This window comes from Phycicoccus sp. Soil802 (assembly GCF_001429605.1).
Classification (GTDB): Bacteria; Actinomycetota; Actinomycetes; order Actinomycetales; family Dermatophilaceae; genus Pedococcus.
Genome location: NZ_LMSS01000005.1, coordinates 511,502 through 626,844, shown reverse-complemented (window position 1 = coordinate 626,844; position 115,343 = coordinate 511,502). Strand labels below are relative to the sequence as shown.

Annotated in this window: 96 protein-coding genes and 1 tRNA gene (2 of these 97 running past the window's edge); 55 read left to right on the top strand and 42 right to left on the bottom strand. The window is 70.6% G+C overall.

Annotated elements, in window-relative coordinates; translation table 11 throughout:
* Positions 1-907 carry the 3' portion of a S9 family peptidase gene (locus tag ASG91_RS13970; RefSeq protein WP_200961310.1) on the top strand. Its footprint begins 281 nt before the window's first position, so only the last 907 of its 1,188 coding nucleotides appear in the window; its start codon lies beyond the left edge, outside the window; it ends in the stop codon at positions 905-907.
* Complete coding sequence (locus ASG91_RS13965; RefSeq protein ID WP_235545620.1) at positions 904-1,881, top strand: cyclase family protein; 978 nt, start codon at positions 904-906, stop codon at positions 1,879-1,881. Before ASG91_RS13970 ends, ASG91_RS13965 begins: the two co-directional genes overlap by 4 nt.
* 82 nt (positions 1,882-1,963) lie before the next feature.
* Here ASG91_RS13965 and ASG91_RS21465 read toward each other — a convergent pair whose 3' ends face one another.
* Positions 1,964-2,182, bottom strand: a complete 219-nt coding sequence (locus ASG91_RS21465; RefSeq protein WP_200961309.1) for a hypothetical protein — start codon at positions 2,180-2,182, stop codon at positions 1,964-1,966.
* A 74-nt stretch (positions 2,183-2,256) separates the two neighbouring features.
* On the opposite strand from ASG91_RS21465, the gene ASG91_RS13960 reads away from it, so the two are divergent.
* Positions 2,257-2,817 carry a HutD family protein gene (locus tag ASG91_RS13960; protein ID WP_056923192.1) on the top strand — a complete coding sequence of 187 codons (561 nt, stop codon included), beginning with the start codon at positions 2,257-2,259 and terminating at the stop codon, positions 2,815-2,817.
* A 233-nt stretch (positions 2,818-3,050) separates the two neighbouring features.
* Here the strand turns inward: ASG91_RS13960 and ASG91_RS13955 are convergent, their stop codons facing one another.
* Complete coding sequence (locus tag ASG91_RS13955; protein WP_235545619.1) at positions 3,051-3,422, bottom strand: MerR family transcriptional regulator; 372 nt, start codon at positions 3,420-3,422, stop codon at positions 3,051-3,053.
* 149 nt (positions 3,423-3,571) lie between these two features.
* Here ASG91_RS13955 and ASG91_RS13950 point away from each other — a divergent pair, with 149 nt between their 5' ends.
* Positions 3,572-3,994: an Hsp20/alpha crystallin family protein gene (locus tag ASG91_RS13950; RefSeq protein WP_056923286.1), complete on the top strand. Its 423-nt coding sequence runs from the start codon at positions 3,572-3,574 to the stop codon at positions 3,992-3,994.
* Positions 3,995-4,574: 580 nt separating this feature from the next.
* On the top strand, positions 4,575-4,922 hold the full coding sequence (locus ASG91_RS13945) for a J domain-containing protein (protein ID WP_056923191.1): 348 nt from the start codon (positions 4,575-4,577) through the stop codon (positions 4,920-4,922).
* A gap of 77 nt (positions 4,923-4,999) precedes the next feature.
* Here ASG91_RS13945 and ASG91_RS13940 read toward each other — a convergent pair whose 3' ends face one another.
* On the bottom strand, positions 5,000-6,058 hold the full coding sequence (locus ASG91_RS13940; protein ID WP_056923190.1) for an aldose epimerase family protein: 1,059 nt from the start codon (positions 6,056-6,058) through the stop codon (positions 5,000-5,002).
* Between the two features lie 308 nt (positions 6,059-6,366).
* Here ASG91_RS13940 and ASG91_RS13935 point away from each other — a divergent pair, with 308 nt between their 5' ends.
* The 5 genes from ASG91_RS13935 to ASG91_RS13915 all read left to right on the top strand — a co-directional run bounded on the left by ASG91_RS13935 (position 6,367) and on the right by ASG91_RS13915 (position 12,339).
* Positions 6,367-7,359, top strand: a complete 993-nt coding sequence (locus tag ASG91_RS13935; protein WP_056923189.1) for an ABC transporter substrate-binding protein — start codon at positions 6,367-6,369, stop codon at positions 7,357-7,359.
* Between the two features lie 108 nt (positions 7,360-7,467).
* Positions 7,468-9,039 carry a sugar ABC transporter ATP-binding protein gene (locus ASG91_RS13930; RefSeq protein WP_056923188.1) on the top strand — a complete coding sequence of 524 codons (1,572 nt, stop codon included), beginning with the start codon at positions 7,468-7,470 and terminating at the stop codon, positions 9,037-9,039.
* Positions 9,036-10,166, top strand: a complete 1,131-nt coding sequence (locus ASG91_RS13925; RefSeq protein WP_056923187.1) for an ABC transporter permease — start codon at positions 9,036-9,038, stop codon at positions 10,164-10,166. Before ASG91_RS13930 ends, ASG91_RS13925 begins: the two co-directional genes overlap by 4 nt.
* Positions 10,163-11,212 carry a hypothetical protein gene (locus ASG91_RS13920; protein ID WP_056923186.1) on the top strand — a complete coding sequence of 350 codons (1,050 nt, stop codon included), beginning with the start codon at positions 10,163-10,165 and terminating at the stop codon, positions 11,210-11,212. Before ASG91_RS13925 ends, ASG91_RS13920 begins: the two co-directional genes overlap by 4 nt.
* Before the next feature lie 116 nt (positions 11,213-11,328).
* Complete coding sequence (locus ASG91_RS13915) at positions 11,329-12,339, top strand: LacI family DNA-binding transcriptional regulator (protein ID WP_056923185.1); 1,011 nt, start codon at positions 11,329-11,331, stop codon at positions 12,337-12,339.
* 43 nt (positions 12,340-12,382) lie between these two features.
* Here the strand turns inward: ASG91_RS13915 and ASG91_RS13910 are convergent, their stop codons facing one another.
* Positions 12,383-13,474 (bottom strand): LacI family DNA-binding transcriptional regulator, encoded by a 1,092-nt coding sequence (locus tag ASG91_RS13910; protein ID WP_056923184.1) that lies wholly within the window; start codon positions 13,472-13,474, stop codon positions 12,383-12,385.
* Between the two features lie 289 nt (positions 13,475-13,763).
* Between ASG91_RS13910 and ASG91_RS13905 the strand changes: the two genes are divergently transcribed.
* The 6 genes from ASG91_RS13905 (at position 13,764) to ASG91_RS13880 (ending at position 19,965) form a co-directional block, all read left to right on the top strand.
* Positions 13,764-14,762 carry an SIS domain-containing protein gene (locus ASG91_RS13905; RefSeq protein ID WP_056923183.1) on the top strand — a complete coding sequence of 333 codons (999 nt, stop codon included), beginning with the start codon at positions 13,764-13,766 and terminating at the stop codon, positions 14,760-14,762.
* Between the two features lie 2 nt (positions 14,763-14,764).
* A complete protein-coding gene (locus ASG91_RS13900) occupies positions 14,765-15,790 on the top strand; it encodes an SIS domain-containing protein (protein ID WP_235545618.1) in 1,026 nt (341 codons plus the stop codon).
* 11 nt (positions 15,791-15,801) lie between these two features.
* Entirely contained in the window at positions 15,802-16,656 is an 855-nt protein-coding gene (locus ASG91_RS13895) for a PfkB family carbohydrate kinase (RefSeq protein ID WP_056923182.1), read from the top strand.
* A complete protein-coding gene (locus ASG91_RS13890) occupies positions 16,653-18,008 on the top strand; it encodes an ABC transporter substrate-binding protein (protein WP_056923181.1) in 1,356 nt (451 codons plus the stop codon). Before ASG91_RS13895 ends, ASG91_RS13890 begins: the two co-directional genes overlap by 4 nt.
* 128 nt (positions 18,009-18,136) lie before the next feature.
* The gene (locus ASG91_RS13885) at positions 18,137-19,024 is read left to right on the top strand and encodes a carbohydrate ABC transporter permease (protein ID WP_056923180.1); all 888 of its coding nucleotides are present in this window, start codon (positions 18,137-18,139) and stop codon (positions 19,022-19,024) included.
* A complete protein-coding gene (locus ASG91_RS13880) occupies positions 19,024-19,965 on the top strand; it encodes a carbohydrate ABC transporter permease (RefSeq protein WP_200961308.1) in 942 nt (313 codons plus the stop codon). Before ASG91_RS13885 ends, ASG91_RS13880 begins: the two co-directional genes overlap by 1 nt.
* Before the next feature lie 265 nt (positions 19,966-20,230).
* On the opposite strand, the gene ASG91_RS13875 is transcribed toward ASG91_RS13880, so the two are convergent.
* Both ASG91_RS13875 and ASG91_RS13870 read right to left on the bottom strand, forming a co-directional pair.
* Positions 20,231-21,286, bottom strand: a complete 1,056-nt coding sequence (locus ASG91_RS13875) for a sensor histidine kinase KdpD (protein WP_056923179.1) — start codon at positions 21,284-21,286, stop codon at positions 20,231-20,233.
* Positions 21,283-22,005 (bottom strand): response regulator transcription factor, encoded by a 723-nt coding sequence (locus ASG91_RS13870; RefSeq protein WP_056923178.1) that lies wholly within the window; start codon positions 22,003-22,005, stop codon positions 21,283-21,285. Before ASG91_RS13870 ends, ASG91_RS13875 begins: the two co-directional genes overlap by 4 nt.
* A gap of 160 nt (positions 22,006-22,165) precedes the next feature.
* Here ASG91_RS13870 and ASG91_RS13865 point away from each other — a divergent pair, with 160 nt between their 5' ends.
* Positions 22,166-22,621 (top strand): hypothetical protein, encoded by a 456-nt coding sequence (locus ASG91_RS13865; RefSeq protein WP_056923177.1) that lies wholly within the window; start codon positions 22,166-22,168, stop codon positions 22,619-22,621.
* 54 nt (positions 22,622-22,675) lie between these two features.
* On the opposite strand, the gene ASG91_RS13860 is transcribed toward ASG91_RS13865, so the two are convergent.
* On the bottom strand, positions 22,676-23,431 hold the full coding sequence (locus ASG91_RS13860) for a S9 family peptidase (protein ID WP_056923176.1): 756 nt from the start codon (positions 23,429-23,431) through the stop codon (positions 22,676-22,678).
* A 224-nt stretch (positions 23,432-23,655) separates the two neighbouring features.
* Between ASG91_RS13860 and ASG91_RS13855 the strand changes: the two genes are divergently transcribed.
* Positions 23,656-25,395: a HAMP domain-containing sensor histidine kinase gene (locus tag ASG91_RS13855; RefSeq protein WP_235545617.1), complete on the top strand. Its 1,740-nt coding sequence runs from the start codon at positions 23,656-23,658 to the stop codon at positions 25,393-25,395.
* Here the strand turns inward: ASG91_RS13855 and ASG91_RS13850 are convergent.
* Together ASG91_RS13850 and ASG91_RS13845 are read right to left on the bottom strand one after the other, a co-directional pair.
* Positions 25,381-25,812, bottom strand: a complete 432-nt coding sequence (locus tag ASG91_RS13850; protein WP_056923174.1) for an Hpt domain-containing protein — start codon at positions 25,810-25,812, stop codon at positions 25,381-25,383. The genes ASG91_RS13855 and ASG91_RS13850 overlap by 15 nt on opposite strands.
* On the bottom strand, positions 25,812-26,219 hold the full coding sequence (locus ASG91_RS13845) for a response regulator (RefSeq protein WP_200961307.1): 408 nt from the start codon (positions 26,217-26,219) through the stop codon (positions 25,812-25,814). The genes ASG91_RS13850 and ASG91_RS13845 overlap by 1 nt, the downstream gene beginning before the upstream one ends.
* A 188-nt stretch (positions 26,220-26,407) precedes the next feature.
* Between ASG91_RS13845 and ASG91_RS13840 the strand changes: the two genes are divergently transcribed.
* A complete protein-coding gene (locus tag ASG91_RS13840; protein WP_056923173.1) occupies positions 26,408-29,011 on the top strand; it encodes a response regulator in 2,604 nt (867 codons plus the stop codon).
* 9 nt (positions 29,012-29,020) lie between these two features.
* Here ASG91_RS13840 and ASG91_RS13835 read toward each other — a convergent pair whose 3' ends face one another.
* On the bottom strand, positions 29,021-29,296 hold the full coding sequence (locus tag ASG91_RS13835; protein WP_056923172.1) for a hypothetical protein: 276 nt from the start codon (positions 29,294-29,296) through the stop codon (positions 29,021-29,023).
* A 324-nt stretch (positions 29,297-29,620) separates the two neighbouring features.
* Between ASG91_RS13835 and ASG91_RS13830 the strand changes: the two genes are divergently transcribed.
* The 6 genes from ASG91_RS13830 (at position 29,621) to ASG91_RS20710 (ending at position 35,648) form a co-directional block, all read left to right on the top strand.
* Positions 29,621-30,805, top strand: a complete 1,185-nt coding sequence (locus tag ASG91_RS13830) for a YibE/F family protein (protein ID WP_235545616.1) — start codon at positions 29,621-29,623, stop codon at positions 30,803-30,805.
* A gap of 19 nt (positions 30,806-30,824) precedes the next feature.
* Entirely contained in the window at positions 30,825-31,796 is a 972-nt protein-coding gene (locus ASG91_RS13825; RefSeq protein WP_235545615.1) for an ROK family protein, read from the top strand.
* Complete coding sequence (locus ASG91_RS13820; protein WP_056923171.1) at positions 31,793-32,491, top strand: copper homeostasis protein CutC; 699 nt, start codon at positions 31,793-31,795, stop codon at positions 32,489-32,491. Before ASG91_RS13825 ends, ASG91_RS13820 begins: the two co-directional genes overlap by 4 nt.
* 46 nt (positions 32,492-32,537) lie before the next feature.
* The gene (locus tag ASG91_RS13815; RefSeq protein WP_056923170.1) at positions 32,538-34,022 is read left to right on the top strand and encodes a M81 family metallopeptidase; all 1,485 of its coding nucleotides are present in this window, start codon (positions 32,538-32,540) and stop codon (positions 34,020-34,022) included.
* Positions 34,023-34,198: 176 nt separating this feature from the next.
* On the top strand, positions 34,199-35,014 hold the full coding sequence (locus ASG91_RS13810) for a hypothetical protein (protein WP_056923169.1): 816 nt from the start codon (positions 34,199-34,201) through the stop codon (positions 35,012-35,014).
* Positions 35,015-35,492: 478 nt separating this feature from the next.
* The gene (locus tag ASG91_RS20710) at positions 35,493-35,648 is read left to right on the top strand and encodes an alpha/beta fold hydrolase (protein WP_157606356.1); all 156 of its coding nucleotides are present in this window, start codon (positions 35,493-35,495) and stop codon (positions 35,646-35,648) included.
* Positions 35,649-35,840: 192 nt separating this feature from the next.
* Here ASG91_RS20710 and ASG91_RS13805 read toward each other — a convergent pair whose 3' ends face one another.
* A complete protein-coding gene (locus tag ASG91_RS13805; RefSeq protein ID WP_056923168.1) occupies positions 35,841-37,562 on the bottom strand; it encodes a hypothetical protein in 1,722 nt (573 codons plus the stop codon).
* 336 nt (positions 37,563-37,898) lie between these two features.
* A complete protein-coding gene (locus tag ASG91_RS13800) occupies positions 37,899-39,455 on the bottom strand; it encodes a dolichyl-phosphate-mannose--protein mannosyltransferase (RefSeq protein WP_056923280.1) in 1,557 nt (518 codons plus the stop codon).
* A 98-nt stretch (positions 39,456-39,553) separates the two neighbouring features.
* Here ASG91_RS13800 and rsmI point away from each other — a divergent pair, with 98 nt between their 5' ends.
* On the top strand, positions 39,554-40,414 hold the full coding sequence (gene rsmI, locus ASG91_RS13795; RefSeq protein WP_056923167.1) for a 16S rRNA (cytidine(1402)-2'-O)-methyltransferase: 861 nt from the start codon (positions 39,554-39,556) through the stop codon (positions 40,412-40,414).
* On the opposite strand, the gene ASG91_RS13790 is transcribed toward rsmI, so the two are convergent.
* From ASG91_RS13790 to ASG91_RS13780, 3 genes are all read right to left on the bottom strand, one after another.
* On the bottom strand, positions 40,407-41,180 hold the full coding sequence (locus tag ASG91_RS13790) for a CPBP family intramembrane glutamic endopeptidase (RefSeq protein WP_056923166.1): 774 nt from the start codon (positions 41,178-41,180) through the stop codon (positions 40,407-40,409). The genes rsmI and ASG91_RS13790 overlap by 8 nt on opposite strands.
* Before the next feature lie 49 nt (positions 41,181-41,229).
* Positions 41,230-41,829, bottom strand: coding sequence for a DUF4126 domain-containing protein (locus ASG91_RS13785; protein ID WP_056923165.1), 600 nt, complete (start codon positions 41,827-41,829; stop codon positions 41,230-41,232).
* 142 nt (positions 41,830-41,971) lie between these two features.
* Entirely contained in the window at positions 41,972-42,616 is a 645-nt protein-coding gene (locus ASG91_RS13780) for a hypothetical protein (protein WP_056923164.1), read from the bottom strand.
* A 188-nt stretch (positions 42,617-42,804) separates the two neighbouring features.
* On the opposite strand from ASG91_RS13780, the gene ASG91_RS13775 reads away from it, so the two are divergent.
* From ASG91_RS13775 to ASG91_RS13765, 3 genes are all read left to right on the top strand, one after another.
* Positions 42,805-44,904 (top strand): sensor histidine kinase, encoded by a 2,100-nt coding sequence (locus tag ASG91_RS13775; RefSeq protein WP_056923163.1) that lies wholly within the window; start codon positions 42,805-42,807, stop codon positions 44,902-44,904.
* Positions 44,901-45,578, top strand: coding sequence for a response regulator transcription factor (locus tag ASG91_RS13770; RefSeq protein ID WP_056923279.1), 678 nt, complete (start codon positions 44,901-44,903; stop codon positions 45,576-45,578). Before ASG91_RS13775 ends, ASG91_RS13770 begins: the two co-directional genes overlap by 4 nt.
* A 122-nt stretch (positions 45,579-45,700) precedes the next feature.
* Positions 45,701-46,555: a glycerophosphodiester phosphodiesterase family protein gene (locus ASG91_RS13765; RefSeq protein ID WP_056923162.1), complete on the top strand. Its 855-nt coding sequence runs from the start codon at positions 45,701-45,703 to the stop codon at positions 46,553-46,555.
* 140 nt (positions 46,556-46,695) lie between these two features.
* Here the strand turns inward: ASG91_RS13765 and ASG91_RS13760 are convergent, their stop codons facing one another.
* Positions 46,696-47,259 carry a hypothetical protein gene (locus ASG91_RS13760; protein WP_056923161.1) on the bottom strand — a complete coding sequence of 188 codons (564 nt, stop codon included), beginning with the start codon at positions 47,257-47,259 and terminating at the stop codon, positions 46,696-46,698.
* A gap of 221 nt (positions 47,260-47,480) precedes the next feature.
* Between ASG91_RS13760 and ASG91_RS13755 the strand changes: the two genes are divergently transcribed.
* The 5 genes from ASG91_RS13755 (at position 47,481) to rsmA (ending at position 54,101) form a co-directional block, all read left to right on the top strand.
* Positions 47,481-48,650 carry an RtcB family protein gene (locus ASG91_RS13755; protein ID WP_056923160.1) on the top strand — a complete coding sequence of 390 codons (1,170 nt, stop codon included), beginning with the start codon at positions 47,481-47,483 and terminating at the stop codon, positions 48,648-48,650.
* Positions 48,651-48,971: 321 nt separating this feature from the next.
* On the top strand, positions 48,972-50,819 hold the full coding sequence (gene metG, locus ASG91_RS13750) for a methionine--tRNA ligase (RefSeq protein WP_056923159.1): 1,848 nt from the start codon (positions 48,972-48,974) through the stop codon (positions 50,817-50,819).
* On the top strand, positions 50,806-51,666 hold the full coding sequence (locus tag ASG91_RS13745) for a TatD family hydrolase (protein ID WP_056923158.1): 861 nt from the start codon (positions 50,806-50,808) through the stop codon (positions 51,664-51,666). Before metG ends, ASG91_RS13745 begins: the two co-directional genes overlap by 14 nt.
* Before the next feature lie 321 nt (positions 51,667-51,987).
* A complete protein-coding gene (locus ASG91_RS13740) occupies positions 51,988-53,106 on the top strand; it encodes a resuscitation-promoting factor (protein WP_056923157.1) in 1,119 nt (372 codons plus the stop codon).
* Between the two features lie 128 nt (positions 53,107-53,234).
* Positions 53,235-54,101 (top strand): 16S rRNA (adenine(1518)-N(6)/adenine(1519)-N(6))-dimethyltransferase RsmA, encoded by an 867-nt coding sequence (rsmA, locus tag ASG91_RS13735; RefSeq protein ID WP_056923156.1) that lies wholly within the window; start codon positions 53,235-53,237, stop codon positions 54,099-54,101.
* A 12-nt stretch (positions 54,102-54,113) separates the two neighbouring features.
* Here rsmA and ASG91_RS13730 read toward each other — a convergent pair whose 3' ends face one another.
* Together ASG91_RS13730 and ASG91_RS13725 are read right to left on the bottom strand one after the other, a co-directional pair.
* Positions 54,114-56,636: a DUF4153 domain-containing protein gene (locus ASG91_RS13730; protein ID WP_056923155.1), complete on the bottom strand. Its 2,523-nt coding sequence runs from the start codon at positions 56,634-56,636 to the stop codon at positions 54,114-54,116.
* Positions 56,633-57,337, bottom strand: a complete 705-nt coding sequence (locus ASG91_RS13725; protein ID WP_235543351.1) for a response regulator transcription factor — start codon at positions 57,335-57,337, stop codon at positions 56,633-56,635. The genes ASG91_RS13730 and ASG91_RS13725 overlap by 4 nt, the downstream gene beginning before the upstream one ends.
* Positions 57,338-57,490: 153 nt before the next feature.
* Here ASG91_RS13725 and ASG91_RS13720 point away from each other — a divergent pair, with 153 nt between their 5' ends.
* Complete coding sequence (locus ASG91_RS13720; protein WP_056923154.1) at positions 57,491-58,426, top strand: 4-(cytidine 5'-diphospho)-2-C-methyl-D-erythritol kinase; 936 nt, start codon at positions 57,491-57,493, stop codon at positions 58,424-58,426.
* A 3-nt stretch (positions 58,427-58,429) separates the two neighbouring features.
* Positions 58,430-60,289, top strand: a complete 1,860-nt coding sequence (locus ASG91_RS13715) for an ABC-F family ATP-binding cassette domain-containing protein (RefSeq protein ID WP_056923153.1) — start codon at positions 58,430-58,432, stop codon at positions 60,287-60,289.
* Positions 60,290-60,315: 26 nt separating this feature from the next.
* Here ASG91_RS13715 and ASG91_RS13710 read toward each other — a convergent pair whose 3' ends face one another.
* Positions 60,316-60,816: a MarR family winged helix-turn-helix transcriptional regulator gene (locus ASG91_RS13710; protein ID WP_056923152.1), complete on the bottom strand. Its 501-nt coding sequence runs from the start codon at positions 60,814-60,816 to the stop codon at positions 60,316-60,318.
* A gap of 75 nt (positions 60,817-60,891) precedes the next feature.
* Between ASG91_RS13710 and ASG91_RS13705 the strand changes: the two genes are divergently transcribed.
* Positions 60,892-61,698, top strand: a complete 807-nt coding sequence (locus ASG91_RS13705; protein ID WP_056923151.1) for a methyltransferase domain-containing protein — start codon at positions 60,892-60,894, stop codon at positions 61,696-61,698.
* 44 nt (positions 61,699-61,742) lie between these two features.
* Complete coding sequence (locus ASG91_RS13700; protein ID WP_056923150.1) at positions 61,743-62,081, top strand: VOC family protein; 339 nt, start codon at positions 61,743-61,745, stop codon at positions 62,079-62,081.
* Positions 62,082-62,095: 14 nt separating this feature from the next.
* Here the strand turns inward: ASG91_RS13700 and ASG91_RS13695 are convergent, their stop codons facing one another.
* Complete coding sequence (locus ASG91_RS13695) at positions 62,096-62,749, bottom strand: O-methyltransferase (RefSeq protein WP_056923277.1); 654 nt, start codon at positions 62,747-62,749, stop codon at positions 62,096-62,098.
* Positions 62,750-62,818: 69 nt separating this feature from the next.
* The gene (locus tag ASG91_RS13690) at positions 62,819-63,418 is read right to left on the bottom strand and encodes a TetR/AcrR family transcriptional regulator (protein ID WP_200961326.1); all 600 of its coding nucleotides are present in this window, start codon (positions 63,416-63,418) and stop codon (positions 62,819-62,821) included.
* An 83-nt stretch (positions 63,419-63,501) separates the two neighbouring features.
* Here ASG91_RS13690 and ASG91_RS13685 point away from each other — a divergent pair, with 83 nt between their 5' ends.
* Positions 63,502-64,332 (top strand): peptidoglycan recognition family protein, encoded by an 831-nt coding sequence (locus tag ASG91_RS13685; RefSeq protein WP_157606355.1) that lies wholly within the window; start codon positions 63,502-63,504, stop codon positions 64,330-64,332.
* Positions 64,333-64,349: 17 nt separating this feature from the next.
* On the opposite strand, the gene ASG91_RS13680 is transcribed toward ASG91_RS13685, so the two are convergent.
* Positions 64,350-65,312, bottom strand: a complete 963-nt coding sequence (locus ASG91_RS13680; protein WP_056923147.1) for a fatty acid desaturase — start codon at positions 65,310-65,312, stop codon at positions 64,350-64,352.
* A gap of 189 nt (positions 65,313-65,501) precedes the next feature.
* Between ASG91_RS13680 and ASG91_RS13675 the strand changes: the two genes are divergently transcribed.
* Positions 65,502-65,583: transfer RNA gene (locus tag ASG91_RS13675), tRNA-Gln, on the top strand.
* Positions 65,584-65,802: 219 nt separating this feature from the next.
* Here the strand turns inward: ASG91_RS13675 and ASG91_RS13670 are convergent.
* A complete protein-coding gene (locus ASG91_RS13670) occupies positions 65,803-67,176 on the bottom strand; it encodes a GAF domain-containing serine/threonine-protein kinase (protein WP_235543354.1) in 1,374 nt (457 codons plus the stop codon).
* Between the two features lie 268 nt (positions 67,177-67,444).
* Between ASG91_RS13670 and ASG91_RS13665 the strand changes: the two genes are divergently transcribed.
* Entirely contained in the window at positions 67,445-67,726 is a 282-nt protein-coding gene (locus tag ASG91_RS13665; RefSeq protein WP_056923145.1) for a PspC domain-containing protein, read from the top strand.
* Positions 67,727-67,859: 133 nt separating this feature from the next.
* On the opposite strand, the gene ASG91_RS13660 is transcribed toward ASG91_RS13665, so the two are convergent.
* Positions 67,860-68,312: a hypothetical protein gene (locus ASG91_RS13660; RefSeq protein WP_056923144.1), complete on the bottom strand. Its 453-nt coding sequence runs from the start codon at positions 68,310-68,312 to the stop codon at positions 67,860-67,862.
* A 299-nt stretch (positions 68,313-68,611) separates the two neighbouring features.
* On the opposite strand from ASG91_RS13660, the gene glmU reads away from it, so the two are divergent.
* Entirely contained in the window at positions 68,612-70,066 is a 1,455-nt protein-coding gene (gene glmU / locus ASG91_RS13655) for a bifunctional UDP-N-acetylglucosamine diphosphorylase/glucosamine-1-phosphate N-acetyltransferase GlmU (protein ID WP_056923276.1), read from the top strand.
* Positions 70,063-71,043, top strand: a complete 981-nt coding sequence (locus tag ASG91_RS13650; RefSeq protein WP_056923143.1) for a ribose-phosphate diphosphokinase — start codon at positions 70,063-70,065, stop codon at positions 71,041-71,043. The genes glmU and ASG91_RS13650 overlap by 4 nt, the downstream gene beginning before the upstream one ends.
* Before the next feature lie 3 nt (positions 71,044-71,046).
* Here ASG91_RS13650 and ASG91_RS13645 read toward each other — a convergent pair whose 3' ends face one another.
* From ASG91_RS13645 to ASG91_RS20910, 5 genes are all read right to left on the bottom strand, one after another.
* The gene (locus tag ASG91_RS13645) at positions 71,047-71,958 is read right to left on the bottom strand and encodes a hypothetical protein (RefSeq protein WP_056923142.1); all 912 of its coding nucleotides are present in this window, start codon (positions 71,956-71,958) and stop codon (positions 71,047-71,049) included.
* A gap of 42 nt (positions 71,959-72,000) precedes the next feature.
* A complete protein-coding gene (locus ASG91_RS13640) occupies positions 72,001-73,110 on the bottom strand; it encodes a hypothetical protein (RefSeq protein WP_056923141.1) in 1,110 nt (369 codons plus the stop codon).
* A complete protein-coding gene (locus ASG91_RS13635; RefSeq protein WP_056923140.1) occupies positions 73,107-73,397 on the bottom strand; it encodes a hypothetical protein in 291 nt (96 codons plus the stop codon). Before ASG91_RS13635 ends, ASG91_RS13640 begins: the two co-directional genes overlap by 4 nt.
* A 10-nt stretch (positions 73,398-73,407) precedes the next feature.
* Positions 73,408-73,668: a WXG100 family type VII secretion target gene (locus tag ASG91_RS13630; protein ID WP_056923139.1), complete on the bottom strand. Its 261-nt coding sequence runs from the start codon at positions 73,666-73,668 to the stop codon at positions 73,408-73,410.
* 113 nt (positions 73,669-73,781) lie between these two features.
* Positions 73,782-74,996, bottom strand: a complete 1,215-nt coding sequence (locus ASG91_RS20910) for a hypothetical protein (protein ID WP_056923138.1) — start codon at positions 74,994-74,996, stop codon at positions 73,782-73,784.
* Positions 74,997-75,282: 286 nt separating this feature from the next.
* Here ASG91_RS20910 and ASG91_RS13620 point away from each other — a divergent pair, with 286 nt between their 5' ends.
* Positions 75,283-79,932: an FtsK/SpoIIIE domain-containing protein gene (locus ASG91_RS13620; RefSeq protein WP_162257543.1), complete on the top strand. Its 4,650-nt coding sequence runs from the start codon at positions 75,283-75,285 to the stop codon at positions 79,930-79,932.
* Here the strand turns inward: ASG91_RS13620 and ASG91_RS13615 are convergent.
* Genes ASG91_RS13615 through ASG91_RS20905 form a run of 4 tightly spaced genes read right to left on the bottom strand, consistent with a single transcriptional unit; the run spans position 79,893 to position 84,752 of the window.
* Positions 79,893-81,029, bottom strand: coding sequence for a BTAD domain-containing putative transcriptional regulator (locus ASG91_RS13615; RefSeq protein WP_056923136.1), 1,137 nt, complete (start codon positions 81,027-81,029; stop codon positions 79,893-79,895). The genes ASG91_RS13620 and ASG91_RS13615 overlap by 40 nt on opposite strands.
* Positions 81,026-82,912: an FHA domain-containing protein gene (locus tag ASG91_RS13610; RefSeq protein WP_056923135.1), complete on the bottom strand. Its 1,887-nt coding sequence runs from the start codon at positions 82,910-82,912 to the stop codon at positions 81,026-81,028. Before ASG91_RS13610 ends, ASG91_RS13615 begins: the two co-directional genes overlap by 4 nt.
* Positions 82,909-84,072, bottom strand: coding sequence for a PP2C family serine/threonine-protein phosphatase (locus ASG91_RS13605; protein WP_162257542.1), 1,164 nt, complete (start codon positions 84,070-84,072; stop codon positions 82,909-82,911). The genes ASG91_RS13610 and ASG91_RS13605 overlap by 4 nt, the downstream gene beginning before the upstream one ends.
* Entirely contained in the window at positions 84,069-84,752 is a 684-nt protein-coding gene (locus ASG91_RS20905; RefSeq protein ID WP_056923133.1) for a hypothetical protein, read from the bottom strand. The genes ASG91_RS13605 and ASG91_RS20905 overlap by 4 nt, the downstream gene beginning before the upstream one ends.
* Before the next feature lie 85 nt (positions 84,753-84,837).
* Between ASG91_RS20905 and ASG91_RS13595 the strand changes: the two genes are divergently transcribed.
* Positions 84,838-86,124 (top strand): hypothetical protein, encoded by a 1,287-nt coding sequence (locus tag ASG91_RS13595; protein ID WP_057376687.1) that lies wholly within the window; start codon positions 84,838-84,840, stop codon positions 86,122-86,124.
* A 5-nt stretch (positions 86,125-86,129) separates the two neighbouring features.
* On the opposite strand, the gene ASG91_RS13590 is transcribed toward ASG91_RS13595, so the two are convergent.
* The 4 genes from ASG91_RS13590 to ASG91_RS13575 form a co-directional block, all read right to left on the bottom strand.
* Positions 86,130-87,308: a hypothetical protein gene (locus tag ASG91_RS13590; protein WP_157606351.1), complete on the bottom strand. Its 1,179-nt coding sequence runs from the start codon at positions 87,306-87,308 to the stop codon at positions 86,130-86,132.
* A gap of 5 nt (positions 87,309-87,313) precedes the next feature.
* Positions 87,314-88,582, bottom strand: a complete 1,269-nt coding sequence (locus tag ASG91_RS13585) for a hypothetical protein (RefSeq protein WP_056923130.1) — start codon at positions 88,580-88,582, stop codon at positions 87,314-87,316.
* Between the two features lie 11 nt (positions 88,583-88,593).
* On the bottom strand, positions 88,594-90,837 hold the full coding sequence (locus ASG91_RS13580) for an ABC transporter substrate-binding protein (protein ID WP_162257541.1): 2,244 nt from the start codon (positions 90,835-90,837) through the stop codon (positions 88,594-88,596).
* Between the two features lie 223 nt (positions 90,838-91,060).
* Entirely contained in the window at positions 91,061-91,609 is a 549-nt protein-coding gene (locus ASG91_RS13575; protein WP_056923128.1) for a CGNR zinc finger domain-containing protein, read from the bottom strand.
* A gap of 88 nt (positions 91,610-91,697) precedes the next feature.
* Here ASG91_RS13575 and ASG91_RS13570 point away from each other — a divergent pair, with 88 nt between their 5' ends.
* The 9 genes from ASG91_RS13570 (at position 91,698) to ASG91_RS13530 (ending at position 108,625) form a co-directional block, all read left to right on the top strand.
* On the top strand, positions 91,698-92,672 hold the full coding sequence (locus tag ASG91_RS13570; protein WP_056923127.1) for an EamA family transporter: 975 nt from the start codon (positions 91,698-91,700) through the stop codon (positions 92,670-92,672).
* A 150-nt stretch (positions 92,673-92,822) separates the two neighbouring features.
* Entirely contained in the window at positions 92,823-93,515 is a 693-nt protein-coding gene (locus tag ASG91_RS13565) for a 50S ribosomal protein L25/general stress protein Ctc (protein ID WP_056923126.1), read from the top strand.
* A gap of 17 nt (positions 93,516-93,532) precedes the next feature.
* Positions 93,533-94,189: an aminoacyl-tRNA hydrolase gene (pth, locus tag ASG91_RS13560; RefSeq protein WP_082594165.1), complete on the top strand. Its 657-nt coding sequence runs from the start codon at positions 93,533-93,535 to the stop codon at positions 94,187-94,189.
* A 386-nt stretch (positions 94,190-94,575) separates the two neighbouring features.
* A complete protein-coding gene (locus tag ASG91_RS13555) occupies positions 94,576-95,964 on the top strand; it encodes a sugar transferase (RefSeq protein WP_056923124.1) in 1,389 nt (462 codons plus the stop codon).
* Positions 95,964-96,623, top strand: a complete 660-nt coding sequence (locus tag ASG91_RS13550; protein WP_056923123.1) for a hypothetical protein — start codon at positions 95,964-95,966, stop codon at positions 96,621-96,623. The genes ASG91_RS13555 and ASG91_RS13550 overlap by 1 nt, the downstream gene beginning before the upstream one ends.
* Positions 96,620-97,999, top strand: a complete 1,380-nt coding sequence (locus tag ASG91_RS13545) for a hypothetical protein (protein WP_056923122.1) — start codon at positions 96,620-96,622, stop codon at positions 97,997-97,999. Before ASG91_RS13550 ends, ASG91_RS13545 begins: the two co-directional genes overlap by 4 nt.
* Positions 97,989-102,692: a LamG domain-containing protein gene (locus ASG91_RS13540; RefSeq protein ID WP_157606350.1), complete on the top strand. Its 4,704-nt coding sequence runs from the start codon at positions 97,989-97,991 to the stop codon at positions 102,690-102,692. Before ASG91_RS13545 ends, ASG91_RS13540 begins: the two co-directional genes overlap by 11 nt.
* A gap of 111 nt (positions 102,693-102,803) precedes the next feature.
* Positions 102,804-107,471, top strand: a complete 4,668-nt coding sequence (locus ASG91_RS13535) for a LamG domain-containing protein (protein ID WP_200961305.1) — start codon at positions 102,804-102,806, stop codon at positions 107,469-107,471.
* 77 nt (positions 107,472-107,548) lie between these two features.
* The gene (locus ASG91_RS13530) at positions 107,549-108,625 is read left to right on the top strand and encodes a glycosyltransferase family 4 protein (RefSeq protein WP_082594200.1); all 1,077 of its coding nucleotides are present in this window, start codon (positions 107,549-107,551) and stop codon (positions 108,623-108,625) included.
* Here the strand turns inward: ASG91_RS13530 and ASG91_RS13525 are convergent.
* The gene (locus ASG91_RS13525) at positions 108,577-109,899 is read right to left on the bottom strand and encodes an O-antigen ligase (RefSeq protein ID WP_056923119.1); all 1,323 of its coding nucleotides are present in this window, start codon (positions 109,897-109,899) and stop codon (positions 108,577-108,579) included. The two genes, ASG91_RS13530 and ASG91_RS13525, sit on opposite strands and share 49 nt — an antisense overlap.
* Positions 109,900-110,013: 114 nt before the next feature.
* On the opposite strand from ASG91_RS13525, the gene ASG91_RS13520 reads away from it, so the two are divergent.
* Positions 110,014-110,697 carry a hypothetical protein gene (locus ASG91_RS13520; RefSeq protein ID WP_056923118.1) on the top strand — a complete coding sequence of 228 codons (684 nt, stop codon included), beginning with the start codon at positions 110,014-110,016 and terminating at the stop codon, positions 110,695-110,697.
* A gap of 24 nt (positions 110,698-110,721) precedes the next feature.
* Here the strand turns inward: ASG91_RS13520 and ASG91_RS13515 are convergent, their stop codons facing one another.
* The 4 genes from ASG91_RS13515 to ASG91_RS13500 all read right to left on the bottom strand — a co-directional run.
* Positions 110,722-112,449: a polysaccharide biosynthesis tyrosine autokinase gene (locus ASG91_RS13515; protein ID WP_056923117.1), complete on the bottom strand. Its 1,728-nt coding sequence runs from the start codon at positions 112,447-112,449 to the stop codon at positions 110,722-110,724.
* A gap of 121 nt (positions 112,450-112,570) precedes the next feature.
* A complete protein-coding gene (locus ASG91_RS13510; RefSeq protein WP_056923116.1) occupies positions 112,571-113,443 on the bottom strand; it encodes a hypothetical protein in 873 nt (290 codons plus the stop codon).
* Positions 113,443-114,540, bottom strand: coding sequence for a Gfo/Idh/MocA family protein (locus ASG91_RS13505; RefSeq protein ID WP_235545629.1), 1,098 nt, complete (start codon positions 114,538-114,540; stop codon positions 113,443-113,445). The genes ASG91_RS13510 and ASG91_RS13505 overlap by 1 nt, the downstream gene beginning before the upstream one ends.
* Positions 114,541-114,621: 81 nt before the next feature.
* Positions 114,622-115,343, bottom strand: partial view of a DUF1972 domain-containing protein gene (locus ASG91_RS13500; protein WP_056923114.1) — the 3' portion only. It continues 400 nt past the right edge of the window; 722 of the gene's 1,122 nt are visible here — the last part of the coding sequence; the start codon falls outside the window, past its right edge — the gene reads right to left on this strand; its stop codon occupies positions 114,622-114,624.

Here is a 115,343-nt window from a genome sequence, read left to right as displayed (position 1 = left end):
GCGGATGCAGAGCGCGAAGGACGCCAGCCGCAACGTCGAGTACCAACGCAGCGTGGACCTCCTCGTGCGGTCCCTGGTGCTGACCGACTCGGCCACGACGAAGGTCGAGGTGCCGTACACCGAGGACGGCGTCGAGACCGCCCTGCCGGCGTACTTCTGCAGCGCCTCCGTCGACGGTACGCCGGCCCCGGTGATGATCCTCTGGAACGGGCTGGACTCGACCAAGGAGATGATGGTCGGCTCCGGCTTCCACCGGGAGATGGCGGTGCGCGGCATCTCCACGCTGATGATCGACTGCCCCGGAAGTGGCGAGGCGCTGCGCCTGCGCGGACTGACCGCCCGGGTCGACACCGAGGTATGGGCAGCGTCCTGCGTCGACTGGCTGGAGACCCGCGCCGACGTACGCCGCGACCGGATCGGCCTGGCGGGCTGGTCACTCGGCGGCTACTACGCTCCGCGTGCAGCCGCGTTCGAGAAGCGGCTCGCGCTCTGCGTCGCTTGGGGTGCCAACCACAACTGGGGCGCCGTGCAGAAGCGCCGGCTCAACCGCGAGGGCGAGAACCCGGTTCCGCACTACTGGGACCACGTGCTGTGGGTCTGGGGGGAGGACGATGTCGACCGCTTCATCGCCACGGCCGAGGACGTGCACCTCGACGGGGTTGTGGAGCAGATCACCGTCCCGTTCCTCATCGCCCACGGGGAGAACGACCGGCAGATCCCGCTCGAGTACGCGCACCGCTCCTTCGAGCAGGCCGTCAACAGCCCGAAGCGGGAGCTGCGTGTCTTCACGCCGGAGGAGGGCGCCACCGAGCACATTGGGCTGGACCACTTCCCGCACGTGATCGACCACATTGCCGACTGGGTGGCCGACACCTTCGGCGAGCTCGACGAAGCCTCAACGCCGTGAGGCAGGAGGACCTGGACCGGACCGATCCGGAGGGCGCGGTGGCCAAGGCCGCCGCCAGGGTGTCGAACTGGGGCCGGTGGGGTGTGGACGACGTCCTCGGCACCATGAACTTCCTCGATGACGCCAAGCGGCGCGAGGCCGCGATGCTGGTGAGGAGGGGACGGTCGTACTCGCTGTCGCAGTCCTTCGACATGGACGGCCCGCAGAAGGGTTGGCGGCGTCGTACGAACCCCGTGCACACGATGCTCGATACCGGGACCGACGCGGTCGCCGGCACCCAGGGCTTCCCGCACGGGATCGGTGGCGCTGACGATGTGATTGCGATGCCGCTCCAGTGCTCGACCCAGTGGGACGGGCTCGGTCACATCTTCGACCACGGCCGGGCGTGGAACGGTCGCCCGGCCGAGCTGGTCGTGACCAGCCTCGGCGACGGCGTCACCGGCATCGAGACGGTGGCGGACGTCGTCTGTGGCCGCGGCGTGCTGCTCGACGTCGGCCGTGCCCTCGGTCAGGAGGGCGAGCTGCCCGACGGGTTCGCGATCACCGAGGAGCACCTCGAGCACACGATCGCTGCGCAGGGTCCGACGTCCACGGTCGGTCGCGGCGACATCGTCGTGGTCCGCACCGGAAGGCTCAGTCGCGCGCGACGAGAGGGGTGGGGCGAGTATGCCGGAGGCGCGGCGCCGGGCTTGTCCTTCGCCACGGTGGACTGGCTGCACCGCACCGAGATCGCCGCGATTGCCACCGATACATGGGGATTCGAGGTGCGGCCCAACGAGTTCAACGACGCCTTCCAGCCGCTTCACCAGGTCGCGATCCCCCACCTCGGGCTCTTCATCGGCGAGATGTGGGACCCCGACGCGCTGGCCGGGGCCTGCGCCGCCGACCGCACCTACGACTTCTTCCTGACCGCCGCACCCCTCAAGATCACGGGAGCCGTGGGCGCACCGGTCAACCCGGTGGCGGTGCGGTGACCGCGAAGATCGGAGCGCCGACCAGCTGGCCCGACGGACTCAGCGGCGCTCCGACGGCAGGGCCGAAAGGTAGGCGCTCTCCTCAAGGTAGAGGTTGGTCGTGGCGATCGAGGGTGCCCCATCCATGCCTGGACGGTGCCCGGGTGGACGCCTCGGGCGAGCCAGAGGCACGCGGCGCTGTGCCTGAGGTCGTGGATGCGGCGGCCCTCGGCGAGTCCAGCACCTTCTCGACCGTAAGGACAGGGTCCCAGTCGTCACCGAAGTCGTATCGGTACCAAAGCCGGTCGCCCTCGGTGGCCACGAGCTGGTCCGGGCGTGTGGCATCCTCGCGGACGCCGATACCCCGCACCAGGCGTGATCTGTCATGGTCGTCCCATGCAGCTGATCCACGTGGCGCAGCGTCCGGTCAGCCCGTGGCGCAACGGTGGCGGACGGACGCGCGTGATGGCCCAGGGGCCGTCGGCCGCAAGCCCTGATGACTTCAGCTGGCGCCTCAGCGTGGCGCAGGTGGATCGGTCTGGACCGTTCTCCGCCTATCCGGGCCTGCACCGGCAGCTGATCGTGGCGGGGGACGAGCCCCTGACTCTCGTCATCGACGACCACCGCCGCACCCTGGGTCCCGGCTCGATCGCCGCGTTCGACGGGGGAGCGAGCGTGTCATGCGAGGTGGCGCGCGGCCCGGTGACCGCGGTCAACGTCATGACGCGTCCCGGGCAGGTCACCGCGCAGGTGACCATCGAGGACGCCGAGGCCGATCTGGTGGTTGAGTCGCCGACCGCGGGTTGGTCGTGCCTGGTCGCGCTGACCCAGCACACGACCCTCGGCGGTCACGGCCTGGCGATGGCGCCGCAGGACACGCTCTGGCTGCAGGCAGGGGAGCGAGAGACCGTGTCGGGCGGACGGATCGTGGTGATCAGGTTCAGCAACGTGACATAAAGGTGCGTTGTGGTTCGCCGAAGCCCTTGCGCAGCAGGCGATTTCAGTCCACCTGGCTGGCTAGGGCCGCTCGTCGGCCCTCCAGGTGCAAGGCGGCGGACGATTCAGTCAATCTCAGCGTGAGTCCGGCGCGTAGTCCTCATCGGGGTCGGTGAGCACCGGCTGAGCCTGTTCGAAGAGGTCGGCTTCGTCGACATCCTGGTTCGGCTTGGCTGGCCACGTCTGACCACTGGCTACGGTGGGGTCGGCCGGCTGTTCTTGGTCGAGTCGGTCGGCTTCCGGGACCGCGGTGTTCGGGTGGTTGTCACGACTGTGGGCCACGGTGGCACCTCCTGTTCTTCACGCAGGCGAGCGTTCTGCCGCTCCAGGTCGAGGACCATGCCGATTCCTGCCAGGTTGAGGCCGGCGTGGAGCAGGTCCCCGATCCGGCGAAGTCGGTCCAGGTCGTTCGGGCTGTACCGGCGGGTGCCTCCACTGGTCCGCTCCGGATCGAGCAGACCTCGCGCCTCGTAGAGGCGCAGGTTCTGCACGCCCATGCCGACCAGATCGGCAGCTACCGAGATCGCGTAGACGCCGCGTTCACCGTCCGTTGCGGGCAATGTCACGGGTGGCCCGTCCTTCCTGGAAATTCTTTGTAGCGGCCCTTGCATCAGTATGCCCTTGGTGCTACATAAAACCTATAGCGAACGCCATAGATCTGCGACGGCTGTGGCGACGCTTGGAGCATCAGGCAAACACGATGGAGGTGAAGACGATGCTGATGCGCACCGACCCATTCCGCGAGCTCGACCGGCTCACCCAACAGGCTTTTGGCACGCTGGCGCGCCCCTCAGCGATGCCGATGGATGCATGGCGCGACGGAGACGTGTTTCACGTCGAGTTCGACCTGCCCGGTGTCAGCCAGGACTCGATCGACATCGACGTGGAACGCAACGTGGTCACCGTCAAGGCCGAACGTCCGGACCGCGCCAGCGACGCGGAGCTGCTCGCCGCGGAGCGCCCTCGCGGGGTGTTCAGCCGCCAGCTCGTGCTCGGAGACAACCTGGACACCGAGCGCATCGAGGCCGACTACGACGCGGGAGTGCTCACGCTGAAGATCCCGGTCGCCGAGCAGGCCAAGCCGCGCAAGATCGAGATCAGCAGCCGGAACGAAGGCCAGCAGGCCATTACCGCCTGACCTCTGGTGGTGAGGCTCATGCTCGCTGTGGCTGCTGACCGAGCCGGTGCCGTGCGCGGTGTGGACGAGGAGTTCCTCGAGCTGATGTGTGCGGACGAGGATCTGCTGCGGGCCGAGTTCGACGCGATCGTCGCCCGAGAATGGTCAGGCAGACCCCCTCCGGTTGACCTACCTGCCGCGGCGTCTGGCACCGGCCACGGGCCGCGGAGGCATCGGCTGCGTCGCGGTGACGTGGCGTCCCCGCGACCAGAACACCCCGGTGCCGACGGGTGGAGTCGGCAACGCTCGCCCCCGCGGCTCACCCGGCAATCGCGATCAGAAACCGAACAAGTGGATGGACGAAGGTAGGTGATCTCCCAACACCCAGCACCACGACGATACGAACAGACTCTCGCCTGGGCCGCGTTCGTGCCATCGCGCCTGACGCAGGCTGCGCGACGCCCACGCCTTGACGCCGTATCCGTTCGCGGCCCAGGCGAGGCCCATCAGCGACACCACAACCCCACGATGAAGGTGGCGTCACCCGCCGCCCAGCGACGGGACAAACCTCACCCAGAAGCTGAACCTTTCGGCGTAGCCCATGACCGTTGACCGCACCGACCCCTACGCCGCCTTGGGCCTGAGCCCGAACGCGACCCAAGGCCAGATCCGGCGCGCCTACCGCACGCTGCTGCGCCAGAACCACCCCGACACCCGCGCCGTTGGCGACCCAACCGACAAGGCCGCCTCAGACACGACACTCCAGCAGGTCATCGCCGCATACGCGATCCTCAGCGATCCAGCCCGCCAAGCCGGCCACGACCACACCGGCCCGCCCAAGACCAGCACCCGAACCCGGATTCGCCCTGGGACGCCCTTCCCACGCAACGCACCCGACCAGCCACCAATCCAGGCCGGTCCCGTGCGCTGGCACGGTTCCGGCCGGTGACCAGCAACGGAATTGGCCCGTGCGTGACGTCGCAGTCCCGGCTGCATCGTCCGGCGTACAGGAACGGAGGTGGCCCGTCATCGGCCGGCGGTGTGGTCCGGTCGCCCGTGGTGGCTGAATGCGTAGCGCGTGGTGGCTGAGAACACCTGCCCTGGCGACACGACCGATGACGGGAAGGCGAACTGGTTTGGCGAGTCTGGAAACTGCTGTGCTTCCAAGGCGATCCCGGCTCGAGCCGCGTATGTCCGGCCGGACGTGCCGACAACCGTGTCGTCCAGGTATTGACCGGTGTACACCTGCAGTCCCGGCTGGTTGCTCGTCAGCTCCAGGCGCACACCCGAGCGGGGCGACCACAGGGTGGCAGCAGGCGCGCTGCCGTTGAGCGCGAAGTTGTGGTCCAGCCCCTGATGAGCGGCTAGCTCGGCTCGAGGCGAGGTGATGCGGTCGCCGAGACGGCAGGGTCGGCGCCAGTCCAACTCTGTGCCGCTCACCTCCGCCAGCAGCCCTGTCGGGATCAGGTCGTCTGCAACGGGGGTGTAGCTGTCGGCACTCACACCGAGGACATGGTCATCGACAGGGCCGGCCGCCTCACCGTCAAGATTGAAGTAGGCATGGTTGGCGATGCTGATCACGGTCGGTGCGTCCGTGGTCGCGGTGTAGGTGATCGTCAGGGCGTCGTTGCCAACGCGGTAGGTGGCCTCGGCTCGGACGGCACCGGGAAAGCCCTGATCGCCGTCTGGGCTCGTCAGTCTGAGATGCACCTCGGACGGCGAGCGATCGACGACTTCCCAGTCCCTCTGGTCCCATCCGACGCGACCGCCGTGCAGGGCGTTCGGGCCCTCGTTGCGCTCGACGGAGTAGCGGCGCCCGTCCAGCATGAACCGACCACCCCGGATCCTGTTGGCGTACCGACCGACGGTGGCTCCGAGGTAGCCGGGGAATCGTCCGTACGAGGCCGGGTCCTGATGTCCCAGAACCACATTCAGCCGGCGCCCACTGATGTCGGTGACCCACAGGCCGCGTAGTGAGGCGCCTCGCGGCAGGATCTGCGCGGTCAGCCCGAGCCGACCCGTACCGGTGAGGGGGATGGGGTCAGCCAGCCTGGCGAGCGGCGCGGACGGGTTGCTGACGTTCACCTGTCTCCTTCGGTGTCGCAGGGATGTTAGCGATCACACATCCGAGTGTAAAGCCTCATGCAGCTCTGCCCTTCTGGTCTGCAATCAAGCGAAATTTCCGTCCGCTTCCTCTTGACGATTCGCGTGTGAACGCTAACACTCGTCCACGAGCAACTCGACGACGCGGCTCCAGCTCCCACCTTCGGACGCAAGCGCCATCGGCGCCGAGGCCCACGCTCTGGCCGAGCCGTCAGGACGTCTCACCAGGGCGACGCATGGTGATCAGGAGCGATAACGCGCCCGACATCCCACCACTCCTTGGAGGAACAATGAAGTTCAGGAAGAGCGCGGCGCTCCTTGCGGCTGCTTTCACCGTTGCTGGGCTGACGGCCTGCGGGTCCGACAGTGATGCGCCGTCGGGGGACAGCGCTTCGTCGTCGACCGGCATCAAGGGCGCCGTCATCGGCTTTGCCCAGGTTGGATCCGAGAGTGGCTGGCGCAGCGCCAACACGGACAGCATCAAGGCGGCTGCCGCGAAGTACGGCGTCGACCTCAAGTTCACGTCCGCCGAGGGCGACCAGACCAAGCAGATCGCGTCCATCAAGACGTTCATCACCCAGGGCGTCGACGTGATTGCCTTCTCGCCAGTCGTGGAGACGGGGTATGACGCCGTGTTGCAGGAGGCCAAGGCCGCCGGCATCCCGGTGATCCTGACGGACCGCGCTGTGGACGCCGACCCGAGCCTGTACAAGACCTTCATCGGCTCGGACTTCATCAAGGAGGGCGAGAAGGCCGCTACCTGGGCCAAGACCGAGTTCGCCGACGACGCCGCAGTCAACATGGTCGTCCTCGAGGGCACCACCGGCTCCGCGCCCGCCAACGATCGGAAGACGGGCTGGGACAACGTGCTCGGCAAGGAGACCAAGTTCAAGACGCTGGCATCCCAGACGGGCGAGTTCACCCGTGACGGGGGCAAGAAGGTCATGGAGGGCTTCTTGGCCAAGTACCCGAACATCAACTTGGTGTACGCGCACAACGACGACATGGGCCTCGGCGCGATCGAGGCGATCGAGGCTGCTGGGAAGGTCCCCGGCAAGGACATCAAGATCGTGACGATCGACGCCGTCAAGGCGGGCATGGAAGCCCTCGCGGCGGGCAAGATCAACTACATCGTGGAATGCTCCCCCCTCCTCGGTGACCAGCTCTTCGACGCGGCCAGCTCCGTCCTGGCCGGCAAGGACATCCCGGCCCGGATCATCACCGAAGAGGGCGAGTTCAACCAGGCTCAGGCGAAAGCGGCACTGCCCGACCGCAAGTACTGATCAGTGTGGGTGCCCGGCGGCCAGGTGGTCGCCGGGCACACCCTGGACAGCGCAGCCCTCTCCGCGCACAGACTGGCCCGGGAGGAAGCCACCGAAGGAGAACCGACAATGGGGCCGGAAGCTCTCAGCACAGCGCCACCGCCTGCCGCGCAGCCAGACGTGGATCCGATCGTCGAGATGAGCGGCATCAGCATCAGCTTTCCGGGGATCAAGGCGTTGGACGAGGTCTCCTTCCGGCTCTTCCCCGGCGAGGTCCACTCCCTCATGGGCGAGAACGGGGCCGGGAAGTCGACCCTGATCAAGGCACTCACCGGGGTCTACAGCATTGACGGCGGATCCATCAGCCTGGACGGGCACGCGGTGGAGTTCACCTCGCCGGCACACGCCCAGAGGGCGGGTATCGCGACGGTCTACCAAGAGGTCAACCTGGTGACCAACCTGAGTGTCGCCGAGAACATCTTCCTCGGACGTGAGCCCCGACGCCTTGGTCTCATCGACTTCCGCAAGATGCGCACGGACGCCAAGCGGGTGCTGAGGACGCTGAACCTCGACATCGATCCGTCATCCCTGCTGTCGACCCACTCCATCGCCGTTCAGCAACTGGTCGCGATCGCCCGTGCAGTCGACGTCAGGGCCCGCGTCCTGGTGCTGGACGAGCCCACGTCGTCCTTGGACCAGCGCGAGGTCGAGGAGCTGTTCGGCGTCATCCGTCGCGTGCGTGGACAAGGCGTCGCAGTGCTGTTCGTCTCCCACTTCCTCGACCAGGTCTACGAGATCTCGGACCGCATCACCGTGCTTCGCAACGGCAGGCTCGTCGGGGAGCACCCGGCAGCGGAGCTTCCGCGCCTCGACCTCATCTCGGCGATGATCGGCAAGGACCTGGCCGCGCTGGAGGCCCTGGAAGAGGGCACCAAGCGGGAGGCCACCGAGCGCGTCGACGGCGGAGCCCTCGTCACCGCCACGCAGGTGGGCCGCAAGGGCACGATCGAGCCTTTCGACCTGGAGATCCACCGTGGCGAGGTCCTCGGTCTGGCCGGTCTCCTGGGCTCCGGGCGAACGGAGCTGGTCCGCCTGCTCGCAGGGGCGGATCGACACGACCAGGGCGAAGTGCGTTTCGACGGGAACGTCGTCAAGCTCAGGAGTCCACGTGAGGCGCTGGACCGGGGAATCGCCTTCGCCTCGGAGAACCGGAAGACGGAGGGACTGATCGGCGACCTGAGTGTCCGGGCGAACATCGTCCTGGCGCTGCAGGCCGCCCGCGGCTGGGTGCGCCAGATCCCGCGGAACCAGCAGGACGAGATCGCCGACCGCTACATCAAGGCCCTCGACATCCGGCCGCCCAACCCGAACCAGCTCGTCCGGAACCTCTCGGGCGGCAACCAGCAGAAGGTGCTGTTGGGTCGGTGGCTTCTCCTGGAGCCCAAGCTGCTCATCCTCGATGAGCCGACCCGAGGTATCGACATCGGGGCCAAGGCTCAGATCCAGAAGCTGGTGGCGACCTTGGCCGAAGAGGGGCTTGCCGTCATCTTCATTTCCGCTGAGCTGGAGGAGGTGGTGAGGCTGTCGCATCAGGTGGGGGTGCTCAGGGACAGGCGAAAGGTCGCGCAGCTGACCAATGACAACCTGGCCGTCGAGGACATCCTCGAGATCATCGCTGCTGAAGCGGAGAAGTCCCCATGAGCAAGCTCACTTCGCAGCGGTTGGTGTGGCCCGTCGCGGTGCTCGTGGCACTGCTGGTCGCCAACCTCATGGCCAACCACAGCTTCCTGTCCATCACGCTCCAGGACGGCAACCTGTTCGGGCCGTTGGTGGACATCCTGCGCCGCGCCGCGCCCATCGTCCTGGTCGCCCTGGGCATGTCCCTCGTCATAGCGACCCGTGGCATCGACCTGTCGGTCGGCGCGGTGGCCGCGATCAGCGGTTCGTGGGCGTCGATGCACATCGTGTCGTCCTCGGACCGGACCTCCGTCGGCGTGGTCCTCGTAGCCGTCGTGGTCGCGCTCGTCATGGCCGTCGTCGCGGGACTGTTCAACGGTCTCCTGGTGTCCGTCCTGGGAATCCAACCCATCGTCGCAACCCTGGTGCTCATGACGGCCGGGCGAGGTCTGGCACAGGTCATCACCAACGAGAAGATCCTGTACCCCGACAACACACCGGGCTACAAGCTCATCGGAGGCGGCTACCTGATCGGCGTCCCCTTCTCGATCCTGGTCGCGGGAGCGATCTTTGCCCTCACTGCGGCACTGACCCGGCAGACCGCCCTCGGCACCCTCATCGAAAGCGTTGGCGTCAACCCGGAGGCCAGCCGGCTGGCGGGCATCCGCGCGACCAGGATCATCTTGGTGGTCTACGTCTTCTCCGGATTCTGCGCCGGGCTGGCTGGTCTGATGCTGACATCCAACTCGACCTCGGCCGATCCGAACTCGATCGGCCTCTTCATCGAGCTCGACGCCATCCTCGCAGTCGTGATCGGCGGCACTTCTCTCACCGGTGGCCGGTTCTCCCTCTGGGGCACGCTCATCGGCGCCTTCATCATCGAGACGATGAACAGCTTCGTGGTCATCGCCATCTCACCTCGCAGTACCGACGTGTTCAAGGCCGGCGTCGTCGTCGTCGTGTGCCTCCTGCAGTCACCCAAGGCACGCAGGTGGTTCGGTGGTGTGGTTCGTCGGCCCACTGGCCGTCGCACACCTCCGCCGACCGTGTCCCCCACAGCACCTGACACGGCACCCCTGTCCGTGCCGGCCATCTCGGTGCCGGCTCTGGACGGGGACCACACCCAGGATCTCGAAACGAGGACCTCATGAGCACCACAGCCGATACGCATCCCGGCCGCAGGCCACTCAGCCGGGTTCTGGGCAGGCTAGGTGGCTACTCCCAGGTCGCGACGACCGTCGTGCTCCTCGCCATCATGCTGACCGTCGGCGCCACGCTGTACCAGAACTTCACCTCACCACAGGCGCTGGTGGACCTGCTGGGCAAGAACGCGTTCCTGATCCCCCTCGCGGTCGGCATGACCTTCGTCATCCTCAGCGGAGGGATCGACCTCTCGGTCGGGGCGGTGATGGCCCTCGGCTCCGTCATTGCTGCGACTCTCCTCCAGCAGGGCTGGTCGGCCCCCGCCGTCATCGTCGCCGTGCTCCTGACCGGGACCGTGCTCGGCACCCTCGTCGGCACGGTCATCAGCAAGTTCGAGATCCAGCCCTTCATCGCCACCCTCGCGGCGATGTTCCTTGCGCGAGGTCTGTGCCTGGTGATCACCGACCGGTCGATCACGATCAAGGACGCCCTGTTCCGCAAGGTCAACCTGGCCCACCTGAACCTCTTCGAAGCACAAGTCACCAACGTCCGAGGTCGCACCCGAACCGTCGACGTCTACACGACGCCTTCGGTGCTGATCGCCCTGGGTCTGGTCCTCGTGGCCTTCGCCGTGCTTCATTACACCCACTTCGGCAGGACCGTGTATGCCGTGGGCGGCAGTGAGCCCTCAGCGTCCCTGATGGGCCTCGCCGTGGACCGCACCAAGGTCATGGTCTACGCCATCAGTGGTTTCTGCGCAGGCCTGTCGGGACTGCTCTTCTCCTTCTACACCGCCTCCGGAGATCCGGTGGCCGGCATCGGATACGAGCTGAATGCCATCGCCGCCGTCGTGATCGGTGGCACGCTTCTCTCGGGTGGCGCAGGCTATGTCTTCGGTTCTGTGCTCGGCGTCCTCACGCTCGGGACCATCTACGCCTACAAGGAGTTCGACGGCAATCTCAATACTGGATGGACCCGCATCCTCATCGGCGGACTGGTGCTCTTCTTCATCGTCCTCCAGCGGGTCATCGCCTCCCGGCGATGGGCTCGATAGGTTGCGCACTGTCGCGGCGCGCGGCGCTGACGCCCACCGTGGGGCGAACCGGGGCGTGAACCCTGTCAGAATCGCGCTCATGACCGTCGTGGTGCAGCTGCTGGACCCTCGCCCCCATGCCTGAGCACAGCAAGGCGCCGGTGATGGCCGACGTCGCTCGCCTGGCGGGAGTGTCGCATCAGACCGTTTCCCGAGTGATCAATGGCTCGCCGAAGCTGCGCCCTGAGACCCGGGCACGGGTCCAAGCTGCGATTGAGAGCCTGGGATACCGCCCGAACACGGCCGCCCGAGCCCTGGGCCGAGGTCGAAGCGGGATGATCGGCATCATCGGGACTGCCGGAGCCGAGTTCGGGCCCGTGAGCATTCACCGCTCAGTCGAGGAAGCCGCCCGAGATGCAGGTTTTCTCGCCAGTTCGGTCAATCTCACCGAGATGTCTCGCGAGGCCCTTGATGGTGCGGTGGAACACCTCATGACGGTCGGCGTGGAAGGCATGGTGATGATCGCTGCCCACGACGCGGCTCTGGAGATCGTGCGGGCCCAGCGGTCCGGCCCGCCCTTCGTGGTCGTCGAGGGCCAGCTCGATCGCGGCAACACGGCCGTGGTGGGTGTCGATCAGGTTGCTGGTGCCCGAGCTGCCACCGAGCACCTGCTGCATCTCGGTCATCGGGAGATCGTCCACGTCAGTGGACCGTTGGACTGGACCGAGGCGCGCTCGAGACTGCAGGGATGGCGGTCGGCCATGCACGACGCCGGCGTCCGACCCGCTGAGCCCATCCTCGGGGACTGGAGCTCCCGGAGTGGATTCGCTGCCGGCCGGGCTGTCTGCGAAATGCCAGCTGTCACCGCCGTCTTCACGGCCAACGACCAGATGGCCATCGGCGTCTTGCGGGCCCTGCATGAAGCGGGCCGGTACGTGCCAGAGGACGTCAGCGTGATCGGGTTTGACGACATCCCGGAAGCCGAGTTCCTCATCCCGCCGCTGACAACGGTCCGCCAGGACTTTGCCGCGGTGGGCATGCGGGCCATCGAAGCCCTTGGCATGCTGATGAATGGCCAGAAACCGGCCGCGGATCTGCTGGAGCCGAGCCTTGTCGTGAGGGCCAGCACAGGGCCCCCCAGGTCCTAAGGCTCGTAGTCGGAAAGCCGCACGACAAGAGCCGATCGACCCCTCAGGACGGAGGCCAGGGTCCAACCGAGCCGCGGTCGATGAGCTCGGTCGGCAGCCGTCGATGCGCCACCGCGCCCCCTGCTCCCTCGATGCGTGACAGCAGCAGGCGGCACGCCGCCACCCCGATCTCGTAGGTCGGCTGGGCGATGACAGTCAACGCCGGGCTGACCAGGTCAGCCCACTCGGTGTCGTCGAAGCCCATGAGCGACACGTCCTCCGGGCAGCGAACCCCCGCGCGCGCTATGGCGTGGAACGCCCCCAGCGACTGCATGGCGTCGAAGGCGAGGATCGCCGTGGGCCGGTCGGCCAGGGCAAGCAGTCTGGCCGTCTCAGTCTCGCCGTCCTCGCGTCGGTAGCCCCCGGAGGAGATCAGCTCCGGTCGGATCGGGACACCGGCCGCCGCCATCGCATCGCGGAACCCGGCCGCGCGGGCGCCGACAGTCGTCGCCGAGGCCCGTTCGACGCCCTTCATGTCGGGGCGCAGCATGCGTTCCAGCATCGTGTGCGTCCCACCGGTGAGGATCGCGATGTCCCGGTGGCCGTGGGCCAGCAGGTGCTCGGTGGCAGCTCGCGCGGCCTTGCGGTTGTCGATACCGACCGTGTCGGCCTGCAGGCCGGCCACGCTCCGGTCCAGCAGGACCACGGGGATGCCGGCTGCAATGACCGCGCGGAGGTGGGACCTGTCGCCACCGTCTGCGGGGCACACGACCAGGCCGTCCACGCGTCGCTCGGTCATCACCCGGACCGCGGTCTCCTCCTTGTCGAGCTCCTCGTCGGTGTTGGCCAGCAGCACCTCGAACCCCTGTGCCCGCGCCGTGTCGGCGATGCCGCGCAGTGACCGACGGAAGAAGGGGTTCTCGATGTCCGACATCACGACGCCGAGGGTGCGGGTCGACCCGGTGATCATGCTCCGCGCGAGGCTGTTCGCCCGATAACCCAGCTGTTCGGCTGCCGCCAGCACGCGTTCCCGGGTGCTCTCGCGCACCGAGCCGTAGCCGCCGAGCGCCCTGGCAGCGGTGGCTGTGGAGACTCCCGCTTCACGCGCGACGTCCGGCACCGTGGCGATGCCGCGCGGTTCAACGCTCTTGCTCACGGTGCTCCTTCGAATGCGTGTCGTACCAACGGTTTTGGCGGTCTGCCACGTCGTCCGGTATGCCGGTCGGTCGCCGCGAGCGCGCGGGTCCCGGGTGACCTGTCGGCGGCTCACGCCCGCCGACTTCCTGGCCTGACCTTAGCCGGTGTCGGACTGGCTTGCCGCACCGGATCTGACCAATTTCCGGGAACCCCCTTGACAGGAGGCGGCCAGATTGAGAACGTTCTCACTCATCAGGTTGAGAACGTTATCAAAGCGAGCCACTCGCGGATTGGAACCAGGAGCACCGATGACCGAAACCCTTCCCCTCAAGCCGATCGACGCCGACATCGTCGACAAGCTGACGGCCACCGTCGCTGAGCGCGATGCGATCGCGACCGTGGTGCGCGACGTCGTGGACCGTGGTCTGCGCAACGTGTACTTCGTCGGCGCGGGTGGCTCGATCATCTGCAGCTACCCGGCCCACTACCTGCTCCAGCAGAAGGCGTCGTTCCCGGCCTTCCAGCTCCAGAGCGACGAGCTCAACACCTCGGTTCCGGCGGTCATGGGGCCCGGCTCCCTCGTCGTGCTGGCCTCGTACACCGGCACGACGAAGGAGACGGTCGCCGCGGCCAAGACCGCCAAGGCCACCGGCGCGACGGTCATCGCCGCCGCCAAGCCCGGCAGCCCGCTCGCCGAGGCGGCCGACGTGGCGTTCACCGGCAAGAGCGACCTGTTCGAGCTGGTCGTCGCGTTCGAGCTGCTCGCTGCCACCGGCGCCGAGCTGGACACCGAAGCGGTCGACCAGGCCTTGGCGGCTCTGCCCGCGGCCGTCCGGCACGCGGTCGAGCAGGCCGAGGCGCAGCTCGCCGACATCGCCGAGGCGTTCAAGGACGAGCCGATCACCTACGTCCTTGGGTCCGGCCCGAGCTACGGCTGGGCCTACGGCCTGGCGATGTGCTTCCTGCAGGAGATGCAGTGGAAGCACGCGGCAGCGTTCAACTCCGGCGAGTTCTTCCAGGGTGCCTTCGAGATGGTCGACGACGACACGGCGGTCCTGCTGTGGGTCGGCGACGACGCCTCCCGCCCCATGGGGGAGCGGGCCAAGACCTTCCTCGACCAGTACTGCAAGAAGGCGCAGTACGTCGACGTGAGGGACCTCGAGCTGCCCGGGATCCCCGAGTCCGTCCGCGGCGAGGTGTCGCCGATCGTCGTGGGTGCGCTGGCCAACCGGCTCGCCCAGCACTACGAGTCGGTCCGCGGCCACGACCTCGAGACCCGTCGGTACATGTTCAAGGTCGAGTACTGAGCATGAGCCCTGACCTGCTCAACTTCGACCCGGCGCGCTACCTGCGCATCCAGTCGGGTGCCGTCGGCCTGGCCGAGCAGCTCGACGCCGTGGTGGATGACGCCCTCGGCTCCGGCGTGACCAACGTGGTCTTCGCCGGGGCCGGCGGCGCGGGCATCCTCATGCAGCCCGCGGCCGCCCTCCTGCGCGACCGGTCGACCTTCCGCGCCGACGTCGTGCTGCCGGCCGAGCTCGTCGTGACGGGCTCCGCCACGGTGGGCCGGGACACCCTGGTGGTCATCCCGTCGCTGTCCGGAACCACCGCCGAGAGCCTCGCGGCGCTCGAGTTCGTCAAGGCGGCCGGCGCGCGGGTGCTCGTCCTCACCGGCCACCCCGACACCCCGCTGGGGACCAAGGCCGACGTCAGCCTGGTGAACTTCGCCGAGGACGACACGTCCTGCGAGTCGTTCTACCTCCAGTCGCTGCTGCTCGCGCTGTCGATCATGGCGCGCACCGACGGGCTGGAGGACCACGCCGCGGCCGTCGCCGAGCTGGAGCAGCTACCGCAGCTCCTCCTCGACGCCAAGGCTGCCTTCGAGCCGCGAGCGCACGAGCTGGCCGAGGCGATCGCGGCCGAACCGTGGCACATCGTCACCGGGTCGGGCAGCACGTGGCCCGAGGCCTTCTACTACGGCATGTGCATCCTCGAGGAGATGCAGTGGATCCGGACCCGTCCGGTCCACGCCTCCGACTTCTTCCACGGCACCCTCGAGCTGGTCGAGCCCGACGTGAGCGTCCTCCTCCTCAAGGGCGAGGACGCCACCCGGCCGCTCGCCGACCGCGTGGAGCGCTTCGTGTCGGGACTCACCGAGAAGCTGCTCGTCCTGGACACGGCTGATGTGGAGCTGCCCGGGATCTCGCCGACCACGCGGGCCCTCGTGTCGCCGGTCATCCTGGCGGCACTGCTGGAACGGGTCAGCGCCCACCTCGAGGTGCTGCGTGACCACCCGCTGACGACCCGCCGCTACTACCGCCGCATGGCGTACTGAAGGACGGCACCATGAACGTCACCCTGCTCACCCTCGGCGACAACGTCGTCGACCGGTACCTCGAACGGGAGGTGCTCTACCCCGGCGGGAACGCGGTCAACGTGGCCGTGCACGGACGTCGATGTGGCGCCGGCGCGGCATACATCGGGGCGGTCGGTACCGACCTCGCTGGGCGCACCGTCCTCGACGCGCTCGTGGCCGAGGGGGTGGACACCTCGATGCTGAGGATCGTCGAGGGGCCGAACGCCTCGGCGGACGTCCGGGTCGTCGACGGGAACCGTGTCTTCGACCACGGGGACCCCGGGGTGTCGAGGTTCGTGCTGACGCCGGCGGACTTCGCAGCCGTCGCAGCGGCGACCATCGTGCACACCGGTGAGTGCTCCATGGTCGAGGACCAGCTGGCCGACATCTCCGCGGCCGCCCCGCGGCTCTCCTTCGACTTCTCCGAGCGTCCGCACGACTACATCGCCGAGCACGCGCGGTTGGTCGACATCGCCATCCGCTCGCTGCCCTTCGCGAGCGTCGACGAAGCGGTCTACGAGGCCCGGCGCATCCAGGACCTCGGCCCGAGCCTTGTCGCGGTGACGATGGGCTCCGGTGGCGCGGTGGCGCTCCAGGGCGAGCAGGTCGTGTTCGCCCAAGCGCCTGCGACTCCCGTCGTAGACACCCTCGGAGCCGGGGACGCCTTCATCGGCCGGCTCCTCACCGGCCTCATCGCCAACACGCCGCTCACGACGCTCCTCGGCGCCGCGACGGCATACGCCTCAAGCACCTGCGCCACCTTCGGCGCCTTCGGGTACGAGACCTCACTCGAGGGACTCACTGCACCGCTCAACCCCATCCACAAAGGAGTGGACCTCTCATGAAGCACACCACGCGCAGCGCATCCTTCGCCGTGCTCGCCACCGTGACCGCGGTGGCCCTGGCCGCCTGCGGCGCGCCCGGGACGGCCAACCCTGGTGCGGGAGGAGCCAGCAACCAGAGCCTCACCGCACCAGCAGAGAAGTCCGGCACCATCACCATGGTCACCAAGTTCGCCGACCCCAAGTACGCGCCGTACTTCGAGAGCGTGACCAAGGCCTACGAACAGGCCAACCCCAAGGTCACCATCAAGCTCGAGCAGGTCGGCGACCAGCCCTACAAGGACAAGATCCGGGTGCTCTCGGCGTCCAAGCAGCTGCCCGACATCTACTTCTCGTGGGCCGGTGACTTCGCCAACAAGTTCGTCCGTGCCGGTCTGGCCGCCGACCTGACCTCGGTCATCGGGCCCGACACCGAGTGGGGCAAGACCTTCTCGCCGGCCGCCCTCAAGGCGTTCGAGACCAAGGGCAAGAACTTCGGCGTGCCGATCGACCTCGACGCGAAGTACCTGGCCTACAACAAGGCAGCCTTCACCAAGGCCGGGATCAGCGGCGCTCCCGCCTCGCTCGAGGAGCTCATCGGGGACTGCGACAAGCTGAGGACGGCGGGCTACACGCCCATCGCCTTCGGCAACCAGTACGGCTGGCCGGCGATCCACTACATCACCCAGCTCAACGCGTACAACGTCGCACCTGACACCCTCGCCAAGGACTACGACCCGGCCACGGGTGCGTTCACGGATCCCGGTTACGCCAAGGCGGTCGACCAGTTCAAGGACATCGTCACGCACTGCTCCAGCAAGGACGCCAACGGCGTCTCGCACGAGGCCGGGCAGGCGAACTTCCTCAACGGCAAGGCCGCCATGCACTACCTGGAGTCGGTCGAGTTCCAGGCGCTGACCGCCAAGGGCGGTGCGCCGAAGGAGCTGGCCGACAACTGGGACTTCATGCGGCTCCCCGCACCCCAGGGTGCAGCCGGCGACGCCGGAGCCCTGACGGGCGCGCCGGACGGGTTCATGGTCAACGCCCAGAGCAAGAACGCGGCGCTCGCCGTCGACGTCCTCAAGTTCATGACCACCCAGCAGAATGCCGCGAAGCTCACGGCTGACATCGGCTGGCTGAGTCCCGTCCAGGGCTCGGCGACCTCGGCGAACTCGTTCCCCCAGCTCCAGTCGGCACTCGCCGACATCAGTAAGGCCAACCAGTTCGCGATCTGGCTCGACACGGTGACCAACGCGGAGGTGGCCAACGCCTACCTCTCCGGGATCGAAGGCGTCATCTCCGGCTCGAAGTCGAGCAAGGACGTCATGACCGGCGTCCAGGAGGCCGCTGCCAAGGCCAAGAAGCAGGCTGGCTGACCGCACGACCCAGGTGGGGCGGGCGGATCATGGGACCTGCCCGCCCCACTGACCGAGGACCACCCGGTCCGACCTCGACACGGTCGGTCAGCGTCGACCGACCAACGCCCACCCGAGGAGGGCATGACATGAGCACCACGTTGATGCGATGGCGGTCGCTGGCCTGGGTCCTGCCCGCGCTGGTCCTGCTGCTCGTCTTCGTCTACTACCCCATCGTCGACAACTTGCGGCTGAGCCTGTTCTCCTGGAACGCGTTCTCGGTGGCGCCGACCTTCGTCGGGCTCGACAACTACCGCACGGCGTTCCACGACCCGATCTTCTGGACGGCACTGCGGAACAACACGGTGTTCGCGATCGTGTCACTCGTCTTCCAGGTCGGGTTCTCGCTCGTCCTGGCGGCCCTGCTCGAGGAGTTCGTGCACGAACGGCTGCGCGGCATCCTCCGCACGATCTACTTCATCCCCGCTGTCATCTCGATCACCGTCGCGGGCATTCTCTTCTCGTTCCTCTACAACCCCGAGATCGGGCTCGTGAACCGCCTGCTCGGCGCAGTGGGGCTCGAGAGCTGGCAGCACTCGTGGCTCGGGGAGCCGAGCACCGCCATGGGCAGCATCATCGCGATGAGCCAGTGGCAGTCCATCGGCTACACCGCGATCTTGTTCGTCGTCGGGATCCAGCGGATCCCCAAGGAGTTCCACGAGGCTGCGAAGGTCGATGGCGCCGGTCCGATCCGGAGGTTCTTCTCGGTGACCGTGCCCATGGTCCGCGAGATGACGACGCTCATCATCATCCTCACCGTCTCCGGAGCCTTCCTCGTGTTCAACGAGGTGATGGTCATGACCGCAGGTGGGCCCTCCAACTCCAGCCAGGTGCTCGGCACCTGGCTCTACCGCAACGCCTTCCTCAACGACGACATGGGATACGCGTCCGCCATCGCCACGGTCATCTTCGTGATCACGCTCGCGATCGGCGCCGTCCAGATCGTCGTCAGCCGCCGACGGAGGATCCAATGGTGATGTCCGCCCCCAGCCCGACCCCGACCCCGGCCCCGACCCCGACCCGCCGGAAGCTGGCGAGTCCGACCGCGGCCACGTCGGCGAAGACCCCGGCAGTCGGGAGGTCGACGCGGGCAGCGCGGCTCGGGGCCCGCGCGACGCGCCTGGCCGTGTGGCTCGGGCTCGCACTCCTCGTCGTCGCGGTCCTCTATCCCTTGCTGTGGATGGTCTTCAGCAGCTTCAAGAGCAACCAAGAGGTCTTCGCGAGCCCATGGGGCCTGCCGGGCGAGCTGCGCTGGGGCAACTTCGGCAGGGCCGGCAGCGCGGGGGTCGTGCGCTACTTCGTCAACAGCGTCCTGGTGACGTCCGCCTCGATCCTCACCACGGTCCTCTTCAGCGCCTGGGCCGCCTATGGGCTCGTGCGTCTGCGCGTCCCCTTCGGGGGGACGATCCTCGGCCTCCTGCTCGGCGGGCTGATGCTCGCCCCGACCGTGGCGCTCATCCCCCTCTTCGGCCTGCTGCAGCGGCTGCACATCTACGACAGCTACTGGGCCCTCATCGTGCTCTACACCGCCTTCCGCATTCCCTTCACGACCTTCCTCATCCGGGCCTACATGATCGACATCCCCTCCGAGGTCGACGAGGCAGCCACGTTGGACGGTTGCTCGCCCACCCAGGCGTTCTGGCAGGTCATCCTGCCGATGTGTCGACCGATCCTCGTTTCCGCGGCCCTGTTGCAGGCGCTCTTCGCATGGAACGAGTTCGTGTTCGCCCTGGTCTTCATCAGCACCGGAGACCTCAAGACGCTGCCGGTGGGGCTGATGGACATGCAGAGCCGGCTGCTCACCGACTGGCCGGTGCAGTTCGCCGGGCTGACCATGGCCGCGCTGCCCATGATCGTGCTGTTCCTCATCGGCCAGCGGCAGTTCCTGCGCGGGCTGACCGACGGCATCGGCAAGTAGCGCTCCGTACCCCCTCCGAGACTGAACGGGCCGCGTGGCTGTGGACCTGGTCATCGTCGACTGTGCCGGCGTCCTGGTCGACTCCGAGCCGATCGGGGCGCGGCTCGGTGCCACGGTCCTGACCAGCCTGGGGTGGGAGCTCAGCGCCGACCGGGTGATGGAGCGGTTCCTCGCCGCCCGAACCATGGGAGTGGGGCCAGGCGGGTGCGTGGTGGTCGAGGACAGCCCGCCCGGCGTCGCAGCGGCCCGGGCAGCCGGGACGAGCTCAGGGAGTCAGGGGCGTCGTCACCTGTGCCAGCCGCGAACCTTGATGGGCGGGGACGTACAGCGAGAAGCGACACCCGTCCGTCGTGTTGACGACAGACACGGTTCCGCCGTGCGCCTTCGCGACACCGGCCACGATGGCGAGGCCGAGGCCGGCGCCCCCGCCGTCCCCGGGGGTCCGTGCGTCGCTCCCTCGGAACCCGGTCTCGAAGATGCGCGCGGCCAGGCCTTCGGGGATGCCGCCGCACTGGTCCCGGACCGTGACCAGGACGCCTTCGTCCCCGTGGGCCGTGACGGTCGTCTCCACCTCGCCGCCGGACGGCGTGTGCCGGATCCCGTTGACGAGGAGGTTCGCCACCGCACGCTGGATCTCGGTCGCGGCTACGGTGGCCCGCACGCCCGGGGTGGCCGAGCCGGTGAGCCGGACGTCGCGGGCGCTGGCGACCGGAAGCAGACCGGCCACCGCGTCCGAGACGAGGTCGCCCACGTCGACGTCGCTCATCGTCAGGCCCGGGTCGTCGGCCTGGAGCCGGGACAGCGCGAGGAGGGCGTTGACCAGGTCGTCCATGCGCATCACCGAGTCGCGGACCATCCGCATGGCGGCGGGGAGATCCGCGGCCACGCCGTCCTCGACGGCCTCGCTGATGGCGCGGATCCCGGCCAGCGGGGTCCGCAGGTCGTGCGAGACCCAGGCGACCAGCTCGCGCCGGTCGGACTCCGCGCGTGCCTCGTGCTCCCTCTGCATTCTCTCGGCGGTGACGGCCCGGTCGGCGGCGATGACCCGCCGGGCGACCAAGCCGCCCAGTCCGGCAGCGACCGGGACGGCGGCGAGCAGCACGAGCAGGATGGTGGTGGAGTCCTCGGGGCGCAGGAACATGGCACGTGAGCTCGCATAGACCCCCGCCGCGACGGCGATGACGACGACGACCGGTGCGGCGACCGCGGCCGTGCCCAGTGACCGACGGGTGAGGGCCACGACCAGGGCGACGCCCACCAGCCCGACCGCGAGCGCGACGGCCGCGGACAGCCCCACCGCCGAGAGCTGGGCGGGGCTCACGGGGCGTCCGGGGGTGTGGGGTCCCACCGGTAGCCGACACCGAAGACCGTGACGAGGCGCCGCGGAGTGGACGGCTCGTCCTCGACCTTCTCGCGCACCCTGCGGACGTGGACGGTGACGGTCGACTGGTCGCCGAACTCCCACCCCCAGACGTCACGGATGAGCTCGTCGCGCCGGTACACCGTGCCCGGGTGTCGCAGGAACCAGTCGAGGAGCGCGAACTCGCGCGTCGTCAGCGCGAGCGGCGAGCCGGCCCGCGTGACCACGTGCGCGAGCCGGTCGAGGACGAGGTCGCCGTCGGTGATCCGTGGCGGGAGCGAGGCGGTCCTGTCGTCGGGCCGCTCGGCGGACTGGCCCGAGGCCCTGCGGACGACGGCCTGCACGCGGAGCACCAGCTCGCGCGGACTGAACGGCTTCGTCACGTAGTCGTCCGCACCGAGCTCGAGGCCCTCGATCCTGTCCGTCTCCCCGCCCAGCGCCGTGAGCATCACGACGGGCACCTGTGGCTGGTCGCGGCGCAGCCGCCGGCAGACCTCGAGCCCGTCCATCCCGGGGAGCATGAGGTCGAGCACGACGACGTCCGGCGCCATCCGAGCGGCGAGGTCCAGTGCGGTCACCCCGTCGGCGGCGCGGTGCACGTCGAACCCGGCACGTGCCAGGTACGCGCCGACGACATCGCCCACGGTCGGGTCGTCGTCGACGACGAGGGCGCTGGCCATGGTTCGAGGATAGGTGCAGTCCGACCTTCGGGCGTCCTGTTTGAGGGCTGGTCAGGACCTCGTAAGGAGGGCGTAACGGCGACGTCATGGCCAGCCCGTGCGATGCCCGCTTGACTCGACCCAAGGCCGCCACCGTGGCGGTGGGAAGTGAGGAAAGACCATGAATCGCAAGGCATTCCGCGTCATCGGTGTGATCGCGACGAGTGGCGTCGCGGCGCTGGGCCTGGGGACGGCGGCATACGCGTCCGGGGTCTCGGGCCCGGCGATCTACGTCGACCACGTCCTCTACCGGACGGTTGCGACGCCGACCGAGCTGTCCGGGACCGGAGCGCCCGCGCAGAGCTGGGACACCATCTACAACTTCTTCGGCGCGCAGCCCAGCGTGGCTACCGCGGCGCCCGGCGACCCGGGCTTCAACGGCGGCCGCTGGCAGGTGCACAAGGTGTCCACTCCCCACGGGTATGCCGCGGCGCTGGCCGCCGGAGACCTCGACGGCAACGGGGTCCTGGACTCGGCCTCGGAGATCCAGGCAGCCCTGGCATCCGGCGCCCTCGTCGACGACGGCATCGTGAAGTACTTCGTCTGCACCCTGAACAAGGTGCCCGCCCGCCCCTGAGCGGAGGCCGCAGGTGGTGCGGCTCAACGCCATGCTTCCACCAGGTCAGCAGCGTCAGCCCAGGTAGGGATCAGCCCATGCGCTGATGATCCGGGCCGCACGCTTGGCCTGGTCCCGACCGGTGAGGAGGTGGTCGGCGCCCTCGAGCGAGACGAAGCTCCGGGGGTGCCGAGCTGCCCGGAAGATCTCGCTGGCGTTCGCGATGCCGACCGTGTTGTCGGTGGGGGAGTGCAGCACCATCAGGGCGCGGCGCAGGGTTCGGATCTGCTCGCGCAGGTCAGCCGCGCGGACGTCCTCGATGAAGTGCCGACGAAGGACGAGCGCCTTGCCACCGATCAGGAAGGGGGCCTCTCCCTCGGCGATGATGCGCTCCACGAGGGCGTCGTAGTTGTGCTCGACGTGCCCCGGTTGGTACGGCGCGCCGATGCTCGCCACGGCTCGGACCGAGTCCAGCTCGTGAGCCGCCGCGATGACTGCGGCCCCACCGAAGGAGTGACCGACCAGGAGCCGCACCGTCCGACCCGACTCGTTCATGAACCGCACTGCCTGAGCGGTGTCGGCGACCTTGTGCGAGAAGGAGCCGTCTCCCCAGTCGCCCTCGGAGTCGCCCAGGCCCAGGTTGTCGAAACGCAGCATCCCCACCCCTTCGTGGGCCAGCTGCTTGCAGATCCGGCTGGCAGCGGGGCTGTTCTTGCCGAGGGTGAAGCCGTGGGAGAACACTCCCCAGCCGCGTACGGCGCCTTCGGGGTGGTCGACGAGACCGGCCAGGCGCGGCCCACTGGTGCTCGGAAACCACACTGGCTCGGCCATGGCGTCCATCCTTCCAAAGTCGCCGAGGCCCCGCTGAGCACTCTGTGAGGTGCCGACGTCCGCATCGGTCGAACCGCTTCCCCCACCTCACCCTTTTGTCCCATTCCTCAGCACTCGTTTCATTTGCCCGAGGTCTGCCGGATAGATTGCGCACGCCAGTAGGGAGATGTGACGTGGAAGTCGATACGTGGGAGATTGCTGCGCTGCGCAGCATCGGCCTCATCATGAGTCAGGCAGCGACGGCTGCTGATGATCGGGTGCTGTTCGACCGCATCGTCGAGAGCGCGGCCGAGGTCGCTGCCTTCCAGGTCGCTGCACTGAGCCTGGTCCTACCGAACGGGGACCTGGAGGCCGTGGCCGTGGGCGGCGACGCACGCGCACGCGACGCGGTCCTGGGCCGCGTCACCCCGCGCCACGTCGTCGAGGCCGAGTTCGCTGCGGCTGAGCAGTGGGGCGCACTGCGGTTCGTCCCGCACGACCGGCTTCCGGGGTCGTCCCCCGTGGGGTGGTCTGATCCCACCTGGTCGGGAGGGGACAGCAACGTCGACCCGTGGCACCCCAACGACACCTTGTTCGCCCCGTTCTTCACCGCCTCCGGTGACCTTGCCGGGACCTTGAACGTGGATCTACCCCTCAACGGCCAGCGACCCGGGCCGCTCCAACGGGTTGTCCTCGAGGTGTTCGCCGGACAGGCCGGCGTCGTCCTGGCGGCAGCGCAGGAACGCACGCGGCTGGCTGAACGGGTCCGCATCACCCAGGCGGTGCAGGCGGTCGCACGCGTGTCGAACGAGGTGCTCGAGCCCGAGGTGGTGGTCGCGGCGGTGGCCGAGCCGGTGGCCAAGGGGCTGGGCTGCTCACAGCTGTGGATCCGCACCTTCGGCGACGACATCCGTGATGACCACTCCGCCACCTACCCCCACCCTGCAACGGCCACGCCGCCCGAGCTGGTCGACGTCGCCCGTCGCGTGGCGCACGACGCCTGGGCGCTTCGTCGAACCGTGACGGTGGCACCGACCGGAGCGAGCGCCGGTGACCTGGTCACGGCCGCGGAGGAAGCCGCGATCATCGACTTCGTCAGCAGCAGCGCATCCCACAGCCTCTTGCTCGTCCCCATCGGCGCAGCCTCCCAGTGCCTGGGATACGTCGTCTGCACCCGCGCAGGGTCGTACCCGACCTGGAGCGACGCTGAGCGCGCAGCCGCCCTCGAGATCGGCCGTGACCTGGGCCGTTCGGTGCTGAACTCGCGCTTGTTCGCCCTCGAGCGGAAGCTGGTGTCGAACCTGCGCACGGCCGAGCGTGCCCGCGCCACGTTGTTCTCCACGGTGTCGCACGAGCTGAAGAACCCGTTGGCGTCAGTGGTCGGCCACGTCGAGATGCTGCAGGACGACCCTGACGGCGACTCTGCCTGGTCGCTTGGCGTCATCGACCGCAACGTGCGCAGGCTGCAGGGGCTGGTGGACGACCTCCTTGACCTGGGTCGCTTCAGCGACCCGGACCGACCCCTCGTCCGCACCCGCGTCGACGTCAACGAGCTCGTGCGCGACGCCCTCGAGATGTTCACCCCGGAAGCCACCAAGAACGGGGTGACGCTGCAGCACGAGCAGCCGGCCGACGTGGCCGTGTCCGGCAGCAGCGAGGAGCTGTCACGGGTGGTGACCAACCTCGTCGGGAACGCCGTGAAGTTCAGCCGGCGCGGCGGACGGGTCAGCATTGGCGTGGACCGGAGCGACCACCACCTGGTCCTCGAGGTCACCGACCAGGGCCTGGGCATGTCACAGGAGGACCAGGCCCGGCTGTTCACCGAGTTCTTCCGCTCCACGAACCCAGATGCCCTCGCCGTCCCGGGCACCGGGCTGGGGCTGAGCATCGTCAAACACATCGTGGTGCGCCACGGCGGCAGCATCGACGTGACGTCCAGCCTGGGCGAAGGCACCACCTTCACCGTCCGCCTACCAGCTGTCTGACCCGCCTCCCGGGCGGTTCGGAGCACCCGATCCGTCCGAGCCGCCCGAGCCGCCCGAGCCGCCCAGCGCCACGCGCAGCCGGGTCACCACCTCCAGACCGCGGCCCGCCCGGACCTGCGGACCCACCGCCCCGGTGGCGTCGTCGAGGATGGCTTCCAGGCTGCGGCCGAGCTCGCTCGCCTCGCGCATGCCGAAGGTGCCTGCGGAACCCACGAGCGAGTGCGCGGCCCGGCGGGCGGTCAGTCGCGCCTCCTCCCGCAGCACGCCGCGCTGAAGATGGCCCAGTGCCTCCTCGATCACCTCGACCCGCGCCAGGTTGGTGTCCCTCGCGCGGTCGCGGAAGGCGGCCATGACAGCGTCCATCGGCGCCTTCGCACCGTCCCCACCCGCGGCGGCCCGGTCGGGGTCGGTGGGCATCAGGACCAGCCCAGGACGGCCGACAGCTCCGCGGGCAGCAGCATGGGGTCGAACGGTTTGCTCAGGACGCCCACCACCGGCAGCTCGGCCAGCGCTGCGCGCTCCGCAGCGAGGACGCTCGCCGTGAGCAGCACGATCGGGATGCCGGCGGTCGCCGGGTCCTGGCGAAGGGCGATGGCCGCGGTGGGTCCGTCCATGCGGGGCATCATCACGTCCATGACGATGGCGTCGGGCTGCTCCACCCGGGCGCGGTCCAGTGCCTCCTGGCCGTCGGCTGCCGTCGTGACGCTCCAGCCGCCCACCATCTCGAGGCTCATCGTGGCCACCTCGAGGATGAGCTCGTCGTCATCGACGACGAGGACCCGGCGAACGATCCCCGGCGGGCTGGCGTCCGCGGCCGCGTTCACCCGCTGCGGTCGTGCCGTCGGGATTGCGTGGGCTCCATGCGGACAGTGTGCAGCACCCTCACCCCCTGCGCACTCTCGCCCTGACGGCAGAGTCGGCGCTCGCGGCCGCGTCGTGCGGTGGCAGGGCTGGACAAGGGGCAGACTGACCGCATGACGACACAAGCGTCCACACGCAATCCGGGCCTTCGATGAGCAACGCCCGAGGCGCGGCCCGGGGTGTCACCAGTGAGGGACGCCGGTCCTGGAAGGGCGACCCCCTCGGTGGCCTGCCGCTGGGACGCGCCCTGCTCGTCGTCGCCGTCGTCGCGGTCGTGCTGCCGCTGCTCGTGGTCACGACGGCGCTCACCGGCTTCACCGCCGTCGACCGAGCCCACACCAACGCGTTCCGGCTGCTCACGGCCCAGCAGCACCTGCTGGACGCCAGCGCCATGGTCGCGAGCCTCCACGGCGACGTCCTGGAGTCGCTCGAGGCCCCCGAGGGCAACAACGAGACCGGCACTGAGCTGGCGGCCCGGACGCGAGCCCACCTCACCCAGCTCGAGGACGACCTGCGCAAGCTCGAGGCGTCGAGCCCATCCCCCTCCCTCGACGCGCAGGTCCGCAGCCTCGACACGGCGTTGCGGGACCTCGGCGCCGACGCGGTCAGGCTGAGCGACCTCGCCGCCACGTCGACCCGCGAGGCGCGGGAGCAGCACGAGGACTTCGACGCGACGTTCGACCAGCTGGCCGAGCCGCAGTCGCAGCTGCTGGCCGCCTTCGCGCGGGAGGCTGACTCGGCGAACCAGGCAGCCGATCGCCGGCAGGACCAGGCCATCCACTGGACCGCGATCGTCGCTGCCGCCACCCTCGGCGCGATGCTGCTGCTCGCGTTCGCCCTCTATCGCTTCGGAGCCGGCAACGAGGAGCTCCTGCGCAGCGTCAAGGAGCAGGCCGACGAACTCGCCGCCAGCAACGCCGAGCTCCAGGACGCCCAACACCTCGCCCACATCGGCAGCTGGCAGTGGGACCTGGGCTCGGGACGGACCGAGTGGAGCGCCGAGTTCTACCGCATCCTCGGCCTCGACCCGGACACCGAGGGCGACCGCGAAGAGCTCTTCGCCGCCCGTGTCCACCCCGAGGACGCGGCGGATGTCCTGCGCGCACAGGAGGAGGCGGCCAGCGCGCCGGGCGAGATCCGCTCCGAGTACCGCATCGTGCGACCCGACGGCACGGTCCGTGAGGTCCGCGCAGTCGGCCGGGCGGTGCGCGACGAGTCCGCAAACGTGATCCGGCTGGTCGGGACGATGCAGGACATCACCGAGCAGCGCGTGGTGCAGCGGATGAAGGACGAGTTCGTCGGCGTCATCAGCCACGAGCTGCGGACCCCGCTGACGTCGATCCGAGGTGCGCTCGGCCTGATGGCCGGCGGTGCCGTCGGCACCCTTCCGCCCAAGGCACAACGGATGGCCGACGTGGCCCTCAACAGCTCCGAGCGCCTGGTCCGGTTGGTGAACGACATCCTCGACGTGGAGAAGATCTCTGCGGGCAAGCTGGAGCTCGACCTCGAGCCGCTGCCGGCGGCCGACCTGGTGGGGGCGGCCCTCGAGGAGATGCGCGCGATGGCCGCGCAGGCGGGCGTCACGCTCAGTGCGGCCCCCTCGGACGCCGTCGTCCTCGCCGACCGCGACCGGATCGCCCAGACGTTGGCGAACCTGCTGAGCAACGCCATCAAGTTCTCCCCCGCCGGAGGCGTGGTGACGGTGACCGCCGGCCCGGCGCCGTCCGAGGGCGACGACCATGGCCTGGTGCAGTTCACCGTCACCGACCAGGGGGCCGGCATCCCGGCCGACAAGCTCGAGACCATCTTCGACCGCTTCGCCCAGGCCGATGCCACGGACAACCGGGCCAAGACCGGCACGGGTCTCGGCCTGCCCATCTGCCGCGGCATCGTCGAGCAGCACGGCGGCCGGATCTGGGCCACGAGCAACCCGGGGTCGGGCAGCACGTTCACGTTCGTCCTCAGGACCGCTCCCACGCCGAAGGACGAGCCGGATGGCCCGCCACCCGTCGGGGCGATCCTGATCTGCGACGACGACCCGGACGTCGTCGAGGTCCTGGCTGCCATGCTCGAGTCGCACGGCTACGCCACCCTCACCGCGCACACCGGGCAGCAGGCCCTGGACCTCGCCGCGGTCCACGCTCCCAGCCTGATCCTGATGGACCTGAGGATGCCGGGCATGTCGGGGTGGGAGGCCATCGCCGCCCTGGGTGCGAACCCGGCGACCGCCGCCATCCCCATCGTCATCCTCAGCGCGCTGACCCCGGACGAGTACGACGTCCCCAGCGCGTCGTCCTGGCTCACCAAGCCGGTCGACCAACGCGCCCTCATGGGCTCGCTGCGCGAGGCACTGGGCACCGATGCGACGACCAGCGTCCTCGTCGTCGAGGACGACGAGGACGTCGGCGAGGTCCTCAAGGTGTTCTTCGCCGACCACGGGGTCCACGCCCGCGTCGCGCACACCGGGATGCAGGCGCTGGCGATGAGCCGGGACGTGCCACCGGACCTGCTGGTCCTCGACCTCGGGCTCCCGGACATCGACGGGTATGCCGTGGTGAGCGCCTTGCGTGCCGACGAGCGGCTGCGGTCGCTGCCGATGGTCGTCTACACGGGCCGCGAGCTCGACGATGCGGACCGGCGCCGGCTGCGGCTGGGCGAGACGAGGTTCGTGACGAAGGCGGGGGAGTCCCCGGAGGAGTTCGAGCGGCAGGTCATCGGCCTGCTCCGGTCCATCACCGCACCCACCTCTCCGTAGGGAGGGAGCTCAGGCGACCCGCGACGTGAAGGGGAGGTGGCCGTCCGCGACCGTCTCGTCGCGGTGCGCGGAAGCCAGCTGGTCGGCGTCCCGCTCGGGGAGGAATCCCGAGTCCTGTCCACAGTCGTGGCAGACCGCGATCGCTCGGTGGCCGAGGTGGACGACCTCGATCCGGTGCGGGTGACAGGTCTCCGCACCGTCGTGGTGGTGGTCGCGGCGATGGACCGCGTCGGCCGTGCAGGCGGCGACCGGGTCATTGGACTGCTCGGGCGTCGAGTCGAACATCGGATCACCTCCTGAAATCGTTTCCGTGCCTCCATCCAACCTCGACGAGCCGCCCTGGGTAATCGGGCGATGGGCCGGAAGTGCCCCGACGAACGGGCGAGGCTGCCGGGGCTGAACGCCTCATGGAGAAGAGGCGCGGGTCGAGCTGCTGATACCGCCAGCCAGCCGATCCGCGCGGCGACCGAGCACACGCACCGCACTGTCGCGGGACCCTCGCTGCCAGCCGACCGACCCGCACGGCAGGATGACCCGGGAGCGTGGTCAGCCGGAACGAACGCATCGAACGGGCGGCCGCGGCATACGGCCGACCGGACGGAGGCAGAGGTGGCGGGAAGGCACGCGCACCCCCACGCGCACGCCGGTGGGCTGAACACCTCGCCCACGGTGCTCGTCGCGGTGGCCGTCGTCCTCTGTGCGGTGGCCGTGGCGATGGTCTGGCTGTGGCCGGACAGCAAGGCGGCGGTGGCCGGGGCCCCCGACACCCAGCAGGTCAACGGTGTCATCACGACGATGGACGTCGAGCCCTGCCCGCCCGCCACGGACCAGCTGCAGCAGTCACCACCCGCGGCCAGCTCGGTGTGCGGCAGTGCCCAGGTCAGGCTGACGACCGGTGACCAGGCCGGCACGACGTTCACGGTCCCGCTGCCCACCGGTGTCGGGTCGCCCACGGTCCACGTCGGGGACAAGGCGGTCCTCGCGTACTCGCCCGGCAACGAGGCCGCGTCCCGCTACGCGATCATCGACCACGAGCGAGGCACCCAGCTGTGGGTGCTCCTCGTGGCGTTCGTCCTTGCGGTGCTGGCGTTCGGCCGCTGGCGGGGTCTGACCGCGCTGCTCGGGCTCGGGTTCACCTTCACCGTCATCCTCGGGTTCGTCATCCCGGCGATCCTCGACAGCAAACCACCACTGCCGGTGGCGATCGTCGGCTGCTCCGCGATCGTGCTGGTCGTCCTCTACCTGACCCATGGCTTGGGGAGGACGACCACGGTGGCCCTGGCCGGGACCTTGGCGAGCCTCCTGCTGACCGGCCTGCTCTCGGCGCTCGCCGTCATGGCGATGAACCTGTCCGGCGCAGGCGACGAGAGCTCGTTCATCCTCGGCCAGTCCCACGGGGTCGACCTGAGAGGGCTGCTGCTGGCCGGCATCCTGATCGGCTCGCTCGGTGTGCTCGACGACGTCACCGTCACCCAGGCGGTGACGGTGGAGGAGCTGGCCCGGGCCAACCCCGAGCTGGGTGGAAGACAGCTGTATGCCGCCGCGACGCGAGTCGGGCGGGCGCACATCGCCTCGGTCATCAACACCATCGTCCTGGCCTACGCAGGCGCCTCGCTTCCGCTGCTCGTGCTCATCGTCGCCCTCGACGACCCGCTCGGCCAGGTGCTGTCGGACCAGCTGGTGGCGACCGAGCTGGTCCGCAGTGCGGTCGGCACCATCGGCCTGATCGCGGCGGTGCCCATCACGACCGCCGCGGCGGCCTACGTCGCGCGGCCGCGCCGGTCAGCCGCGTGAGGCCGGATACGGTGCACCGGTGACTGAGGCGCTGACCAGGAGCACCGCGGCCGTGGTGGCCGTCGACCTGGGCGGCTCTTCCATGAAGGGCGTCGTCGTCGACGGCTCGGGACGTGAGCTCGCCACCAGAACCGTGCCCACCCCGGACCGCGAGGTCGTCTCCGCGTTGACGCAGCTGGTGCGCGACCTGTCCACGATCGCCGCAGGCGCCGGCGTCACACCGGTGGCCGCGGGTGTGGTGACACCCGGCTCGGTCGACGAGGCGCGCGGCGTCGTCCGCTACGCGTCCAACCTCGGCTGGCGCGACCTGCCCCTGCGCGACCACCTGGGCGACGCACTCGACCTTCCCGTGGCGGTGGGGCACGACGTGCGGACGGCCGGGGTGGCCGAGCAGCTGCTCGGCGCGGGACGTGGCTCGGACAGCTTCGTGCTCGTGCCGATCGGGACGGGCGTCGCCGCCGCGATCGTGAGCGACGGCCGACTCGTCGCCGGATTCACTGGCGCCGCAGGGGAGTTCGGCCACATCCCCTTGGTGCCGGGCGGCGAGCTGTGCCCGTGCGGACAGCGCGGCTGCCTCGAGGCCTACGCCTCGGCCGGCGCCCTCGCGCGACGGTATGCCGCGGCCGAGGGGCACGCACGAACCGCCGAGGAGGTCGTCGCCTCGCTTGGCTCGGACGCCACGGCAGATCGCCTCTGGGACGAGGCCGTCACCGTGCTTGCCCAGGGACTGAACGTCCTGACCATCCTCCTCGACCCCGAGCTGATCGTGATCGGCGGTGGACTGTCCCGGGCGGGGGCCGTCCTGCTCGAGCCGCTGACCGCGAGGATGGAGTCGGGGCTGGCCTGGCGCGGCCGGCCCCGGGTCGTGGTCAGCGAGCTGGGTGAGAGCGCCGGGCGGCTCGGGGCCGCCGTCCTCGCCTTCCGGGCTGCCGGACGCGACGACCTGCTGGCGTCGTGGCGCGTGGACCCGAGCCAGGACCAGCACCCGTGACCCTGGTGGAGATCTGCGTCGAGGACGTCGCCGGCGCCCGCACTGCGGAGGCGTGTGGGGCCGACCGGGTCGAGCTGTGCGCCGACCTGCTGGAGGGCGGGATCACGCCGAGCCTCGGGATGATCGGCACGACACTTGCGGCAGTGAGCAGGATCGGGGTGCACGTCCTGATCCGACCGCGGGGTGGCGACTTCGTCTACGACGCCGACGAGGTGGCCAGCATGCTCGCCGACATCGCCGCGATCCGACGGCTCCCGACCAGGGTGCCAGTGGGGTTCGTCGTCAATGCCCTGACCTCGGATGGTCGGATCGACCATGTCGTCACGAGCCGACTCGTCGCAGCGTGCGGCGAAGCGTCGATCACCTTCAGCCGCGCGTTCGACGAGGTCGCAGACCACCCTGCGGCCCTCGACGTGCTGGCCCGCCTGGGGGTGCACCGGGTCCTCACCGGTGGTGGCAGGGGGCCGGCCGCGGATCACCACGAGGAGCTCCGCGCCCTGGTGCGCCACGCCGGCACTCGCATCGGCGTCCTCGCCGCGGGCGGTGTGCGCGCCGTGAACGTCGCCGGGCTCGTCGAGTCCACCGGCGTGCGGGAGGTGCACCTGCGAGCCCCCGCGGACGAAGGAGGCCGCAGCCGCACGTCGGCGGCCGGCATCACGGCCGTGCTCGACGCGCTCGGCCGCCCGGCCGGCTGACCACCCGGCCAGCCACGCGGCATACCCATCGAGCAGACTGACGACCATGGCCCACGGACGCACCCCGAGGATCGCTGTCGCGGGGATGGCGATCGAGTCGAGCATCTACGCGGCCCACCGGGCCGGCTATCGCGACTTCGACGTGCGTGAAGGTCCGGCGGTTGTCGAGCGGTACGAGTTCCTTTCCACCGGAACGACTCTGGGCGATGCAGCGGACTGGGTCGGGGTGTTCTACGCGCGGTCGATCCCCGGCGGGCCCGTGGTCCGCGAGGTCTACGACGACTTCAAGGCCCGCATCCTCGACGGGCTCGCGAAGGCCGCTCCGCTCGACGGTCTCTACCTCGACCTCCACGGCGCCATGAGCGTGGAGGGCATGGACGACGCCGAGGGCGACCTGGTCGACGCGATCCGCGACGTCATCGGCGCGGAGCCGATCATCTCGGCGCCGATGGACCTGCACGGCAACGTGTCCGAGCGCCTGGCCCTCGGGGTGGATCTGCCCACTGCCTATCGGCTCGCTCCGCACGAGGACGCGTGGGAGACCCGCGAGCGTGCTGCCCGGAACCTGGTGGACTGGCTCGAGCGTGGTGGACGTCCACGCCGTGCGTGGGTGCGTGTGCCCATCCTGCTGCCGGGGGAGAAGACGTCGACGCGCGTCGAGCCGGCCCGGAGCCTCTACGCGGGGCTCGCCGAGGTGGAGCGCCAGCCCGGCGTGACGGATGCCTCGATCTGGATCGGCTACGCCTGGGCAGACGAACCGCGCTGTCACGCCTCGGTCCTCGTCACCGGCGACGACGACGATGCGATCGTCGGGCCCGCCGCAACCCTCGCCCAACGGCTCTGGGACGCGCGCGACGACTTCGGGTTCGTCGGACCCACCGGCACGCTGGCCGAGGGGATCGCGGCCGGACTGGCCCACCGTGCGGCCGGCGGAGGCGCCCCCTACCTCGTCAGCGACAGCGGCGACAACCCCGGGGCCGGTGGCACCGGCGACGTCACGTGGGCGCTGACCGAGCTGCTCGCGATGTCGGAGCTGACCCGCGAGGACTCGCCGGTCGTCCACGTCGCCTCGATCTTCGACGAGTCGGCCATCGAGGAGCTCTTCGAGGCGCAGCCGGGGGAGCGGGTTTCGGTGACGGCCGGGGCCCGGGTCGACCACCGGATCTGCGGACCGGTCCGCATCGAGGGCGAGCTCGTGAGCCTGCACACGGGGGACCCCGACGCCGGCCGGATCGCCGTGGTGCGCATCGGTGGGATCCGGGCCGTCGTCACGGAGTTCCGCAAGGCGTTCCACGACACCGCTGACTTCCGCGCCATCGGGTTGGAGCCGACCGACGCCGCCATCGTCGTGACCAAGATCGGCTACCTCGAGCCGACCCTGCACGACATCGCGCAGGGCTGGACCCTTGCGCTCACGCCCGGTCCGGTCGACCAGGACCTCGAGCGGCTCGGGCACTCCAGGATCACGCGGCCGATGCATCCGTTCGACGCGTTCCCCGAGCCGCCCGACCTGTCGGTCCGCCTCTCCTGACCACGACCCTCCCCAGCAGACACCATCGACTCATCGTCACCACGCGCGGGCGGTGAGGGGCAGGCCTCTGTTGTTGCAAAATCTACGATTCAAGGGGTCTGGTGCGTTGGGGTCCGGATGCGGCAATGTGCGTGGCACGACCCAACGGGGGGTCGGGTTCACAGCTGGGGGATCACATGAAGATGTTGCGCTCCATCCTGTCCGCCGCCACCGCAGGAGCGCTGCTCCTGCCGGTCATGGCCAGCGCCGCCTCTGCGGCACCGGCACCCAACGACACCGCCGCCACCGCGACAGTCGTCTCGTCCCTACCCACCACCATCAGCCAGGACACGACGGGCGCCACCACCGACGCCACCGACGCTGCCCTCAACGCGAACTGCGGCGCACCGTTCACCAACGCCAGCGTCTGGTTCACGTACACCGCCGCCACAGACGGCGGAGTCGTCGCCGACATGTCGGCCTCCTCCTACTCCGGCGGATTCATGGTCACGGAGGGTGACCCCGCCGGCGGCGTCCTCGTGGCCTGCGGGCCGACGACGGTGGGTTTCTCCACCACCGCCGGGCAGACCTACTACGTGGTCGCGTTCTCCGACACGACCACGGTGGGCGGTCAGCTCGAGGTGACGTTCGACGTCGCACCGCCTGCCCCCGAGGTGACCTTCACCTTGAACCCCAAGGGGACGGCATACAAGGACGGCAGCGCCAAGCTCACCGGCACCTACTCGTGCACGAACGCTGACGACTTCTTCTCCGACATCGAAGGCACCCTGACCCAGCGGGTCGGGCGGGTGAAGATCAGCGGGTTCTTCTTCGTGAACCCGTTGCAGTGTGACGGAACCACCCACCCGTGGGAGGCCATCGTCGTCAGCGACACCGGGCTGTTCCGTGGAGGCAAGGGCGCCACGGTCGCCTTCGCGTTCGCGTGCGGCCTGTTCGAGTGCTCGCTGGGCTACACCGAGCAGACGGTTCAGCTGAGCACCAACAAGAAGTAGTGCGCTGACTCGCTGGGCGTCGCCCCCCGATGGGGGCGGCGCCCGGCGAGCTTAGCTTGGTCTCTGGTCACCGCGGCGTCCCGGAGAGACCATGGGGCATGACAGCAGCGGCGGCAGTCGAGCGCGAGCCCTCTGAGCGACCGGTCTGCTGGTGCTGTGGCAACACGTTCGACGAAGCCGACCTGAGCCGGCTCGGATCGCATCCTGAGGTGGGCGTGTGCGCAGGGTGCGCTCAGTGGCTCCACCGGCGGGCGCGGTCCTCCGCTGACACGGGACGCCGCACGCCGGTCGCAGTGGCGCGTGGCGCGGTGGCGACGCTCCGCGGACGCGTCATGCGGGCGGGAGCCCAGGACTGGCCCCTCATCGGGCCCGTGCTGCGCCGCCTCGACCGGCACCTGCCCTGACCGCCCGCGCCCTGGGCTAGCCGGCGCGGGCCGTCGCCGGCATCGAGACGCCGGCCCTCGTCGTCCACTCGGGGTTGGACCCCATTCCCTCCGAGTGGGGCCGCTTCCTAGCCGACACCATCCCGAGTGCCGACCTCGCCATCCTCGAGGGTGCCAGCCACTTCCCGATGATCGAGGACGCAGATCTGTTGCGCGACACCGTCGTTCCGTGGCTCCGGAAGTACGCCTAGAGCACCCGCGCTGAAACTGGTCGACCCGGCACCGGCTGGTGGCCGGTGCCGGGTCGGCACTGTCACAGTGAGCTCCCGGGACGTGGAGCCGCTGTGAGCTGGAGCTCCCAGGGACGTGGAGCACCAGGGACATGGAAGGGGTCCGCGGCCCACCCCCTGGGCCGCGGACCCCACGCCATGCAGGTCCTGCGGTCAGCGCTTCTGCGCGACCTTGCGGTAGCCGGCCGAGACGCCGATGCCGGCGAGCAGGAAGCCCATGCCCAGCCACAGCAGCGTCGGGTCCGAGCCGGTGAAGGCGAGCTCGTTGACGGCCGCCGGCTTGGCCAGATCGGCCGCGGCCGGGACCGCCGAGGCGGGCTGGGCGGGCTCGGGCACCACGGTGGCGCCGTCACCGGTCACCGGCTCCTCGCAGGCAGGTCCGGCCGGAACGGCGGCGCTCACGAGCACCTGCTCGGACGAGTCCGGCACGGCCGGGGTGTCCTCGACGGTGCGGTAGGCACCGGTCGCGGTCCACTCCTCCCCGGGCGACTGCGCAGCCCAGACCAGCTCGGTCTCCCCGTCGACCGTGCGGGTCTCGCCGGTGGCCGACCAGGCCGCACCGGGGGACTCGACCGACCAGGTCTCCTCCCAGTGGCCCACCGCGTCGGTGGCGGGCGTGACCAGCACCTGCTCGTCCCAGGCCGGGGACACCAGGACCTCGGTCGTGGTGTCGGGCGTGGCCGCGTGGTGGACGGTCGTGTAGACGGCGTCGTGGTGGACCGTCTTGTAGACGTCGTCGTGGTGCACGGTCTTGTAGACGTCGTCGTGGTGCACGGTCGTGGACACCGCGTCGTGGTGGACCGTCTTGTAGACGTCGTCGTGGTGCACGGTCTTGTAGACGTCGTCGTGGTGGACCGTGGTGTAGACCGCGTCGTGGTGGACGGTCGTGGACACCGCGTCGTGGTGGACCGTGGTGTAGACCGCGTCGTGGTGCACGGTCTTGTAGACGGCCTCGTGGTGGACCGTGGTGTAGACCGCGTCGTGGTGCACGGTGGTGTACACGGCGTCGTGGTGCACCGTCGTGTAGACGGCCGCCGAGACGAGCGCCCCCTGGCGGGTGATGCCCGTGGCGACCCAGCCACCCGAGTTGTTGTTGGGCTGCGCGTTCCAGTCCGGGTCGGCGTCCCAGCGCACACCGTTGCCGTTCTTCTGGACGAACTTGTACTCCGTGACGTACACGGCCGGTGAGGTCATCACCTGCTCGTCGTACGCGGCGGTCTGCAGGACCTGCTCGTCGTAGGCGGCGGTCTGGAGCACCTGCTCGTCGTAGGCGGCGGTCTGGAGCACCTGCTCGTCGTAGGCGGCGGTCTGGAGGACCTGCTCGTCATAGGCCGGCGTCACGACCTCCTCGTCGTAGGCGGCGGTCTGCAGGACCTGCTCGTCATAGGCCGCGGTCTCGAGGACCTGCTCGTCGTACGCCGCCGTGTCCAGCACCTGCTCGTCATAGGCCGGCGTCACGACCTCCTCGTCGTAGGCCGCGGTCTCGAGGACCTGCTCGTCGTACGCCGCCGTGTCCAGCACCTGCTCGTCGTACGCCGCGGTCTCCAGGACCTGCTCGTCGTACGCCGGCAGACCGGGGACGACGACTGTCGTGTACTCGGCGGGGTGGTGGACGGTCTCGTAGACCGCGTCCATGGCTGCGGAGTCCACCAGCCACTGCTGCCACTGCCGCTCGATGACCTCGGAGACCGAGCTCCACTCGTACTCCTCGTGGGTCACGGCAGCCGTGCCCGGGACGACGACGGTGGAGTAGACCGCCTGCTTGGCGGGCGTCCCGCATCCGACCTGGCCGTCCGCTGCGGACGCCACCCCCGGTGCGATGGCCAAACCCAGTGCTGAGACCGCAACCGCGATCGATACCCGCTTGGTGTTCATGTAGAGCCCCTGCCCTCTTGTCCCGAATGTTGGTGACGCCGGGGTGAGGTTCAGTGGTTCGGGCCACACCCTGGCGTTGTGCGCCGAGTGTGTGGTGGAGGTCAGGGAATGGTCAAGAGATAGTAAAGAGACGGTATGCAGAACGTAAAGTGGCCCGTTCGATCCCCAACGGAGGCAAAGCCCCCCATTCGACTCGGACAGGGCTATCCGGCTTTGTCGTGACTATGCCGGTATGTCCAGAATTCAACGACCAGGACGTTGGTCAGGAAATCGTCAGGGATCGACCCATTCCCAACCAAACGGCTGATCCCGCGTCTCCGAGGTCCGGCTGATGCCTCAGACCCAGCTGGGGAACCACATCCGCAGCGACCACTGGCTCTGGGGGATGACCTGGGCGGTGTAGACCGGCCAGAAGAACGCGAAGATCGCCAGGGTCAGCAGGCAGTAGGCCCCCACGACGTAGAGGCCGATCTCCCGTCGGCGCCACGAGTCGGTGCGCCGACCGAGGGCCAGCCCGAGCACGAAGACGACGGCGAGGATGACCCACGGTTCGAAGGCGACGGTGTAGAAGGAGTAGATGGTGCGCTCCTCCAGCCCGAACCAGGGGAGGTAGCCCCCAGCCAGCCCTGCGAGGATGGCGCCGGCCCGCCAGTCCCGCTTGAAGACCCAGTAGAACGCCAGCACGACGATCGCCGCGGCCCCCAGCCACCAGACCGAGACCGTGCCGATCGAGGTGATCGCCTTGGAGCACTGGGCGACCGCGCAGCCACCGTCGCCCCGCTTGGGACCCTCGTAGAAGAAGGACGTGGGCCGGCCCTGGACGACCCAGGACCAGGGGTTGGTCCGGTAGGGGTGGTTGTCGTGCAGGTTGACGTGGAACGTGTAGATCTCCTGGTGGTAGTGCCACAGGGAGCGCAGCGCATCCGGCACCCACGGGGTGTCGCGCGAGGGGTGGATCCGTCCCCACTCGCGGTCGTAGCCCAGCGGGGAGCGGAACCAGCCCACCCACGACGCGAGGTAGGTCACGACCGCCGTCGAGCACATCACCAGGGCGGCCCAGAGCCCGTCGGTGACGACCGCGGAGGTGAACCAGTGCCGCACCCCCACGGCCCGCCGAGCTCCGATGTCCCAGAAGACCGTCATCAGCCCGAACGCCACGAGGAAGAACAGCCCCGACCACTTGGTGCCGGCGCACAGCCCCAGGCTGATGCCCGCGACCCATCGCCACGGCCGCACGCCCAGCCAGGGCCCGAGGCGGGCGGCGAGCTCGTGGTTCGACCGGCCGGCGGCTCGCTCGGCGAGGATCGCCCGCGACCGGTCGCGGTCGATGAGCAGCGCGCAGAACGCCACGAGGGCCCAGAACATGACGATCAGGTCGAGCAGGCCGGTGCGCGACTGGACGAAGTGGTGGCCCTCGAAGGCGACCAGGAACGCCGCGATGGTGCCGAGCAGCGACGACCCGAACATCCTCCGGGCGGCTCGCCCGATCATCAGGATCGACAGCGTCCCGAGCACACACACCGAGAAGCGCCACCCGATCGAGGACGTCGGCCCGAACAGGTGCTCACCGGCCGCGATGACCCACTTGCCAACGGGTGGGTGGACCACGAGGTCGCCCTCGGTGCCGAAGACGTCCGGGGTGCCCTGGGTGAACAGCTGGTCGGGCTTCTTGAGGGTGTCCGGCACCCGCATCTCGACGCCGTACTCCAGCATCGAGACGCCCTGCTTGACGTAGTAGGTCTCGTCGAACACGAGCTGGTGCGGGCGACCCAGCGACCAGAACCGCATGCCGCCACCCACGACCGCGAAGAACAGGGGTCCGAGCCAGCCCCAGAGGGTGTCGGTGGGCCGGAATCCGAGCAGCCGTGATCGCAGCAGCTCGATCCGGGTCATGCGCGCCATCGTATGCACAGCAACTCAGGCACCCCTGACTCCCCTGCAACCTGGGGCGCCCCCAGGGTGTTCAGGGTGCAGGCTGACAGGATGGCGACGTGACCTCCGACCACGGCGTCCTCGTCCTCGCCGCGACCCCGATCGGCGACCCGAGGGATGCCGCCCCCCGGTTGGCCGAGGAGATCGCCACCGCGGACGTGGTGGCGGCCGAGGACACCCGTCGGCTCCGCCGGCTCTGCAACGACCTCGGCATCACCCCCAGCGGCGCGGTCCTCAGCTACCACGAGCACAACGAGGCCTCGCGCACGCCGGAGCTGGTCGAGCGGCTCCGTGCCGGAGCGCGGGTGGTGGTCGTGACGGACGCCGGGATGCCGTCCGTGTCGGACCCCGGGTACCGCTTGGTCGACGCCGCGGTGACGGCCGGCATCCGGGTGACCTGCGTGCCCGGCCCCAGCGCCGTCCTGATGGCCCTGGCCGTGTCGGGCCTGCCCGTCGACCGGTTCTGCTTCGAGGGGTTCCTCCCGCGCAAGCCCGGCGAGAAGGCGCGGGGCCTGGCAGCGCTGGCCGACGAGCGTCGGACGATGGTCTTCTTCGAGGCACCCCACCGCATCGACGCGACGCTCCTGGCCATGGCGGAGGCCTTTGGCGCCGACCGGCGGGCGGCTGTGTGTCGTGAGCTGACCAAGACCTACGAGGAGGTGCGGCGCGGCGGGCTGGCGGAGCTGGCCGCGTGGGCGGCCGACGGGCTCCGTGGCGAGATCACCGTGGTGGTGGCCGGCGCGACCCCGGCGGTGACCACCGTCGAGGAGGCGCTGCCCGGCATACAGGAGCGTGTTCTCGCAGGTGAGCGGCTCAAGGACGTGTGCGCCGACGTCGCCGCGGCCACGGGGTTGTCGAAGAAGATCCTCTACGACGCCGCGCTGGCCGCGCGCCGCCCGGCCTCGGGCGTGCCTAGCTGAGCCAGGCCAGGTGGTCCTTGAGCAGGGCGTAGCCCACGAAGGCCACCACGTCGAGCAGGGTGTGGGCCACCACGAGGGGGCCCACCCGCCGCGTGCGCGTGTAGATCCAGCCGAAGAACAGACCCATCACGACGTTGCCCACGAACCCGCCGAACCCCTGGTAGAGGTGGTAGGACCCGCGGATCAGCGCAGACGTGACGACGACGGCCGGCAGGGACCACCCCGCGCGCAACCAGCGGGTGTAGAGGTACCCGACCATGACGACCTCCTCCAGCACGGCGTTCTGCGCCGCCGCGAGGATGAGCACCGGGATCGTCCACCAGACGTCGGTGAGGTTGGCCGCGGCGATGGTCGTGTTGAGGCCGAGCGCCCGGGCAGCCGCATAGAGGCCGAGCCCGGGGAGGCCGACCGCGGCGGCCAGGGCGAGCCCCCGCACGAGGTCGCGTCCCGGCTGGCGCAGGTCGAACCCGATCGCGTGCCGCGCGTCGGGGCGGTCCCGGGCCAACAGGTAGAGCGCGAGCGCGACCGGCACGAGGGCGAGCGCGATACCGACCAGCTGGTACGCCAGGTCGAGCCACGGCCGGTCGGGGGTGACGGAGGAGTTCATCGCCGTCGTCTGCTGGTTGAGCGGCACGTTGCGAGTGAGCTTGTTGACCAGGGACAGCAACGCGTAGATGCCGGACGACCCGAGGCTGACCCCGAGGACCAGCACGGTCTCGGTGACCAGCGCACGGCGCGTGGGCGGTGGGGCTGCGGCGACGGTCATGGGGCCATCCTCGCGGTCCCGGCTGGACGAATCATGCAAGCGCGGCCCGTCAGGCGAGGGCTGCGCGGCCGTCCCGTCTCTTGCGCCATCGGCGCACCTTGAGCCAGAGCCACACCAGCAGCCAGGCGAGCAGCACCAGGAACAGCACGACCAGCACCGGGATGAAGACCGCCACGAGGCTCAGCCCGATCGACGCCCCGTCCTCGACGGTCGAGGCGATGGGGGCGCCGAAGCCCAGCGTCCCGGCGTTGATCGCCGGTCGGGCCACGGTCTTCCCGCCATGCACCAGTCCGGAGACGATGATGCCGAGGACCACCCCCACCCAGGGGTTCTGCGTCATCCACGTCGAGTTGTCGAGCCCCTCGGCCGCGGAGGTCGCGGCGAAGATCAGGCCGCCCATGCTGGGCCGGATGAAGGTCTGCACGGCGTCGTTGACGGTGTCGACCGCGGGGATCTTGTCGAGCACCACCTCGGTGAGCAGCAGCACCGCACCGATGCCGATGGCCCACCACGACTCGATCCACGAGTACGACTGGGGCAGCGTCAGGAAGTCGGTGAACCGCGCGATCAGGGCGACGACGAGGAACGGGATGTAGGCGTTGAGGCCCGCTGCCGCGGACAACCCCATGCCGGTCAGTACGGCGATCATCGGCCACCTCCTGTGCGGGTGCGGTGCACCTGTGAAGACATGTCTACTCGACGCGGCTGCCCGGTGCGCGGTTCCGCGGGCGGTTCCACAGACAGGGGTATGCCGCGTGCGGGAGTCCGCACGCGGCATACCCCTGGGTCAGTCAGCTGCCGTCGGCCTGCTTGCGGGCGACGATCTGGCCGAGGACGGCGTAGCCGATGACCAGGTGGGCGGCGCCGACCCAGCGGGCCACGCCCTCCCCGAAGATGCCCATGGTCGGGACGGTGACGACGGCCCAGCTCTCGGCGACCAGCGGGTAGAACCGGGACAGGCCCTGCCAGCGGCCGGCGACGGCGATACGGATGCCGATGAGGAACATGCCCAGCATGGAGATCGGCCAGAACATGTCGAGCGCCAGCGACGCCGGGTTGTCGAGGTTCGTCAGCCCGAAGAAGTCGGACGCGGTGGAGGCCATCGCCAGCGCGAGCGCCCCCGCCTCGATCCGGAGCACCGTGCGGGCGGCCCTGCCGGAGCCGATCGCGTTGCTGCGCCACAGGACCCGCACCAGGCTGAGGACTCCGACCTGGAAGAGGAAGGCGCTCGCGTTGTGGGCGTACTGGTAGGCGGTCCCCTCGCTGTTGAGGCCGAACACGACGAGCATGCTCGACCACGCGAGGGCGCCGACCGTGAGCATCGTGCCGTGGCGGAAGTAGGGACGCTGGGTCAGTGGCACCGTGGGCGTCGGGCGAGCGGTGGCGCTGGTTGTCACGTCCGAACGCGCCGGTGCGGAGGTCTTCGTGAGCGACATGGTGGGTCTCCTTGGTCTGTCTCGAGTGAGTGGTCGGCACCCGGTCGGTGCCGTTGCCGAGAACTCTGCGGCGCCCCACGACCCGGGCGTCAGGGCCCGGCGTCCCGTTCCGGGTCCCTGAAGTTGTCCCGTCGGATCGGGACAGCAATCCCCTGACGACGGGACACCGGCGTTGGCACACTGGCGAGGTGACCGCCGTGCCAGCCCTGCGCGCCGCCCAGGCCCCGGGTCCCGCCGCGCCCGGCCCGGACGCCCGCCAGCGGCACCTCGTGGTGCCAGGTCTGCTGGTGACGGCCCTGGTCGCCCTCGTCGTCGGGTGCGTGCTGCTCGATGCGAGGTCGACCGACGCCGAGCGTGCGCTCTACGTCTCGGAACGCGGCGTGGTCAGTGGCGCCATCGGTGCGCTCGTGGGGCTGTGCGGTGCCGCGATCCTCACCTTCCGTCCGCGGCACGTCGTCGGGCTGGTGCTCGCCGGCACCGGCGCCTTCTGGGCGCTCGACGGTTTCTGCGAGTCGTATGCCGTGGTGGGGCTCCACGAGCAACCGATCCTTCCGCTCACCGGCCTGGCCTACTGGGTCGTCTCCGAGGCTGGGTCGCTGCTGCTGGTGGCCCTGCCCCTGGTGCTCGTGCTCTACCCGACGGGTCGCCTGCCGGAGGGCCGCTGGCGCACCGTGGCGGTGGCCGCCCTGGTCATGTCGCTCACCCTGCCGCTCAGCCTCGTCCTGGCCCCGGACAGCACGATCTACGAGGGCCGGCTCCCGGACGAGGTGGTGCGGCTGCTCCCGCAGGTCGCCCTGCCGTGGTCCGACGCGGTGGCGGTCGCCGCGCTCCATGTCGGCCAGGTGCTGACCCTGCTCGCGATGCCGCTGGCCGCCGCAACGGTCTTCGCCCGGCACTCGCACTCGACCGGGGTGGAGCGCACCCAGCTGCGCTGGCTGCTCTGGGCCGCGATCGTCTGCCTGCTCGCCGGCGGCGTGATGGTGCTCGACGTCAACGGTCCGGTCGGGTTCGCCGCCCTCGTCCTCGCCCTCGTGGCGACCAGCGTCTCGGTCGTCATCGGGGTGGTGCGGCCCGAGACCGGCGACATCGACGCCCTCGTCGGGGGAACCCTCGTCTACGGCGGGATCGCCGCACTGTTCGTCCTGCTCGACCTCGGCGTCGTGGCTGCGGCGGCGGCCCTCCTCGGCGACCGGTTCGAGGAGCGGCAGGTGACGGTGCTCGTGCTGGTCCTGGCCGTCGCGGCATACGGTCCGCTGCGGTCCTGGCTCACGGCGCAGGTGCGGCGCCGCGTGCTGGGGAGGCGGGGGGAGCGGTACGAGGTGGTCTCGGCCCTGGCCGAGCGCCTCGAGGAGTCCGGCGGGCTCGAGGAGCAGCTGCCGGCGCTCGCGGCGAGCGTGGCCGAGGCGTTCCGGGTGCCGTTCGTGCGCGTCGAGGTGCTCGGACCCGGGGGGCAGGGGCTGGCGGCCACGCACGGGACCGAGCCGACGGCGAGCCGGTCGTTCCCCATCACCTACCGCGGTGAGCGGATCGGGTCGATCGAGCTGCCCGACGGGGGCATCCGGGGGATGCTCTCGCGGCGCGACCAGGTGCTGCTCGTCGACGTCGTCCGTCAGGCCGCCATCGCGGTGCGCAGCAGCCTGTTGGCCCGAGCGCTGCAGGAGTCGCGCGAACAGCTGGTGCTCGCGCGCGAGGAGGACCGGCGGCGCATCCGGCGCGACCTGCATGACGGCCTCGGACCGGTCCTCGGTGGTGTGGCGATGCGCCTCGACGCGGCCGGCAACGCCGTCGACTCCGACCCGGCCACCGCCCATCGACTCGTGGTCCAGTCGCGTGCCGAGATCACCGAGGCGCTCGCCGACGTGCGGCGGCTCGTGCACGGACTGCGCCCGCCCGCCCTCGACGACCTCGGCCTGCTGGCCGCCGTCGAGCAGCAGGCCGACCGCACCCGTGCCGCGGGACTCGAGGTCTCGGTCCGCGCCGACGACGTCGCCGGCCTGCCCGCGGCCGTGGAGGTCGCGGCATACCGGATCGTCTCGGAGGCGCTCGCGAACGTCGCCCGCCACGCCCGCGCGAGGTCGTGCACGGTGACGCTCGCGACCGGACCGGCCGACCTGGCCGTGGAGGTGCGTGACGACGGACGCGGCATCGCGCCGGACGTCGTGGCAGGCGTCGGGCTCCGGTCGTTGCGCGAGCGGGCCGAGGAGCTCGGGGGACGCTATGAGGTGGTGTGCCCGCCCGGTGGTGGGACGACGGTGCGGGCCTGGCTGCCGGTGGGAGGCAACGGATGACGGACGACGGACTCGGTGCAGGTGGTCGCCCCGTGCGGGTGCTGATCGCCGACGACCACCCGATCTTCCGCGACGGGCTCGCGACGTTGCTCGAACCGCACCCGGACATCGAGGTCGTCGGGCGGGCCGCCGACGGCGCCGAGGCGGTCGCGCTCGCGGCCGAGCACCGCCCCGACGTCATCGTCATGGACATCCAGATGCCGCACGTCAACGGGATCGAGGCGACCCGGCGGGTGCTGGCCCAGCAACCGGGCGTCGGGGTGCTGGTCTTCACGATGGGGGAGGACGACGGCACCCTGCTGTCGGCGATGCGCGCCGGCGCGCGGGGCTACCTGGTCAAGGGAGCCGCGCAGGACGAGGTGGTGCGCGCGATCACCGCCGTCGCTGCGGGCGGCGTGGTGTTCGGGGCGTCCCTGGCCGCCCGCATCGGCGACCTGCTGTCGCCGTCGCCCGCGCGGCAGGCCACCGAGTTCCCGATGCTCACCGAGCGCGAGCGGGGGGTGCTCGACCTGATCGCCGCGGGGCGCTCCAACGGACAGATCGCCGCCGAGCTGTTCCTCGCGCCGAAGACCGTCCGCAACAACGTGTCGGCGATCCTGTCGAAGCTCCAGGCGACCGATCGGGCCGAGGTCATCATCCGCGCGCGGGACGCGGGGATGGGCCAGCGCGACTGACCGTTCGTCGATTGGTGAGGGCTCTGCGGCCCACGGCCGGGTCTGGTCTGGGAGGGTGGAATGTCTGGATGTAACCGCTTACATCCGATTCGTCCCCAACACACCTGAAGGAGTGTGGACCCATGTCCGGACCGCGCAGACTCGCGATCCTGCTGCTCGCGGCAGCCACCCTGCTCGGCTTCGCGCCGGGATCGGCATCCGCAGCCGACTCCCACCGCGTCGCCAACATCGCCCACCGGGGTTCCGGCGCGATGGCACCGGAGAACACGCTGGCCTCGGTGCGGCTGGCCCTCCAACAAGGCGCCGACTACATCGAGAACGACATCATGCGGACCAGCGACGGGGCCCTCGTGATCATGCACGACCTCACGTTGGCCCGGACCACGAACGTGGAGCAGGTCTTCCCGGACCGTGCGCCGTGGAACACCAAGGACTTCACCCTCGCCGAGATCAAGCAGCTCGATGCCGGCTCGTGGTTCAGTGCCTCGTATGCCGGTCAGCGGGTGCCGACGCTGCGCGAGTGGGTGGAGGCCGTCGGGTCCCGCGCCGGGATGCTGCTCGAGGCCAAGGACCCCTGGGCGTTCCCGGGCATCGAGCTCGACATCGACAAGGAGCTGCGGTCGATCCCCGCGTTCGGGAAGGCCCTGGCCTCCGGTCGCGTCATCATGCAGGCCGGTGACGAGCCGTGGCTGCGGAGCTACCACGACCTGGCTCCCGACGTGCCGGTCGGACTGCTCTACTACACGCGCCCGACCGACGAGCAGCTCGTCTCGGCCAGCACCTGGCTGGACTCGGTGCACCCGGCCCTGGGCAACATCGACCAGGGGATCGTCGACCGTGCGCACGCGCTCGGGTTGGACATCCACGTGTGGACCGTCAACTTCGGCGGTGACATGAGCCGCGGCATCGCCTGGGGCGTGGACGGGATCATCACCGACTACCCCTCGGTGCTGCGGGACATCCTGCGCAAGGGCTGACGTCGTCGGCGGGGACGGTGTCCGCAACCACCGTCCCCGTCGGGCGTTCGCTCCGCCCCCGCAGGATTCGGCCAATTGCCCGCTTCCAAGCGCTTACGGCCCGCCAAGGCCGGCAGAACTCGGCCAATTGGCCGCCTTCGTCAGCCCAGGAGCGGGCCGACGAGGTCGGCGCAGAAGTCGACCTCGGTGAACCGGCCGTTCAGCGCCGTGACGACCGGGTCGCCGATCTGCTCGCCGCCGGGCTGTCCGTCGCCGAGCAGGTCGTACGTCGTGACCAACCGCAGGGTGCCGGAGTCGCGGTAGACCACTTGGCCCGCACTGTTTCGGACCGTGAACGAGGCCCCCGAGGTCTTGGAGTCGAAGCTCCAGATGTTGCCTTCGAGGTGCGTGCCGCTGGTCTCGCGGAACAGGCTCCGGTTGCTGATCGTGAACCACCGCCCGTTGGCCGGGTTGGTGAACGTGTCCACCGCGGACAGCTGCTGCCAGCCCAGGTAGGCCTCGTCGGTGCCCTTGATCGTGCGGATCGTGAAGCCACCGTGGCCTTCGGCCGTGTGGTCGATCGTGATGCCGCACTCGTCGAAGCTCTCGGCGAAGGTGAACTCGAAGCGCTCGTGGCTGTACATGGCCGCGTCTGCGGGGGTTGCGACGACGACGGCAAGGGCAGCGGCGGCAACGGCGGCCCGGGCGATGGTTCTGCGGATCATGGGTTTCTCCTCCGATGGGTGGTCCTGCGCTCCTCACGGTCCTCGCCCCCACGCGGCCTCACATCGGGAAAAACCCGTAGTCCTTCTCGCGACGGCAAACCCCTTCGACGCCCCGCTAGCGGAAAAGGCGATGCGGTTGCGCGGCATACCTGTCACGCTCGTCTGCGGCCCGCACACGGCGACGCCTGCACGAAATCCGTTACGTATCAAGGAGGTGCGTCATGCATCAGATCTCTACCCGGCTCATGAACTGGGCCTCGATCCTCGAAGGGAAGACCCAGGAGCAGGCGCTGCGCACCTCACAGATGCCCTTCGTCTTCCCCCACGTCGCCCTCATGCCCGACGCCCACCTCGGTCTCGGCGCGACCGTCGGTTCGGTGATCCCGACCGAGCGGGCCGTCATGCCCGCGGCCGTCGGGGTCGACATCGGCTGCGGCATGATCGCCGTCCTCACGCAGTTCATTGCTGCAGACCTGGAGGGCCGGTCGCTCACCCCGCTTCGGGAGTCGATCGAGCGGGCGATCCCGCTGTCGGCCGGCGCCGCAAACCAGAAGGTGGTGGCCACGGCAGAGTCGAGGGTCGACGAGCTCGAGGTGATGGCGACCTCGGCGCAGTTCGACCCCGACCAGCGGGCCGGACGGTGGCGGCTCCAGCTCGGCACGCTCGGCTCCGGCAACCACTTCGTGGAAGTCAGCCTTGACGAGCAGGACCGGGTCTGGGCCTTCCTCCACTCCGGTTCGCGGGGTGTCGGCAACAAGATCGCGCAGCACCACATCGCGATCGCACGGCAGCTCATGGAGCGGTACTGGATCGACCTGCCCGATCGGGACCTCGCCTACCTCGTGGAGGGGACGGACGAGTTCTGGGCGTACATCCGGGAGCTCCGGTGGGCGCAGCACTACGCGCTGCTCAACAGGGACGAGATGATGGACCGGGTCCTGCGGCAGCTCGGGGAGTTCCTCGGGACGTCGGTCGTCGAGCACGAGCGGGTCAACTGCCACCACAACTTCACCCAGCAGGAGCACCACTGGGGGAAGCAGCTGTGGGTGTCGCGGAAGGGAGCCATCGAGGCGAAGACCGGCCAGCTCGGCCTGATCCCCGGCTCGATGGGAACTCGGTCGTATGTCGTCGAGGGCCTTGGCAACGCCGTCGCGCTCAGCTCTGCACCGCACGGTGCGGGGCGGCAGTACAGCCGGAGCGCAGCCCGGAAGCAGTTCACGCACGAGCAGCTCCGGGAGGCGATGCAGGGCATCGAGTTCAGGGACACCGAGGCGTTCCTGGACGAGATCCCGGGCGCGTACAAGGACATCGACCAGGTCATGGCTGACGCCGCCGACCTGGTGACCGTCCGGCACACGCTGCGGCAGGTCGTCAACGTCAAGGGCGACTGACCGCGGCCGGGCACCGCCCCGGTATGCCGTTCACGCGGCATACCGGGGCGGCTCACGCCCGGCGCCCACCTGGTTCGGGACACGGCCCATCGACTTGTTGCGCTGCGGTGGTCACGGGACGGCGATCTGGGCCACCGGTGAGCATCTGCAGGCAACAAGTGCGGGAGGGATGGGACTTGTTGCGCTGCGGTGGTCACGGGACGGCGATCTGGCCCTCCGATGAGGACCTGTGAGCAACAAGTGCGGAAGGGCGCGGGCGGCAGCAGGGCGGGTCTCGACAGCGGCCGAAATGCGTTTGGCGGCCACCCCTAGGATTCAGGTGTGTCCAAAGTCCTGTCTGCTGTCGCCTGGCCGTACGCCAACGGTCCCCGGCACCTCGGCCACGTGGCCGGGTTCGCCGTGCCCTCCGACGTCTTCAGCAGGTACATGCGGATGGCCGGCCACGACGTCCTCATGGTCAGCGGCTCCGACGAGCACGGCACCCCGATCCTCGTCCTCGCGGACAAGGAGGGTGTGACACCGCAGCAGCTGGTCGACACCAACCACGCGATCATCGCCGCCGAGCTGGCCGACCTCGGCTGCTCCTACGACCTCTACACGCGCACCACGACCACCAACCACTACTCGGTCGCGCAGGAGCTGTTCACCCAGGTCTGGAAGAACGGCTACATGGTCGAGCAGACCACGAGTGGTGCGATCTCCCCGTCGACCGGGCGGACCCTGCCCGACCGCTACATCGAGGGCACCTGCCCGATCTGCTCCTACCCCGAGGCGCGCGGCGACCAGTGCGACAACTGCGGCAACCAGCTCGAGCCCACGGACCTGATCAACCCGCGGTCGAAGATCAACGGCGAGGTGCCGGAGTTCATCGAGACGCAGCACTTCTTCCTCGACCTCCCCGCGCTGGCCGACGCCCTGCGCGAGTGGCTGGCGGGTCGCGAAGAGAGCGGCACCTGGCGACCGAACGTCATCAAGTTCAGCCTGAACATCCTCGACGACATCCGCCCGCGCGCGATGACCCGCGACATCGACTGGGGCATCCCCGTGCCCCTCGACGGGTGGCGCGACAACCCCGCCAAGAAGCTCTACGTCTGGTTCGACGCCGTGATCGGCTACCTGTCCGCATCGGTCGAGTGGGCCCGTCGCCAGGGCGACGCCGAGCGCTGGCGCGAGTGGTGGAACGACCCCGAGGCGCTGTCCTACTACTTCATGGGCAAGGACAACATCACCTTCCACTCCCAGATCTGGCCGGCCGAGCTCCTCGGGTATGCCGGTCGCGGCAGTCGTGGGGGCGAGCCCGGTGAGTTCGGGGTGCTCAACCTGCCGACCGAGGTCGTGTCGAGCGAGTACCTCACCATGGAGGGCAAGCAGTTCTCCACGTCCCGGGGCTACGTCATCTACATCCGCGACGTGCTGGAGCGCTACGGCCCGGATGCGATCCGCTACTACATCTGCGCCGCCGGACCCGAGAACCAGGACGCCAACTTCACCTGGGCCGAGTTCGTCCAGCGCAACAACTCCGAGCTCGTCGCCGGCTGGGGCAACCTGGTCAACCGCACGGCCGCGATGGTCGCGAAGAGCTTCGGTGAGATCCCGCAGCCCGGGCCCCTGGAGCCGGTCGACGAGGCGGTCCGCGCCAAGGTGCTGGCCGCGTTCGACGTCGTCGGCGACCTGCTGGCCAAGCAGCGGATCAAGTCCGCGGTCGCCGAGGCGATGCGCACCGTCGGTGAGGTGAACAAGTACGTCACCGACACCGAGCCGTTCAAGCTCAAGGGTGACGACCAGCGCGAACGGCTGGCCACGGTGCTGCACACGCTCACCCAGTGCGTGGCCGACCTCAACCGCATCCTGGCGCCGTTCCTGCCGCACTCGTCCAACGCCGTGCACGCGGCGTTCGGCGGTGGCGAAGACGCCTTCATGCCGATGCCGGTGCTGCAGGACGTCTCGGGGCTGGACGACGGGGACGTCGACCGCAGCTACCCGATCATCACCGGGGAGTACTCGCAGACCCCCCGCTGGGAGTCCCAACCCGTGGTCATCGGGGCGACTGTGGTGAAGCCCACACCGATCTTCACCAAGCTCGACGAGGCCGTCGTCGAGGAGGAGCTCGCCCGGCTCCGCGACGATGCCCCGGGTGAGGGCGACACCCCTGGTGATGGCGAAGGCTGACCCGGGGAAGGGGGGTCACCACCGGGTGCCCGATGCTCCCGACCCCCTGCCGATCCCGGTCGTGGACAACCACACGCACCTCGACATCGCCCGGGACGGCGAAGGGGCGCCCGACGTGGCGGCCGCGATCGCGGCCGCCAAGGCGGTCGGCGTGGACCGGCTGGTGCAGATCGGCTGCGACCTGCCGGGAGCACGGTTCACCGTCGAGATGGTCGACCGGCACCCCGCGATGCTGGGCGGCATCGCCCTGCACCCCAACGAGGCTCCGAAGCTCGCCGAGGCTGGGACCCTCGACGCGGCATACGCGGAGATCGAGGAGCTGGCCACGCACCCGAGAGTGCGGGTCATCGGCGAGACCGGCCTGGACTACTACCGCACCGGACCGGATGGCGTTGGGGTGCAACAGGACTCGTTCCGGTGGCACATCGACCTCGCCAAGCGCACCGGCAAGGCGCTGCAGATCCACGACCGGGACTCCCACGACGACGTGCTGCGCATCCTCGAGGAGGAGGGGGCGCCTGAGCGGACCGTCATGCACTGCTTCTCCGGCGACGTCTCGATGGCGCGCACCTGCGCCGACCGTGGGTACTACCTGTCGTTCGCCGGCACGGTGACCTTCAAGAACGCCCGCGGACTGCGTGACGCGCTGTCGGTGACGCCGCTCGACCGGGTCATGGTCGAGACGGACGCGCCGTACCTGACGCCCGCGCCCTGGCGCGGCGCGACCAACGCGCCGTACCTCGTGCCGCTCACGGTCCGGGCGATGGCGGGGGTCATGGGCGTCGCGGTGCCGACCCTCTGCCAGGCCGTGAGCGACAACGCGGAGGCCGTCTACGGCCCCTGGTGAGACCCCCGCGGACGACCCGCGGTGCCCTGCGGACGACCTGCGGACGACCCGCGGAGGGCCCCGCTCACGACCCTGCGAATCACATCGATGTGGCTTGGCGAAACCCGGACTCTTCCGTTACCAAAATTTGACCTTTGCCGAAAAGGTGGTCATGGTGGATGACTGTTGGCCGGGGTCAGACCCTCCCGGTGACGCGACCAGGGGTTGTTCAACCGCCACGACGGCGGACCAGAGCGGCCCCTCTGCCTTTGTCCCAGGTACCACCGGGACACGGGCCGCGACACCGCACTGATGCCCGGGGAGTACGAACTCTGGAGCATTGTGATCACCCGTCCCGTTCGACGCATCGCCCAAGCCGCGGTCGTCACCAGCCTCGTCGCTGGCGCCGTCGGCGTCTCGCACCTTGACAAGTCCGTCACCCTCTCGGTGGACGGCAAGGCCTCGACAGTCCACGCCTTCGGCAGCACTGTCGGTGACATCCTCAAGAAGCAGGACATCTCGATTCGTGAGCACGACGTGGTCGTCCCGGCACCCGGCACCCAGGTGGCCGATGGCCAGAAGATCGTGGTCCGCTACGGACGCAAGCTGACCGTCACCATCGACGGACGCACGCGCGACTACTGGACCACCGCCACCACCGTCTCGGCCGCGCTGCAGGAGCTCGGCATCCGCGCCGACTCCGCCAAGCTGTCGGCCTCCCGTTCCATGCCGCTCGGCCGCCAGGGCCTGGTCCTCTCCGTGACCACGCCCAAGCAGGTCGTCGTCCGGGTCGACGGCAAGAACCGCACCGCGACCACCACCGGCGCGACCGTCGCTGACGTGCTGTCCGAGCTGAAGATCACCAAGGACGCCGACGACCGGGTCAAGCCCGGTGCGACGACCGCGGTCACGCCCGGCCTGAAGATCGCCGTCCTGCGGGTGACCTCCACGCGGATCAAGGAGACCAAGGCCATCGCGCCGCCGGTCACCAAGCGCTCGGACTCGAGCCTCTACAAGGACCAGACCAAGACCATCAAGGCCGGCTCCGCTGGCGCCAAGGTCGTCACCTACAAGGTGACCAAGGTCGACGGCAAGGTCGAGAGCAAGAAGATCATCTCGGCCACCGTGACGCAGCAGCCAGTCGGCCGGATCGTCGCCGTGGGCACGAAGTCCCGTCCGACCCGCGACGCGGGCGACACCTCCGGCGCCGGCATCAACCTGTCCAACGCCGCCATGTGGGACCGGATCGCCCAGTGCGAGTCCGGCGGCAACTGGTCGATCAACACCGGCAACGGCTACTACGGCGGCCTGCAGTTCAGCATCAGCTCGTGGCTGGCCAACGGCGGGGACGACTTCGCGTCGCGCCCCGACCTGGCCTCGCGGGCGGAGCAGATCACCGTCGCCAACCGCTACTACGCCAAGGCCGGTCTCGGCCCGTGGGGTTGCGCGCACGCTGCCTGACCCGCAGACACCTCCGGGGCTTCACCCCTGAAAGGTCCGCCTCACCCGAGAACGTTTGTCGGGTGAGGCGGACCTTTGTCCCATGACCCGATAAAGGTGGGGCGCGGGTGTCCCCTAGAGTCGGCGCCATGGTCGAGCAGAGCGGGTTCCTCGGAGCCGCCCAGATCCGGGAGATCGCCGCCGACCTGGGTCTGCGCCCGACCAAGCAGTGGGGCCAGAACTTCGTCGTCGACGCCAACACGGTGAAGCGGATCGTGCGCCTGGCCGGGGTGACCGCCGACGACTCCGTGGTCGAGGTGGGCCCTGGCCTGGGGTCGCTCACCCTCGCGCTGCTGCCTGAGGTCGGCCACGTCACCGCGGTGGAGGTGGACCCGAACCTCGCGCAGGCCCTGCCGGGCACCGTGCGCCGGCTCGCACCGGCATACGCGGACCGCCTGACACTCGTGCACGCAGACGCGATGCAAGTGCGCGAGCTGCCCGACCCACAGCCCACCGCCCTCGTCGCGAACCTGCCCTACAACGTCTCCGTGCCCGTCGTGTTGAACTTCCTCGAGGCGTTCCCCACCCTCGAACGCGTGCTCGTGATGGTGCAGCTAGAGGTCGCCGAGCGACTCGCGGCCAAGCCCGGCTCGAAGGCCTACGGGGTGCCGAGCGTCAAAGCCGCCTGGTATGCCGCGGTGCGGCTCGCGGGGACCGTGCCCCGCAGCGTCTTCTGGCCGGTGCCGAACGTCGAGTCCGGCCTGGTGCTGCTCGAACGACGCGCCGCTCCCATCACCACGGCGAGCCGGCGCGACACCTTCACCTGCATCGACGCCGCGTTCGCGCAGCGGCGCAAGACCCTGCGCGCCGCCCTGGCGGGGTGGGCGGGGTCGGCGCCCCGGGCCGAGGAGTGCCTGCGGGCGGCCGGGATCGACCCCCGGACGCGCGGCGAGCAGCTGGGGATCGAGGAGTTCGCCGCCATCGCGACCGCCCGGGCCGCACTCACCCCCGCCTAGGTCCGCCCACGGTCAGCGGGTCGGGTGGCAGACGTCGCCTGCGGGCTCGCTGGTGGCGATCGGCCGCTCGGCCAGCAGGCCACGGGCCCGAGCCCGGCCGAGGTTCCACTCCAGCCAGTCGTCGCCGGACGGCCTGGACAGCTCGCCCGTCCCGGTGACGCAGGCGAACGGCTCCTGGGGCAGCTTCCAGATCGCCGGGTAGGCGTCCGTCGACAGGTTGGCCAGGTAGACGTAGTCGGTCCCGATCGTCGAGTCGGGCCGGGCCAGGTTCTGCTCCGCGATGTAGAGGTCGGGGTTGAAGACGGCGAGCCCCAACAGGCCGACCGCCCCGAGCCGCACCGCCATCGGCACCAGCCAGCCGCGTGCCTTCACGACGCCGGCCGCCATCACCAGCAGCACCACCACACCGATCCAGCCCTCGAAGACCGACACGAGCAGCCGGAGCCGGGTGAAGCCGTAGGCCTCTTCGTAGAGGTGCATCCGGTGCAGGGCCGAGACCACCACCACGATGGTCATGGCGCAGAGCAAGCCGAGGGCCAGGTCACGGGTGCGGCCCGGCGTGGCCTTGCGGGCGGCCCACGCGACCACCGTCACGGTGAGGATCGTCGCGACGGTGAGCTGGCCGAACCCCTCGTGCACGTAGTCGGCGTAGGTGAGCCCGGTCGTGCGCTGCAGGTAGGCGTGGCCGCCGAACAGGGCCGTGGCCTGGGCGACGAGGAACAGCAGGAACACCGCGTTGACGACCGTCACCGGCGCCAGCCACTCGAACTGCCGGCGGCTGGGTCGCAGGGGCAGCTGCAGTCGGTCGACGGTCGGCGGAGCCATGCTGACGTATGCCGCGGCGAGCGTCCCAGCCGCGATGAACAGGGCCAGGACCACGCGGGCCGGCAGGTCGTTCCAGGTGATGTCGGGGGTGACGCTGTCGACCCAGGAGGCGAACAGCGCGTCAGCGGAGGCGAAGAGCGCACCGAAGACGAGCAGCAGCACCACCGAGACGAGGGCGGTCCGGGCGGCCGGGAGCCACGCCGCGACGCTGGTGCGGGGCTTGAGGGTGCGTCCGAGCCACGGCAGGCCGCGCAGGCTCGCGAGCGGGACGGCCGCGGCGGTCGCCAGCAGCCCCACCACACTGCGGGCCCGGGTCGAGTTCACGGCGACGAGCGCGAGGCCGGCGAGCAGGCAGAGGATGGTGATCCACTCCGCGTCCCGCAGCACCAAGGTGGCCAGCAGCATCGCCACGATCGCGGCATCCAGGCCGTCGCGCCAGGACCAGCGCGGCTGTGCTCCGACGGCGGTGCGGGCCGCGAAGACGGTCCCGACGACCGCGGCGAACACCAGGGCCGTGCCGAGTCCCTCACTGCGGTCGGGGATGACGATGGCGGCGGCGGCGCCGGTGACCAGCGCTGCGGTGACGATCGCGGGACGGCGGCGCGGTGCGTCCGGCCACCACGACGCGAGCGAGTCGCGCGGCGGTGTCGGCGGGCTCTCCGGGAGCGGGGCGGGTGGGGTGAGGGTGCTCATGACGGGCTCCTTCGTGGTGGTCGGACGGTCCGCATCCGTCGGAAGCAGGACGTTGATGCGGCAGCCCCGGTCGCTGTCGGCGACGGCGATGCTGCCGCCGTGCAGCTGGGCGACCCACCGCGAGATGGCCAGACCGAGGCCGGTGCCGCTGTTGTGGGCAGCGCTGGTGGTGAAGCGCTCGAAGACGGCTCGGCGGTCCGAGGCCGCGATGCCGGGCCCCTCGTCGGCGACGGCGACCAGCACGTCCCCTCCGGCAGCCTCGGCGCTGACCTGGACCAGGCCGCCCGACGGGCTGTGCCGCGAGGCGTTGTCGATGAGGTTCGCGAGCAGCTGGTGCAGCCGGTCGGGGTCGGCGGGCACGGTCAGGGTCTCGGGCTCGACCGTCACGGCGTAGCGCAGCCCGTCGACCCGAGCCTGCGCGACCGCCTCGGTCAGGAAGTCCGCCAGGCGGATCTCCTTGACCCGCAACGGTGTCACGCCTTCCTCGACGCGCGAGAGGTCCAGCAGGTCGTTGACCAGCCGGCCGAGGCGCTCGGTCTGGGCGAGGGCGAGGCGGAGCTCCTCGGGTCCCGGCTCGGAAACCCCGTCGACGAGGTTCTCGAGCACCGCCTGGAGGGCGGAGATCGGCGTCCGCAGCTCGTGCGAGACGTTGGCCACGAGGTCGCGACGCTGGCGGTCGACGAGCTCGAGCGTGGCGGCCATCCGGTTGAACGCCCTGGCCAGCTCACCGACCTCGTCGCGGGAGGTGGCGTGCACCCGCTGTGAGTAGTCGCCGGTCGCCATCCGCTGGGCGGCATTCGTCATCTCACGCAGCGGCGACGTCATGCCGCGGGCCAGGAGCTGGGTGACGCCGAGTGCGGCGAGGACCGCGACCGGCACGGTCGCCCACGGCGACAGCCCCGCTCGGGTGCCCACGACGGCCAGGACCGACGCGACCGTGACGGTCACGGCGACGAGCAGGCCGAGCTTGACCTTGATCGACCGGATGCTGTCGAGCGGGCGCACGTCGTACCTCACCGCCCCACCTCCAACGCGTAACCGACACCGTGCACGGTGCGCAGGAGGTCGGCGCCGAGCTTGCGGCGCAACGACTTCACGTGGCTGTCGACCGTGCGGGTGCCGGAGGCGTCGGCCCAGCCCCACACCTCTGCGAGCAGCGCCTCGCGGGTCAGCACGGTACCGGGCCGGGCGGCCAGGCACGCGAGCAGGTCGAACTCGGTGGGGGTCAGGTGCACCTCGTCGTCGCGCGACCAGACCCGCCGTTGCGCGCCGTCGATCCGCAGCCCGTTGACGTCGACCGTGGGCGGGACCGTGCCGGCGCCCCCTCCGGCACCGGCGGCGGCCGCGCGCTCGACCCGTCGCAGCAGGGCCCGGATCCGGGCCACCAGCTCACGCATGGAGAACGGCTTGGTCATGTAGTCGTCGGCGCCGATCCCCAACCCCACGAGCAGGTCGGTCTCGTCGTCCCGCGCGGTGAGCATCAGCACGGGCACCGGACGCTCGGCCTGGAGCCGGCGGCACACCTCGTGGCCGTCGAGGCCGGGGAGCATCACGTCGAGCACCACGACCTCGGGATCCCAGGCCGCGGCGCGGTCGAGGGCGACCAGCCCGTCGTGCACCTGCTCGACGTCGAAGCCCTCGGCGACGAGCCGGGCAGCGATCGCCTCGGCGATGGTGGGTTCGTCCTCGACGACCAGGACGCGGGGCTTGGTGCTCACATTCTCGAGAGTAGGAGAGTGACCGCGCAGGGGAGGCGCAGATGGTGTGAAGGTTCTGTGCAGATGTCCCGATCCGCGCTGCGTCGCGGGCCCCCGCCGGAGCGCGGACCAGCCGATCCGCGCGGTGACCCGCACCCCGTTAGGGTGGCGGCCATGACCTCTGCAGCCCTGCCGCCGTCGTCGGTGACGGTGCGCGTCCCTGCGAAGGTCAACCTCGAGCTCCTCGTCGGCGCACCGCGGGACGACGGCTACCACCCGCTCTCGACGATCTTCCACGCCGTCAACCTCTTCGACGAGGTGACGGTGATGAGCGCGCCGGAGTGGGGGATCGCCGTGTCGGGCCCGCAGTCCCTCGGCGTGCCGGTCGACGGCACCAACCTCGCGGCGCGGGCGGCGCAGCGGCTGGCGGAGGTTGGCGGCGTCGACGAACCCGTGCACATCACCATCCGCAAGGACATCCCCGTCGCGGGCGGGATGGCCGGGGGTTCCGCCGACGCCGCCGCCACCCTGGTCGCCTGCGACCACCTCTGGGGCACCGGCCTGAGCCGGCCCGAGCTCGAGGAGATCGCCGCGAGCCTCGGGAGTGACGTCCCTTTCCTGCTCGGCGGCGGCACCGCCATGGGGTCGGGGCGTGGTGAGGTCCTCGCGCCGGTGCTCGCGCGGGGCAGCTACCACTGGGTGTTCGCCCTCAGCGAGGGCGGGCTCTCCACGCCCGCCGTGTATGCCGAGTGCGACCGGCTGCGTGGCGACCGTCCCGTCCCGGAGCCCTCACCGAGCCCGGAGATGATGACGGCCCTGCGCTCCGGCGATGCCCGCGCCCTGGGTGCGGCCCTCACCAACGACTTGCAGGCGGCGGCGATCTCCCTGATGCCCGCGCTGGGTGACGTGCTCGAGGCGGGGCTGGAGTTCGGTGCCCTGGGTGGCATCGTGTCCGGGTCCGGCCCGACCATCGCCTTCGTCGCGGAGTCCAACGAGGCGGCCCTCGACCTGGCCGTGTCCCTCACCGCCTCCGGCGCAGTGCAGGACGTACGCCGCGCAACGGGTCCGGCCCATGGCGCCCACGTGATCAGCGCCCCGCGGCCGGGCTGACCGATGGCGAACCTCATCAGTGTCGAGCGCGCGTCCCTGGCCCTCGGCACCGCCCAGGTGCTCGACGAGGTCTCCCTCGGCGTGCTCGGTGGCGACCGCATCGGCGTCGTCGGCCGCAACGGCGGTGGCAAGACCACGCTCCTGCGGGTGCTCGCGGGCCAGCGCGGCGTCGACACCGGCCGGGTCACCCGGGCCGGGGTCTCGAGCGTCGGCGTGCTCGCCCAGGAGGACATCCTCGACCCGGAGCACACCGTGCGCGAGGCCGTCCTCGGTGACCTCGCCGAACACGTCTGGGCCGGTGACCCCCGCATCCGCGACGTCCTGACGGGTCTGCTGGGTGGGATCGAGGCCGAGTCGGTCGGCGGTTTCGACGCGCTCGTGGGGCCGCTGTCGGGCGGGGAGCGCAGGCGCCTCGGGCTGGCCCGGTTGCTTGTCCAGGACCCGACGGTGCTGTTCCTCGACGAGCCGACCAACCACCTCGACGTCGAGGGGGTGGCCTGGCTGGCCGAGCACCTCGTGCGGCACCGCGCGCGGCCTGACAACGCCGTCGTGGCGATCACCCACGACCGCTGGTTCCTCGACGCCATCGCCACCGCCACCTGGGAGGTCGTCGACGGCAAGGTCAACGCCTTCGAAGGCGGCTACGCGGCATACGTGCTCGCCAAGGCCGAGCGCGAGCGGATGGCCGCGGTCACCGCCGAGCGGCGCGACAACCTGCTCCGCAAGGAGCTCGCCTGGCTGCGCCGAGGTCCGCCGGCGCGTACCTCGAAGCCGAAGTTCCGCATCGACGCGGCCAACGCCCTCATCGCCGACGAGCCACCCGCGCGCGACGACGTCGAGCTGACGCGCTTCGCCACGACCCGCCTCGGCAAGGACGTGGTCGACCTCATGGACGCCTCCGTGACCCTCGGCGACCGGCTGCTGCTCGACCGGATCACCTGGCACCTCGCGCCGGGGGAGCGGGTCGGCATCGTCGGCGTCAACGGTGCGGGCAAGTCCACGCTGTTGCGGGCCATCGCCGGATCGGTCCCGTTGTCGTCCGGCAAGCGCAAGCAGGGCGTGACGGTGCGGCTCGCCTACCTCACGCAGGAGGTGCGGGAGCTGGAGCGGTATGCCGACTGGCGCGTCATCGAGGCGATCGAGGACGTCCGCAAGTACATCCGTCTGGGCAAGAAGGAGATCAGCGCGTCGCAGCTCGCGCAGCGGCTCGGCTTCACCGGGGGTCGCCAGCAGACGCGGGTGTCGGACCTGTCCGGTGGCGAACGGCGCCGGCTCCAGCTGACCCGTCTCCTGATGGACGAGCCCAACGTGCTGCTCCTCGACGAGCCCACCAACGACCTCGACATCGAGACCCTGACGTCGCTGGAGGACGTCCTCGACGGCTGGGCGGGCACGCTGCTCGTCGTCTCGCACGACCGCTACCTGCTGGAGCGAGCCTGCGACAAGCAGGTCGCCCTGATGGGTGACGGCAAGATCCGCGAGCTGCCCGGTGGGGTCGAGCAGTACCTCGAGCTGCGCCACGCCCAGCCCGCCCCGACGCTCTCGCCGCGCACGTCGGCGTCGTCGTCATCCGCCTCCGGCGACGCGTCGTCGGGGAGTGGGCCTGCGCCCACGCCAGTGGCTGCGCCAGCCACCCCGACGCACAGCCCCGCTGAGCTGCGCGAGGCCCGCAAGGACATGGCGCGGGTCGAGAAGCAGCTGGCCCGGCTGGCCCAGCGCGAGGAACGCATCCACGCCGAGATGGCCGAGTCGGCCACCGACCACGCGAAGGTGCTGACCCTCAACGGCCAGCTGCGCGAGATCGTCGACGAACGCGAGGGGCTCGAGCTCGAGTGGCTCGCGGCCGCCGAGATCGTCGGCTGAGGACCCAGGCCCCAGCTCCGGGCGGATCAGGTCTCGAAGGGGGAAAGCAGCCGCCGCAGCATCGCGGCGAGCTCGTCGCGGTCGTCGGTGGACAGCTCCGCGAGGAGGTCGCGCTCGCGGTCGAGCAGGTCGGCCATCGCGTCGTCGACGGTGCGCTGACCCGTGGGCGTGAGCCGCACGATGACGCCGCGCCGGTCGGACGGGTCGGGGCTGCGGCTCACCAGACCACGTCGCTCGAGGCGGTCGACCCGGTTGGTCATCGTCCCGCTGGTGACCAGGGTCTGGCGGATGAGCTGTCCCGGCGAGAGCTGGTAGGGAGCGCCGGCCCGGCGCAGCGCCGAGAGCACGTCGAACTCCCAGCCCTCGAGCTGGTGGCTGGCGAACGCCTGCACGCGGTCGAGGTCGAGCCTGCGGGCCAGGCGCGAGACGCGGGACAGCACCTGGAGCGGTGCGACGTCGAGGTCGGGCCGCTCGCGGTGCCACGCCTGGACGATGCGGTCGACGTCGTCGGGCGGGGGAGTCGACATGGTGACAACTCTACCCTCCATCAAGTATCTTGATGTCAAGATAACTACCAAGTGGGTCGTCGAGAGGTCACCGTCATGAGCACCACCTGGGATCCCCAGCAGTACGCGAAGTTCTCCGACCACCGGTCCCGTCCGTTCGGCGACCTGATGGCACGGGTGGGCGCGACCGCGCCGCGCCTGGTCGTCGACCTCGGCTGTGGCAACGGCCCCCTGACGCTGTCGCTCGCGGAGCGCTGGCCGGACGCCCGGGTCGTCGGGGTCGACCACTCGCACCAGATGCTCGACGCGGCGCGGTCGCTCGACACGGAGACTCGTGTCGAGTGGGTGGAATCCGATGTGGCGCAATGGGATCCGGCCACGCTCGGTGCCGCCCCCGATGTCATCGTCACCAACGCGACCCTGCAGTGGGTGCCCGGCCACCTCGACCTCCTCACGCAGTGGGCAGCCGCCCTGGCCCCGGGCGGATGGCTCGCGATGCAGGTGCCGGGCAACCTCGACGCACCGTCGCACGCCCTGATGCGTGCGGTAGCGAGCGACCACCCCGACGCGGACCTCCTCCGTCCCGCGCTGGACCGTCTGCAGGTCGAGCAGCCGTCGGTCTACGTCGAGCTGCTCGGGAGTGTCGGCCTCGACGTCGACGGCTGGGAGACGACCTACCAACACGTCCTCGACCCCGAGGCGCGCCAGGCGAACCCGGTCCTCGAGTGGGTCCGCGGGACCGGACTGCGGCCCGTGCTGGACGCCCTGACCGACCAGACCCGGCGCGACGCCTTCCTGGCGGACTACGACGCGAGGCTGCGCGCGGCATACCCGAGGACGCCGATCGGCGTGATCTTCCCGTTCCGCCGCATCTTCCTCGTCGCCCACCGCCTCGGCGACTGACAAAACAGGTCGCTCGCCCGCGCGATGAGTTCTACCGTCTGACCATGCCCTCCTTCGTGAAGTCGGTGACCTTCGACTGCTCGAGCGCGCTGCTGCTCGCGGGGTTCTGGGCCGCAGCGCTCGGGTCCAACGTCGACGAGGACAGCACTGACGAGCGGGCCTGGGTGGAGCCGGCGGGATGGGGCGGACCGAACCTGTGGTTCCAGCGGGTCCCGGAAGGCAAGACCGCGAAGAACCGGCAGCACTTCGACCTCCGCGCCATGGGATCGGTCCAGGACGAGGTCGAGCGCCTGGTCGGCCTGGGTGCGTCGGTCCTCCGCGCTGGCGACGACCTCGTGGTGATGGCCGACCCCGAGGGCAACGAGTTCTGCGTCGAGTCCTGACGGCCCGCGCGAGCTCAGAGCTTGCGGGCGATGGTCAGTCCGTCGAAGGCGGTCAGCACGACCACCTCGACCCGCTCGTCCGCCGCGACCAGGTCGTTGAACGCCCGCAGCGCCTCGAGGTTCTCACCCGACTTCTCGTCGTCGGCGATCTCGCCACTCCACAACACGTTGTCGGCCAGGAGCAGTCCGCCCGGCCGCACCCGCGGGACCAGCTCGGACCAGTAGTCGGCGTACCCGCCCTTGTCGGCGTCGATGAACACGAGGTCGATCGCGGGTGCGGTCGGCAGCGACCGCAGGGTGTCCAGCGCCGGGGCGATGCGCAGGTCGATGCGATCGGCGACTCCGGCCGCCTGCCAGGCCTCGACGCCGATCGAGGTCCACTCCTCGCTGATGTCGCAGCACACGAGGGTGCCACCGTCGGCCAGCCCGCGGGCGATGCAGAGGCTCGAGTAGCCGGTGAAGGTGCCGACCTCGACCGCGGTGCGGGCGCCGACCAGGTGCGTGAGCATGGTCAGGAGCTGGCCCTGGTCGTCGCCGATCTGCATGCCGGCCGGGCCGCCGAGCGCGCGGGTGCGTTCCTGCAGCTCACGCACCACGGGGTCGGGCCGCCACGAGCTGTGCGCTGCGGAGTAGTCGCGAACCGCGTCGGTGACCAGGAACGAGCGCATGCCGTCAGGGTAGTCCGCGCCGGCGGCGGTCACTCCGCGACGGCGGCGGTCAGTCCGCGCTGACGGCGGTCAGTCCGCGCTGATGAGGCCGGGCTTCTTCTCGAGGCCGGCGAGGCCGTTCCAGGCCAGGTTGACCAGGTGGGCCGCTACGTCGGCCTTCTTCATCTTGCGCGAGTCCAGCCACCACTGGCCGGTCAGCGCCACCATCCCGACGAGCATCTGCGCGTAGAGCGGAGCGGTCTTCGGGTCGAGCCGGCGACGCTTGAACTCCGCCGCGAGGATGTGCTCGACCTGGCTCGCGACGTCGGAGATGAGGCTCGCGAACGACCCGGTCGACTGCCCGGCCGGGCTGTCGCGCACGAGGATCCGGAAGCCGTCGGTGTTGCTCTCGATGTAGTCGAGCAGGGCGCCCGCGGCCCGTTCGAGGGTCTCCCGGCTGTTGAGCTCGGCGCTGAGGGCGCCGGTGATCCCCCCGAGCAGCGCAGCGATCTCCCGGTCGACGACGACGGCATAGAGGCCTTCCTTGCCACCGAAGTGCTCGTAGACGACCGGCTTCGAGACACTCGCCTTGGCCGCGATCTCCTCGACCGTCGTGCCCTCGAAACCCTTGTCCGCGAACAGTTTCCGACCGACCTCGATGAGCTGCTCGCGCCGTTGCTTGCCCGTCATGCGAGAGCGGGAGCTCGGGGTCGGGGACTTCTCGCGGGCGTCGGTCACGCGGTCCATCATGCCTCCTGCGTAGCGTGGTGGTCGTGAAGGGCGGAGCCGGGTATGCCGGGGGAGCACGACGGGTGGCGATGGCGACTGCCGTCGTGGTCGCCTTGCTGGTGCTCGGGGTGGCCCTCGACCAGGGGCTGCTCGGGCGGGCCGGGTCCGCGACGCGCGGCTGGGTGTCCGGCGTCCGCGCTGGCGCGCCGTCGTCAGCGGCACCCACGGGCGCGGGCGCCTCGCCCGTGAGTCCGGCACCGAGCGCGACGACGACTGCGCCAGCCCTCGACGTCCCGGCCGCGCCTCGCATCGTGGCCGACCACCTGACGTTCGGTGCGCCGCGCAAGGCCGAGACCGCGGCATACGCAGCACGTCACTACGGGACGCGCACCTCGCGGCTGCGGCCCACGATGATCGTGCTGCACTACAGCGAGAGTGACACCTACTCCTCCGTGCGGTCGCTGTTCGAGGCGGACCTGCCCAACCGGGGCGAGGAGCCGGGGACCTGCGCGCACTTCGTCGTCGACCAGGACGGCACGATCCACGAGCTGGTGCCGCCGACCCTGGTCTGCCGCCACACCGTGGGGCTCAACCACGTCGCGATCGGCATCGAGTTCGTCCAGTCGTCGCGCGGGCACGACCCTCGCTGGGCCACCCAGCAGGTGCTGGCCCGCCGGGCGCAGGCGGCCGCCGGGGTCGCCCTCGTCGAGCACCTGCAGCGCCGGTTCGCGATCTCCGACGACAAGGTGATCGGTCACGCGATGGCCAACCAGGCCAACGAGTTTCGCGATCTCGAGGGCTGGCGCAACGACCACGTCGACTGGCAGGCGCCGGAGGTCGGGGCGTTCCGTCGCCTGCTGACGCAGGCTCCCTGAGGGCGCCCCAGGCTGCCTCAGGCAGCGGCGACCCGGCGGGCGTGGATCCGCTTGGCCACCGGCCAGCGCACATCGGTCGCCCAGCCGAGCTTCTCGAACGCCCAGATGACCCGAGCCGTCGAGTCGATCTGGCCCTTCTCGACGCCGTGCCGGGCGCAGGTCGGGTCGGCGTGGTGCAGGTTGTGCCACGACTCGCCCATCGACAGGAAGGCCAGCCACCAGACGTTGCCCGACCTGTCGCGGCTCTTGAACGGCCGCTCGCCGATGGTGTGGCAGATCGAGTTGATCGACCAGGTCACGTGGTGCAGCAGCGAGACGCGCACGAGCGAGGCCCAGAAGAAGGCGGTCAGGGCGCCCTGCCAGCTCATCGACCAGAGTCCACCGACGACCGCGGGGAGCAGCATCGAGCCGGCGACGATGAGCGGGAAGGCGCGGTCGACCTTCTGCAGGTCGGGGTCGGCGACGAGGTCGGGGGCGTACTTGCTCCTGGGCGTCTGCTCGATGTCGAACAGCCACCCGGTGTGCGCCCACCAGAGCCCCTTGGCGAGCGCCGGGATGGTCTCGCCGTAGCGCCACGGGCTGTGCGGGTCGCCGTCGCGGTCGGAGAAGGCGTGGTGGCGACGGTGGTCGGCCACCCAGCGCACGACCGGTCCCTGGATGGCCATCGAGCCGGCGACGGCCAGCGCGATCTTGAGGCCGCGGTTGGCCTTGAACGACCCGTGCGTGAAGTGGCGGTGGTAGCCGACGGTGATGCCGTGGCCGGCGATCGCGTACATCACGACGAAGATGACGACGTCGTGCCAGCCCAGGCCCCACCCCCAGGCCACCGGGACGGCCGCGAGCAGGGCGAGGAACGGGATGCCGATGAAGAGCGCCAGGGCGACCTGCTCACCGCCGCGCTTCAGCTCCGGTTCGACGGTCTGGGTCGCAGGGGGCGGTGTCGCGGGAGCGGACTGTGCGGAGGGGGTCGCGGTGGTCATCGCCGGGGAACCTTCCTTCGTGGTCGCCTGGAGGCATCGTCAACTTACGAAACCGTAACCTACGGATTCGTAGGTTGTCATCGTGACCGCGCGCCCGGTTGTCGGGCGCCTCAGGTCACCGGCCGACTGCGGCGGTGCCGAGGTATGCCGCGTGCTTGGCTACCCTTGGCGGGTCCCCGTTGGGGGCATTCCCCGGTTGGTCTGCTGGCAAGGCCCGCCTGACTTTGAATCAGGATTAGCGACGTAGGTTCGATTCCTACCCGGGGAGCCAGGTCACCCCTGGTTCGATGTGAACCCGCCGGAGATCCCCGGCGCGTTCACATCGAACCGTCGAGGAGCGTCGACCTCACCTGAGCAGGCTGCCCATCCAGGATGATCTGCCCATCCGGGTTGATCCTTTCCGGCGGATCGTTCTTCACCTTGCACATCTTGTGCGACGGACGTCGTGGTTTCGGACCCCGCCGTGGCAGGTGGCGATGCGCCAACGTGGTCAGGCGGACTGCAGGTTCTGCAGTCGTTGCTCGAGGTCGTGCATGACGATGGCGGCGAGGTCCTCGAGCGTCAGGACCTCTGCAGCCGACAGCGTCCGTGGGGCGCGGTCGATGATGCACAGCGTGCCCAGGTTGTACCCGTCGCGGGTCCGCAGCGGGATGCCGGCATAGAACTGCAGCCCGAGCTCCCCTGCCACCAGGGGGTTGGACAGCGTCCGTGGGTCGAGGCGAGCGTCCTCGATGATCCACGGTTCGGGTTGCCGGACAGCCGAGGCGCACAGTCCCGGTTCCCTGTCGATCTGGTTGACGTCCAGGCCATGGTGCGACTTGAACCAGATGCGGTCCTCGTCCACGACGCTGACGATGGCGATGGGCACGGAGAAGAGTCGGGCAGCCAGCGCCGTGATCCGGTCGAAGGCCCCGTCCTCGGGCGTGTCGAGGATCTGGAAGCGTCGAACGGCCTCCATCCTCGCCACCTCGTCGGTGAGCGAGGCCGGTCGAGTGTCCGCGAGCCGACCGTACTCGGCGATGGCGAGCTCACCGAGGGCCAGGGCTGCATCGCGCGCGGACGGCCGCGCGTCCGGGTCGGTCGCCGTCATCGCCCTCAGCAGCCAGGTCCACTGTGCGTCGAGGTCGACCGGGATCTCGGGACGCTGGAGCAGCCGGGCGAGGGCGCTGGGCAGCGGGTCCCCCGGGAAGGCCCGTACACCGGTGAGGCACTCGAGCAACACCAGGCCGAGGGAGTAGACGTCGCTGGGTGGCCCGAGGGGCTCGCCCTTGGCCTGTTCGGGACTGACGTACGCGGCAGTCCCGACGAAGGCGCCGTTGCCGTCGGTGAGGGGAGACTCGACCAGGACAGCGATACCGAAGTCCGTGAGCTTCGCGCGGAGCCGGGTAGCGGTCTTGCCGTAGTCGAAGACCATGACGTTGGCCGGCTTCACGTCGCGGTGGATGACGCCGTGGTCGTGGACGTAGGCGAGGGCCTTGGCCATGTCGCGACCGAGCTGCGCGACGTCGACGGCCGGCAGGGGTCCGCGGGCCAGCCGGTCGCGGAGGTCGGGCCCGTCGACGAGCTCCATGACGAGGTAGATCCGCGGATGCTGCGGGTCCGACAGGTCCGAGCCGGCGTCGAAGAGGGTGACGAGGCAGTGGTGGTTGAGGCGGGCGAGGAGCTTCACCTCGTCCTCGTCGCGGCGCAGGTCCGCCGCGTCGAGCAGCTTCGGCTCGATGAGCTTGACCGCGACGTCCCGGCCCAGGAACTCGTCCCTCGCCCGGAAGACGGTCCCCACCGAGCCTCGCCCGATCTCGTCCATGAGGCGGTACCGCCCCCCGAGCAGGGCGCCTCTGGATCCGGTGACTGACACTTCCGACACGTGCTTCCGCTCTCTCTCAAAATTAGGGACAAGATACGTCATGGTCGGCGCCTTCGTCGCACGGTCCCAAACCAAGGGTGACCTGCAGGTTTGTGCCCTTCCGCCGAGCTGGCCCGACCCTGAGTGCGCACCGAGTCCACCCTGAGCCGCCGGTCGGACAAACCGGGGTCGGGTCAGGGCCGCACCCGATGGCTGGGCCGCCCGCCTGCGAGCACTCTTGAGGTGTCAGGGAGAGCCCCTGGCGCCAACCGAAGGAAGTGCTCCACCCATGAACGACATCCACTCGAGCTTCGCCCAGCAGGGCCTGGTCCGACCGCGTGACGAGCGCGTCCTCGGTGGCGTTGCATCCGGCCTCGGTCGCCGGTTCGGCATCGCGCCGTGGCCCGCGCGGATCCTGTTCGTGCTGCTGCTGATGGTGATCCCCGGCAGCCAGATCCTCATCTACCCGGTCCTCTGGATCCTCATGCCGTCCGAGAGTGTGGCCACCGCCCAGGCGGCCCGGCCCGCCGGCCCCACCTACCCGGGCCAGGCGCCGACCGTCGCCTCCTGACCCACACACCAGCCGCGTCCCGGGTCCCCCGGGGACGCGGAAGGGCCCGACCTCCTGACCTCGACGTGGACGAGGTGGTGGTCGGGCCCTTCGTTCTGGGGGTGCTGACCTGCCGGACGGGCAGGTGGTCGGGTCAGCTCGTCGGCTGTGAGGACGAGCTCGAGCTCGAGGAGCTCGACGTCGTGGACGTGCTGGGTCCGCAGATGTAGTTGGAGAGGTTGAACTGGCCGGTCCAGGTGTTGGGGACGTAGGCGGTGGCGTCCTTCACCGTCGTGCCGGTGAAGTAGGCGTTGTAGTGGGCGACCGGGCCGCTCTGCTTCCACTTGTCCACGGTCTGCGAGCTGCCGTCGTTGAGCTGGACCTCGATCGAGGCGGGGCCCGAGGCGATCTGGTTGATGACGAAGTGGGCGCCGATGATGCCATCGGGGCAGTCACCTGCGTGGTCGGCGATGCTGGCCTGCTTGACATGGACGAGCATGGTGTCGGCGGCCTGCGCCGGGCCCATGCTGATGGCGATCGCCGCCGCGGCGACCATCGCGGCGCCCGCAGCCGGCAAGGCCCACCGGTTGATGGTGAGTGTCCTCATGATTCCCCTTCCAACGCTCCCTGAGACGGAACTCCAGTCTCACGAGCGGGAGTGCGGACCGGATCGCGTCGAAGGGCGACCGGTGGCTCCACCCTCGGTATGAGCCGGAGTGCGTGTCGTGGTGATTTGTCACGACGCGGGGTGGTTGACCGTTGGACGAGCGGGGTCCGACCGGCGGGTAGCATGACGCCCGTCCCGTCGCACCCGACCAGATCGCTGGAGCCTCGCGCGTGAACAGCCCCACCGGATCGCACCGCCTCGCCGCAGTCATCGTCCTCGCCGCCGGTGAGGGCACCCGGATGAAGTCCTCGACCCCCAAGGTCCTGCACCGGATCGGGGGCCGGACCCTCGTCGGGCACGCGATCGCCGCAGCACGCGCGGTCAACCCCGAGCACCTCGCGGTGGTGGTCCGCCACGAGCGCGACCTGGTGGCGGCACACGTCGCCGAGGTCGACCCCGGTGCCGTGATCGCGGACCAGGACGACGTCAAGGGCACCGGCCGGGCCACGGAGTGCGCCCTCGCCGCGCTGCCCGCCGGGCTCGAGGGCACCGTCCTCGTGACCTACGGTGACGTGCCGCTGCTGGCCGGCGACACCCTCCAGTCCCTGGTCGAGGAGCATGTCGCGACCCAGAGCGCGGTCACGGTCATCACCGCCCACCTCGACGACCCGACCGGCTACGGACGGATCCTGCGCGGCGCCGACGACGGCGTCGAGGGGATCGTCGAGCAGAAGGACGCGACCGACGAGCAACGCGCCATCACCGAGATCAACTCCGGGATCTACGCGTTCGACGCGGCCGTCCTCGTCGAGGCGCTCGGCCAGGTGGGGACGGACAACGTCCAGGGCGAGAAGTACCTCACTGACGTCCTCGCCATCGCACGCAAGGCCGGCGGCCGGGTCAGTGCCCACCTGATCGGCGACCTCTGGCAGACCGAGGGCGTCAACGACCGGGTCCAGCTCGCCCGACTCGGCAAGGAGCTCAACCGTCGCACCACCGAACGCTGGATGCGCGAGGGCGTGACGATCATCGACCCCGCCACGACCTGGATCGACAGCGACGTCACCATCGGTCGCGACGCGACGATCCTCCCCGGCACGCAGCTGCTGGGTGCGACCACGATCGGGGCGCGCGCCACCATCGGCCCCGACACCACGCTCACCGACACCGAGGTCGGGGAGGCCGCCGAGGTCAAGCGGACCGAGGCCCTCCTGGCCGTCATCGGCGAGGGGGCCACCGTCGGCCCGTTCTCCTACCTGCGACCGGGCACCGAGCTCGGGCCGAAGGGCAAGATCGGCGGGTTCGTCGAGACGAAGAACGCCAAGATCGGCGCCGGGGCCAAGGTCCCGCACCTCACGTATGCCGGTGACGCCACGATCGGGGAAGGCGCCAACATCGGGGCGGGCACCATCTTCGCCAACTACGACGGGGTGGCGAAGCACCACACCACCGTGGGCCGGCACAGCTTCGTCGGCTCCGACACCGTCCTCATCGCGCCCGTGACCATCGCCGACGGCGCCTACGTCGGCGCCGGGTCCGCGCTCACCGGTGACGTCGACCCCGGGCAGATCGCGGTGGCCCGGGGCCGCCAGCGCAACATCGACGGCTGGGTCGCCCGGGCCCGGGCCGGCACGAAGACCGCCGAGGCGGCAGCCGCCGCGCTCGCGAACGACGCCGAACCCCAGGGCGACGACGCCGCCGAGGCGAGCCCGCGGCATACCGAAGACTCCAGCGAAGGGCAGGCCCAGGCGTGACCGGCATCACCAAGACCACCGAGAAGAACCTGATGGTCTTCACCGGGCGAGCCAACCCCGAGCTCGCCGAAGAGGTGGCGAGCATGCTCGGCACCGGGCTGGTCCCGACCAGTGCCTACGACTTCGCCAACGGCGAGATCTACGTGCGCTACGAGGAGTCGGTGCGCGGGTCCGACGCGTTCGTCATCCAGAGCCACACGACGCCCATCAACGAGGCGATCATGGAGCAGCTCATCATGATCGACGCGCTCAAGCGGGCCAGCGCCAAGCGGATCACGGTCGTGCTGCCCTTCTACGGCTATGCCCGGCAGGACAAGAAGCACCGCGGTCGGGAGCCGATCTCGGCCCGGCTGATGGCCGACCTGTTCAAGACGGCCGGCGCGAACCGGCTGATGGCGGTGGACCTGCACACGGCCCAGATCCAGGGCTTCTTCGACGGCCCGGTCGACCACCTCATGGCGCTGCCGATCCTCGCGGACCACGTCGCCGAGAAGTACGGACACGAGAAGCTCGCGGTCGTCTCGCCCGACGCCGGCCGGATCAAGGTCGCCGAGCAGTGGTCGCAGCGGCTCGGGGGAGCGCCGCTGGCCTTCATCCACAAGACCCGTGACATCAACCGCCCCAACGAGACCGTCGCCAACCGCGTCGTCGGTGAGGTCAAGGGCCGCGTCTGTGTCCTGGTCGACGACATGATCGACACCGGCGGCACCATCACCAAGGCCGCCGACGCCCTGATGGCCGACGGCGCCGCTGGCGTGGTCATCGCCGCGACCCACGCGATCCTCTCCGGCCCGGCGATCGACCGGCTCAAGAACTGCAGCGCCTCCGAGGTCATCGTCACCAACACGCTGCCGATCGACGAGGCCCACGAGTTCGACAAGCTGACCGTGCTCTCGATCGCGCCGCTGATCAGCCGGGCGATCCAGGAGGTCTTCGAGGACGGCTCGGTGACCAGCCTGTTCGACGGCCACGCCTGAGGCTCAGTACCCGTACTTCTTCTTCTCCCACGCCTGCTGGTCCAGGATCCTCGCCTCTCGGCCGAGGTGGTCGATCTGGTCGGCGGCATGGGCTTGGGTCAGGCCGGCGATCGGCGAGCTCGCCGCCATCTTGATCTCGTTCTCCCTGATGTTCTTGAGCATGGCGTCGTTGTTCATCTTGGTCAGCATCTGGGTGCCCAGGTCGCCGCTCGGCACCCCGCCACCGCCGGAGGCCTGCAGCCGCGCGATGGTGGCCCTCGCCTTCTCCTGCCGGTCCGCCACGACCTGAGTCAGCGCCATCACACCATCGCTCCAGCTGCCCCCGCCGTGGAAGTAGCTGCCGTATGTCGTGCCGCCGACGACTGACAGCCCCGTGGAAGAGGGGCTGTCGATGACAAAGCCTCCGACCGTCGTGCCGCCGATGACGGCGGTCGAGACCGGGGAGGCCTCGCCGAGGACGAACCCACCCACGGTCGACCCGCCGATGATCGCGGTGGACACGGAGGAGGCTTCGCCGAGGACGAACCCGCCGACGGTCGACCCGCCGATGACGGCGGTCGACACCGGCGACGCCTCGCCGAGGACGAACCCGCCGACGGTCGACCCGCCGATGATCGCCGAGGACACCGAGCCGACGCTCCCCACGGCCGATGGCATCTGGGCGTCCTGGACCGCGGCGATGGCGCGCTGCAGGACGTCGATCGCCAGTCGGAGGTAGACCTCCGTGACGGTCTCGACCTGGCGCACCACCGTCTCGGCCTCGCCCATCAGCGGTCCGGCGTGACGACCCAGCCCCGGGACACAGCAGGCGGCTCGAGTGCGGTGGGTGCTGTCGATCAGCTCCTGGGAGACGTCGCGAAGCAGCACGCCCGCGCTCGCGAGCTCCTGTGGGTCCAACCAGATCCAGTCGTTCATGGTCTCCTCCTTCGATGGTGTTGTCAGGAAACCCGGTCGCCCTTAAGGGGCGCTGAAGTCGAGCGCCCTGGCCAGGCTCTGGCCGATCGCGTCGGGATCGGCCGGCGCCAGGTCGGCCTTCTCGAGGTCGTCCGTGGCGGAGATCGACCACAGCCGACCGGTGGCGTCCTCGACCCAGTTGGCCTCGTAGGTCGCGGCGTCGTCGCCGCGGCGACGCAGACCGCGGACGGAGACCATCGACCGGGCGCCACGGAGCGGTGCGGCCCCCGTCTCGCTGCCGACACAGGTCCGGAGGTCGGCCAGGCTCACGGTGCAGGGCGCCAGCCCCTTGCTGTCGGCACCGTCGCGCGGCGTCAGCCACGCGGCATACCTCGACGCCGTCCGGCTCGCGCCGTCGGTGGACAGCTCGAGCAGACCCGGCGCGCCCGGGCGCAGCGTCGCCACGGCGCCTCCCCGTCCACCCAGCAGCGCGGTCGAGTGGACGCCCTCGGTGCCCAGCTGCGACACCAGGAGCAGCCGGTCGCCGTCCAGCAGGAGGGCGAGGGCGGCGCGGAGGTCGGCGACGGGCGCCAGCCGGTCGCCGTCCGCGACGAGCAGCCCGCGGGCGAGCAGCGATCCGCGGGCGGCGAGGTGGGCCGCCTGCCGCACCTCCTCGGGAGCGTCCGGGGGGTATGCCGTGGGGCTGACCGGCGGAGCCGCGAGTCCAGTCGCCTCGGCCAGGGCCAGGACGTCCTCAGCGGTGAGGAGGAACCGGGGCCGGTTGGCGCCCACCAGCTCGGCGAAGAGGGCTGCGAGGTCGTCGCCGCCCGGGTCCACGGCGGTGGCGACGGCGATGCCACCCTGGCTGGGGAAGTACGCGCCCATGGCTGCGGACGAGCCGTCCCCCGTCGAGGTGAGCTCGCGGGTGAAGTACGTGCCGCCGACACCGTCGGGCTGCTCGGAGAGGTCGTGGGGCTGCCAGTCGCCGGCCTCCTCGAGGGCGGCTGCATGGATCGCGGCGACCTCCAGGAGGGTCTCGGAGGTGACCGGCGCCGAGGCCGGGATGGGGATGGTCCACAGCGTGACAACGGCCTCCCCGCCGTCGGTGAGGTGCAACACGTCGACCCCCGACCACGTGGTCGGGGGGGTCGACCTGCTCTCGGTGGTGGTCACGGCAGACCTGCCGCGCGCCGGGCGGCGATCTCCGCCTCGGCCTGCACCGCGCAGGTCTCGAGCCACTGGGCCAGCTCCATCAGTCGAGCCCCGAGCTGCTCGGAGACCGCTCCGGAAGCCGTGATCCCGGTGCGGAAGAGGTCCGCGGCGGGCCCGGCGTACGCCATGCCGGCGGCCCGGTGGGAGGTCGACCGCGCGGCGGAGACGATGACGTCGGCCTCGCGCCGCAGCTGCGCGGCAGTGCCACGCAGCGCGACGGGGTCCTCGGCGATCCCGGTGAGGGACATGACAGTCAGGTCAGCTACCGGCCTGGGCGAGCGCCTCGCGGCGGCGGCTCACCTCAGCCGAGCAGTCGGACAGGGCCTCGCCGAGGCGGCGCAGGGCCGTCTCGAACTCGGTGTTCCACGCGGAGCGGAACCGGTCGGCGGCAGGGCCCTCCCACCGGGTGTTCTGCAGCTGCGACCGGATGGAGGAGCTGAGCTCCTCGACCGACTGGCTGTTGCGGGTGAAGACCTGCTGAAGGGTCATGAGCTGCTCGAGATCGCCGGCGATGGCCATGGTGTGCTCCTTGTGTCAGTCCCGACGGTGCGTCGGGGGGTGGATGGAACGAGGAAACCGGGAGGCGCTGAAGAGGCGCTGAAGGCACGGGCCGACGCCAGCGCAGGGCTGCGTCACGACGGGAACCGCTGCTTGCACGGGAAGCTCGGGTTGCACTGCACCTTGAAGGTGTAGAACCCGGTGCTGAGGTAGCCGCCACCCTCGATCGTGTAGCGGACCGTCGCCGTGTAGGGGCCGTTGCGGGTGTAGTAGTAGTTGACGCGCTTCCCCTCGGCGGAGGCGGTGCCGGTGCCGGAGATGACCTTCGCGGAGGTGACCTTCCAGGTCTTGACGGTGCCCTTCGCCGCGACGTAGTCCCACGTGGAGCAGGCCCGGTAGGCGATCCCCGCCTTCGGCGGCTTGGGTGTGCACCCGCCCGAACCGGCGAAGGTCACGTAGGTGCGCGTGGTCCCGCTCAGGTTGACCGCGCGCAGCTTCGCCGCGTTGATCACGACCGTGGACCGCACCACCTTGGGCGGCGCGGTCACGGTGACGGTCTCCACCGACGTGCTGGTGACCGTCGACGTGCTCACCGTGGGTGTCGCCGCGACCAGGGCGGCCTGCGGCGCGGGGTCCAGCTGGCGGGCGCCGATCCCGCCGGCCACCACCGCCGCGACCAGGGCAGCCCCGCCGAGGCCCGCGGCCCGACCTCGGCCCATGGTGACGACCTTCGGTGCGGACGACCCGACGGCGGGGGAGGGAGCCGGCAGGGGCGCCGCGCCGGTGGCCGCGCCTGTGGCCGCGCCCGGGGCCGCGCCCGGGGCTGCGCCGCTCGTCACTCGAACGGGTCCGGGGGCCGGCGCACCATCGCCCAGCGGGATCTCGGTGGGTGCCGCCGGTTCGGCGAGGACCGGCATCGCATTCCCGGGCCGACTCGCCGTCCCGGGCCGACTCGCCGTCCCCGGCCGACTCGCCGTGCCGGGCCGGCTCGCCGTCCGCGTCGGGCTCGCCGGGGGCAGGGTCAGGGCCGACCGCCACAGGTCGATCGCGGCGCGGGCCGTCTCGACCGCCAGACCGCGGTGGGTCAGCGCGCGCACGAGGGCCTCATCGTCACCATCCGTGCCCGTGCCGGTGCCGGTGTCGGTGACCGCGGCCGTGAGGCTGGCCGGGACCCGCTCCTCGGCTGCCATCACCAGGGCGTCGATGTCGGCGCGCCACTCCCTCGAGCGGGCGCCCAGCGCGTCCGAGAGCAGGGCGCGGACGCGCTCTGGATGCTCGCTCACCCGTCGGCCGTGGTCAGCCAGGACGCCACGCAGCGCGCGAGCGAGCCCCTGCTCTGACTCGCTCATGTCATCGGTCCGCTGCCATGGCGCAAGGCACCCGCTCAGCCATCGGCCTCATGTGCGACTCCTCCGGTTCTTCCACCCGGTGCGTCGGCTGGAAGGCCTGTGCGAAGTCGAGCACAGCAGCGACGGGAGGGAATCGGGCAAAAGGGGGAGCAGGCCCTCATCCCGCCGACGGCTCCGCACCCGGTCGATTGGAGATTGCCTTCAGGGACAGGCCTCGGCGTCGACCGGCTCCGTCGATGCGACGCTCCGTCGACCGACACTGCGAAAGGTGGCGATGAGCGGTCGGATGCTGCTCCGATTCGTGTCCGGTCCGGATGCGGGACTCGTCCGGACCGTCGTCGCGCGCGTCGTGGTGGGGCGAGGGCAGGAGGCCGAGCTCCGGCTGACGGACCCTTCGGTGTCGCGGCGGCACGCCCTGCTCGAGCCTCGCGACGGGGGTGTGCTGGTCGTCGACACCGGTTCGCGGACCGGGACGCTGGTCGAGGCCCGCACGGTGAGTGCGCCGACCTTGGTGCGCCCCGGTGGGCAGGTGTCCTTCGGTGAGTCGACCGCGGTCGTCCTCGAGGTCCGGGCAGCGCTGCCCAGCTCCGACGGCGCAGTGCTGGTGGCCACCCACCAGGGCGTCGAGGTGGCGCGACTCCCGGTTGGGGGTGAGGTACTCCTGGGCAGGGAGCGGACCAGCGACCTCTTCCTCGACGACTCCAGCGTCTCGCGCCGGCACGCGACCGTGACCTCCACGGCGGACGGCCTCGTGCTGGCCGACCTCGACTCCTTCAACGGCACCAAGGTGAACGGCCAGCGCGTCCACGGCGCCAGGGCGCTGTTGCCGGGTGACACCATCACGCTCGGACGGTCGCGCACGGTCATCTCCGTGGTCTCGGCGCGGCGTGGGGCCGCCCCCGCCCCCGAGCTCCAGGTCCGCTCGGAGACCGGGGCGTCCGTCCAGGCGGTCACCCTCGGCACTCCGGAGCATGCCTCGGTGGGTGACGTGGCTTCGTCCCTGGCGCGCTACCTCGACCTCACCGCAGGCCCCCGCACGGCCTGGAGCCTGTACCGAGATGAGGACGGGGCGCTCCTCCGCAACGACGACGCCTGGGCATCGGTGCCGATCCGGCGAGGTGACCTGATGACCCTCGCGGCGTTCGACGAGGCCCTCGCCCCCCGCGCGGCAGCGGGTGACCGAGCCTTCGCCGACCCGGCCGAGACCACCGTGAACACCCCGCCGAGGTCGACGACGCCGATGCCGGTGGTCGAGGTCGCAGCACCCGACCTGCCCGAGGGCACCGAGCTCTCCGGGCGTGGCGTGGGCTGGCAGGTCGCGGCGGGACTGGTCGCGGTCCTGGCGGCCGGAGTGGTGGCGATCCGCTACCCGGCCGCCATGCTCTTCGCCGGGGTGGCGGCCGTGGCCGGGCTGGCGACCATCGGGTTCGGCATCCTCGGCGACCAGTCGCGGCGCAAGCACGGCGTCAAGACCTTCCACACCGAGCTCGGCCGCCTCGACGAACGGCTCGAGGAGATCGGACGGAGGCAGGCCGAGACCCTCCGGGCGCTCAGCCCCGACCGGGTTGAGCTGGCGGAGTGGGTGGCGGCGCAGGGTCCCCGCCTCTGGGAGCGGCGCCCCGGTGACAAGGACTTCCTCCGACTGCGTCTGGGCACCGGAGCGCGCGCCCGCGCCGCCAAGGTCACCGGCTCGGGGGCCCGTCACCCGGCGAGCGGACGCTATGCCGACGAGCTGGCCGCGTGCCGCGACCACCACCGCACGACCCCGGACGTCCCGATCGTCACACCGCCCGCGGGAGTCGTCGGGGTCGCCGGACCCAGGCCGGCCGTGACCGGCATGGTCAGCTCCGCCGTGCTCGAGGCGGCCGTCCTCCACGCGCCCTCGGTGCTGAGGATCGTCCTCGTGGGTGCCGGTCCGGACTGGAGGTGGGTGCGGTGGCTGCCCCACGTGTCCCGGGCGGCGACGCGACTCCTGGCGACCGGGGCCGTGGACCCGGGTGATCTAGAGGCCGCGTTGCGGCTGGCTGCCCCCGGGCGCGGAGGCGGAGACGCGCGGGTGCTGCTCGTGGTCGGGCAGGGCAGCTCGGCGCACCCCGCGGTGATCGACGCCATCCGGGCGGTCACCTCGGCCGACGGTCTCGTGGTGGTGCTGGACGACGACGCCCGGTCCCTGCCGCCGGAGTGCCAGGTGGTGTGCACCGTGTCCGCCTCCGGTCAGGTGGTGGCCGACGGCCTGTGGGAAGACGGTCCGATCGGTCCCTTCTCCCCGTCCGTCGTCGCTCCGGAGGCTGCCGGCCGCGTCGCGGTGGACCTCGGGCGGCTGCGAGACCCGAGGTCTCTGGACGGGGGTTCGGCAGGCCCCCGGGGCGTTCTCGAGCTCTCCGGGCTCTCCGACGCGGTGACGGTGGGCGACCGTTGGCTCGACGCCGGACCCCGCGTCGAGAGCAGCTTCGGCGCGGACGACCAGGGACGGCCGGTCTCGGTCGACCTCCGACGGGACGGCCCGCACGGGATCATCGCGGGCACGACCGGTTCGGGCAAGAGCGAGCTCCTGCTGTCCTTCATCGGTTCGCTGGTCGCGCAGCACCCACCCGAGCGACTGGTGCTGTTCCTCATCGACTTCAAGGGTGGGGCCACCTTCGCGTCCTTCGAGCAGCTTCCCCACGTCGTGGGCTACGTGACGGACCTCGATGGTTCCGAGCGACTGTCCGAGCGCGCCTTCACGTCACTGGATGCCGAGATCGCTCGCCGCAAGCGGGTGCTGGCGGAGCACGGAGTGCCCGATCTCGTGGCCTACGAGCGACTGGCGGCGGCGCCGCCGATGCCCACCCTGCTCGTGGTCATCGACGAGTTCGCCCTGCTGGTCACCGAACAACCGCGGGTGAAGCCGAGGCTGGATGCCATTGCGGCGCAAGGGAGAAGTCTCGGGATCCACCTGTTGCTGGCCACCCAGTCCCCGGGCGGGGTGATCACCCCAGCCATCCGCGCGAACACGAACATCTGGCTCTGCCTGCGCGTGGTCAACGACGCGGAGTCGATGGAGGTCCTGGGTTCGCGCGACGCCGCCCAGATCCCCAACGACGCGCCCGGACGGGCCTACCTCCGGCGCGGGGCCGAGCGCAGCCTGGTCGCCTTCCAGACCGCGCGAGTCACGATCGGGAGCGCCACCTCAGGACCGGTGGACGTGCGGGTGACGCCGTTCGGGGAGCCGCCGCCAGCCACCTGGCGTCCGGACACCCGGGTCGGGAGGCCGGTGCGCACCGAGCTCGACCGACTGGTGTCGGAGGCGGCGGCCGCGCACGCTGCCCTTGGCGCGACGGCCCCGTCCTCGCTCTGGATCGCACCCCTGACCGACGACCTTGCCGTTGACGACCCGGCCCTGGCCGGCGCCGGGGCTGCGCTGTCGGACGGGGACGACCGGCTCCCCGTGCGGCTCGGGCTGGTCGACGAACCGGAGTCCGCGCGACAACGCCCCTTCGACCTCGACGTCGCCCTCACCAACGTGCTGGTGAGCGGGGTGTTCCGTTCGGGGCGCACCACGACCGTCCGACGCATCGTCGCTGAGCTCGTGACGGCCCGGCCTCCGAGGCTCCTCCACCTCTACGTCATCGACGGGCGCGGAAGCCTGCGGGAGGTGGCGGACCTTCCTCACACCGGCGGCTACGCAGGGGTCCACGAGCTGGAGCTGCTGGCCGGCCTGGTCGACCGCGTCGCGCGCGTCGTCGAGCAACGCAGGGAGCACGGCTTCGACCCGTCGGTGGATGCCCGGGTGGTGCTCGTCGTCGACGACTACCCGACCTTCCGTGAGGCCAGCCAGCCGATCCTCCAGGACCGGCTCAACGACCAGCTGCTCAGCCTCGTGTCCCAGGGGCGCAGCCTCGGGGTGCATGTGGTGATGACGTGCGGCCAGGTCAGCGACCTGCGCCTGACCCTGGCCTCGCACTTCCAGACCAAGATCCTGCTGCGGCAGCCGGAGGCCGTCGACTACGCCATGGTCGACGTGCGTCTCAGCCCCGCTGAGATGCCCGAGGACCTCCCCGGGCGGGCGCTGGTCCGGGGCGGCCACGAGGTCCAGGTCGTCAACCAGGTGAGTGTGCCGCGGTCGCGTGGGGGCGACGGGGAGGGTCGACCCCGCCTCCTCGTCCGGCTCCCCTCCGACCACCGCGAGGAGGCCACCAGCGGACGCGACACCTGGCCCCCGGGCCAGGTGCCGATCGGCGTGGGCGGCGACGATGCCTCTCCGGTCTGGCTCGGGCCGCGCCACGGACCGCACCTGGTCGTGCTGGGCGAGTCGCTGACCGGCCGCACCACCGCCCTCCAGACCGTCGCAGGCCGGCTGCTGGTCGAGGACCCGCGCCGCGTCCTCGCGGTCGTCACCCGCCGCCGGGGTTCCGCCGGTGGGTGGGCTTCCCTGCCCCGCCAGCTCGCGGTGGCCCAGGGCCCCGAGGAGCTCGACGACCTCCTCACCGCGGTCGAGTCGAGCACGGCCCCCGTCGTCCTGGTGATCGACGACGCCGAGGCGATCGGAGCCTCCGTGTCCGCCGGCGAGCGGCTCGACCGGCTCCTCCGAGATGCCCGTGGCACCGAGCTCCGCTCCGTGGTCGGGGCGCGGACCGCCGACTGGGCCCGGCTCTTCGACGGGTGGGCTCGGTACCTCGCCAGCCTGCGGGTGGCGCTGCTCCTGGCGCCCACGCCGGAGGCGGCGATGGCGGCGGAGGTCAGGCTTCCCGCCACCGTCGTGCCGATGGTGCAGGGTCGTGGCTTCCTGGTGGCGGCGGGCCGCGCCGAGCTGGTGCAGGTGACCAGGCTCGTGGACCCGGCAGACCACGTCGAGCCGGCGCGGTCGTCGGAGTCGATGTCGCCGGACGCCCAGGCGGTGCAGGCCGGTCTCCCGGGTCACCCGGACCAGGAGGTCGCAGCGGGCCCGGCCTCGTAGCGCACGATCAGCGGACCGATCTCGATGCGGTCCCCGTGCGAGAGGGGCCGGCCCTCGGGCCCGGGGACGACGGGTTCACCGTTGACCGCGGTCCCGTTCGTCGACCCGAGGTCCTCGACGCTGTGGCCGCGACTCGTGGCCGCGATCCTGGCGTGGGTCCGGCTGACGTCGCGGTGGTCCAGGACGATCTCGCAGTCGGGGTGTCTCCCGACGACCGCTCCGCGTCTGCCGAGCACGAGGCGCCTACCGTCGGGAAGCACCACCGCGAAGCCCCCTGAGGCGCTGGTCGCGACGTGGGTCACGGCCGATCCCGAGAGGGGCCGCTTTGCGACCCGCGTGAGGGAGGGGTCCTGGGCCAGGACCCGCCGCTCGACCTCGAGCAGGCCCGGGCCGGGGTCGACCCCCAGCTCACGGGACAACAGGCGCCGCGCTCGCCGCAGCGTGGTCAGGGCGTCCGACTGTCGGCCGGCCTGGTAGAGCATGGTGGCACGCAGTCCCCACAGCTCCTCGTGGAGCGGGTTGGCGGCCAGCTCCCGCTCGACGGCCGGCATCGCCTCGTCGTGGACCCCGAGTGCCGCCAGGCACCGCAACCACCCCACGACGGCCGCCAGTCTGGCCTCCTCGAGCTGGCGTCGCTCCACCGCGACGAACGGCGCGAAGTCGAGGTCTGCCAGCGCGGTGCCGCGCCACTCGTCGAGGGCGGTGCGGTATGCCGCGGCGGCACCGTGGTGGTCGCCGCGGGCCTCGCGTCGCGCTCCGGCCCGACGCTCCTGGTCGAAGAGCTCGACGTCCACGGTGCCCGGCGGGAGCATCAGGCGGTACCCGGGCGACTGGGTCACGAGGGACGCCGTGAGTCCCGCAGGTGCGAGCACCTTGCGGAGGCTCGCGACATACACCTGCACCACGTTGACCACGGTCGACGGTGGGTCGTCGCCCCAGAGGTCGTCCACGATCGCGGTCACGGGCTTGACCCGTCCGGCTGCGAGACCGAGCAGCGCCAGCAGCGCGCGGTGGCGAGGGGCGCCGAGGACGAGGGAGGTGTCCCCGACGCGGAGGTCCACCGGCCCGAGCAGCAGGAGGCGCGACCGATCCGTCATGACAGCGTGTAGGTCAGGGTGGCGATCCGCGTGTGGTTGCCACCCAGCCCCACCTCGATGACGTAGGTGCCGGGGCTGAGTGGCTCGCCGATGTCGATCGTGGCAGTGAAGCACCCCTCAGTGGGGAGCTTCAGCGGCCACTGCCTCGCGGACGACACCCGCCCCAGCCGCTGGAGCGGGTCCGACTTCCGGCTGACCGTCACCAACCAGTCCTGGTGGGGAAGGTCGGCGAGGCCCTGGTACGTCACGAGGACACCGATCCGCCGACTGGTGCTGCGCGCACCGGACTCGGCGCATCCCGCCGTCACCCCCGGCGAGCTCCCCGGGCGACCGAGGCTCAGCCTGGTGACCGCGCCCTCGGTCTCGCCGACGACCCAGGGGCTGGTGTACGCCCGACCCCTGGCTGCCGCGTCGATCAGGGGCCGAGCCAGGTCGACCGGCACCAGGCCCGCGAGCAGGCTGTCATCGCGGGTGTGCTTGTTGAGGGTCGGCACGGCGATGATCCGCCCGTCCGCGTCTGCCGCGAGTCCTCCGGAGTTCCCGGGGTTGAGCCGGGCGTCACTGTTGAAGAGCGAGACGGCGTCCTTGAGCCTCGGGTCGTGGACCGTGCCGGAGACCACCCCGCGCGTGAAGGTCGCGGCGTCCGACTGCGCCAGGCCCGGGAACCCGACCACCCAGACCGGATCTGCCGATCGGACGTCCGCCGACCGGGCGAGCTCCACGTCGACGAGGTCGTCGAGGGCGCCCTCGGGGAGGGCGCTGCCCTTGTCGTCGACGGTGATTCGCAGGACGGCGAGGTCGAGGTAGCCGTCGGCGGCGGCCACCTCGGCGCGATAGCGCTCCGTGGCTGGTTGGTCCCGGCCGCTGGAGACGGCGATGGTGATCGACGTGGGCGACGGGGTGAGTGCCTGACCCAGCACGCCCTGCACGACGCCCTGTCCGGGAGCATCCGGCGCCGCCACGTGGGCATTGGTGAGGATGAGTCCGCGCGCTGCGTCCACCACGGTTCCCGACCCGGACCCACTCTGGGTGACGACCCGGACGGTGGCCTGCGCCAGCCGGTCCAGATCCGGCTCGGACGGCCCGGAGACCGCGCGTGCGAGCGCCCAGCCACTGACACCGACCACCACCAACGCCCCGGCCACGACTGCCGCGACGGTCCTGCGCTGACCCGGGACCAACGCCCCGAGCCGGGTGAGCAGGTCGCCGCGCCGGGCCCGGGCTGGTGGTGACTGGCTCGACACGACGAGCCGCTCCCCGACGTCCGGGTCGCCGAGCATGACCTCGACCGTGCCGCTGACGGCGATGCGGGTGACCCGCCTTCCCTGCGCGAACACGCCTCCGGTGCTCCCGGTGTCCGCCACCTCCCACTCGGTGCCGGTGTGGCGCACCTCGAGGTGGTGGCGGGAGACCCGCGGGTTGTGCGAGACGATCGTCGCGTCGTCTGCCCGACCCACGACCGCCGTCTGTCCAGCCGCCAGCCGGCAGGACTGGCCGGCGCACTCGAGCAGCAGCTCGTCGCCGGTGGTCAGGGTCTCGGCGTCCAGAGCTGGGTCGGCCACCAGGGGTCCGCCGGGTCGCTGCGCCAGGGTCTGGGTCTCGACACGGATGGGCACGGCCTTCTCGCCCTGGCCCAGCACGATCACGTCGGCGGTCGACAGTGGGTACGCGCGCACCCGCTGCCCCTCGACCCAGCTCCCGAGCGAGCTGGACTCGTCGCGGAACGTCCAGGCGTCACCGACGGACTCGAAGGTCCCGTGGTGGCGCGAGACCACCGGTGAGTCGAGGCGGATGGTGCAGTCGTGGTCTCGGCCGATGGACACGCTCGTCCCGGGCTCGTGGACGGTGCGGCCCGCCGGGGTGGTGACGACGAGGGTGCTCATGACCCAGTGCCCGTGGGTGCGTCGCTCACCGAGGCCGACGAGCTCTTGGCCGGCATCTGTGAAGGGGTGCTCGCGGCCGAGGTGGTGGTCGGCGGAAGGGTGGTCGGCGCGGTGCTCGTTCCGGGGGTGTCGACCGGCTGGGCCGGGGCGTCGGATCGCGTGGCGCGGGGCGGGGAGCTCGCACCCGACGTGGCGGTTCCGCTCGTGGCGGGAGTCGGGGTCGAGGTGGTGGCGAGGACCGGCGTCTCACGCGGCGTCGGGGTGTCACCCCGGCTGCCCAGTCCCACGACGGTCGCCGCAGCCACGGCCAGGATGCCGAGCCCTCCCAGGGCGAGCCAGCCGGGCTTGCGCCCGCGGGCGTCGACCGGAGCTCGTGAGAGCAGGACCAGGGTGACGTCGTCGCCGCCGACGGACGCAGAGTCGGCAGCCCAGCTCTCGAGCGACCCTGCGACCTCGTCGAAGCCGTGCGAGTCCAGCTCGCCGACCAGGTCGGACATCACCTCGGCCTCCCAGCCCTCGCTGGCGAACGAGTTGCCGTACCCGTCGGTGGACAGCAGGATCGCTGACCCGCTGTCGAAATGTGCTGAGCCCCAACGGAAGTCAGCCAGCGCGGTGGGAAGGCAGAGGCTGGTCGTCTCGTTGGCGACCAGTCGGTCATCACCGGGCACCAGGTGTTCGAGGCGCTGTGGACCTGCCCCCAAGGCACTCCCGTCGCCGATCTGGGCGACCGCGACCACGTCGTCGGCAGCCAGGGCCACGATGAGCGTCGCGCCGTACAGGATCGCCGGGTCGCGGGTCTCTGCCCCCGCCTTCTCCTCCTCGTCGGCGGTCAGCGGGTGCCGGCCGTAGTGCTCATCCACTGCCGCCCGCCACGCGGGCACCAACCGGGCGGGTAGGGCGCGTGCCGCCGCTGCTGCGTCGGGACGTCGCGCGGACAGGAGCTCCGCGCCGAGCTCGATGGCCAGCCGCACGGCCAGGGCCGACCCGACCTGGCTGCGCACGTATCGACGACCTCCGTGTCCGTCGGCGATGGCGGCGACGACCGACGCGCCGACGCGCCGCACGGCATACGCGTCCTGGTTGGGGGCGCCCGTGCGCTCGTGGGAGGAGCCGCGACGGCTCGCGCCCTCGGCCACCCACACTGTCGCCCCTCGGCTCACCAGACCACCTCGGACGCATCGGCATCGGCGGCGTGGGGAGCCCTGCTGAACACCGGCTCGGGGGCCGCCGGGGCGAGCGCCGACGCGACGCGTGAGACGTGGGTCGACGCCCAGCGGATCGCCGCGACCAGGTCCTCGGGGTTGTTGGCGCGGATCGGCTCCGCATCGGGATCGCCCATGAACCGCACCAGCATCGCGTGGTCGGCATCTCGCCCGATCCCCACGGCGATCCGGACACTGCGGGAGCCCCACGGCTCGGCCTCGAGCCGCTCCAGCGACTCGGTGTACTCGTCCGTGGGCATGCCGTCGGAGATCAGCACGATGGCCGGTGGCAGGGCGCGGGTCTCCATCGGGGGCACGGTCAGGACCGACCTCAGCAGGTCGAGGCCGGCACTGAGGTCGGTGTAGCCGCCGCTGCCCAGGTCGTCCCAGACCAGCTCGTCCACCGGCGTCGGGGTCTCGACGTGCCACCGGGCCCCGGTGCCGAACGCGATGCACCGCACCAGCAGGTCGGCGTGGGGGTTGCCGTCGGCCACCTCGCTCAGGTGTGGGAGCGCCTCGCGGATCGCGGCGTTGAGCGCCCGCATCTTCCCGTCGCTGGCCATCGACCCCGAGCAGTCCGCGAGGATGAAGAAGTGCAGGGGCCGCTGGGCGAGTCGGCTGCCGGGTCGTTCAGGCATGGTCGGACCTCCGGGTGGCAATCGGGCCCCGAGCGCGAGGTGCGGGTGCCATCATGGGCGTGGACGAGGAGGGGAGGGCCAGCCCGTGGTCAGGCCCGGGGACGTGGTGACGCTGCGTCGCTCTGCCACGCAGTGGACCGTGGGCCGCCTCCTGGGCGAGGGTGGTCAGGGCACGGTCCACGAGCTGGTACCCCAGGACGGCTCGGCCCGACGGCTGGCGCTCAAGTGGTATGCCGCGAGGTCGGTGAGCGAGAAGCAGCGCCTTGCGATCACGGCCGTCGCAGCGAGGCACAGCCCGGGTCCGATGTTCCTGTGGCCCATGGAGGTGATCAGCGCACCCGACGGCAGCTTCGGCTACGTGATGCCGATCCGGCCGCCCGAGTTCGTGGGTCTGGGGGAGATGCTGAGAGGCCGTGTCGACGTGACCCCGTCCCTGGCGGTGCGGTTGAGCCTGGGCATGGCGCACGGCTTCCTGCTGCTGCACTCGCAGGGCCTCTGCTACCGCGACATCAGCTTCGGCAACGTCTCCTTCGACCCGCGGTCGGGCGCGATCCTGATCTGCGACAACGACAACGTGGGCGTGGACGGGGAGAGCGAGAGCGGCGTCCTCGGGACGCGCCGGTTCATGGCCCCCGAGATCGTGCGCGGGGAAGCCAAGCCGGGCAGCGAGACGGATCTCTACTCGTTGGCCGTGCTCATCTTCTACGTGCTGATGGTGCACCACCCCCTCCTCGGCCGGCGTGAGCTCGAGTACCCCTGCCTGGACCGCGATGCCGAGGGCGACCTGTTCGGTGACCGCGCCCTCTTCGTCTTCGACCCCACCGACGACGCCAACGCCCCCGACCCGGTCGAGCACCAGACCGTGCTCGCGAACTGGGCCATCCACCCCGAACCGGTCAAGCGGCTCTTCGTGCAGGCCTTCGGTGAGGGCATCCGCAACCCGCAGCGACGGGTCCGGGAGAGTGTCTGGCGCGCCACCCTCGCGCGCCTCCTGGACGCGGTCCGGACCTGCGAGGCCTGCGGCCGCGAGAACTTCTCCGGGCCGGGCGTCCCCACGACCTGCTGGGGTTGTTCGGCCGTGCTGCCGAAGCCCATGCGCCTGGTCTTCCCCCACACCGAGCTCGCGCTCGGCGCGGGGACGCGGATCTACCGCCACCACATCGCGAAGGACTACGACTACGAGCGCACCGTCGGAGAGGTCACCCGGCACCCGACGCGGGACGTGTGGGGACTGCGCAACACCGGCAGTGCCACCTGGGAGGCCCGGATCCCGGGGCGGGAGCCGACGCAGATCGAACCCGGACAGGCCGTGGCACTCGTCCCGGACACCGTGCTCCGCCTCGGCGACGTCGAGGCCCGCCTGGCCACCTGACCGACTCATCGGGGGCTCGCCGGTGACGACGGCTGCTGCTGCGCCGTTGGCGTGCGCGACTCGAGTGCCTCGACCAGGCCCGTGCGACCCTTGAGCCACAGGTCCCCCTGGGGCGTGAGCAACCGCGGTGGGTTGCCAGGTGCGACCTGGACCCCTGACCATGGGACGTTCAGCTCTGGTGGTCCAGTCTTGGAAAGTGCTGGATACCAACGGAATCCGTTGTCGTCCACGACCATGATGCCGTTGCGCACGAGCTTCAGCGGGACCACGAGGACCGCCGCGATGAGCACCGCCAGGACGCCCATGCGAGCCAGGCCTGCGGGGAGGACGAGCGAGGCCGCAGCGAGGACCGCGAAGAGGGCCACGGCGGCATACCTCAGGTGGGGGTTCCTGCCGCGGAATGCGTAGTAGGCCCCGATCGGGAAGCCCTCGCGTTGGATCGCCTGAGCAACCGCGAAGCGGGACGATGCGGGCCAGGGGACCGTGGGGGCAGCCTCGCCCCCGGGCTGGAGGGCGGGGACGCCGGTGCGGCCGGGAGTGGGCGCAGGTGCGGGCTCTGCTGGGAGTGCCACCACCGACGACCGGTCGGGCAGCTCGGTGGCCATCGGGTCGAGCCTGCGGTCGGGAGGCAGGACCGTGGATGCGTCCTCCGCCCCCGAGGTGAGGGGGACTCCGACGCCGCCGGGTGCCGCGGTCGAGCGACCATCGGGGTCGTCGCCCCGGTCCGCACCGTCCGAACCGTGGGTCGAGCCCGGTGCCTGGTCGGAGTCGGTGCTGGAGATGCTTCCGGCCGACGGTGTCGACCCGACCCAGCCACCATCCGACACGGATGCGGGGTCGGGAGCCTCGGCCGCATCGATCCCGAGCGCTCGGAGCCAGTGGCCGATCGCAGTGAGCGCGGCGTCGTCCGTCCAGCCGCGGGCCTGCGCCAGGATCTGCGCGTGGCGGTGCAGGTCGGCCGACGTGAGCGGAGCAGCGGCGAGCAGCTCGGCCGGCACGTTCTCGTCGAGCGCCGTCACCACGAGGTGCACGTCAGCGCGGTAGGTGTGGGCGTCGTCGCCGAGCAGGCGGGTCAGCTTGAGCCGCAGCTGTGAGGGTTGCCCGGCGAACGCCAAGGGGTTCCCCGCCAGGGCGGCGGCCAGCGCTTCGCCCACCGGGCTGGACCAACGGTCAGTGAGTCGCACGTCCTTCACCCCCAGCACCCCATCTGCTCATTGCAGTAGACCGTGATGGCGATGGTCGCCCAGTTGCTGGTCACGCCACTCCCGGTGAGCCGGTACCTGATGGTGTCGGTGAAGTACCCGTTGTGGTGGGGGGTGTAGAGGATCTGGTGGCCACTGATGCTGACCGAGCCGTGTCCGCTCACCGAGGACGCGTTGGCGATCGACCAGGTCGTCACGGTTCCCGACTTGACGACGTTGATCTTGGCCTGGCAGAGGTTGTCGGCTGCGTTGGGAGGAACGAAGTCGACGCACTGCCCGATGCCGTCCTCGTAGAACTTGGGGGTCCAGGCTGCGCTCGTGTTGCCGGCCCTGAGGGTCTTGGGCGCAGGAGGCGGCGGCGCGACGGACTTCGACGTCGTCGACGAGCTCTTGGGCGGTGTCGAGCTCGACGTGCGCTTCGGCGGGGTCGAGCTCGACGTGCGCTTCGGCGGCGTCGAGGTGCTGCTGTGCGCTGCGGGCGCCTTGGTGGGCGGCTTGGTGGGGGCTTTCGTGGTCGCCGTGGCGGTCACTGGCGGGACCTTCGTCGCGGCACCGGTGGTGGCCGTGGTCGCGCCCGACGTCGTCGTGCCGCTCGGGCTGCGCAGCGCAGAGTCCGTGAGGGTCGTCCGGTCCGTCCCGTCGCCGACCGTCGAGAACCACACCGCCCCGGCCACGACGGCCAGGACCGCGGCCGCCGATCCCGCCATCACGCGTCGACCCAGTGGGACCACCTGTCGGTGGCGGGCCGGCTGGTCGGCGGACACGGGGAAGCCGAGGATGCCTCCGGCATCACCTGCGTCGTCGACCGCGCCGTCGGCTGCGCCCTCGTGCGGCAGCTCCGTCGCGGGATCGGAGACCGACCCCACGCTCGGGCCGGACACCGCCGAGGTCAGGCCCCCGGTGGCGCTCAGGGTGGTGACGGACCCGAGGGCAGCCGCCCACACCCCGATGGCGTAGTCAGCAGCACCGTCGGAGAGCCCGCGTTCGACGAGTCGAGCCCGGAGCCTGCCGTCGTCGAGGGCCACGTCCGACTCGGTGAGCATCGACTCCTCGCGGCCGATGAGAGTCGAGGGGATCCCCTCCTCGCTCGCCAGGGCCAGCGCGTCGATCTCAGAGCGGTGTTCGCGGGCGGCGGCGCCGAGGGCGTCCGAGAGGACGGCACGCACCCGGTCGGGGCTCTCTCCGACGCGTCGACCGAGGTCTCGGACGGCACGCTGCAGGGCTTCGGCTGTGGCCTCGGGCTGGTTCTCGGACATGGCAGGTTCCTTCAGGACTCGGTGGGGGCGAGCGAGATGCGGAGGGGGTCGATGGCCCCGGAGAACTCGAGTGAGGTGGTGGCCCCGCGCACCGCGGAGCCACTGCCGACGAGGGACGCCCGGTTGGCGAGCGGGACCAGCAGGGCGAGGACGGAGATGACGTCGTCGACGTTGAGCCAGGCCGCGTCACGAGCCGGTCCCGGGGCGGTCCCGATGGCGCTGTCGATGGCGGAGGTCAGGGTCGCGGCCTCGGCGGCCGGCAGACCGGCCACGAACCGGGGGTCGACGCTCTGGGCCGTCCGGGAGCGGTCGAGGCCGTCGACGTGGTCGGCGCGCACCACGTCGTAGGTGGTCGTCGTCGCCGCGTCCGCCATGGCCTTGACGTAGGCGCCCTTGTCGCCCTTGAAGGCGACCAGGTTGACGGCGAAACCGGCCTGCTTCCACCCCGCGGAGAGCGCGGCCATGGCCCGCTCCGACTCGGGAGTGGAGTGGTAGGCCACCTTCAGGCGCGGCTTGTCGCCGGCCAGCAGGTTGCGGGCCTGCTGCAGGTCGAACGCGACGGTGGGGCCGCTGTGGTAGGTGCCCGCCGTGGAACGCTGCTCCATCCGGGACGCCGGGCCGCCCATCGCGGCGACGTATGACGCGCGGTCGGTCGACAGCGCGAACGCCCGGCGGTTCGCCGTCGACGCCATCGTCGCCGTCCTGAGGTTGGGGATGAGGAGCTCGGTCACGCCGGCCGGGGCGACCTGCGAGCGGTCCGGAGCACTGGCGAAGGCGCTGTCGACCGCTGCGGGGAGCGCGCTGAGGGTCACCGTCCGGCGGTACCCGACGACATCGGCAGCCAGTCCCGCGGCGACGTCGTCGACGTCCGCGGTGGTGATCTCGATGCGGTCGGGGAAGGCCGGCCGGAGGCCGTCGGTGGTCGCGGACCAACGGCCGTTGCGCACCAACGCGACCGTGGTGGCCGAGGCGCTCCTGGCGTCCACGACGTAGGGCCCGTTGGACAGTGAGCGGGTGCCGGTTCCCACCGCGGGGGCGGCCCGGAAGGGAGCCAGCTCGGGTAGGGCCAGGTAGCGCTGGAACTCGTACTCCGGGAACGCGAGCCGGAAGGTCAGCGTCGACCCCGCGCAGCTCACCGCGCGGTCGAAGGCCGCCATTCCTGCGGTGCCCTTCCCCTTGTAGGTCGGCAGCCCGTCCGCACCCTGCGGCACATCGATGAGCACTGCCGCCTCGTAGGAGTAGCCGAAGAACTTGGCAGCTCCGAAGGCCCTGGCCACCCCGGCCTTGGCGTCGGCGCAGGTGACGGGTGTCCCGTCCTCCCACCGCACGTCGGGACGCAGCTCGAAGGACCAGGTCTTTCCCTTGTCGACGGTCCGTCCGGTGCTGGTCGCGAGGTCGGCGACGAGCTGTGCCGGTCGGTCGTCGGCGGCGGCGTCGAAGGCGACGAGCCCACGGTAGAGCGCCCGGTTCATCAGGAGGCGCAAGCCCGGGTCGGTCGTCTCCATGGGGTCCCAGGTGAGTGCACTGCTCGCGGTCATGCGCAGCGTTCCCCCGCTCGCGGCCGCGGGACGGGGGTGTGCGGTGTCTGGGCGGTCGGGCCAGAGCGCCTTGGCTCCCAGTGCACTCGCGACGAGAGCCGCCACGACGAGTGCGGCGGCGACCGGCACCCTGCTCCCCGGCGCCATCGTCAGCGCGACCCGGCGAGACCGGGGGCCTGCCGCCTCGTCAACGTCGAGGACGTCCTGGGGCGGCGTCGGCCTGGATGGGGCGGATGACGGAGGAGGAGCGGCCGGTGCGGAGGTCCCCGGCGCCTCCGGAGACGCGCCGAACGTCGGCGGAGGGGGGAGGTAGGTGTCGTCGGTGGCCAGGACCGCACCGCCGCGCGGGCCTGGGGTGGGGTCGGATCGCCGGGACGACAGGGACGTCCACAAGGACTCGGACACCTGCGCGTCCAGCGCCGAGGCCCAGGTGAGGGTCGCGTCGGCTGCTCGGTCCGTCGTCAGGCCACGCGCCTCGAGCAGCCCCACCCCCTCGGTGACTGCCGAGTCGGCCGACTCGACGGTGCCGATCAGGAGGGCTGGCACGCCCTCCTCGCAGGCGACCACGAGCGCGTCGACCTCGGCGCGGAATTCTCGACCGTCGACCCCGAGGATGTCGGAGAGCAGGCCGCGGACCCGGTCGGGATTGCTGCCGACGACCCGACCGTGGTCACGCAGCACCTGGGCCAGTGCGTCGTGGGGGGTCGGCCTATCCATGGGCCACAGCAGAGTCCCGACCCCTGAAGGGTCGCTGAAGGGTGGAGCCCGTCGTGTGGGGGCAGCGCGGAAAGCGTGCACAGCCCACCCGTCCATCGACCATGTGCCCGGCCCTTCACCACGCAAATGACGCCTGGCGAAAGTGTGGTCGCCGATTTCGGGTGAACCATCCCGCAAAGGGATGAGCACGCGGCCGGCCGGTCGGGCGTTTGCCTGCGGTCGCCTAGTGCTGTCGCTGGCGGGCCCGGTATGCCGCGACGTTGGCGCGGTTGCCACAGCCGCCGTCGCAGAACCGCTTGGACCGGTTCTTGGACAGGTCGACCACCACGTCCTCGCAGTCGTCGGCCGCGCAGACCCGGAGCCGGGCGAGCTCGTCGGCGCGGATCACGTCGACCATCGCCATCGCCGCCTCCACCGCCATGCGCGTGGCCAGCGGTGCCTCGGGTGGGGTGGCGTGCAGGTGCCAGGACCACTCGCCGTGCCGCACCAGCTGGGGGAGTGCCCCCGCTTCGGCCAGGAGCTCGTTGACGAGGGCGACGGCGTCGTCGGTGTCGGCGGTCCAGAGCCGGCGCAGCCTGGGCCGCAGCGCCTTCACGGCCTCGAGCTCGGCCGGCTCACCGCTGTGCGCGCCGGTCCACTCCCAGTCGCGGACGAACTCGTCGAGGTCGGCGACGGTGGCGAGGTCCTCGGTGTCGGTGAGCAGGGTCGCCGCCGTGTTGACCAGGGCGGCCGCCCCGCGGAGAGCCACCTCTGTGTCATGGGCAAAAAGCATCTTGACTCCTGACCGCCTCGATCGCTACCGTCATGAGTATAAGGCGTTTGACCCGTTACAGGTATGGCAGGCAGCGAAGGGAAGTGGCATGGCGGCACGGTCGAAGAGCCTCGGGCTCTGGTTCGCGCTCGCCTCGGCGGCGACCTTCGGGAGCAGCGGTCCGTTCGCGAAGTCGCTGCTCGTCGAGGGGTGGAGCTCGGGCGCCATCGTCCTGCTCCGGGTGGCCGGAGCCACCCTCGTGCTGGCCGTGCCGACGATCCTGGCCCTGCGCGGTCGCTGGTCCCTCGTCCGGGACAACTTCCTGACGATCCTTGCCTACGGCGCCGTCGCCGTGGCCGGCTGCCAGGTGGCCTACTTCTATGCGGTGCAGCGACTCGACGTCGGGGTGGCCCTGCTCCTGGAGTACCTCGGTGTCGTCCTCGTCGTGCTCTGGGTGTGGCTCCGCACGCGTCGCGCCCCGAGCGCCCTCACCGGCCTGGGCGTCGTCCTCGCGGTCGTGGGGCTGGTCCTCGTGCTCGACCTCTCCGGCCAGAGCCGGCCCGACCTCGTCGGGGTTGCCTGGGGCCTGGTCGCCGCCACCGGGTTGGCCACCTTCTTCGTCCTGGCGGCCGAGGACAGCACCCTCCCGCCGGTCGCGCTCGCCGGGCTCGGCATGGCCGCGGGCTCGGTCGCCCTCGGCATCCTCGGCGCCGTCCACGTCATCCCGCTCGAGTTCGCCGCCACCCCGGTCACCCTGGTGGGTGGCGACGTGCCCTGGTGGGTCGCCATCGGTGAGCTGGCACTCATCGCCGCCGCCGCGGCATACCTCCTCGGGGTCACGGCGGCCCGCATGCTGGGCTCGACGGTGGCCTCGTTCGTGGGCCTCACCGAGGTGCTCTTCGCCGTGCTGTTCGCCTGGGTGCTGCTCGACGAGCTGCCCGGCCTGGTCCAGCTGGCCGGTGGCGTCTGCATCGTCGCCGGGGTGGTCGCCGTGCGCCTCGGCGAGCTGCGGCGGGGTCGCCCGGAGCAGGGCCCGGCGGCCGCCGAGGACGCGGATTTCCCACTCCCCGCAGGCGTCGCCTAGACTCTCGGGGTTGCCTCGGCGAGGGACACTGCACGGCTGCCACCACCTGGGGCCGGTCACGTCCGTAATTCGACGCGGTGTGGTCTCCGTGCTGCGCCCCGCGTCGAGGCCCACCGCATCCTCGAGTCCCCCACCGCACAGGAGATTTCCGTGTCTGACAACAAGCTCGTCGCTGAGACGCGCACGCAGTTCGGCAAGGGCGCTGCCCGCAAGATTCGCCGCGACCACAAGATCCCCGCCGTCATGTACGGCCACGGCGCCGAGCCCGTGCACATCACCCTGCCCGGCCACGACACGATGATGGCGCTGAAGGTCGCGAACGCGCTCCTCACCATCGTCATCGACGGCAAGGAGCAGCTCGCCCTGGCCAAGGACGTGCAGCGCGACGCCATCAAGCCCGTCATTGAGCACATCGACCTGGTCATCGTCCGCAAGGGCGAGAAGGTCACCGTCGACGTGCCCGTCCACGTCGAGGGCGAGGCCGCTCCGGAGACCGTCGTCACCGTCGACTCCCAGACCGTCCAGCTCGAGGTCGAGGCCACCCACATCCCCGAGAACATCGTCGTCTCCGTCGAGGGCCTCGAGGCCGGCACGCAGATCAAGGCGTCCGAGCTCGTGCTCCCGTCCGGCGCCACCCTGGTCGTCGACGCCGACACCCTGGTCGTCAACATCACCCAGCAGATCTCGCAGGAGGCGCTGGACGCCGAGATGGCCGAGGCCGAGGCCGAGGCCGGCATCGAGCACGAGGAGGCCGGCGACGGCGAGGCTGCCGAGGGCGACGCCGCCGAGTCCGCCGAGGGCGACGCCCCCGAGGGCGAGAAGGCCGAGTCCGAGGACGCCTGAGTCCCACTCACCGTTGTATGCCGGAAGGCCAGGTCCGTCACGGACCTGGCCTTCCGGCATACTTGCGCCCCGTGAGTGACGACGGCACCTGGCTCGTGGTGGGACTGGGCAACCCCGGCCCCAAGTACGCAGGGAACCGTCACAACGTCGGCGCCATGGTCGTCGACGAGCTCGCCTCGCGCGCCGGCGCGAAGCTCACCTCCCACAAGGCGCGGGCCTCCGCCGCGACCGTGCGGATCGGCCTGCGGCCGGGCGGGGCGCCCGGACCGGCGGCGGTCGTCGCGGTCCCGTCGTCCTACATGAACGAGTCGGGCGGCCCGGTCAAGGCGCTGATGAAGTTCTTCTCGGTCGAGGTCGACAGGTTGCTCGTCATCCACGACGAGCTCGACATCCCGGCCGGCGACGTCCGGCTGAAGAAGGGCGGGGGAGAGGGCGGCCACAACGGTCTGCGCTCGATCTCCTCCGCCGTCGGGACCAAGGACTACCTGCGGGTTCGGGTCGGCATCGGCCGCCCGCCGGGTCGGATGGACCCCGCCGACTTCGTGCTGCGGGACTTCGGGACGACCGAGCGCAAGGAGCTCCCGTTCCTCCTCGGAGACGCCGCTGACGCCGCCGAGATGGTCGTGGTGGAGGGGCTCGTCGCGGCCCAGCAGAAGTACCACTCCCCGGCCTGAGGGCCGTCCGCACCCAACCGGAGCCATCCCGCCACGAACGCCACCACCTTCTCCCTCAAACGGTGGAGAGGGGTACGGCATACCCCGTAGTCAAGGTGAGGTTGTCTGGCCTAGCCCCGTGATCGTATGTGCCGAATCCCCTGCGGTGACAGCATTTCCAGAGCCTGAGGACGTCTTCTCATGAGGGCACATCGGTAAGTCCCACTTGGGAGTTACCTTCAGGCGCTGAGCGGTTTAGGGGAGTTGCCATGACGGATCTTGCGGGGGCAAAGTCCGTTTCGCCAGTCGGGGCGGAATGGGTGCGGAAGCGCACGACGACGGCTTCGCCGCGCTCGGCCCCGCCTGGTCATGCACCCCAGAGCACGAAGCCCGCGCGCCCCTGGCACGTGGGCTACCGGCGTCGTGCGCTCCTGTCCGACGCCGTCACTGCCCTCGTCACCGCAGCGGCCGTGATCGTCCTCCCCGTCGGCGGCGCCCCCGCGTCCGTCCGGTGGGGCGTTGCGCTGCTCCTGCCCGGCGTGTGGATCCTCATGCTCCAGCTGTTCCACGGCTACGAGCAGCGGTTCCTCGGCATCACCACCGACGAGTACCGCTCCGTCGCCAGGGCCGCGATCAGCCTCGGCGTCGCGGCGGTGCTGAGCTCGTGGCTCCTGCACTTCGAGCTCGCCCGCGGGCTCGTCCTCATCGTCGTCCCGATGCTGATGCTCCTCGGGCTCGTCTCCCGCAACCTGCTGCGCCGTTCTCTCCTCCGGCGCCGCACCAACGGGCGCGACACCCAGCGCACCGTGGTCATCGGCAACGTCCGCACGGTCGGTCCCATGATCCGCCAGCTCCAGCAGGCTCCGGGCGAGGGCATGCACGTCGTCGGCGCCTGCGTCTCCGGCATCACCAACGGCGGCGACTTCTCCTCCGAGGTCGAGGGCATCCCGGTCTTCGGCTACCCGGAGGAGGCGCTGCACGCCATCGACCTCCTCAACGCCGAGGTCGTGGCGGTGTCGGGGGACCCCGACCTGAGCGGTCGGGCCCTGCGCCGCCTCGCCTGGTCACTCGAGGAGCGTTCCGTCGACCTCGTGGTCGCGACCGGCCTGCTCGACGTCGCCGGACCGCGGCTCTCCATCCGCCCCGCAGCGGGGATGCCGCTGCTCCACGTCGAGCGGCCGGCCATGTCCGGCGCCCGCCGCGTGGTGAAGCGGGCCGTCGACTGGTGCCTCGCGCTCGGCCTGACGATCGCTGCCCTTCCGGTCCTGGTGGCCATCGGCATCGCGATCCGCCTCGACTCCTCGGGTCCCGTGCTGTTCCGTCAGACGCGGGTCGGGGCCCGGGGCGAGACCTTCAACATGCTCAAGTTCCGCAGCATGGGCGTCGACGCCGAGCAGCGGCTGGCCCAGCTGACCGGCGCCGCAGACGCCGGCAACACGGTGCTGTTCAAGATGCGCCACGACCCGCGGATCACCCGGGTCGGCGGGTTCCTGCGCCGCTACTCGCTCGACGAGCTGCCCCAGCTGGTCAACGTCCTGCGGGGCGAGATGTCGTTGGTCGGGCCCCGACCGCCGCTGCCGGACGAGGTCGCCGGCTACGAGTCCGACGCCGTGCGGCGCCTCCGGGTCCGCCCGGGCCTGACCGGCCTCTGGCAGGTGAGCGGTCGCAGCGACCTGTCCTGGGACGAGTCCCTGCGGCTCGACCTCTGGTACGTCGACAACTGGTCGCTGGTCCTCGACCTCCAGATCATCGTCCGCACCGCTCGTGCGGTCCTTCGTGGAAAGGGCGCCTACTGATGTCGCCGCGTCTCCGTCTCGCCGCCAGCCTGGCGGGTCTCGCCCTCGTCGCCGCCAGCCTCTCCGGCTGCGGTGGCAGCGGCCAGGCCCTCGCCTCCACCCCTGGCACGTCCTCGTCGTCCTCCGCGGCGCCGACCGAGACCCCCGAGACCGAGACGACGCCGACCACACTGGCACCCCCGCTCCCGCAGCCGGTCAAGTCCGTCCCCAAGGTCAAGCGGGTCGGGCAGCCGAACACGCCCTCGGTGAGCGCGCCGGGCGCGAAGTTCGACGCGGCAGTGAAGTACCCCGATGGCGTCACCCTCGTGATCACCAAGGCCGAGAAGGGTGTCGAGACCGGGCACGGTCCCGGCGTCATGGCCGGGCGCGAGTACGTCCGCTTCACGCTCAAGCTCACCAACGGCTCGACCAAGGCCGTCAACCTCAACCAGGTGGTCCTGACGACCAGCTACGGCGCGACGAAGCAGCTGGCCGCCCCGGTGTACACCGAGAGCGCCGGCACCTACGACTTCTCCGGCACGGTGAAGCCCGGCGCCTCCGCCACGGCCCTCTACGCGTTCGCCGTGCCGACCAAGCAGCTGAACCAGGTCGCGATGGTCGTCGACTTCGACGGTCTCCACACCTCCGCCACGTACACGGGCGCGGTCGTGGCCAAGTGACCCAAGGCTCCCTTCCCCGACTCGGGCGGCTGCGGTCGCTCGCCTCGTCGCATGCCGCCGGGGCCCTCGTGGCCCAGGTGTGGCAGGCGGCGGCGAGCTTCGGCCTGCAGGTCGCAGCGGCCCACCTGCTCGGTGCCCGGGGCCTCGGCGAGCTGGCGCTGTGCCTCGGCGTCATCATCCTGACGACCGCGGTCACCAGTGGATTCGTCGGTGATGCCCTCACGGTGCTCGACCGTCACGACCGCGGGCTCCGCGCGGGCCTGCAGTGGTGGGCCGGTGTGCTCGCCCTGCTCGGTCCGGTCGCCGCCACCGTGACCCTGTGGTCGTTCGGGGTGCTCGAGCCGGCCGAGGCGGCGTGGTTCTGCGTCGCGGCAGCCCTCTTCCAGGTCGAGGAGGTGGCCCGCCGCCTGCTCATGGCGACGCTGCGCTTCTGGCGGCTCGTGGTGGTCGACTCGGTGGCCCTGGTGGTCGCGATGGTTGCCCTCGTGGTGGTGTCCGCTGTCGGCACCGTCGCCCTCGGCACCTTCTTCGTCGCCATCGCCGCGGGCCAGCTCGCCGGTCTCGTCGTCGCGATCGCCCTGGCGCCGGCCGACGAGCGCCGCCTGGTCTCCCTGCGTGGTGCGCGGATCCGCCAGGTCGCCTCCTTCGGCGGGTGGCGCGGCGCGCAGGTGTCGGTCAATCCTGGTGTCTTCACCGCCATGCGGGTCCTGGTGATCGCCGTGGCGGGCGGCGCCGCACTCGGCCAGGTCGAGGCGGCCCGCATCTACGTCGCCCCCGCCATCCTTGCCATCCAGGGCATCGGCTCCTACCTGCTCGCCTCCTACGCCCGCGACCGCTCGCTGCCGCTGCGGGCCCTGGTCGCGCGGGCGTCCAGGAGCTCCCTGGGGCTGGCCGGTGGGGCGCTGGCCCTCGGGGTCCTCCTGTGGGCTGTGGCGCCGGTCGTGGGTCCGTGGGTGACCGGCGACTCGTTCACGCTCCCGGCCGTCACCGTGCTCGGCTGGGCGGTGTATGCCGCCGCGACAGCCACGCTGCAGCCGTTCGTCAGCCTCGCGGCAGCCCGCGGCCGCCAGCGCGCCGCTCTCGTCGTCCGGCTCGCCGACGCCTTCGTGTCGCTCGCCTCGCTCGCGGGGCTGCTGGCCATCGGGTTGCCCTACCAGGCAACACCTTTCGTCCTCGCCGTCGGTCCCTTCGTCGGCGGTCTCCTCACCCGTTCGATCGTCCTGGCACCCATGCTGCGTGAACAGCGGCAGCCCCAGGTCACCAGCTCCACCTCCACCAGTGACCCGCTGGTCGACGCACCGCTCGTCGGTGCTCGTCCCGGCAACGCCGATCTCGGCGGTGCTCGTCTTGGAAAGGCAGTCCACCATGCACGTTGAGGCCTTCGGCGGTCTGATCCGCCGTGCCGGCGCAGTGGTCGCGACCACCGCCCTCCTGGTGGGGGGAATCACGCTGACCGGTGGGGTCGCCCATGCGGCCGACCCTGCTCCGACTCCGCCGACCCCCACGACCGTAACTGCCGACGCGCTGCCCACCTGGCAGATCAACGGTGTCGTGTGGGCCCAGGTCATCGTCGGCAACACCGTCTACGTGACGGGCAGCTTCACCAAGGCTCGCCCCCCGGGTGTGGCCGTGGGCGGCGCCGGAGAGATCGACGCCCTCAACATCTTCGCCTACGACATCACCACCGGTAACCCGGTCGCGGCGTTCAGCCACTCGCTCAACGCCCAGGGCCTGGCCATCGCGGCCTCGCCCGACGGCTCCAAGATCTACGTCGGCGGCGACTTCACCACCGTCGACGGCGCCTCCCGCGGCCACATCGCCTCGTTCAACACGGCGGGCGGCACGCTGACGAACTGGACCCCCAACATCGGTGGACAGGTTCGCGCCATCGTCGCGACGTCCTCCACCGTCTACGCCGGCGGCAGCTTCCCGTCGGCCGGTGGCCAGACCCGCGCGGGAGGGGCTGCCTTCGCCGCAGCCTCCACGACGCTGCTGCCCTGGTCGCCGACCGCCGGGGGCTCCAACGCCACCGTGCTGGCGATGGTCATGTCCCCCGACCAGAGCCGGGTCATCCTGGCCGGCTCCTTCGAGACCCTCGGCGGTGTCTCTGCCTACGGCATGGGTGCCGTCGACGCGACGACCGCCGCGGTGCTGCCGTGGGCGGCCAACGCCTCGATCCGCACCGCCGGGCTGAACGGTGGCATCACCAGCCTGTCCACCGACGGCACGCAGGTGTTCGGCTCGGGCTACGCGTTCGGCTCCGGCGCCTCCTTCGAGGGCACCTTCTCGGCCAACCCCGACACCGGCGCGATCAACTGGATCAACGACTGCCTCGGCGACAACTACAGCACCTGGCCGATGAACCAGGTCCTCTACAGCGTCGCCCACCAGCACGACTGCACCGTCGTCGGCTCGTTCCCCGACACCAGCCCGCGCTCGCGCTGGCAGAAGGCCCTTGCCGCCCCGACCTTCCCGACCGGCATGATCACGGTCAAGGACGCCTACGGCTGGGACTTCCGGGGCTTCCCGTACGCAGGGATCCTGCACTGGTTCCCCGACTTCGAGTTCGGCAACTTCACCCCCGACCGCCAGGCGGCCTGGTCGGTCACCGGCAACGGCACCTACCTGAGCTTCGGCGGCGAGTTCCCGATGGTCAACGGCGTGGCCCAGCAGGGCCTGGTCCGGTTCGCCGCACCGAACGCCGCCCCCAAGCTGTCCAAGCCGATCTACACCGCGGCCTTCAACCCGGTCGCCACCTCGACCGAGGCCGGCCGCGTCAAGCTCTTCTTCAAGAGCGTCTGGGACCGTGACGACGCCACGCTCACCTACGACGTCTACCGCGACGGTGGCCCCTCCATCGGCAACTTCACGTCGGCGTCGAACTTCTGGACCCTCCCGGGCCTGAGCTTCACCGACACCGGCGTCGCACCCGGTACCACCCACACCTACAAGGTGCGGGCCAAGGACAAGGACGGCAACGTCCAGTGGAGCCTTGCGACGGCTCCGGTCACCGTGTCGTCCGACCCGACCCCTGCCTACCTCTCCGCGGTCCGGGCGGACAACCCGCTGCACCACTGGCGGCTGAATGACACCGGGCCCGGCTTCCTCGACTCCGTGGGCGCCGGCGACGGCACCTCCACGAGCGTCACCTTCGGCCAGTCCGGTGCCACCACCGGTGACGCCGCGGTCCGCTCGAGCGGTGGAACCAGCCCCAAGCTCTACACGACGTATGCCGAGAGCCACCCGGTCGAGGCGACCGTCCAGGCCTGGATGCAGACCACCAGCACCTCCGGTGGACGCATCATCGGGTTCGGCACCAGCCAGACCAACAACAGCACCTCGAACGACCTGGTGCTGTACGTCAACAGCGGCAACAGGATCGCGTTCATGACCTCCAACGGGACCGCCCGTACGGTCACCAGCACGCGCAGCGTCAACGACGGTGCGTGGCACCTCGTGACGGCGACGGCCGGTGCTGACGGCATCTCGCTCTACGTGGACGGCCGCCGGGTCGGTCGCGACCAGACTCCGGTGACCTTGGCGACCTTCCAGGGCTTCTGGCGGCTCTTCGCCGACCAGACCTCGGGACTGTCGAACCGCCCGACCAACGCTGGTCTGTCCGGCACCATCGACGAGGTCTCGGTCTTCCCGACCGTGCTGAGCCAGGCAGAGATCCAGGCGCAGTACCTCGCCTCCGGTCGCTCGGCCGCGTGGACCTCGCCCACCCCGACCGACGGCTACGCGCAGGCAGTGACGGGATCGTCCCCGGACTTCTACTGGCGCCTCAACGAGACGTCCGGCTCGACCGTGGCCGACTCCTCGTCGGCCGGTCAGGACGGGTCGATCGTCACCGGGGTCTCCCTGACCTCGGGCGGGTCCCCTGCCAGCACCCCCGTGCGCGACGCGACCTTCAACGGGTCGAGCGGTCTCGTGGTCGCCAAGGAGGCCTGGAACAACCCGAAGACCTACTCCACCGAGGCCTGGTTCAAGACCACGACCACGCGTGGCGGCAAGATCATCGGGTTCGGCAGCGCCACCACCGGGTTGAGCACGTCGTACGACCGTGAGGTCGTCATGCTCAACAACGGCCGGCTCCAGTTCGGCACCAACGGTGCCGTGCGCACCCTCGCCGCGACGACCACCTCGTTCAACAACGGGCAGTGGCACCACGTGGTGGCGACCCAGGGTGCCGACGGCATGAAGCTCTACGTCGACGGTGTCCTGTCCGCCTCCGCCGCGGCGACCGACGCGCAGAGCTACACCGGTTACTGGCGTCTCGGCGGTGACCGCAACTACGGCAACACCACGAGCAGCTACTTCGCCGGCGAGATCGACGAGGTGGCCGTCTACCCGACCGCCCTCACGGGTGCGCAGGTCCGGGCCCACTACGAGGCCACCGGGCAGGTGGCGGTCAACCAGCCGCCGACCGCGGCCTTCACGTCGACGAAGACCTTCCTCGACCTCGCGGTCGACGGCAGCGGCTCGACCGACGCCGACGGCACCATCTCCACCTACTCGTGGAACTGGGGCGACGGCACCGCCGCCGGCTCCGGGGTCACCGCCAACCACAGCTACGCGGCGGGCGGCACCTACACGGTGACGCTCACGGTGACGGACGACGACGGCGCCACGGCCACGAAGACCGCCTCGGTGACGGTGGCGGCCAACCAGGCGCCGACGGCCTCGTTCACGGACTCGGAGAACTTCCTCGCCCTGTCCGTCAACGGGTCCGGGTCGTCCGACCCGGACGGCACGATCGCCTCCTACGCGTGGAGCTGGGGTGACGGCACCGCCAACGGTTCCGGCGCCACGGCCAGCCACACGTATGCCGCGGCGGGCACCTACACGGTCGGCCTCACCGTCACCGACGCCCAGGGCCTGACGGGCACCTCGAGCCGGTCGATCACCGTGTCGCAGGCGCCCAACCAGCTGCCGACGGCCGCCTTCACCCACAGCGAGACGTTCCTGCAGACCTCGGTCAACGGGTCCACGTCGAGCGACCCCGACGGCACGATCGCGTCCTACGCGTGGAGCTGGGGTGACGGCACCGCCGACGGTTCCGGCGCGACGGCCTCCCACACCTATGCCGCGTCCGGCACCTACACGGTGGGCCTCACCGTGACGGACAACAGGGGCGGCACCGACACGAAGACGGCCACCTTCACCGTGGCGGGCAACCAGGCGCCGACGGCGTCGTTCACGGACTCGGAGAGCTTCCTCGCCCTGTCGGTCAACGGCTCGGCATCCGCGGACGGCGACGGCACCATCGCGTCGTACGCCTGGCAGTGGGGTGACGGCACCGCCGACGGTTCCGGCGCCACCGCGAGCCACACGTATGCCGCGGCGGGCACCTACACGGTGCGCCTCACCGTGACGGACGACCAGGGCGCCACCGGCACCCTGTCCCGTGACATCACGGTCGTCGCGCTCACCGCCTTCGCGCAGGACGCCTTCGGCCGGACCCTCGCCTCCGGGTGGGGCGCCGCCGACCTCGGGGGCGCCTGGACGCTCGGTGGCGTGGCCACCCGGTGGTCGGTCTCCGGTGGGCTCGGTCGGGTCAGCCTCAACGCCGGTGACGGCTACACGGCGTCGCTGCCGAGCATCTCGAACACGGACAACCAGTACGAGGTCGCGGTCACGACCGACAAGGCACCGACGGGCGGCGGTCAGTACATCAGCGTCCTCGGACGCCGGGTGACCTCCACCGCCGATTACCGGGCGAAGATCCGCTTCGCAGCCGGTGGCGCCACGGCGGTCTGGCTGACCCGCAACGAGGGTGCGACCGAGACGGTCCTCACCAGCATCACGGTGCCGGGTCTCGTGTACAACGCCGGCGACACGATGAAGGTCAAGCTCCAGACCTGGGGCACCAACCCCACCACCATGCGGGTGAAGATCTGGAAGGCCGGGACCACAGAGCCCGCCGCCTGGACCCTCACCACCACGGACAGCGCGGCGGCACTGCAGGCGCCCGGATCCATCGGCCTGTACGCCTACCTGAGCGGCAGCACCACCAACGGTCCTGTCGGGTACGGCGTGGACGACCTCTGGGTCGGTCCTCGCAACTAGCAATCCGCACAACCAACGCAGGGAGCCCGCGAAGGCGCGGGAGAACGGCAGGGTGTCATGGGACGTGGACCAGTAGCTCGGTGGTGTCGCACCGTCGGTGTGGGAGCGGTGGTGACGGCGTTGGCCGTCGCAGGGGTGGTCATCCCCTCGACGGCCGCCCAGGCCGCCGACCCAGCCCCGGCCAACGTGGCGACCGCCGACGCTCTGCCGACCTGGCAGATCAACGGCGTCGTCTACAGCCAGGTCGTCGTGGGCCAGACCGTCTACGTCACGGGCTCGTTCACCCGCGCGAGGCCACCGGGTGTCGCAGCTGGTGGTGCCGGCGAGGTCGTGGCGAACAACATCTTCGCCTACGACCTCACCACTGGTAACCGCGTGGCGTCCTTCAGCCACTCGCTCAACGCCCAGGGCCTGGTCATCAAGGCCTCTCCGGACGGCTCGCGCATCTACGTCGGTGGTGACTTCACGCAGGTCGACGGCATCGCGCGGGGGCACCTCGCGGCGTTCAGCACCGCCACCGGAGCCCTGGTGGCGCCCCCCGGCTACACCCCGCCGAACATCGGCTCCCAGGTGCGCGGTCTCGGCGTCACGGCCAGCACCGTCTTCGTCGGCGGCAACTTCCTGTCCGCCAACGGCCTTTCCCGCGTGCGTCTCGCGGCCTTCGCCAACTCCAACGGCGCCATGCTCCCCTGGGCCCCGGCAGCTGAGGGCGGCTACGTCTGGACCATGACGATGACGCCCGACAACAGCAAGGTGATCCCCGGCGGCTCGTTCACCACCCTCAACGGCGTGGCCGCCGTCGGCATGGGCGCCGTCGACGCCGCGACGGGTGCGACCCTGCCGTGGGCCGCCAACCAGAAGATCAAGGCGGGCGGCAGCGCCGCGGCCATCACCGCGCTGAAGACCGACGGCCAGAAGGTCTACGGCAGCGGCTACGCCTTCGTGCTCGGCAACTCCAACGCCAACTTCGAGGGCACCTTCGGCCTCGACCCCAGCACCGGTGCGATCAACTTCGTCAACGACTGCCTCGGTGACACCTACGACGTCGCCCCGACCCAGAACCTCCTCTACGCGGTGGCTCACTACCACGACTGCACGGCGGTCGACGAGTTCGGCGACACCAACCCGCGCGTACGCTGGCAGAAGGCCGTCGTCACCTACAACTCGGGCACGAACCTGACGACCAAGAACGACGTCTACGGCTGGGACTACCGCGGGTACCAGTACGCCAAGATGCTCACCTGGTGGCCCGACCTGGCCTTCGGCTCCTACACCTCGGCCAGCCAGGCCGCGTGGGCCGTCGACACCGCCGGCGACTACGTCCTCATGGGTGGCGAGTTCCCGCGCGTCAACGGCGCCAACCAGCAGGGACTGACCCGGTTCAAGTCGCGGGCGTCCGGGGCGCCGAAGCTGCGCGGCCCGCGCTACTCGACGATCCCGGCCACCCCGACACCCAGCACCAACGCGGTCTCGCTGACCGCCGGCACGGTGCGCGTCTCGTGGGGCTCGGCCTGGGACCAGGACGACAAGAACCTCAAGTACGAGGTGCTGCGCAACAACAACACCTGGGTCTACACGACCACGGGCGACTCGGCGTACTGGGACCTGCCCACCATGGGCTTCATCGACAAGAACCTCACCCCGGGCACCCAGGTGCGCTACCAGGTGCGGATCACCGACCCTGACGGCAACTTGCTGTGGAGCCCGGTCTCCAACACGGTCACGGTCGGCAGCGGTTCGCCGAGCCCATACGCGCAGAAGGTCATCGACGACGGGGCGAGCCACCTGTGGCGGCTCGGTGAGCCGTCCGGAAACTCCATCGACTGGGCCGGCTTCGACGACCTGACGATGAACGGCGGCTTCACCCGCGGCGCCAACGGCGCGATCATCGGCGACTCGGACAAGTCGACCACCTTCGGTGGCAGCGACGGCTTCGGGGCCACCGCCTCTCCCATCCCCGGTCCCGACGTGTTCAGCGTCGAGTCGTGGTTCAGGACCACCACCACCAGCGGTGGCAAGATCGTCGGCTTCGGCAACAACAACACCGGCACGTCGAGCAACTACGACCGCCACATCTACATGGAGCCCGACGGCCGGATCACCTTCGGGATCTACCACGACGGCTTCTTCACGGTCACCACGCCCAACTCCTACAACGACGGGCAGTGGCACCAGGCGGTCGGCACCCTCGAGCCCTCTGGCGTGACCCTCTACGTGGACGGCAAGCGGATCGGCCGCAACGCGGGCACCTCGGTGGGCCAGGCCTACTCGGGCTACTGGCGCATCGGTGGTGACAGCCCGTGGAGCGGCAACCCGTACTTCGCCGGCGACATCGACGACGTGGCCATCTACCCGACGGCCATCCCGCTGACGATGGTCCAGTCGCACTACACCGCGAGCGGTCGCACGCTCAACGTCCCGACGCGACCGGCTGACGCCTACGGCCAGGCGGTGTGGGACGCGAACCCGGACCTGTACTGGCGACTGGGTGACACCACCCCGACGGCCAAGGACTCCGGTCCGAACGAGTCCGACGGCGACTACCGGGGCGGCTACAGCCAGGGCCAGACCGGCGCGTTCGACGGAGCGACCAACAAGGCCGTGGCCTTCAACGGCAGCGACGGGTTCGTGGCGTCGAAGCAGGTCTACAACAACCCGCACAACTACACGCTCGAGGCCTGGTTCAAGACCACGTCGACCAGCGGCGGGAAGATCCTCGGGTTCGGCTGCTCCAACGTCGGCACGTCGGGCTGCTACGACCGGCACGTCTACGTCAACAACGACGGCCGGATCACCTTCGGGGTCTGGACCGGCTTCACCAACACCATCGACTCGCCGTTGGCCTACAACGACGGTCAGTGGCACCACGTGATGGCGACCCAGAGCAACACCGACGGGATGAAGCTCTACCTCGACGGCGCGCTGGTCGGCACGAACGGGCAGACGGACGCCGAGAACTACAACGGCTACTGGCGGGTCGGTGGCGACAACCACTGGGGCTGCTGCAGCCCGTTCCTCGCCGGCACCATCGACGAGGTCGCGGTCTACTCCTCGGTGCTCCCGGGCAGTGCGGCAACGCAGCACTTCGAGCTCGGTGGCGGCAACGTCGCCAACCAGCCGCCGGTGGCAGCCTTCACGCACAACGAGACGTTCCTGCAGACCTCGGTCAACGGGTCCACCTCGAACGACCCGGACGGCTCCATCGCGTCCTACTCGTGGAACTGGGGTGACGCCACAGCTGCGGGTTCCGGGGCCACGGCCAACCACACCTACGCAGTGGCCGGCACCTACACGATCACGCTCACGGTGACCGACAACGACGGCGAGACCGACACCGAGACCGCCACGGTCACGGTGAACGCGCCACCGCCCAACCAGGTGCCCACCGCGGCATTCACCCACACCGAGACGTTCCTGCAGACCTCGGTCAACGGGTCCACCTCGAGCGACCCGGACGGCACCATCGCGTCCTACTCGTGGAACTGGGGTGACGCAACGGCCAACGGCTCGGGCGCCACGGCCAACCACACCTACGCCGCAGCCGGTACCTACACGGTGACCCTCACCGTGACCGACAACGACGGGGCGACGGACACCGAGACGGCCTCCGTCACGGTGGTCGAGAACCAGGCTCCGACGGCGGCCTTCACGCACAGCGAGACGGGCCTGCAGACCTCGGTCAACGGGTCGACCTCGAGCGACCCGGACGGCACCATCGCGTCGTACTCGTGGAACTGGGGTGACGCAACGGCCAACGGCTCCGGCGCCACGGCCAACCACACGTATGCCGCGGCCGGCACCTACACGGTGACCCTCACGGTGACCGACAACGGCGGCAAGACCGACACCGAGACCGCTTCGGTGACCGTCACCGCGCCGCCGAACCAGCTGCCCACCGCGGCCTTCACCCACACCGAGAACGACTTGGTCACCTCGGTCAACGGGTCCACGTCGAGCGACCCGGACGGCACCATCGCGTCGTACTCGTGGAACTGGGGTGACCTGACCGCCAACGGCTCGGGCGCCACGACCAGCCACACGTATGCCGCGGCCGGCACCTACACGGTGATCCTCACGGTGACCGACAACCTGGGCGGGACGGACACCGAGTCCGCCTCCGTCACGGTGACGGCACCGACGGTCTTCGCTCGTGACGACTTCGGTCGCACGGTCACCGGAGGCTGGGGTACGGCGGACGTCGGCGGTGCCTGGACCATCGGTGGTCCGACCACCCGGTGGTCGGTCGGCGGCGGCACCGGCAAGGTGAGCCTCAACGCCGGTGACGGCTACACGGCATACCTCCCGAGCGTGAGCAGCACGGGCACCGAGGTCAAGACCTTGGTCACGACCGACAAGGTGCCCACCGGTGGCGGACAGTACGTCAGCGTCATCGGTCGCCGGGTCAGCTCCACCGTGGACTACCGCGCGAAGGTGCGGATGGCTGCGGGCGGTGCGGTCGCGGTCTGGCTGACACGCAACCAGAGCGGTGCCGAGACGGTCCTCAGCAGTGCCACACTGGCTGGTGTGAGCTACAACGCCGGGGACTCGCTGCGGGTGCGCCTGCAGGCGACCGGCACCGCACCGACGACCCTGCGGGTCAAGGTGTGGAAGGTCGGAGCCAGCGAGCCGGCGGCGTGGGCCCTCACGTCGACCGACAACACGGGAGGGTTCCAGGCGGCCGGTTCGGCCGGGCTGTACCCCTACCTGAGCGGCAGCACGACCAACGGCCCGGTGGTGTACTCCATCGACGAGTGGTGGGTTGGGCCGCCGCAGCCGTGACGTCATCGCACCCAGAGCTCGGCAGGCGGGTTGCCCTCGTGGCCAACCCGTCTGCCGATCTCTATGGTTCCGATCGGATGCTGCTCGAGACCGTCCGCGGGCTGGGTGAGCTCGGCTGGACGGTCGTGGTCGCCGCCTCGCAGAGCGGTCCCCTCGACCGCGAGCTGCTGGCTGCCGGTGCGAGCGTCGAGGTCTGTCCCGCGCCCGTCGTGCGGCGCGCCAACCTCAGCCCTCGGGGGATGGTCCGGCTCGCCGTCGACGTGCTGCGCGGGGTGCCCGCCATGGTGCGCCTGGTGAGACGGGTCAGGCCCGACGTGGTCTACGTCAACACCGTGACGATCCCCTTCTGGCTGGTCGTCACCAGGCTGCTGCGCATCCCCACGGCGATCCACATCCACGAGGCCGAGGGTGCGTCGTCCGCGGTCGCACGGTACGGCCTGACGGTGCCCACGCGGTTGGCCACCCGGGTGATCTGCAACAGCACCACCAGCCTCGAGGTCGCGGCCCGGTCCGGGGGTCGCCGCAGCCGCATGCAGGTGATCCCCAACGGAGTGGCCGGCCCCGACCGCGTCGAGCCCCCACGAGACTCCGTGGTCGACCCTCGGCTGCTCTTCGTCGGCCGGCTGTCCCCGCGCAAGGGCGTCGACGTGGCGGTCCGGGCGCTCAGCGCGCTGCGAAGGGACGGCACCGCGGCCTCCTTGGACATCGTGGGAGCGGTGTTCCCGGGCTACGAGTGGTACGAGTCCGAGCTGCGTGACCTGGTCCGTGCCGAGGGGCTGACCGATGTCGTGCGGTTCCACGGGTTCACCCCCGATGTCTGGCCGCACCTGCGGCAGGCCGATGTCGTGCTCGTGCCGTCCAGGGCCGAGGAGTCCTTCGGCAACGGCGTGATCGAGGCAGCGCTCAGCGCGCGCCCGGTCGTCGTCAGCGACCACACCGGGCTGAAGGAGGCCGCCGCCCACCTCGAGGCGGCCGTCGCCGTGCCCGCCGACCGGCCTGAGGCCGTCGCGGAGGCGGTGCGGGGACTGCTCCAGCAGTGGCCGCAGACCCGTGCCAAGGCGTTGCGTGATGCCGACGAGTCGGCCGAGCGCTACCACCCAGCGCGCTACCGCCGGGCGGTCAGTGCGGTCCTCGAGGACCTCGGGTCCGGCTGACCCTGGAGCTGCAGCTCGCGCAGGGTCGCGTCCGACACCACGATGGGATCCGGTTCGGCCGGCTCCGGGTCCACGGGAGCGCCGGGGTCCGGCGCCGTGCGGGTGGCGGGTTCGCTCATCAGGCTCACCATCGCGAAGAGGATGAACGAGGTGCTGGCGTCGAACAGGCCGCTCTCCAGCAGGCTGCGCAGCCCGACGAAGGCGATCAGGCCGACCCACAGCGGGCGCCAGGGCCGCGGCGTGCGGAACGTCGACCCCACGGTCGCCAGGACCCAGACGGCCGTGAGCGCGAGGCCGATCAGACCGGTCTGGACCAGCGCCGAGATCCAGCTGCTGTCGAGGAGCTGGCTCTGCCAGAACTGCCCGGTCACCGGGATGTGCTTCATCGGCAGCCCACCGCCGAACCAGCGCTGCCAGGTCGAACCCTCCATGGTGAGTGCGGCCTGCCAGGCGATCGTGCGGGAGGCGAGGGTCGTGACGTTCTGGTCGCCACCGCGCAGGAGAAGGTTGGTGACCGCACTGGTGGCAAGGGCCGCGAAGGCCATCGCCGGGATGGCCGCGACGATGGCGACGAACCCAGCCACGGAGAACTTGCGGGCCTGGAGCACCATCACGGCCACGCCGAGGAAGAGGGTCGCCGCCGTGGTCCGTGAGCCGGTCAGCCACACCACGCCGAACAGGCCGATCGCCAGGACGGCCTCCCAGCGCGCGGCCCGGCTCTCGATCATTCGTTGGACGGTCAGCAGGAGCACGGTGCCGGTCAGGAGCGCGATCTCGTTGGGGGTCAGGGGCGGCACGCCGCCCTGGAGGCGCCCGCTGCCCAAGGTGCCTGCCCCGGTCGCGACCGCGAAGAGGGCGACCAGGCCCAGCGAGTGGATCATCGCGGTGATCAGGCGGGTCACCCCGACCGCGTGAAGCAGCAGGGCCAGGCTGGTCAGCAACATCGCGACCCGCACCGCGACGACGACCGACGCGAGCGCCTGGCCGGCGGCCCAGCCCCCGAGGCAGGACACGAGGAGGTAGAGGGCGGCCAGGGTCAGGGTGCGGGCGCCCACGGCGGTGGGTCGTGCGGAACGCCTGGAGAGCAGGAAGGACAGGGCTAGTCCGGCCCCGCCCAGGAGGCCCTTGGCCGCCACCACGGGGTCGAGGGCGCCGGCGAAGTACGTACCGCGCCGCCAGGGGATGGTGCACGCGACGAGGAGGAGACAACAGACGTACAGCTGCCAGGGCGCGATCTCCGTGGGCGTCCGTGGTGTCTGCTTTGTCGTGTTCATGCTTGTTCGGTTCCGCCGGATGACGCAGGCCTGCTCGCCCGATTGCTGGTATCTGGTCCCGGTTGCCGCGACCCATACTGGAAGCACGCGACGACTCGTGGGGACGAGGTGGTTATGGAGACGACGGTGCTCGTGCTGTGCGCGAACGACCGCTGCCTGGCCCCCGCCGCGGCGACGATCCTGCGCTCGGCCCTCCAGGCCCATGCCGAGTGGCAGGTCCAGGTGGTCTCGGCCGGGATCCGCGCCGAGATCGGCGCCGGGTGGTGTCCGCAGATGAGCGACCAGCTCACCAAGGACCACGACCTCATCATGCGACCACACCGCGCGCAGCAGGTGACCAGTGAGCTCGTGCGGGCCGCCGACCTCGTCCTCGTCTCCGAGCGCAAGTACCGCGGCTCCGCGCGCCTGCTCGACGCCGCCAGCGCGGACCACACCTTCACGATCGTGGAGGCGGCGATCCTGGCCAAGGAGGCGCTGGCCCGCACGGTGGCCGAAGGTGCCGCGGTGTCCGTCGAGGGTGCCGTGCACTCCGGCACCGGGCGGCTGGGCACCCGCGAACGGCTCATCTGGCTGCTGGAGGAGATGAACGCGGTCCGGGGCCTGGTGGCACTGCCCCCCGAGGAGCCGCACGGCTGGCGCCGACGGTTCGGGAGGGCCGCCGAGGTGGTCGGGCACGACATCCTCGACCCCCACGGCGAGCGCGGCTCGCACCGCAAGGCTGCACCGGCCCTGCGCGAGGCGCTGGACTCGTTCGCGTCGAGCCTGGCCGACGCCTCACCGAGGACCGTTCCAGCCTGACCGACCGTGGCCATCCGTGCCACGTCAGTGAACTCGGCCCCGCCCCGAGGGCTTCATCGGCTTCGAGAAGCTGGTCCCGAGCACCCTGGGATCGAGCGAGATCGGCCGCTCGTGGCGGCCGTCGCGGTTGCCGGCACGGTCGCGGTCACCCTCGCGGGTGAGGACCCCGTCGCGGTCACCCTCGCGGTGGTCGGCACCGTCGCGGCTGCGGTCACCACTGGGGTCACCCGTGCTGTCCGCCGGCGGGCCTGGATGGTCCGACGACGAGGCGTCAGCGCTTTCGTCGGGCGTGGCGTCCACCACCGGGACGACCTTGGCCGCGCCGTCGGACTCGGGGCCGGTGCCATCCCCCGAGGAGCTGGGCAGCGCGGCGGCCCAGTCGCTCTCGGAGACGGCTGCGAGGGCCGCGTAGTCCTCGTCGTGCCCACGCAGGTCACGCTGTCCGCGGGCCGGCACCATGGTCAGGGCGGTGCCGATCAGCCGGGCCTTGACGGCTTCGAGGTCGGCGATGGCGCTGGTGAGCTGCTCGCGCCGGGTCTTGCCGTAGCGAGCCACCAGCACGGCGCCGTCGGCGCCCCTGGCGAGCACCGCGGCATCGCTGACCGGCAGGATCGGCGGGGCGTCGATGATGACGAAGTCGAAGTCCGCTCGCAGGGTCGCGATCACGGCGGCCATGTTCTTGGACCCGAGCAACCGGGTCGGGTCGGGCGGGGTCGTCCCGGCCGGCAGGATCGTGAGCAACCCGCGGTGCCACGGCATCAGCGCGTCCGCGAGGTCGATCTGGCCGGCCACGACGTTGGACAGGCCGATCGAGCCGTCGATGCCCATCAGCGTCGAGGCATTGGGTCGCCGCATGTCGGCCTCGACGAGGCAGACGCGCAGGGAGGACTGGGCCAGGGCGATCGCCAGGTTGCAGGCGGTTGTCGTCTTGCCCTCGGAAGCGAGCGCCGAGGTGATGACGATGACGCGCGGCGGCTGGTCCACGTCGACGAACTGCAGGGTGGTGCGCAGGGAGCGGAACTCCTCCACCCCCCGGCCGTGGCCCTGCATGGTGATCAGGGGGTGGGTCTTGACCTGCTGGTTGAGGCCGATCAGCGCCAGCGCCGGGCGTCCCGTGAGGTCCTCGAGCTCGTCGCCCTTGACCGTGGTGTCCTGCTGCTCGCGGATCACCGCGACGATCACCCCGAGGGCCAGGCCGGCCAGCAGGCCCAGCGCCATGTTGAGCGGGATCTTGGGCGAGATCGGCTGCTGCGGGGCCAGGGACGGGACCGTGGTCGTCACCTTGACGGGCGACTTGCCCCCGGGCTCGCGAGGCGTCTCCAGCTTCTCGATGTTGATCCCCATCTGGTCGCTCACGGCGTTGACGATCGCCTGGGCCCGCTGGGGGTCGCTGTCGGTGGCGGTGACCTTGATGAGCACGGTGTCGACCGGGTTCTCGGCGGAGACCACGGCGCGCAGGTCGCGCACGCTCATCTTCAGGCCGAGCTTGTCGATGACCGGCTGCAGCGTGTCGGGGCTCTTGACCACCTCGGTGTAGGACGCCACCCGCTGCATGGCGAACTGCGAGCTCTGGTAGATCGAGGCGTCGGCCGTACCGGCGGAGCTGATCGACACGAAGGCCGTCGCGTTCGCGGCATACGTGGGAGGGGTCAGGTAGGTGAGGGTGGCCGCGGCGCCGAGCACGAGCACGGTGCAGGCCACGACGATCCGCCAGCGCTTCAGCAGGATCTGGAGATAGGCGCGCAGGGTCATCGGCTGCCCCTCCTTCCCTTCCTGCCACGGCCTTCGCCGTGGATCCGCCGTCGGTGGGTCGTCGTGGTTCCATTCTGCGTTCCGGAGCGGTCCCCGCCACTCGTCCGAAAGGTGGAGAGCATCACCGCGGGACCGGTGCCCAGCTCTTCTCGACCAGGGCCCTCGTCGAGGCGATGTTGCGGCGGCTGGAGGCGCCGAAGACGATCGACTCGATGTTGGGCTGGGCGCACACCCAGTCGATGGCCTCCTCCGGGGGGATGGCGCCCGAGGCGAAGACCGACATGGCGATCGCGCGGAATCGACGGTCGCGCAGGGCGGTCTCGTAGGCCTCGAGGCCGCCGGGCATCCGGAAGCCGATCTTGTTGATGTTGGAGCACACGATCGGGTTGTCGATCCCGAGCCGCTCGAGGGTGTCGAGCAGACGCGGGAGGTTCATCGTGATGAAGCCGGGCTCGGCGCCGTACCGCGTGCGCACGTGGTCGGCGAAGATGACGAACGCCTCGTCGAAGCCCAGGCCCAGCAGCAGGTCGACGACGACGTTCTGGAGGAAGACCACCGGGGTCCGCAGCCCGCGGAACATCGACATCTCGGCGTCGATGAGGAGCCGCGTGATGCCGTCGATGTCCTTGCTGGCCAACGACTTCGTGCCGGTCAGGGCGGCGCTGAACACGCTCTGGTCGGGCAGGAAGCGCCGCAGGGCGCCGAGGGGTCCGTCCTCGGTCATCGCGTTGGCGTACTTGTGGGCGTAGGGCATGCACGGGAAGAACTCCATGCGCGCGTAGCGCTCCTGGTCTGCGCGCACGAGGTCGCAGATCTCGGCGACCCGGTCGTGGGTCGTGCACATGAAGGTCGTGACGCCCTCGTCGTAGGCGGCGTCGAGGACCTTCATGATCGCGCCGAGGTCCTGGAAGCGCATCTGCTGGCTGCGCGCCTTCTCCTCGGACATGTGGTTGACGCCGAAGAACTGGTTGTCACCGAACAGGAGGCGGTCCATCAGGCAGTCCTCCCTCGGCCGAAGGCCAGCCGTCGGCGGCGGCGCGGGGCCACCGTGGCGGTCGAGGTGGCGCGCTCGCGAGGGCCGCCGGCGCCCTGCGCATCAGCCGAGATCATCGACAGGATCCGGTCGGTGGCCGCGGCCGAGCTGAACACGTTGGGGCCCTCGGTCATCCGGTTGGCGACCCGGCCGACGAAGGTGTCGGCCTGGGCGCTGTACTCCTCGCCACGCAGGTAGAACCACGGCTGCTCGGTGAGGTCGGTCGTGTAGTGCACGTTCCAGCCGGTGCGGTAGCCCTCGGGGACGGCGGCCGTGTCGCGCAGGTAGACCTGCACCTCCTGCCGGTCGGCGACCGCGCGACCCGTGGTGCCCCAGACGCTGATCTTGGTCGACATCTTGCGCTGCGACTCGTCGGACCAGTTCACCGAGACCTGGGCGGTGACGTCACCGGGGTACATCAGCGTCGACACCACCTCGTCGTCGGTCTCGGCGGAGAAGATCCGGTTGAGCCGGCTGCCCTCCACGCCGGTCGGCATGCCGAGGTACCACTGCACCAGGTCGATCGGGTGGGCGGCGTAGTCGTAGAGGCAGCCACCGCCGGACGACCGGCGGCTGCGCCAGGTGCCCCCTTTGGGGGCCAGGACGACCGGGCCGTAGGCCTCGGCGACGACGTGGGTGACCGCACCGAGGGCGCCGCCGTCGATGAGGCGCTTGAGCTCGGCGAAGGCCGCGACGAACCGGTTGTGGTAGCCGACCTGGGTGACCAGGCCGCGCTCGCGGGCCAGGGCGGTGAGGGCCTGGCCGTCGGCGTCGTCGAGGGTGAACGGCTTCTCGCAGAACACGTGGACACCGGCCTCGAGCGCGGTCCGGACCATCGGCGCGTGCAGGTGGGAGGGGGTGGCGATGACCACCGCGTCGAGCTGCTCGGCCGCCAGCATCGCGCTGAGGTCCTTGTAGGTCCGCAGCCCGGTGTATTTGCTCAGCACGTCGAGGACGTAACCGGTCGAGTCGCACACGGCGACCAGGTCGACCTCCGGGTGCGCGCGGAAGATGGACAGGTGGGAGAGGCCCATCTTGCCGAGCCCGACGACCCCCATGGTGATCACGACGACTAACTCCGTATCTGTGGCCCCCATCCACCTCGTTGCCGGTCGGCGGATGCGACCGGCAGCGCCCCCTCAGGCGCGGTGCATGAGTCCTGCGTGGAAGCGCGCGAGGACGGCTTCGTACTGGCCGGCCACGTGCTCCCACGTGAACTCTTCCGCATGGCGACCCCGGGCCGCGTCGTGCATTTGGTGGAGGACGTCGGGAGAAGCGAGCAGCTCGTCGAGCTGGGCGGCGAGCTCCTGCGCTGTCGTGAAGTAGCGCTGGGTGGGTCCGGCGACCCACCGGTTGTAGACGTTGTCGTGGGCGATGACCGGGTTGCCGGCCGCCATGGCCTCGACCAGCGAGGGGTTCGTGCCGCCCACCGTGTGGCCGTGCACGTAGGCCAGCGAGTGGAACCGCAAGGCCTGCACCACCTCGGGGTCGTAGATGGCGCCCGGGAAGGCGACCTCGTCGCTGGCCGCCGCGAGCACCTGCCGGTGGTAGTCGTCCGTCGCGCCGTCGAGGTTGCCCAGGACCACGAGGGTGCGCTCGCGGGGCTTGGCCGAGAACGCCTCGACGATCTCGAGCAGCGAGTTCTCGGGGATGGGGCGGCAGATCACCGTGAGGTAGCCCCCCGGCGTGAGCCCCATCGCCTCGACCGGCCCCGTGGGTGCCTCGGTGACCGCGTGCGCGCCGTAGGTGATCATGCTGATCCGGCTCCGCCGGGCCCACCGCGCGAGGTAGCGCTCGATGTCGGGGTGGTCGGCGATCAGGTGGTGCCCGAACAGGCTGGCGAACCGCTCGTTGGCCAGCA

Bases quoted from the DNA above. Each gene is read 5' to 3' on its own strand.
- ASG91_RS13960 (WP_056923192.1), top strand. From the start codon at position 2,257: ATGCAGCTGATCCACGTGGCGCAGCGTCCGGTCAGCCCGTGGCGCAAC.
- ASG91_RS13950 (WP_056923286.1), top strand. From the start codon at position 3,572: ATGCTGATGCGCACCGACCCATTCCGCGAGCTCGACCGGCTCACCCAA.
- ASG91_RS13945 (WP_056923191.1), top strand. From the start codon at position 4,575: ATGACCGTTGACCGCACCGACCCCTACGCCGCCTTGGGCCTGAGCCCG.
- ASG91_RS13935 (WP_056923189.1), top strand. From the start codon at position 6,367: ATGAAGTTCAGGAAGAGCGCGGCGCTCCTTGCGGCTGCTTTCACCGTT.
- ASG91_RS13930 (WP_056923188.1), top strand. From the start codon at position 7,468: ATGGGGCCGGAAGCTCTCAGCACAGCGCCACCGCCTGCCGCGCAGCCA.
- ASG91_RS13925 (WP_056923187.1), top strand. From the start codon at position 9,036: ATGAGCAAGCTCACTTCGCAGCGGTTGGTGTGGCCCGTCGCGGTGCTC.
- ASG91_RS13920 (WP_056923186.1), top strand. From the start codon at position 10,163: ATGAGCACCACAGCCGATACGCATCCCGGCCGCAGGCCACTCAGCCGG.
- ASG91_RS13915 (WP_056923185.1), top strand. From the start codon at position 11,329: ATGCCTGAGCACAGCAAGGCGCCGGTGATGGCCGACGTCGCTCGCCTG.
- ASG91_RS13905 (WP_056923183.1), top strand. From the start codon at position 13,764: ATGACCGAAACCCTTCCCCTCAAGCCGATCGACGCCGACATCGTCGAC.
- ASG91_RS13900 (WP_235545618.1), top strand. From the start codon at position 14,765: ATGAGCCCTGACCTGCTCAACTTCGACCCGGCGCGCTACCTGCGCATC.
- ASG91_RS13895 (WP_056923182.1), top strand. From the start codon at position 15,802: ATGAACGTCACCCTGCTCACCCTCGGCGACAACGTCGTCGACCGGTAC.
- ASG91_RS13890 (WP_056923181.1), top strand. From the start codon at position 16,653: ATGAAGCACACCACGCGCAGCGCATCCTTCGCCGTGCTCGCCACCGTG.
- ASG91_RS13885 (WP_056923180.1), top strand. From the start codon at position 18,137: ATGAGCACCACGTTGATGCGATGGCGGTCGCTGGCCTGGGTCCTGCCC.
- ASG91_RS13880 (WP_200961308.1), top strand. From the start codon at position 19,024: ATGTCCGCCCCCAGCCCGACCCCGACCCCGGCCCCGACCCCGACCCGC.
- ASG91_RS13870 (WP_056923178.1), bottom strand. From the start codon at position 22,005: ATGGCCAGCGCCCTCGTCGTCGACGACGACCCGACCGTGGGCGATGTC.
- ASG91_RS13865 (WP_056923177.1), top strand. From the start codon at position 22,166: ATGAATCGCAAGGCATTCCGCGTCATCGGTGTGATCGCGACGAGTGGC.
- ASG91_RS13860 (WP_056923176.1), bottom strand. From the start codon at position 23,431: ATGGCCGAGCCAGTGTGGTTTCCGAGCACCAGTGGGCCGCGCCTGGCC.
- ASG91_RS13855 (WP_235545617.1), top strand. From the start codon at position 23,656: ATGAGTCAGGCAGCGACGGCTGCTGATGATCGGGTGCTGTTCGACCGC.
- ASG91_RS13850 (WP_056923174.1), bottom strand. From the start codon at position 25,812: ATGCCCACCGACCCCGACCGGGCCGCCGCGGGTGGGGACGGTGCGAAG.
- ASG91_RS13840 (WP_056923173.1), top strand. From the start codon at position 26,408: ATGAGCAACGCCCGAGGCGCGGCCCGGGGTGTCACCAGTGAGGGACGC.
- ASG91_RS13835 (WP_056923172.1), bottom strand. From the start codon at position 29,296: ATGTTCGACTCGACGCCCGAGCAGTCCAATGACCCGGTCGCCGCCTGC.
- ASG91_RS13815 (WP_056923170.1), top strand. From the start codon at position 32,538: ATGGCCCACGGACGCACCCCGAGGATCGCTGTCGCGGGGATGGCGATC.
- ASG91_RS13810 (WP_056923169.1), top strand. From the start codon at position 34,199: ATGAAGATGTTGCGCTCCATCCTGTCCGCCGCCACCGCAGGAGCGCTG.
- ASG91_RS13805 (WP_056923168.1), bottom strand. From the start codon at position 37,562: ATGAACACCAAGCGGGTATCGATCGCGGTTGCGGTCTCAGCACTGGGT.
- ASG91_RS13800 (WP_056923280.1), bottom strand. From the start codon at position 39,455: ATGACCCGGATCGAGCTGCTGCGATCACGGCTGCTCGGATTCCGGCCC.
- ASG91_RS13790 (WP_056923166.1), bottom strand. From the start codon at position 41,180: ATGACCGTCGCCGCAGCCCCACCGCCCACGCGCCGTGCGCTGGTCACC.
- ASG91_RS13785 (WP_056923165.1), bottom strand. From the start codon at position 41,829: ATGATCGCCGTACTGACCGGCATGGGGTTGTCCGCGGCAGCGGGCCTC.
- ASG91_RS13780 (WP_056923164.1), bottom strand. From the start codon at position 42,616: ATGTCGCTCACGAAGACCTCCGCACCGGCGCGTTCGGACGTGACAACC.
- ASG91_RS13770 (WP_056923279.1), top strand. From the start codon at position 44,901: ATGACGGACGACGGACTCGGTGCAGGTGGTCGCCCCGTGCGGGTGCTG.
- ASG91_RS13765 (WP_056923162.1), top strand. From the start codon at position 45,701: ATGTCCGGACCGCGCAGACTCGCGATCCTGCTGCTCGCGGCAGCCACC.
- ASG91_RS13760 (WP_056923161.1), bottom strand. From the start codon at position 47,259: ATGATCCGCAGAACCATCGCCCGGGCCGCCGTTGCCGCCGCTGCCCTT.
- ASG91_RS13755 (WP_056923160.1), top strand. From the start codon at position 47,481: ATGCATCAGATCTCTACCCGGCTCATGAACTGGGCCTCGATCCTCGAA.
- ASG91_RS13745 (WP_056923158.1), top strand. From the start codon at position 50,806: ATGGCGAAGGCTGACCCGGGGAAGGGGGGTCACCACCGGGTGCCCGAT.
- rsmA (WP_056923156.1), top strand. From the start codon at position 53,235: ATGGTCGAGCAGAGCGGGTTCCTCGGAGCCGCCCAGATCCGGGAGATC.
- ASG91_RS13720 (WP_056923154.1), top strand. From the start codon at position 57,491: ATGACCTCTGCAGCCCTGCCGCCGTCGTCGGTGACGGTGCGCGTCCCT.
- ASG91_RS13715 (WP_056923153.1), top strand. From the start codon at position 58,430: ATGGCGAACCTCATCAGTGTCGAGCGCGCGTCCCTGGCCCTCGGCACC.
- ASG91_RS13710 (WP_056923152.1), bottom strand. From the start codon at position 60,816: ATGTCGACTCCCCCGCCCGACGACGTCGACCGCATCGTCCAGGCGTGG.
- ASG91_RS13705 (WP_056923151.1), top strand. From the start codon at position 60,892: ATGAGCACCACCTGGGATCCCCAGCAGTACGCGAAGTTCTCCGACCAC.
- ASG91_RS13700 (WP_056923150.1), top strand. From the start codon at position 61,743: ATGCCCTCCTTCGTGAAGTCGGTGACCTTCGACTGCTCGAGCGCGCTG.
- ASG91_RS13695 (WP_056923277.1), bottom strand. From the start codon at position 62,749: ATGCGCTCGTTCCTGGTCACCGACGCGGTTCGCGACTACTCCGCAGCG.
- ASG91_RS13690 (WP_200961326.1), bottom strand. From the start codon at position 63,418: ATGACGGGCAAGCAACGGCGCGAGCAGCTCATCGAGGTCGGTCGGAAA.
- ASG91_RS13680 (WP_056923147.1), bottom strand. From the start codon at position 65,312: ATGACCACCGCGACCCCCTCCGCACAGTCCGCTCCCGCGACACCGCCC.
- ASG91_RS13665 (WP_056923145.1), top strand. From the start codon at position 67,445: ATGAACGACATCCACTCGAGCTTCGCCCAGCAGGGCCTGGTCCGACCG.
- ASG91_RS13660 (WP_056923144.1), bottom strand. From the start codon at position 68,312: ATGAGGACACTCACCATCAACCGGTGGGCCTTGCCGGCTGCGGGCGCC.
- glmU (WP_056923276.1), top strand. From the start codon at position 68,612: ATGAAGTCCTCGACCCCCAAGGTCCTGCACCGGATCGGGGGCCGGACC.
- ASG91_RS13645 (WP_056923142.1), bottom strand. From the start codon at position 71,958: ATGAACGACTGGATCTGGTTGGACCCACAGGAGCTCGCGAGCGCGGGC.
- ASG91_RS13635 (WP_056923140.1), bottom strand. From the start codon at position 73,397: ATGTCCCTCACCGGGATCGCCGAGGACCCCGTCGCGCTGCGTGGCACT.
- ASG91_RS13630 (WP_056923139.1), bottom strand. From the start codon at position 73,668: ATGGCCATCGCCGGCGATCTCGAGCAGCTCATGACCCTTCAGCAGGTC.
- ASG91_RS20910 (WP_056923138.1), bottom strand. From the start codon at position 74,996: ATGAGCGAGTCAGAGCAGGGGCTCGCTCGCGCGCTGCGTGGCGTCCTG.
- ASG91_RS13620 (WP_162257543.1), top strand. From the start codon at position 75,283: ATGCTGCTCCGATTCGTGTCCGGTCCGGATGCGGGACTCGTCCGGACC.
- ASG91_RS13615 (WP_056923136.1), bottom strand. From the start codon at position 81,029: ATGACGGATCGGTCGCGCCTCCTGCTGCTCGGGCCGGTGGACCTCCGC.
- ASG91_RS13610 (WP_056923135.1), bottom strand. From the start codon at position 82,912: ATGAGCACCCTCGTCGTCACCACCCCGGCGGGCCGCACCGTCCACGAG.
- ASG91_RS20905 (WP_056923133.1), bottom strand. From the start codon at position 84,752: ATGCCTGAACGACCCGGCAGCCGACTCGCCCAGCGGCCCCTGCACTTC.
- ASG91_RS13585 (WP_056923130.1), bottom strand. From the start codon at position 88,582: ATGTCCGAGAACCAGCCCGAGGCCACAGCCGAAGCCCTGCAGCGTGCC.
- ASG91_RS13580 (WP_162257541.1), bottom strand. From the start codon at position 90,837: ATGGATAGGCCGACCCCCCACGACGCACTGGCCCAGGTGCTGCGTGAC.
- ASG91_RS13575 (WP_056923128.1), bottom strand. From the start codon at position 91,609: ATGCTTTTTGCCCATGACACAGAGGTGGCTCTCCGCGGGGCGGCCGCC.
- ASG91_RS13570 (WP_056923127.1), top strand. From the start codon at position 91,698: ATGGCGGCACGGTCGAAGAGCCTCGGGCTCTGGTTCGCGCTCGCCTCG.
- pth (WP_082594165.1), top strand. From the start codon at position 93,533: ATGCCGGAAGGCCAGGTCCGTCACGGACCTGGCCTTCCGGCATACTTG.
- ASG91_RS13550 (WP_056923123.1), top strand. From the start codon at position 95,964: ATGTCGCCGCGTCTCCGTCTCGCCGCCAGCCTGGCGGGTCTCGCCCTC.
- ASG91_RS13540 (WP_157606350.1), top strand. From the start codon at position 97,989: ATGCACGTTGAGGCCTTCGGCGGTCTGATCCGCCGTGCCGGCGCAGTG.
- ASG91_RS13530 (WP_082594200.1), top strand. From the start codon at position 107,549: ATGCTGCTCGAGACCGTCCGCGGGCTGGGTGAGCTCGGCTGGACGGTC.
- ASG91_RS13525 (WP_056923119.1), bottom strand. From the start codon at position 109,899: ATGAACACGACAAAGCAGACACCACGGACGCCCACGGAGATCGCGCCC.
- ASG91_RS13520 (WP_056923118.1), top strand. From the start codon at position 110,014: ATGGAGACGACGGTGCTCGTGCTGTGCGCGAACGACCGCTGCCTGGCC.
- ASG91_RS13515 (WP_056923117.1), bottom strand. From the start codon at position 112,449: ATGACCCTGCGCGCCTATCTCCAGATCCTGCTGAAGCGCTGGCGGATC.
- ASG91_RS13510 (WP_056923116.1), bottom strand. From the start codon at position 113,443: ATGGACCGCCTCCTGTTCGGTGACAACCAGTTCTTCGGCGTCAACCAC.
- ASG91_RS13505 (WP_235545629.1), bottom strand. From the start codon at position 114,540: ATGGGGGTCGTCGGGCTCGGCAAGATGGGCCTCTCCCACCTGTCCATC.